This is a genomic window from Pseudomonas protegens CHA0, assembly GCF_000397205.1.
Lineage (GTDB): Bacteria > Pseudomonadota > Gammaproteobacteria > Pseudomonadales > Pseudomonadaceae > Aquipseudomonas > Aquipseudomonas protegens.
The window spans coordinates 1,880,893-1,993,236 of sequence record NC_021237.1 but is presented as its reverse complement, the minus strand read 5'-3'; the positions used below and the strand labels follow the sequence as shown (position 1 = coordinate 1,993,236).

The 112,344-nt window shown below is 62.9% G+C and carries 104 protein-coding genes, 6 tRNA genes and 2 pseudogenes (2 of these 112 cut by a window edge); 34 read left to right on the top strand and 78 right to left on the bottom strand.

From position 1 onward, the window contains the following. Together PFLCHA0_RS09015 and PFLCHA0_RS09010 are read left to right on the top strand one after the other, a co-directional pair. Positions 1–1,830 carry the 3' portion of an acyl-CoA dehydrogenase gene (locus PFLCHA0_RS09015; RefSeq protein ID WP_015634693.1) on the top strand. 618 nt of this gene lie to the left of the window's left edge, so 1,830 of the gene's 2,448 nt are visible here — the last part of the coding sequence; the start codon falls outside the window, past its left edge; it ends in the stop codon at positions 1,828–1,830. Between the two features lie 86 nt (positions 1,831–1,916). Continuing rightward, entirely contained in the window at positions 1,917–2,324 is a 408-nt protein-coding gene (locus PFLCHA0_RS09010) for a PA2817 family protein (RefSeq protein WP_011060092.1), read from the top strand. A gap of 106 nt (positions 2,325–2,430) precedes the next feature. Here PFLCHA0_RS09010 and PFLCHA0_RS09005 read toward each other — a convergent pair whose 3' ends face one another. Further along, entirely contained in the window at positions 2,431–3,384 is a 954-nt protein-coding gene (locus PFLCHA0_RS09005) for a LysR family transcriptional regulator (protein WP_019095144.1), read from the bottom strand. Between the two features lie 89 nt (positions 3,385–3,473). On the opposite strand from PFLCHA0_RS09005, the gene PFLCHA0_RS09000 reads away from it, so the two are divergent. Continuing rightward, positions 3,474–4,100: an alanyl-tRNA editing protein gene (locus PFLCHA0_RS09000; RefSeq protein WP_015634691.1), complete on the top strand. Its 627-nt coding sequence runs from the start codon at positions 3,474–3,476 to the stop codon at positions 4,098–4,100. A 41-nt stretch (positions 4,101–4,141) separates the two neighbouring features. Next, positions 4,142–4,774 (top strand): LysE family translocator, encoded by a 633-nt coding sequence (locus PFLCHA0_RS08995; protein ID WP_015634690.1) that lies wholly within the window; start codon positions 4,142–4,144, stop codon positions 4,772–4,774. Between the two features lie 121 nt (positions 4,775–4,895). Here PFLCHA0_RS08995 and PFLCHA0_RS08990 read toward each other — a convergent pair. The 6 genes from PFLCHA0_RS08990 to PFLCHA0_RS08965 form a co-directional block, all read right to left on the bottom strand. Next, a tRNA-Gly gene (locus PFLCHA0_RS08990) sits at positions 4,896–4,971 on the bottom strand. 3 nt (positions 4,972–4,974) lie between these two features. Further along, positions 4,975–5,050 (bottom strand) — tRNA-Glu (locus PFLCHA0_RS08985). 104 nt (positions 5,051–5,154) lie between these two features. Next, positions 5,155–5,230, bottom strand: a tRNA-Gly gene (locus PFLCHA0_RS08980). 3 nt (positions 5,231–5,233) lie between these two features. Next, positions 5,234–5,309 (bottom strand) — tRNA-Glu (locus PFLCHA0_RS08975). Positions 5,310–5,414: 105 nt separating this feature from the next. Further along, a tRNA-Gly gene (locus tag PFLCHA0_RS08970) sits at positions 5,415–5,490 on the bottom strand. A gap of 2 nt (positions 5,491–5,492) precedes the next feature. Next, positions 5,493–5,568, bottom strand: a tRNA-Glu gene (locus tag PFLCHA0_RS08965). Positions 5,569–5,947: 379 nt separating this feature from the next. On the opposite strand from PFLCHA0_RS08965, the gene PFLCHA0_RS08960 reads away from it, so the two are divergent. Continuing rightward, positions 5,948–6,706: a hypothetical protein gene (locus PFLCHA0_RS08960; protein WP_015634689.1), complete on the top strand. Its 759-nt coding sequence runs from the start codon at positions 5,948–5,950 to the stop codon at positions 6,704–6,706. Between the two features lie 63 nt (positions 6,707–6,769). Here the strand turns inward: PFLCHA0_RS08960 and PFLCHA0_RS32275 are convergent, their stop codons facing one another. From PFLCHA0_RS32275 to PFLCHA0_RS08950, 3 genes and pseudogenes are all read right to left on the bottom strand, one after another. Beyond that, positions 6,770–7,633 carry a methyl-accepting chemotaxis protein gene (locus PFLCHA0_RS32275; RefSeq protein ID WP_370059478.1) on the bottom strand — a complete coding sequence of 288 codons (864 nt, stop codon included), beginning with the start codon at positions 7,631–7,633 and terminating at the stop codon, positions 6,770–6,772. Further along, positions 7,631–8,701, bottom strand: a pseudogene (locus PFLCHA0_RS32270) (HAMP domain-containing protein); the annotation flags it as partial. The pseudogene PFLCHA0_RS32270 and the gene PFLCHA0_RS32275, both read right to left, overlap by 3 nt. A gap of 214 nt (positions 8,702–8,915) precedes the next feature. Beyond that, complete coding sequence (locus tag PFLCHA0_RS08950; protein ID WP_011060086.1) at positions 8,916–9,677, bottom strand: SDR family oxidoreductase; 762 nt, start codon at positions 9,675–9,677, stop codon at positions 8,916–8,918. A gap of 237 nt (positions 9,678–9,914) precedes the next feature. Here PFLCHA0_RS08950 and PFLCHA0_RS08945 point away from each other — a divergent pair, with 237 nt between their 5' ends. Beyond that, positions 9,915–10,919, top strand: coding sequence for an NADP-dependent oxidoreductase (locus PFLCHA0_RS08945; RefSeq protein WP_041752029.1), 1,005 nt, complete (start codon positions 9,915–9,917; stop codon positions 10,917–10,919). 105 nt (positions 10,920–11,024) lie between these two features. Here the strand turns inward: PFLCHA0_RS08945 and pyrF are convergent, their stop codons facing one another. Then, complete coding sequence (pyrF, locus tag PFLCHA0_RS08940) at positions 11,025–11,726, bottom strand: orotidine-5'-phosphate decarboxylase (RefSeq protein WP_015634686.1); 702 nt, start codon at positions 11,724–11,726, stop codon at positions 11,025–11,027. Between the two features lie 317 nt (positions 11,727–12,043). Between pyrF and PFLCHA0_RS08935 the strand changes: the two genes are divergently transcribed. The 3 genes from PFLCHA0_RS08935 to xopAW all read left to right on the top strand — a co-directional run bounded on the left by PFLCHA0_RS08935 (position 12,044) and on the right by xopAW (position 14,588). Beyond that, the gene (locus tag PFLCHA0_RS08935) at positions 12,044–12,808 is read left to right on the top strand and encodes a response regulator (RefSeq protein WP_011060083.1); all 765 of its coding nucleotides are present in this window, start codon (positions 12,044–12,046) and stop codon (positions 12,806–12,808) included. Further along, positions 12,808–13,848 (top strand): sensor histidine kinase, encoded by a 1,041-nt coding sequence (locus PFLCHA0_RS08930; RefSeq protein WP_015634685.1) that lies wholly within the window; start codon positions 12,808–12,810, stop codon positions 13,846–13,848. Before PFLCHA0_RS08935 ends, PFLCHA0_RS08930 begins: the two co-directional genes overlap by 1 nt. 113 nt (positions 13,849–13,961) lie before the next feature. Then, a complete protein-coding gene (gene xopAW / locus PFLCHA0_RS08925) occupies positions 13,962–14,588 on the top strand; it encodes an EF-hand domain-containing protein (RefSeq protein WP_015634684.1) in 627 nt (208 codons plus the stop codon). 39 nt (positions 14,589–14,627) lie between these two features. Here the strand turns inward: xopAW and PFLCHA0_RS08920 are convergent, their stop codons facing one another. From PFLCHA0_RS08920 to PFLCHA0_RS08875, 10 genes are all read right to left on the bottom strand, one after another. Then, the gene (locus tag PFLCHA0_RS08920; protein WP_011060080.1) at positions 14,628–15,680 is read right to left on the bottom strand and encodes an AI-2E family transporter; all 1,053 of its coding nucleotides are present in this window, start codon (positions 15,678–15,680) and stop codon (positions 14,628–14,630) included. A 69-nt stretch (positions 15,681–15,749) separates the two neighbouring features. Next, positions 15,750–16,553 carry a DUF4892 domain-containing protein gene (locus PFLCHA0_RS08915; RefSeq protein ID WP_172621741.1) on the bottom strand — a complete coding sequence of 268 codons (804 nt, stop codon included), beginning with the start codon at positions 16,551–16,553 and terminating at the stop codon, positions 15,750–15,752. A gap of 8 nt (positions 16,554–16,561) precedes the next feature. Beyond that, a complete protein-coding gene (locus tag PFLCHA0_RS08910; protein ID WP_011060078.1) occupies positions 16,562–17,221 on the bottom strand; it encodes a glutathione S-transferase family protein in 660 nt (219 codons plus the stop codon). 50 nt (positions 17,222–17,271) lie between these two features. Next, positions 17,272–18,126, bottom strand: coding sequence for an alpha/beta hydrolase (locus tag PFLCHA0_RS08905; protein ID WP_011060077.1), 855 nt, complete (start codon positions 18,124–18,126; stop codon positions 17,272–17,274). Continuing rightward, the gene (locus PFLCHA0_RS08900) at positions 18,123–18,917 is read right to left on the bottom strand and encodes an alpha/beta fold hydrolase (protein WP_011060076.1); all 795 of its coding nucleotides are present in this window, start codon (positions 18,915–18,917) and stop codon (positions 18,123–18,125) included. The genes PFLCHA0_RS08905 and PFLCHA0_RS08900 overlap by 4 nt, the downstream gene beginning before the upstream one ends. 114 nt (positions 18,918–19,031) lie before the next feature. Next, on the bottom strand, positions 19,032–19,475 hold the full coding sequence (locus PFLCHA0_RS08895; protein ID WP_015634682.1) for a hotdog fold thioesterase: 444 nt from the start codon (positions 19,473–19,475) through the stop codon (positions 19,032–19,034). A 31-nt stretch (positions 19,476–19,506) separates the two neighbouring features. Next, entirely contained in the window at positions 19,507–21,174 is a 1,668-nt protein-coding gene (locus PFLCHA0_RS08890; protein ID WP_015634681.1) for an AMP-binding protein, read from the bottom strand. Between the two features lie 171 nt (positions 21,175–21,345). After that, the gene (gene sixA, locus PFLCHA0_RS08885) at positions 21,346–21,795 is read right to left on the bottom strand and encodes a phosphohistidine phosphatase SixA (protein WP_011060073.1); all 450 of its coding nucleotides are present in this window, start codon (positions 21,793–21,795) and stop codon (positions 21,346–21,348) included. Next, positions 21,792–22,139, bottom strand: a complete 348-nt coding sequence (locus PFLCHA0_RS08880; RefSeq protein ID WP_011060072.1) for a DUF4389 domain-containing protein — start codon at positions 22,137–22,139, stop codon at positions 21,792–21,794. Before PFLCHA0_RS08880 ends, sixA begins: the two co-directional genes overlap by 4 nt. A gap of 18 nt (positions 22,140–22,157) precedes the next feature. Continuing rightward, complete coding sequence (locus PFLCHA0_RS08875) at positions 22,158–23,183, bottom strand: NAD(P)H-dependent glycerol-3-phosphate dehydrogenase (protein WP_011060071.1); 1,026 nt, start codon at positions 23,181–23,183, stop codon at positions 22,158–22,160. A gap of 195 nt (positions 23,184–23,378) precedes the next feature. Between PFLCHA0_RS08875 and PFLCHA0_RS08870 the strand changes: the two genes are divergently transcribed. From PFLCHA0_RS08870 to fabB, 5 genes are all read left to right on the top strand, one after another. Further along, positions 23,379–25,505 carry a TonB-dependent receptor plug domain-containing protein gene (locus tag PFLCHA0_RS08870; RefSeq protein WP_015634679.1) on the top strand — a complete coding sequence of 709 codons (2,127 nt, stop codon included), beginning with the start codon at positions 23,379–23,381 and terminating at the stop codon, positions 25,503–25,505. Position 25,506: 1 nt separating this feature from the next. Next, positions 25,507–26,436 (top strand): hypothetical protein, encoded by a 930-nt coding sequence (locus PFLCHA0_RS08865; protein ID WP_015634678.1) that lies wholly within the window; start codon positions 25,507–25,509, stop codon positions 26,434–26,436. Next, entirely contained in the window at positions 26,433–28,334 is a 1,902-nt protein-coding gene (locus PFLCHA0_RS08860; protein WP_015634677.1) for an ATP-binding protein, read from the top strand. The genes PFLCHA0_RS08865 and PFLCHA0_RS08860 overlap by 4 nt, the downstream gene beginning before the upstream one ends. Positions 28,335–28,582: 248 nt before the next feature. After that, a complete protein-coding gene (gene fabA, locus PFLCHA0_RS08855) occupies positions 28,583–29,098 on the top strand; it encodes a 3-hydroxyacyl-[acyl-carrier-protein] dehydratase FabA (RefSeq protein WP_011060067.1) in 516 nt (171 codons plus the stop codon). A gap of 11 nt (positions 29,099–29,109) precedes the next feature. After that, positions 29,110–30,330, top strand: a complete 1,221-nt coding sequence (gene fabB, locus PFLCHA0_RS08850) for a beta-ketoacyl-ACP synthase I (protein WP_011060066.1) — start codon at positions 29,110–29,112, stop codon at positions 30,328–30,330. A gap of 67 nt (positions 30,331–30,397) precedes the next feature. Here fabB and PFLCHA0_RS32265 read toward each other — a convergent pair whose 3' ends face one another. The 4 genes and pseudogenes from PFLCHA0_RS32265 to PFLCHA0_RS08835 form a co-directional block, all read right to left on the bottom strand. Next, positions 30,398–31,261: a methyl-accepting chemotaxis protein gene (locus tag PFLCHA0_RS32265; RefSeq protein WP_404940410.1), complete on the bottom strand. Its 864-nt coding sequence runs from the start codon at positions 31,259–31,261 to the stop codon at positions 30,398–30,400. Beyond that, positions 31,253–32,023, bottom strand: a pseudogene (locus PFLCHA0_RS32260) (MCP four helix bundle domain-containing protein); the annotation flags it as partial. The pseudogene PFLCHA0_RS32260 and the gene PFLCHA0_RS32265, both read right to left, overlap by 9 nt. A gap of 139 nt (positions 32,024–32,162) precedes the next feature. Continuing rightward, positions 32,163–32,627 (bottom strand): DUF3859 domain-containing protein, encoded by a 465-nt coding sequence (locus PFLCHA0_RS08840; protein WP_015634675.1) that lies wholly within the window; start codon positions 32,625–32,627, stop codon positions 32,163–32,165. Positions 32,628–32,699: 72 nt separating this feature from the next. Further along, positions 32,700–33,734 carry an amidohydrolase family protein gene (locus PFLCHA0_RS08835; RefSeq protein ID WP_015634674.1) on the bottom strand — a complete coding sequence of 345 codons (1,035 nt, stop codon included), beginning with the start codon at positions 33,732–33,734 and terminating at the stop codon, positions 32,700–32,702. Positions 33,735–33,865: 131 nt separating this feature from the next. Here PFLCHA0_RS08835 and PFLCHA0_RS08830 point away from each other — a divergent pair, with 131 nt between their 5' ends. Then, on the top strand, positions 33,866–34,282 hold the full coding sequence (locus PFLCHA0_RS08830; RefSeq protein ID WP_011060062.1) for an OsmC family protein: 417 nt from the start codon (positions 33,866–33,868) through the stop codon (positions 34,280–34,282). A 62-nt stretch (positions 34,283–34,344) separates the two neighbouring features. Further along, complete coding sequence (locus tag PFLCHA0_RS08825) at positions 34,345–35,217, top strand: pirin family protein (RefSeq protein WP_015634673.1); 873 nt, start codon at positions 34,345–34,347, stop codon at positions 35,215–35,217. A gap of 103 nt (positions 35,218–35,320) precedes the next feature. On the opposite strand, the gene PFLCHA0_RS08820 is transcribed toward PFLCHA0_RS08825, so the two are convergent. The 4 genes from PFLCHA0_RS08820 to PFLCHA0_RS08805 all read right to left on the bottom strand — a co-directional run bounded on the left by PFLCHA0_RS08820 (position 35,321) and on the right by PFLCHA0_RS08805 (position 39,041). Continuing rightward, positions 35,321–36,049 carry a dienelactone hydrolase family protein gene (locus PFLCHA0_RS08820; protein ID WP_015634672.1) on the bottom strand — a complete coding sequence of 243 codons (729 nt, stop codon included), beginning with the start codon at positions 36,047–36,049 and terminating at the stop codon, positions 35,321–35,323. A gap of 71 nt (positions 36,050–36,120) precedes the next feature. Then, the gene (gene htpG / locus PFLCHA0_RS08815) at positions 36,121–38,025 is read right to left on the bottom strand and encodes a molecular chaperone HtpG (RefSeq protein ID WP_011060059.1); all 1,905 of its coding nucleotides are present in this window, start codon (positions 38,023–38,025) and stop codon (positions 36,121–36,123) included. A gap of 90 nt (positions 38,026–38,115) precedes the next feature. Then, entirely contained in the window at positions 38,116–38,568 is a 453-nt protein-coding gene (locus tag PFLCHA0_RS08810; protein ID WP_015634670.1) for a PaaI family thioesterase, read from the bottom strand. After that, entirely contained in the window at positions 38,565–39,041 is a 477-nt protein-coding gene (locus tag PFLCHA0_RS08805) for a PaaI family thioesterase (protein ID WP_015634669.1), read from the bottom strand. Before PFLCHA0_RS08805 ends, PFLCHA0_RS08810 begins: the two co-directional genes overlap by 4 nt. A gap of 158 nt (positions 39,042–39,199) precedes the next feature. On the opposite strand from PFLCHA0_RS08805, the gene PFLCHA0_RS08800 reads away from it, so the two are divergent. Beyond that, positions 39,200–39,451 (top strand): hypothetical protein, encoded by a 252-nt coding sequence (locus PFLCHA0_RS08800; RefSeq protein WP_011060058.1) that lies wholly within the window; start codon positions 39,200–39,202, stop codon positions 39,449–39,451. 117 nt (positions 39,452–39,568) lie between these two features. On the opposite strand, the gene PFLCHA0_RS08795 is transcribed toward PFLCHA0_RS08800, so the two are convergent. The 12 genes from PFLCHA0_RS08795 to sdhC all read right to left on the bottom strand — a co-directional run bounded on the left by PFLCHA0_RS08795 (position 39,569) and on the right by sdhC (position 54,064). Then, positions 39,569–40,042, bottom strand: coding sequence for a hypothetical protein (locus tag PFLCHA0_RS08795; protein ID WP_015634668.1), 474 nt, complete (start codon positions 40,040–40,042; stop codon positions 39,569–39,571). A 43-nt stretch (positions 40,043–40,085) separates the two neighbouring features. Continuing rightward, entirely contained in the window at positions 40,086–40,823 is a 738-nt protein-coding gene (locus PFLCHA0_RS08790) for a DUF599 domain-containing protein (protein ID WP_011060056.1), read from the bottom strand. A 176-nt stretch (positions 40,824–40,999) separates the two neighbouring features. Then, positions 41,000–42,313, bottom strand: coding sequence for a branched-chain amino acid transport system II carrier protein (gene brnQ / locus PFLCHA0_RS08785; protein ID WP_011060055.1), 1,314 nt, complete (start codon positions 42,311–42,313; stop codon positions 41,000–41,002). Between the two features lie 328 nt (positions 42,314–42,641). After that, a complete protein-coding gene (gene sucD, locus PFLCHA0_RS08780; RefSeq protein WP_003223019.1) occupies positions 42,642–43,523 on the bottom strand; it encodes a succinate--CoA ligase subunit alpha in 882 nt (293 codons plus the stop codon). Then, positions 43,523–44,689, bottom strand: a complete 1,167-nt coding sequence (sucC, locus tag PFLCHA0_RS08775) for an ADP-forming succinate--CoA ligase subunit beta (protein ID WP_009047768.1) — start codon at positions 44,687–44,689, stop codon at positions 43,523–43,525. Before sucC ends, sucD begins: the two co-directional genes overlap by 1 nt. A gap of 230 nt (positions 44,690–44,919) precedes the next feature. Next, on the bottom strand, positions 44,920–46,356 hold the full coding sequence (gene lpdA, locus PFLCHA0_RS08770; protein WP_011060054.1) for a dihydrolipoyl dehydrogenase: 1,437 nt from the start codon (positions 46,354–46,356) through the stop codon (positions 44,920–44,922). A gap of 99 nt (positions 46,357–46,455) precedes the next feature. Then, the gene (gene odhB / locus PFLCHA0_RS08765) at positions 46,456–47,685 is read right to left on the bottom strand and encodes a 2-oxoglutarate dehydrogenase complex dihydrolipoyllysine-residue succinyltransferase (RefSeq protein WP_015634666.1); all 1,230 of its coding nucleotides are present in this window, start codon (positions 47,683–47,685) and stop codon (positions 46,456–46,458) included. Between the two features lie 42 nt (positions 47,686–47,727). Next, positions 47,728–50,559, bottom strand: coding sequence for a 2-oxoglutarate dehydrogenase E1 component (locus PFLCHA0_RS08760; RefSeq protein ID WP_011060052.1), 2,832 nt, complete (start codon positions 50,557–50,559; stop codon positions 47,728–47,730). Positions 50,560–50,822: 263 nt separating this feature from the next. Continuing rightward, positions 50,823–51,527, bottom strand: coding sequence for a succinate dehydrogenase iron-sulfur subunit (locus PFLCHA0_RS08755; protein ID WP_011060051.1), 705 nt, complete (start codon positions 51,525–51,527; stop codon positions 50,823–50,825). Positions 51,528–51,539: 12 nt separating this feature from the next. Beyond that, positions 51,540–53,312, bottom strand: coding sequence for a succinate dehydrogenase flavoprotein subunit (gene sdhA / locus PFLCHA0_RS08750; RefSeq protein WP_011060050.1), 1,773 nt, complete (start codon positions 53,310–53,312; stop codon positions 51,540–51,542). A gap of 3 nt (positions 53,313–53,315) precedes the next feature. Then, positions 53,316–53,684, bottom strand: coding sequence for a succinate dehydrogenase, hydrophobic membrane anchor protein (gene sdhD, locus PFLCHA0_RS08745; RefSeq protein WP_011060049.1), 369 nt, complete (start codon positions 53,682–53,684; stop codon positions 53,316–53,318). Continuing rightward, positions 53,678–54,064: a succinate dehydrogenase, cytochrome b556 subunit gene (sdhC, locus tag PFLCHA0_RS08740; RefSeq protein ID WP_015634665.1), complete on the bottom strand. Its 387-nt coding sequence runs from the start codon at positions 54,062–54,064 to the stop codon at positions 53,678–53,680. The genes sdhD and sdhC overlap by 7 nt, the downstream gene beginning before the upstream one ends. 350 nt (positions 54,065–54,414) lie before the next feature. Here sdhC and gltA point away from each other — a divergent pair, with 350 nt between their 5' ends. Further along, positions 54,415–55,704, top strand: coding sequence for a citrate synthase (gene gltA / locus PFLCHA0_RS08735; RefSeq protein ID WP_011060047.1), 1,290 nt, complete (start codon positions 54,415–54,417; stop codon positions 55,702–55,704). A gap of 288 nt (positions 55,705–55,992) precedes the next feature. Here gltA and PFLCHA0_RS08730 read toward each other — a convergent pair whose 3' ends face one another. From PFLCHA0_RS08730 to PFLCHA0_RS08720, 3 genes are all read right to left on the bottom strand, one after another. After that, positions 55,993–57,651: a cation acetate symporter gene (locus PFLCHA0_RS08730; protein WP_011060046.1), complete on the bottom strand. Its 1,659-nt coding sequence runs from the start codon at positions 57,649–57,651 to the stop codon at positions 55,993–55,995. Further along, positions 57,648–57,959 (bottom strand): DUF485 domain-containing protein, encoded by a 312-nt coding sequence (locus PFLCHA0_RS08725; protein WP_011060045.1) that lies wholly within the window; start codon positions 57,957–57,959, stop codon positions 57,648–57,650. Before PFLCHA0_RS08725 ends, PFLCHA0_RS08730 begins: the two co-directional genes overlap by 4 nt. Before the next feature lie 190 nt (positions 57,960–58,149). Continuing rightward, positions 58,150–59,001: a glycine betaine ABC transporter substrate-binding protein gene (locus PFLCHA0_RS08720; RefSeq protein ID WP_015634664.1), complete on the bottom strand. Its 852-nt coding sequence runs from the start codon at positions 58,999–59,001 to the stop codon at positions 58,150–58,152. Between the two features lie 288 nt (positions 59,002–59,289). On the opposite strand from PFLCHA0_RS08720, the gene PFLCHA0_RS08715 reads away from it, so the two are divergent. Beyond that, a complete protein-coding gene (locus tag PFLCHA0_RS08715) occupies positions 59,290–60,885 on the top strand; it encodes a glycoside hydrolase family 17 protein (protein WP_172621740.1) in 1,596 nt (531 codons plus the stop codon). A gap of 27 nt (positions 60,886–60,912) precedes the next feature. On the opposite strand, the gene PFLCHA0_RS08710 is transcribed toward PFLCHA0_RS08715, so the two are convergent. Further along, complete coding sequence (locus PFLCHA0_RS08710; protein ID WP_011060042.1) at positions 60,913–61,278, bottom strand: hypothetical protein; 366 nt, start codon at positions 61,276–61,278, stop codon at positions 60,913–60,915. A gap of 233 nt (positions 61,279–61,511) precedes the next feature. Between PFLCHA0_RS08710 and PFLCHA0_RS08705 the strand changes: the two genes are divergently transcribed. The 3 genes from PFLCHA0_RS08705 to PFLCHA0_RS08695 all read left to right on the top strand — a co-directional run bounded on the left by PFLCHA0_RS08705 (position 61,512) and on the right by PFLCHA0_RS08695 (position 65,766). Then, positions 61,512–62,810: a hypothetical protein gene (locus PFLCHA0_RS08705; protein WP_015634662.1), complete on the top strand. Its 1,299-nt coding sequence runs from the start codon at positions 61,512–61,514 to the stop codon at positions 62,808–62,810. After that, positions 62,803–63,591: an MlaA family lipoprotein gene (locus tag PFLCHA0_RS08700; protein WP_011060040.1), complete on the top strand. Its 789-nt coding sequence runs from the start codon at positions 62,803–62,805 to the stop codon at positions 63,589–63,591. Before PFLCHA0_RS08705 ends, PFLCHA0_RS08700 begins: the two co-directional genes overlap by 8 nt. 141 nt (positions 63,592–63,732) lie before the next feature. After that, the gene (locus tag PFLCHA0_RS08695) at positions 63,733–65,766 is read left to right on the top strand and encodes an FUSC family protein (protein WP_015634661.1); all 2,034 of its coding nucleotides are present in this window, start codon (positions 63,733–63,735) and stop codon (positions 65,764–65,766) included. A gap of 7 nt (positions 65,767–65,773) precedes the next feature. Here PFLCHA0_RS08695 and PFLCHA0_RS08690 read toward each other — a convergent pair whose 3' ends face one another. After that, positions 65,774–66,697, bottom strand: a complete 924-nt coding sequence (locus tag PFLCHA0_RS08690; protein WP_015634660.1) for a DUF808 domain-containing protein — start codon at positions 66,695–66,697, stop codon at positions 65,774–65,776. Between the two features lie 169 nt (positions 66,698–66,866). Between PFLCHA0_RS08690 and PFLCHA0_RS08685 the strand changes: the two genes are divergently transcribed. Beyond that, a complete protein-coding gene (locus tag PFLCHA0_RS08685) occupies positions 66,867–67,475 on the top strand; it encodes a TetR/AcrR family transcriptional regulator (protein WP_011060037.1) in 609 nt (202 codons plus the stop codon). Positions 67,476–67,606: 131 nt separating this feature from the next. On the opposite strand, the gene PFLCHA0_RS08680 is transcribed toward PFLCHA0_RS08685, so the two are convergent. Further along, complete coding sequence (locus tag PFLCHA0_RS08680) at positions 67,607–68,047, bottom strand: GlcG/HbpS family heme-binding protein (protein ID WP_015634659.1); 441 nt, start codon at positions 68,045–68,047, stop codon at positions 67,607–67,609. A gap of 268 nt (positions 68,048–68,315) precedes the next feature. Between PFLCHA0_RS08680 and gcl the strand changes: the two genes are divergently transcribed. The 8 genes from gcl to PFLCHA0_RS08640 all read left to right on the top strand — a co-directional run bounded on the left by gcl (position 68,316) and on the right by PFLCHA0_RS08640 (position 77,790). After that, positions 68,316–70,091 carry a glyoxylate carboligase gene (gene gcl / locus PFLCHA0_RS08675; RefSeq protein WP_015634658.1) on the top strand — a complete coding sequence of 592 codons (1,776 nt, stop codon included), beginning with the start codon at positions 68,316–68,318 and terminating at the stop codon, positions 70,089–70,091. A gap of 118 nt (positions 70,092–70,209) precedes the next feature. Further along, positions 70,210–70,992: a hydroxypyruvate isomerase gene (hyi, locus tag PFLCHA0_RS08670; protein ID WP_011060034.1), complete on the top strand. Its 783-nt coding sequence runs from the start codon at positions 70,210–70,212 to the stop codon at positions 70,990–70,992. A gap of 105 nt (positions 70,993–71,097) precedes the next feature. Then, entirely contained in the window at positions 71,098–71,991 is an 894-nt protein-coding gene (locus PFLCHA0_RS08665) for a 2-hydroxy-3-oxopropionate reductase (protein ID WP_011060033.1), read from the top strand. 153 nt (positions 71,992–72,144) lie between these two features. After that, complete coding sequence (locus tag PFLCHA0_RS08660; protein WP_011060032.1) at positions 72,145–73,425, top strand: glycerate kinase type-2 family protein; 1,281 nt, start codon at positions 72,145–72,147, stop codon at positions 73,423–73,425. Further along, positions 73,415–74,830 carry a pyruvate kinase gene (gene pyk / locus PFLCHA0_RS08655; protein ID WP_015634657.1) on the top strand — a complete coding sequence of 472 codons (1,416 nt, stop codon included), beginning with the start codon at positions 73,415–73,417 and terminating at the stop codon, positions 74,828–74,830. Before PFLCHA0_RS08660 ends, pyk begins: the two co-directional genes overlap by 11 nt. A gap of 101 nt (positions 74,831–74,931) precedes the next feature. Further along, entirely contained in the window at positions 74,932–75,852 is a 921-nt protein-coding gene (locus tag PFLCHA0_RS08650) for an urea transporter (RefSeq protein WP_015634656.1), read from the top strand. A 21-nt stretch (positions 75,853–75,873) separates the two neighbouring features. Continuing rightward, positions 75,874–76,698 (top strand): ion transporter, encoded by an 825-nt coding sequence (locus PFLCHA0_RS08645; RefSeq protein ID WP_015634655.1) that lies wholly within the window; start codon positions 75,874–75,876, stop codon positions 76,696–76,698. A 90-nt stretch (positions 76,699–76,788) separates the two neighbouring features. Further along, on the top strand, positions 76,789–77,790 hold the full coding sequence (locus tag PFLCHA0_RS08640) for a sulfate ABC transporter substrate-binding protein (protein WP_015634654.1): 1,002 nt from the start codon (positions 76,789–76,791) through the stop codon (positions 77,788–77,790). 65 nt (positions 77,791–77,855) lie between these two features. Here PFLCHA0_RS08640 and PFLCHA0_RS08635 read toward each other — a convergent pair whose 3' ends face one another. Continuing rightward, positions 77,856–78,305, bottom strand: coding sequence for a RidA family protein (locus tag PFLCHA0_RS08635; protein WP_015634653.1), 450 nt, complete (start codon positions 78,303–78,305; stop codon positions 77,856–77,858). 134 nt (positions 78,306–78,439) lie between these two features. Then, positions 78,440–79,069 carry a hypothetical protein gene (locus tag PFLCHA0_RS08630; protein WP_015634652.1) on the bottom strand — a complete coding sequence of 210 codons (630 nt, stop codon included), beginning with the start codon at positions 79,067–79,069 and terminating at the stop codon, positions 78,440–78,442. Between the two features lie 245 nt (positions 79,070–79,314). Here PFLCHA0_RS08630 and PFLCHA0_RS08625 point away from each other — a divergent pair, with 245 nt between their 5' ends. After that, on the top strand, positions 79,315–80,523 hold the full coding sequence (locus tag PFLCHA0_RS08625; protein WP_015634651.1) for an MFS transporter: 1,209 nt from the start codon (positions 79,315–79,317) through the stop codon (positions 80,521–80,523). Positions 80,524–80,593: 70 nt separating this feature from the next. Here the strand turns inward: PFLCHA0_RS08625 and PFLCHA0_RS08620 are convergent, their stop codons facing one another. The 11 genes from PFLCHA0_RS08620 to ccmA form a co-directional block, all read right to left on the bottom strand. Further along, positions 80,594–81,736, bottom strand: coding sequence for a hypothetical protein (locus PFLCHA0_RS08620; protein WP_015634650.1), 1,143 nt, complete (start codon positions 81,734–81,736; stop codon positions 80,594–80,596). A gap of 119 nt (positions 81,737–81,855) precedes the next feature. Next, positions 81,856–82,257: a hypothetical protein gene (locus PFLCHA0_RS08615; RefSeq protein WP_011060023.1), complete on the bottom strand. Its 402-nt coding sequence runs from the start codon at positions 82,255–82,257 to the stop codon at positions 81,856–81,858. Between the two features lie 14 nt (positions 82,258–82,271). Further along, entirely contained in the window at positions 82,272–83,483 is a 1,212-nt protein-coding gene (gene ccmI / locus PFLCHA0_RS08610; RefSeq protein WP_015634649.1) for a c-type cytochrome biogenesis protein CcmI, read from the bottom strand. Next, positions 83,480–83,950, bottom strand: a complete 471-nt coding sequence (locus tag PFLCHA0_RS08605) for a cytochrome c-type biogenesis protein (protein ID WP_011060022.1) — start codon at positions 83,948–83,950, stop codon at positions 83,480–83,482. Before PFLCHA0_RS08605 ends, ccmI begins: the two co-directional genes overlap by 4 nt. Beyond that, positions 83,947–84,483, bottom strand: coding sequence for a DsbE family thiol:disulfide interchange protein (locus PFLCHA0_RS08600; RefSeq protein WP_015634648.1), 537 nt, complete (start codon positions 84,481–84,483; stop codon positions 83,947–83,949). Before PFLCHA0_RS08600 ends, PFLCHA0_RS08605 begins: the two co-directional genes overlap by 4 nt. Further along, positions 84,480–86,468: a heme lyase CcmF/NrfE family subunit gene (locus tag PFLCHA0_RS08595; protein ID WP_011060020.1), complete on the bottom strand. Its 1,989-nt coding sequence runs from the start codon at positions 86,466–86,468 to the stop codon at positions 84,480–84,482. Before PFLCHA0_RS08595 ends, PFLCHA0_RS08600 begins: the two co-directional genes overlap by 4 nt. A gap of 3 nt (positions 86,469–86,471) precedes the next feature. Continuing rightward, positions 86,472–86,927, bottom strand: a complete 456-nt coding sequence (gene ccmE, locus PFLCHA0_RS08590; RefSeq protein ID WP_011060019.1) for a cytochrome c maturation protein CcmE — start codon at positions 86,925–86,927, stop codon at positions 86,472–86,474. Then, positions 86,924–87,100, bottom strand: coding sequence for a heme exporter protein CcmD (gene ccmD, locus PFLCHA0_RS08585; RefSeq protein WP_011060018.1), 177 nt, complete (start codon positions 87,098–87,100; stop codon positions 86,924–86,926). The genes ccmE and ccmD overlap by 4 nt, the downstream gene beginning before the upstream one ends. Then, positions 87,097–87,852, bottom strand: a complete 756-nt coding sequence (locus tag PFLCHA0_RS08580) for a heme ABC transporter permease (RefSeq protein ID WP_011060017.1) — start codon at positions 87,850–87,852, stop codon at positions 87,097–87,099. Before PFLCHA0_RS08580 ends, ccmD begins: the two co-directional genes overlap by 4 nt. A gap of 90 nt (positions 87,853–87,942) precedes the next feature. Further along, the gene (gene ccmB / locus PFLCHA0_RS08575) at positions 87,943–88,611 is read right to left on the bottom strand and encodes a heme exporter protein CcmB (RefSeq protein ID WP_011060016.1); all 669 of its coding nucleotides are present in this window, start codon (positions 88,609–88,611) and stop codon (positions 87,943–87,945) included. Further along, a complete protein-coding gene (gene ccmA / locus PFLCHA0_RS08570) occupies positions 88,608–89,243 on the bottom strand; it encodes a cytochrome c biogenesis heme-transporting ATPase CcmA (protein WP_011060015.1) in 636 nt (211 codons plus the stop codon). Before ccmA ends, ccmB begins: the two co-directional genes overlap by 4 nt. 196 nt (positions 89,244–89,439) lie before the next feature. Here ccmA and fliK point away from each other — a divergent pair, with 196 nt between their 5' ends. Together fliK and PFLCHA0_RS08560 are read left to right on the top strand one after the other, a co-directional pair. Next, positions 89,440–91,023 (top strand): flagellar hook-length control protein FliK, encoded by a 1,584-nt coding sequence (fliK, locus tag PFLCHA0_RS08565; protein WP_015634647.1) that lies wholly within the window; start codon positions 89,440–89,442, stop codon positions 91,021–91,023. After that, a complete protein-coding gene (locus PFLCHA0_RS08560) occupies positions 91,020–91,349 on the top strand; it encodes an EscU/YscU/HrcU family type III secretion system export apparatus switch protein (protein ID WP_011060013.1) in 330 nt (109 codons plus the stop codon). Before fliK ends, PFLCHA0_RS08560 begins: the two co-directional genes overlap by 4 nt. A gap of 59 nt (positions 91,350–91,408) precedes the next feature. Here the strand turns inward: PFLCHA0_RS08560 and PFLCHA0_RS08555 are convergent, their stop codons facing one another. The 18 genes from PFLCHA0_RS08555 to PFLCHA0_RS08470 form a co-directional block, all read right to left on the bottom strand. After that, positions 91,409–91,801 (bottom strand): DUF2802 domain-containing protein, encoded by a 393-nt coding sequence (locus PFLCHA0_RS08555; protein WP_011060012.1) that lies wholly within the window; start codon positions 91,799–91,801, stop codon positions 91,409–91,411. Beyond that, positions 91,802–92,284 carry a chemotaxis protein CheW gene (locus PFLCHA0_RS08550; protein ID WP_011060011.1) on the bottom strand — a complete coding sequence of 161 codons (483 nt, stop codon included), beginning with the start codon at positions 92,282–92,284 and terminating at the stop codon, positions 91,802–91,804. It abuts the gene before it with no gap. 79 nt (positions 92,285–92,363) lie between these two features. Next, a complete protein-coding gene (locus tag PFLCHA0_RS08545) occupies positions 92,364–93,242 on the bottom strand; it encodes a chemotaxis protein CheW (protein WP_041752023.1) in 879 nt (292 codons plus the stop codon). 84 nt (positions 93,243–93,326) lie between these two features. Beyond that, the gene (locus PFLCHA0_RS08540; protein ID WP_011060009.1) at positions 93,327–94,115 is read right to left on the bottom strand and encodes a ParA family protein; all 789 of its coding nucleotides are present in this window, start codon (positions 94,113–94,115) and stop codon (positions 93,327–93,329) included. 50 nt (positions 94,116–94,165) lie between these two features. After that, complete coding sequence (gene motD / locus PFLCHA0_RS08535; protein ID WP_011060008.1) at positions 94,166–95,050, bottom strand: flagellar motor protein MotD; 885 nt, start codon at positions 95,048–95,050, stop codon at positions 94,166–94,168. A gap of 2 nt (positions 95,051–95,052) precedes the next feature. Continuing rightward, positions 95,053–95,793, bottom strand: coding sequence for a flagellar motor protein (locus tag PFLCHA0_RS08530; RefSeq protein ID WP_011060007.1), 741 nt, complete (start codon positions 95,791–95,793; stop codon positions 95,053–95,055). Then, positions 95,793–96,914: a protein-glutamate methylesterase/protein-glutamine glutaminase gene (locus tag PFLCHA0_RS08525; RefSeq protein WP_011060006.1), complete on the bottom strand. Its 1,122-nt coding sequence runs from the start codon at positions 96,912–96,914 to the stop codon at positions 95,793–95,795. The genes PFLCHA0_RS08530 and PFLCHA0_RS08525 overlap by 1 nt, the downstream gene beginning before the upstream one ends. 47 nt (positions 96,915–96,961) lie before the next feature. Further along, positions 96,962–99,253 carry a chemotaxis protein CheA gene (locus PFLCHA0_RS08520; protein ID WP_015634645.1) on the bottom strand — a complete coding sequence of 764 codons (2,292 nt, stop codon included), beginning with the start codon at positions 99,251–99,253 and terminating at the stop codon, positions 96,962–96,964. A gap of 12 nt (positions 99,254–99,265) precedes the next feature. After that, entirely contained in the window at positions 99,266–100,054 is a 789-nt protein-coding gene (locus tag PFLCHA0_RS08515; protein WP_011060004.1) for a protein phosphatase CheZ, read from the bottom strand. Positions 100,055–100,084: 30 nt separating this feature from the next. Further along, complete coding sequence (locus tag PFLCHA0_RS08510) at positions 100,085–100,456, bottom strand: chemotaxis response regulator CheY (RefSeq protein WP_003183998.1); 372 nt, start codon at positions 100,454–100,456, stop codon at positions 100,085–100,087. 165 nt (positions 100,457–100,621) lie between these two features. Then, positions 100,622–101,362 carry an RNA polymerase sigma factor FliA gene (gene fliA, locus PFLCHA0_RS08505; protein WP_011060003.1) on the bottom strand — a complete coding sequence of 247 codons (741 nt, stop codon included), beginning with the start codon at positions 101,360–101,362 and terminating at the stop codon, positions 100,622–100,624. Next, on the bottom strand, positions 101,359–102,189 hold the full coding sequence (gene fleN, locus PFLCHA0_RS08500) for a flagellar synthesis regulator FleN (RefSeq protein ID WP_011060002.1): 831 nt from the start codon (positions 102,187–102,189) through the stop codon (positions 101,359–101,361). The genes fliA and fleN overlap by 4 nt, the downstream gene beginning before the upstream one ends. A gap of 118 nt (positions 102,190–102,307) precedes the next feature. Continuing rightward, positions 102,308–103,630, bottom strand: coding sequence for a flagellar biosynthesis protein FlhF (gene flhF / locus PFLCHA0_RS08495; RefSeq protein WP_011060001.1), 1,323 nt, complete (start codon positions 103,628–103,630; stop codon positions 102,308–102,310). An 11-nt stretch (positions 103,631–103,641) separates the two neighbouring features. After that, entirely contained in the window at positions 103,642–105,771 is a 2,130-nt protein-coding gene (gene flhA / locus PFLCHA0_RS08490; protein ID WP_011060000.1) for a flagellar biosynthesis protein FlhA, read from the bottom strand. Between the two features lie 144 nt (positions 105,772–105,915). Beyond that, positions 105,916–109,434, bottom strand: a complete 3,519-nt coding sequence (locus PFLCHA0_RS08485) for a glycosyltransferase (RefSeq protein ID WP_015634644.1) — start codon at positions 109,432–109,434, stop codon at positions 105,916–105,918. A 100-nt stretch (positions 109,435–109,534) separates the two neighbouring features. Next, the gene (locus PFLCHA0_RS08480; RefSeq protein ID WP_011059998.1) at positions 109,535–110,770 is read right to left on the bottom strand and encodes an FkbM family methyltransferase; all 1,236 of its coding nucleotides are present in this window, start codon (positions 110,768–110,770) and stop codon (positions 109,535–109,537) included. Positions 110,771–110,828: 58 nt separating this feature from the next. Beyond that, positions 110,829–111,395, bottom strand: coding sequence for an LbetaH domain-containing protein (locus PFLCHA0_RS08475; protein ID WP_230493588.1), 567 nt, complete (start codon positions 111,393–111,395; stop codon positions 110,829–110,831). Positions 111,396–111,445: 50 nt separating this feature from the next. After that, a protein-coding gene (locus tag PFLCHA0_RS08470; RefSeq protein WP_015634642.1) for an aromatic ring-hydroxylating oxygenase subunit alpha crosses the window boundary here: on the bottom strand, positions 111,446–112,344 show its 3' portion. It continues 235 nt past the right edge of the window; 899 of the gene's 1,134 nt are visible here — the last part of the coding sequence; its start codon lies beyond the right edge, outside the window; its stop codon occupies positions 111,446–111,448.

Genomic DNA, 112,344 nt, shown 5'->3' with positions numbered 1-112,344 from the left:
CCCAACTCCCTGGGCCCGGCCGAACTGCTGCTGCACTACGGCACCGACGAACAGCGCAATCACTACCTGCCGCGGCTGGCCCGGGGCGACGACATTCCCTGCTTCGCCCTCACCGGCCCCCTGGCCGGCTCCGATGCAGGGGCCATGCCCGACACCGGGATCATCTGCAAAGGCCAATGGCAGGGTGAAGAAACCCTGGGCCTGCGCCTGAACTGGGAAAAGCGCTACATCACCCTGGGCCCGGTGGCCACCCTGCTCGGCCTGGCCTTCAAGGCCCATGACCCGGACCACCTGCTGGGCGACCAGGAAGACCTGGGTATCAGCCTGGCACTGATCCCCACCGACACCCCCGGGGTGGACATCGGCCGCCGCCACCTGCCCCTGGGCGCGGCCTTCATGAACGGCCCGAACTCCGGCAAGGACGTGTTCATTCCCCTGGACTTCCTCATCGGCGGCCAGGAAATGCTCGGCAAGGGCTGGATGATGCTGATGAATTGCCTGTCCGTGGGCCGTTCGATCTCCCTGCCCGCGGTGGGCACCGGCGCCGCCAAATTCACCAGCCTGGTGACCGGCCAGTACGCCCAGGTGCGGGAGCAGTTCAACGTGCCCCTCGCCGCCTTCGAGGGCATCCAGGAGGCTCTGGCCCGCCTCGGCGGCAATGCCTGGCTGATGGACAGTGCACGCATGCTCACTGCCAACGCCGTGGACCTGGGGGAAAAACCCTCGGTGCTGTCGGCGATCCTCAAGTACCACCTCACCGAGCGCGGCCGCGAGTGCATCAGCCACGCCATGGACGTGCACGGCGGCAAGGGCATCATCATGGGCCCCAACAACTACCTGGGCCGCAGCTGGCAAGGAGCGCCGATCTTCATCACCGTGGAAGGCGCCAACATCCTTTCGCGCAACCTGATGATCTTCGGCCAGGGGGCAATCCGCTGCCATCCATTCGTGCTCAAGGAAATGGCCCTGGCCGGTCGCGAAGACCACGACCAGGCGCTGCAGGAGTTCGACGCCCTGCTGCTCAAGCACATAGGTTTCGCCGTGAGCAACGCCGCCAGCACCCTGGTGCTGAACCTCGGCCTGGGCCACTTCGAACACGTTCCGGGAGACAAGGTCAGCCAGGGCTACTTCCGTGCCCTGAACCGCCAGGCCGCGGCCTTCGCCCTGCTGGCGGACTTCTCGATGATGCTGCTGGGGGGCGAACTCAAACGCCGCGAGCGCCTTTCCGCCCGCCTGGGGGATGTGCTCAGCCACCTGTACCTGGCGTCGGCAGCGCTCAAGCGCTACCACGACCTGGACTCCCCGGAATACCTGCGCCCCCTGCTGGCCTGGGCCATGGAAGAGAGCCTCGGGCATTCCGAACGGGCCCTGGACGAGTTGCTCAGCAACTTCCCCAACCGGGTGTTCGGTTGCGTGCTGCGGGTGCTGGTGTTCCCCTTCGGCCGTCGCCATACCGGGCCATCGGACCAGCTGGATGCCGAAGTGGCGGCGATCATCGGTCGAGCCCAGGGCGATCCGGCCCTGGAAGCGGTGCTTGCCGGCTGCTACCGCCCGCAATCCAAGGACGACCCGGTGGGCGCCCTGCAACATGCCAGCAACCTGCTGAGCGCCGTGCACCCGTTGCACAAGAAGCTCCACGAAGCGCTGAAAAGCGGCCAGGTCAAACCGGCTGCCGGCGAATCGGCCATCGACGCGGCGCTGGAAGCCGGCGTGCTGCAGGCCGCCGAGGCCCAGAGCCTGCACGAGGCCGAGGCGGCGCGGCGCAAGGTCATCGATGTGGATGATTTTGCCAAGGAGGAGCTGACCCTAAGCGAAGGCAAGACCCGCTAGACGGCCGCCTTCGGGGCAGGTCGATTATGAAACCGGGCGCGGGAGCTATATACTCCCGCGCCCGTTTTGCTCTTGAGGACCCTGTCATGTCCAACATCGTCGCCGATCATCTCGTCCTGCTGGACCACCTGCGCAGCATCCTGGTCGCCGTAGGTGAAGCCGAACAGGTGCCCGAGGAAAGCCATGCGCTGTTCCTGGAGCGCTTCGACGAACTGCGCGCCTCGCTGCCGATCGACCCGATCGAAAGCCAATACCTGGGCCAGGACCTGCTGTGCCAGATCATGCAGCGCTACCCGCAGATCGCCCACCTGGTGCCTCGTGACCTGCTGTGGTTCTTCGCCGGTGACTGCCTGCACTACATGCCCGATGAAGAAATCGACCTGTACCAGGCCCTGGAAGAGCGCCGTTTCGAAGCCGAGCAGAACGACGAGCCCTTCGACTGGAACCAGGAAAAGCAGCTGCTGGCGCTTTCTGCCCAGGACAGCAAGCACTGATCACTGCGCCCGGCGCAACCAAGGCCCGCACGGTTCGCCCGGCGGGCCTTTTTCATGGGCGCCTTTTAGCGCCGGCTTGTCAGAGAATTCGCTGGCAAGCCAGCTCCTACAGCGGGCGTTCCGCTTTGCCCGGGCGGTTGAGGGTCGGCTCCTTGGCCAGGCACTCCACCAGGTAGTCGATGAAAACCCGCAACTTGGGCGGCAGGTAACGGGTCGGTGAATGCAGCAGCCAGGCACCGCCGTGGTAAGAGGCCAGGAAGGTCCACTCCGGCAGCACCTGGACGATCAGCCCCTGCTCCAGGGCATGGCGCGCGGTGAAGTACGGCAGGCTGCCGATCCCCAGGTGTTGCAGCACCGCATCCAGGCGCACCCCGGTGTGGTTGGCCGCATAGCGCCCGCGCACCCCCACCGTGACCGCCTTGCTGCCCTGGGTGAATTTCCAGCGCGCATCGCTGGGGGTCTCGCCCAGGTAGATGCAACTGTGCTGGCGCAGGTCCTGGGGATGGGCCGGGGTACCGTGCTCGGCCAGGTACTGCGGGGTGGCGCAGAGCAGGTGATCGATGCGCAACAGCTGGCGGCCGATCAACCCGGGCGGCGGGCGATCGGTGATGCGGATCGCCAGGTCGACGTTGTCGTCGATCAGGTCGACATCGCGGTCCTCATGCAGCAGTTCCACATCGACCAGGGGATAGCGCCGCAGAAACTCCGGCATGTGCGGGTGCACCACGAAACGCCCCACCGCCTTGGGCACGCTGACCCGCACCACGCCTTCGGCTTCGTGGGTGAACTGGCCGCTGACCTCCATCACCGAACGGGCCGCACTGACCATTTCACTGCAACGCTTGAACACCTCTTCGCCACCGTCGCTCAAGCGCAACTTGCGTGTGGTGCGCTGCAACAACCGGGTGGCCAGGGCCTTTTCCAGGCGCGAGATGCTGCGGCTGACCGCCGAAGGCGAGGAGCCCAGCTGGCGTGCCGCCTCGGAGAAGCTGCCGGTCTCCACGACCCTGACGAAAATGGCCATTTCTGCCAGCAAAGGCAGGGGTAGATTTATGCTCATGACGCAATAGTCCATTGAGTTTCGAACGGATTATCACGCAATTGCCCAGGCCGCATAATAAAAAAACACTGAATTCCAGGGTTAGAGAAATGACGCGGCGCCTGTATTACGACAATGACCAGTTACTGACCTCCGTCGAGGTCCTGAGCTGCATCCCCCACGAACAGCAATTCGCGGTCACCCTCAACGCCACGCCCTTCCACCCCCAGGGTGGCGGCCAGCCCAGCGATACCGGCTGGATCGGCCAGGCCGCCGTTCTGCGGGTGGCCCAGGAAGGCGAGCAGATCGTGCATTACCTGGACCAGCCGCTGGAGCCGGGCATTTTCGAGGCCCGGGTCGATGAGGCCGCGCGCCTGTTCAACAGCCGCATGCACTCCGCCGGGCACCTGATCGGCCACTTCGTGCAAAGCCAGGGCTGGATACCGATCAAGGCCCATCACTGGCCAGGTGAAGGCCGGGTGTCGTTCAAACCGGCAGAGCAGCCCCGGGAGATCGACGGCGCCAGCGTGCAGGACGCGATTGCGCAGTGGATAGAGGCCGACCTGGAACGGCATAGCACAATGGCGGACGGTTCGCGCCAGATCAGCTTTGGCCAACTGCCGGCCTATGGTTGCGGCGGCACCCACGTCAGCCACCTGCAGCAGCTGGGCGCGGTGCTCATCACCGCGGTCTCACTCAAGAAAGGCACCCTTTCGGTCAGCTATAGCCTCGACTGAAAACGGCCTGCCACTCAATCACCCTGCTTTGCGGAGTCCGCATGCTCTCCAACTATCTTGGCGAGTTCCTCGCCCTGGCCCTGGTTCACTTTCTCGCGGTGGTCGCTCCCGGGCCGGATTTTGCCGTGACCATCCGCCAGAGCGTGCGCTTTGGCCGCATGACCGGGGTCTGTACCGCCCTGGGCATCGGCGCCGGCATCTCGGTGCACGTGCTCTACACCCTGCTGGGGGTGGGCGCCCTGATGCACGCTACGCCCTGGTTGCTGAGCGCGGCCAAGCTGCTGGGCGGTGCCTACATTCTGTACTTGGGTATCAGCCTGCTGCGCAGCAAGGCCAAGACCAGCCTTCCCGGCGAGGCGCCCACCGATGAGCCCCAACAGACCTTACTGCGAGCCTTTACCACGGGGTTTCTGACCAACGCCACCAACCCCAAGGCGACGCTGTTTTTTCTGGCGATCTTCACCACCCTGGTCAGCGCCACCACCCCACTGAGCATCCAGGCCCTATATGGCGCCTGGATGTGCCTGGTGAATGCGCTGTGGTTCGTGATCGTCGCGCTGTTCTTCTCCAGCTCTCGGGTGCGCTTGCTGTTCATGCGCCTGGGGCACTGGTTCGAGCGCTGCATGGGGCTGATCCTGCTGCTGTTCGCCGGGCGGTTGCTGCTGTCACTGTAGGCAAGGCAAACGACAAAGGCCCGCGCAGGTGTACTGGCGGGCCTTTTTTCTGGGCACTGGCTGCAGCGTTGAATCGCAGGCAAACAAAAACGCCGCTCAATGAGCGGCGTTCTTGTGAATTTGGAGCGGGAAACGAGACTCGAACTCGCGACCCCGACCTTGGCAAGGTCGTGCTCTACCAACTGAGCTATTCCCGCAAATGGCGTCCCCTAGGGGACTCGAACCCCTGTTACCGCCGTGAAAGGGCGGTGTCCTAGGCCACTAGACGAAGGGGACACGCTAACCGCAACACATGGTGTATGTTTCGGCGCCCAGAGCCGCGTCCGAAGACTCGGGTTCTGGTTTCACTCAGCCCTGCCCGAAGGCAGTGCTGCTTAAATTGGAGCGGGAAACGAGACTCGAACTCGCGACCCCGACCTTGGCAAGGTCGTGCTCTACCAACTGAGCTATTCCCGCAAATGGCGTCCCCTAGGGGACTCGAACCCCTGTTACCGCCGTGAAAGGGCGGTGTCCTAGGCCACTAGACGAAGGGGACACGCTACCCGGAACACATGGTGTGTGTTTCGGTGTCCAGAGCCGCATCCGAAGACTTTGGTTCTGGTTTCACTCAGCCTCGCCCGAAAGCCAGACTGTTTAAAATTGGAGCGGGAAACGAGACTCGAACTCGCGACCCCGACCTTGGCAAGGTCGTGCTCTACCAACTGAGCTATTCCCGCAATGGCGTCCCCTAGGGGACTCGAACCCCTGTTACCGCCGTGAAAGGGCGGTGTCCTAGGCCACTAGACGAAGGGGACACGCTACAGCATTCACTTCCTTCAACGTTTTGCTATTTGCTTTCCGTTGAAAGTGGCGCGCATTCTATGGATGCTTTGGGAGGCCGTCAACCCCCAGATATAATTTTATTTAAATCAATGACTTCGGAGCTGTTTTAGGCCCGCTTCAGGGTTTTCTGCCGTCCGCGCTTTGACGCCTATATTCTGGCACTCGACAAGGCGTTATAGTCCTCCACAGCCGGTGATGGCAATTTGAACCCTGGGATCCCCCGAGGCAAATGCCACCTATATAAGCAGCACAATCCATGCCCGGCTCGTCGAGCGGCGCTATGCGTCTAAATGCCAAGCCACTACACTCGCACGCGAATCCCATAACGAGGTTTTAACGGTGACACCACTCATGATCACCCTGCTGGTAATAGCCGGGATCGCACTATTGATCGCCATTGGCTACATGAACCATGTGGTGGAAAACAACAAACTGGAAAAAGCCCGCACCAAGGTCGAACTCAATGATCGCCTGCGTCGTTGCGGCGAGATCACCGAAACCTTCCCCGGCCAGTTCATGTCACCGGCCCTCAAGCTGCTGCTGACGCGCCTGGAGCTGAACGTCGTTCAGCGCATGCTCAACCTCGATAAAACCGACAGCGCCCTCAAGGCTCGCCTGGCTGAGCTCAATACCCTGGTGGGCCAGGGCGAGTCGATCCCGGTGAACAACCCACCGGCACCGATCCAGACCGAAGCCAAGGCCAAGGACGTGCGCTTCCTGCTGGAGGCCATGCACGGCCAGGTCACTCGCGCCGCCCACGACGGTTTCCTGCAGCCCAACGAGGCCAAGCGCTGGATCAAGGAGATCCGCCACATCCTGGTGCTGCTGCATATCGAGTTCTTCAACAACCTGGGCCAGTACGCCCTGCAGCAGAACCAGCCGGGCCAGGCCCGGCTGGCCTTCGAGCGTGGCGTGCAGTACCTGCGCAAGCAGCCGGACCCGGCGGTCTACAAGGAGCAACTTGAATACCTGGACAAACTCCTGGCCCGGGCCAATGCCATGGTGCTGTCGACCCTGGAACCTGCCCCGGACGAAGACAACCAGCTAACCCAGGGCCTCAAGACCGTGGAAGCCGACGCCGACTGGAAAAAGAAAGCCATCTACGACTGACAGAAAAAACCCTTGCCCGGAACACCCGGGCAAGGGTTTTAGAACGCTGCGCCCTCCCCGCCGCTACAAGCGGAAATGCCCCACCATCCCCTTCAGTTCCACGCCCAACTGCGCCAGCTCGATGCTCGACGCGGCGTTGCCCTGCATCGCCAGGGACGACTGATCGGCACTGGCGCGAATGCTGGTGACACTGCGGTTGATCTCTTCGGCCACCGAACTCTGCTGCTCGGCCGCAGCGGCGATCTGCTGGTTCATCTGCTGGATCAATGACACCGCCGCGGCAATGCTGCCCAGGGCGCTTTCGGTCTGCAGGGCATCGCTGACCGCCAGCTTCACCAGCTCGCCACTGCTCTGGATCTGCTGCACCGAGGAGTCGGCCGCTGCGTGCAGAGCCGTCACCAACCGGGCGATCTCTTCGGTGGACTGCTGCGTGCGTTTCGCCAGGGCTCGCACTTCATCGGCCACCACCGCAAACCCCCGGCCCTGCTCCCCGGCCCTAGCGGCTTCGATAGCGGCGTTGAGGGCCAGCAGGTTGGTCTGCTCGGCCACGCTCTTGATCACATCCAGCACGCTACCGATGTTGTCGATTTCCGCGCTCAGGCTCTCGATACCACTGCTGGCACGGCTGGCGGAATCCGCCAGTTGCTCAATGCGCTGCATGCTCTGGCGCACCACTTGCTGGCCACTTTCGACCTTGTCGTCCGCCGCCTGGGCGGCTTGGGCGGCCTCCTCGGCATTGCGCGCCACATCGTGCACCGTGGCGGTCATCTGATTCATGGCCGTGGCCACTTGCTCGGTTTCTTCCTTCTGGGTGCTGACTTCCAGGTTGGTCTGCTCGGTCACCGTGGACAGCGACTGAGCCGAACTGGCCAGTTGCTCGATCCCCGCCTGCAGGCCACTGACAATGCCGCTCAGGCCGCTGCCCATCTGCTGCATGGCCTGCATCAACTGACCGATCTCGTCACGTCGGGTCACCTCCACGGTCGCGGTCAGATCACCGGCGGCAATCTGCTGAGCCACGTGCATCACACTGCGCAACGGGCGCACGATCAGGCGGGTGACACTCAAGGCCGCCAACAGCCCCACCAACAGCGCCAGGGCCGAGGAGCCGATGATCAGCAGGGAGTTCTTGTCCAGTTCCCCCAGCATCGAATGCTCTTGCGCCCCGTACGCCTGATCAACCCGCGCCATCACCTGGGCGGCGCGCTCATGCAACTGCTGATAGACCTGCTTCTCCTGGGCCAGCAACCCGGTGTACTCGTTGAGCTTCTCGCTGAAGTTGCCGATATGCCCCGAGACTTCGTTGAGCACCGTCTGATAGCCCGCATCCTTGACCGTGGCCTTCAACTGCTCGGCCTGGGCCAGGGCCTGATCGGCCTGCTCGATCTTGCCCTGCTCGGCGGGCTCCTGGTCGCCGCCCTTGCGGTTCTGATCCAGACGCAACCGGGCCTCATTCATGGCCTGCAGCATCAGGCGTGAAACCTGGCTGATCTGATTGGCCTGCTCGATGAATTCGGCACCATCCTTGCCCTGGGATTCCTTGAGCGTATAGGCACCGTCATCCGCCAGCCCCGCCTGCAGCACGTCCAGGTTATTGGCCACGCTGGACACCGACCAACTGGCCATTTCCAGGGCCAGGTCCTTGGCCTGGGTCAGCTCGACGAACTCGTCGAAGGCCTTGCGATAGTCCGCCAGCGCCTGCTCCACATCGCCCATCGCGGTCTGGTTGGCCGCCGACCGCACCTTGAGCTGCTGGGCCAGGGCCTGCAGGCCTTCCAGGCTTTCATGCAGGCTGTCCACGGTCTTGCTGTCGCCATGCAGGGCGTAGTCCTGCTCCTGCAGCCGCACCTTGAGCACGCCGCTATTGAGCTGGGACATCTGCTTGAGGCCATCGAAGCGCTGGCTGATGGTCTGCAGGGACCAGACACCGATCCCCGCCACCAGAGCGGTTAGGAGCAACACCAGGGCAAACCCGATACCCAGTTTCTTTGCCATGCCCAGGTTGGCAAAACGTCCACTTGCGGCCGAAGTCATGGTGCGCAGTCCCCTTCCAATCCCCAATGGCAATAGGGCCATCTTGTCTTGGCGAAGGGTCGCAACGGCATGCACCGGCGCACAAGTCTCTGACATCGGAATAATGGCAAAAAGCTACGCCGAGGTCGTTTTCAGGACACTGGAGGTCGATTCCATCGGGCCCCGGCCATCGGCATCAGATCGCGGTGGCCCCGCCGTCGACCGCCAGTGCATGGCCGGTGGTAAAGGCCGCGCCATCGCTGCACAGGTAGAGCACCGCACTGGCGATCTCCTCGACCTTGCCGATGCGCCCCACCGGGTGCATGGCCGCGGCGAACTCGGCCTTCTTCGGGTCCGCCTCGTAGGCACGGCGGAACATGTCGGTGTCGATCACCGCCGGGCATACCGCGTTCACGCGGATTTTCTTCTTCGCATATTCGATGGCCGCCGACTTGGTCAGGCCGATCACCGCATGCTTGGAGGCCGCATAGATGCTCATCTTCGGCGCCGCGCCCAGGCCCGCCACCGAGGCGGTGTTGACGATCGCCCCACCGCCCTGGGCCAGCAGCAGCGGCAACTGGTACTTCATGCACAGCCAGACCCCTTTGACGTTGACCCCCATGATGGCGTCGAACTCATCCATGGAGCCCTCCGCAAGGCGGCCCTTTTCGATCTCGATACCGGCATTGTTGAAGGCGTAATCCAGGCGCCCATAGGCTTCGATGGTGCGGGCCATGAGGCTTTGCACATCCGCCTCCAGGGTAACGTTGCACGGCACGAACAGCGCCTCGCCACCGGCCTCGCGGATCAGCGCCACGGTGCCCTCGCCCCCCGCCGTGTCCAGGTCCGCCACCACCACCTTCAAGCCTTGTGCGGCAAATGCCTGGGCGGTGGCCCGGCCGATACCATTGGCTGCGCCGGTCACTAGGGCCACCTGGCCGGAAAACGTCATGCTCATTGCAGGAATCCTCGATCGAATGCGGGTCAGCTACCCGGCCCAATCTAGCCACAGCCGGGGCTGGTGGCGTCAGCACTATCAAAAGCCCGGTTGGATGCTCATGCATTCTGGTGATGAATCTGCCGGGGGCTTTATCAGGGCGATCGATTGGCCTCCATTCGCTGCAGCGGCAAACCTTGCGGCACCGAGGCCAAGGGGCTATCAACTAGGGGTTCATTCATCCCACGAGTGCCTGCCATGACCGCCCTGACCAATCGCCAGTTCCTGCTCGCCAAACGCCCCATCGGACCGGCCACCCGCGATACCTTCACCTACCAGCAAGTGGCAGTGGGCGAGCCCGCCGCCGGGCAGATCCTGGTGCAGAACCAGTACCTGTCCCTGGACCCGGCCATGCGCGGCTGGATGAACGAGGGCAAGTCCTACATTGCCCCGGTGGCCATCGGCGAGGTCATGCGCGCCCTGGGCGTGGGCCAGGTGATCGCCTCCAGCCACCCCGGTTTCGCGGTGGGCGACTACGTCAATGGTGCACTCGGCGTGCAGGACTACTTCCTCGGCGAGCCCCGGGGCTTCTACAAGGTCGACCCCAAGCTGGCCTCGCTGCCGCTCTACCTGTCAGCCCTGGGCATGACGGGCATGACCGCCTACTTCGCCCTGCTGGACGTGGGCGCGCCCAAGGCCGGCGACACCGTGGTGCTGTCCGGGGCCGCCGGCGCGGTGGGCAGCATTGCCGGGCAGATCGCCAGGATCAAGGGCTGCCGCGTGGTGGGGATTGCCGGCGGCCAGGACAAGTGCCGGTTCCTCATCGACGAGCTGGGTTTTGACGGCGCCATCGACTACAAGAACGAAGACGTCCACGCCGGCCTCAAGCGCGAGTGCCCCAAAGGCGTCGATGTGTATTTCGACAACGTCGGCGGCGACATCCTCGATGCCGTGCTCAGCCGCCTGAACGTCAAGGCGCGGGTGGTGATCTGCGGCGCCATCAGCCAGTACAACAACAAGGAGGCGGTCAAGGGGCCGGCCAACTACCTGTCGCTGCTGGTCAACCGGGCGCGCATGGAGGGGTTCGTGGTGATGGACTATGCCGCGCAGTTCGCCGAAGCCGGGCAGGAAATGGCCGGCTGGATGGCCAAGGGACAGCTCAAGAGCAAGGAGGATATTGTCGAGGGCCTGGAAACCTTCCCGGAAACCCTGGGCAAGCTGTTCAGCGGCGAGAACTTCGGCAAGCTGATACTGAAAGTCTGAATCCGTAGGAGCCGGCTTGTCGGCGATCCGCAACGGCGGCCGGAAAGGGCCGCCAACCGCAAAACCGCTATCGCCGGCAAGCCGGCTCCTACAAGAAGAAGCGTGTTACAGGGCCAGTTCGGCCACGACGTCGGCCAGGGCCTTGGCCGGATCTGCCGCCTGGCTGATGGGGCGACCGATCACCAGGTAATCGGAGCCGGCATCCAGGGCCTGGCGCGGGGTGAGGATCCGCCGCTGGTCGTCCTGGGCGCTGCCCGCCGGGCGAATCCCCGGGGTCACCAGTTGCAGGGACGGATGGACGCTCTTCAGGGCCTGGGCTTCCAGGGCCGAGCACACCAGGCCGTCCATGCCGGCTTTCTGCGCCAGGGCAGCCAGGCGCAGCACCTGCTCCTGGGGCTCGATGTCCAGGCCGATACCGGCAAGGTCTTCACGCTCCATGCTGGTAAGCACGGTGACGCCGATCAGCAACGGCTTGGGGCCGCTGCGCTGGTCCAGCACTTCGCGGCAGGCAGCCATCATGCGCAGGCCGCCGGAGCAGTGCACGTTGACCATCCACACGCCCATTTCCGCGGCGGCCTTGACCGCCATGGCGGTGGTGTTGGGAATATCGTGGAACTTCAGGTCCAGGAACACTTCGAAACCCTTGTCCCGCAGGGTCCCGACAATCTCGGCGGCGCAGCTGGTGAACAGCTCCTTGCCGACCTTGACCCGGCACAGTTTGGGGTCCAGTTGATCGGCCAGTTTCAGTGCGGCGTCACGGGTGGGGAAATCCAGGGCGACGATGATAGGAGTCTGGCAGGCGGACATGAAGGGGCTCTCAGGCAAGTCGAAATCGGCGCGGATTGTAGCGCAAGCCGCGCCGCTCCGGGACCCGATCAGAGGTAAATCCTCCTCAACGGTGCGCAAGAAGGCCGATTGCCCCGGCAATCGCTCCCCCACGCCACGGCATTTGTATCAACCTCGATACACTGACGACACGTGGGCAACAATCCCCGGCGCTACCCTCGCCAGCCGCAACACCTTCGAACAGCACTTCCAGCCCCCGGGCCGGACGCCTATGCTGAAGCCACAACCCCGCCGCCGCCCTAAGGCGCCGGCAGCCTACCTGGCAGACGACCGCACCCATGCAGAACACTTCAGCTCCTCTCAACGAAGACGCCAAAGCATTGGTCAGTGGCGACGACAAACGCTGGAACACCCGGGCCCTGATCGTCGACGACGACGTGCCGATCCGCGAGTTGCTGATCGACTACCTGGCGCGTTTCAACATTCACGCCAGCGGCGTCACCGACGGCGCGGCGATGCGCCAGGCCCTGCAGGCCGAGCACTTCGACGTGGTGGTGCTGGACCTGATGCTGCCCGGCGAAGACGGCCTGTCCCTGTGCCGCTGGCTGCGTACCGAATCGGACATCCCGATCCTCATGCTCACCGCCCGCTGCGAGCCCACCGATCGCATCATCGGCCTGGAGCTGGGGGCCGACGACTACATGGCCAAGCCTTTCGAGCCACGGGAACTGGTGGCCCGGATCCAGACCATCCTGCGCCGGGTGCGCGACGATCGCAGCGAGCAGCGGGCCAATATCCGCTTCGACAACTGGCGCCTGAACAGCGTGCTGCGCCAACTGATTTCCGCCGATGGCCTGGTGGTGCCGCTGTCCAACGCCGAGTTCCGCCTGCTCTGGGTGTTCATCGAGCGCCCGCGCCGGGTACTGAGCCGCGAACAATTGCTGGACGCCGCCCGCGGCCGATCCATCGAGGCCTTTGATCGCAGCATCGACCTGCTGGTCTCGCGCCTGCGGCAAAAGCTCGGCGACGATCCGAAGTCGCCGCAACTGATCAAGACCGTGCGCGGTGAAGGCTACCTGTTCGACGCCCGGGACATCGGCTGATGCGCGGGCGGTTCGATACGCTGTTCGGCCGCCTGTTCGGCGTCCTGCTGATCGCGATCGTCCTCGCCCACCTGCTGGCGTTCTTCTGGTTTCACCACTACGGCCCGCCCCCGCCGCCGCCCCCTCCCGATTCGGCGCAGTTGATCAATGGCCAGCCGCCGCCCCCTTATTCAAGGCGCCCGCCACGGCCCTGGTTCGGCGGCCCGCTGGTGCCCCTGACGTTCCAGTTCATCTCCCTGATCATCGCTGCCTGGTACGGCGCCAAGCTGTTGTCGCGGCCGATCCAGCGCCTGAGCGCCGCCGCCGAGCGTTTGAGCGAAGACCTCGACAGCCCGCCCCTGGAAGAGGTGGGCCCAAGGGAAGCCCGGCAAGCGGCCAGCACCTTCAACCAGATGCAGAAACGCATCCGCGAGCAGGTGCAGCAACGCGGGCGCATGCTCGGTGCCGTCTCCCACGACCTGCGCACCCCGTTATCAAGGCTGAAACTGCGCCTGGAGCAGATCGAGGACAGCAAGCTGCAAGGGCAGATGCGCCAGGACCTGGACGACATGATCAAGATGCTCGACGCCACCCTCAGCTACCTGCACGAACAACGCACCAGCGAGGCCGAGCAATGGATGGACGTGCAGGCCCTGGTGGAGTCGCTGTGCGAGAACGCCCAGGACCAGGGCGCCGACGCTCAGGCCCAGGGCCATTGCGCGCCGCTGCTGGTGCAACCCATGGCGTTGCAGTCATGCCTCAACAACCTGCTGGACAACGCCCTGCGCTACGCCGGCCAGGCAACCCTGGCCCTGGAGGACGACCGCGGGCAACTGCTGATCCGGGTCATCGACCACGGCCCGGGGATTGCCGCCGACAAGCGTGAAGCGGTGTTCGAGCCATTCTTTCGCCTGGAAGGCTCGCGCAACCGCAACTCCGGCGGCGTCGGCCTGGGCATGACCATCGCCCGAGAAGCAGCGGAGCGCCTGGGCGGCCAACTGATCCTCGAAGAAACCCCCGGCGGCGGCCTGACCGCGGTATTGCGTCTACCCAGGCCTTGAGCGCCTTGTGTGGCGGCAGGTACAAACCGCCAATACCCAGGACAACTCCCCCCCTGAGGCTGCTTGGGCCGGTGCCCCCCACCGGTTCAATTCATCCGCAGGGAGTGAGCCCCATGATCGATAGCCTCAGCAGCAACTATTCGAGCTATTACAGCTCCAGCACCACCAGCCGTGGCCAGCAATTGCACAAGGAGCTGTTCGCCAAGCTCGACAGCAACGGTGATGGCGCGGTGGATCAGGACGAGCTGAAAAACGCCCTGTCGCAGAAAAGCGACAACGGCATCCTGGTCAGCCTGAGCAAGAATTTCGGCGACCTGGACCGTGACGGCAGCGGTAGCTTGAGCAGCGATGAAATGGCCGCCATGGCCCCTCCCCCGCCCAAGGACCGCGCCCCCGATACCCACCTGGCGGATGCCCTGCTCGGCGCCCTGGACAGCGATGGCGACGGAGTCATCAGCAGTGACGAACTGAGCACTGCCCTGCAAGCCTCGGGCAACAGCTCCACCAGCAGCGACACCAGCTCGGCTCTGCTGAAGATTCTCGACAGCGACAGCAGTGGCGGCATCAGTAGCGATGAGCTCAAGGCCGCGTTGCAGGCCGGAAGCAACCAGGACAGCGCCCCCCAGGACCCGCAGGCCAACCTCGCCGAAGCTCTGGGCAAGATGATCGCCAGCTTGAGCAAGCAGTATCAGTTGGACACCAGCAGCAGCCTCGGCGGCAGCGTCAACGTCGCTGCCTGACGTCCATTGCCGCTCCCGGGGGGAGCGGCAATCGGTGGTTCAGCGCGGCTCCTGGGCCCGGGCCTGGCTGGCGCTCCAGTCCAGCAACAGGCTGTAGGCCACCGCCAGCAGCGTCGGGCCGATGAACAGGCCGATAAAGCCGAAGGCGATCAGGCCACCGAACACTCCCAGCAGCACGATCACCAGCGGCAGGTTGCCGCCGCGGCTGATCAGGTACGGTTTGAGCACGTTGTCCACGCCGCTGATGATGAAAGTGCCCCAGATCCCCAGGAACACCGCCATGCCATATTCGCCTTTCCAGGCCAGCCAGGCGGTAGCCGGGATCCATACCAGGGGCGGGCCCATGGGAATCAGGCTGAGCAGGAAGGTGACGATCCCCAGCACCAGCGCCCCGGGCACTCCGGCAATCAGGAAGCCGATCAGCGCCAGCAGGCCCTGGGCCGCCGCGGTGCCGATCACCCCGTTGACTACCCGTTGCACGGTGCCAGCCACCAGGTCGATGTAGTAGCCGGCGCGCTCGCCGATCAGGCGCTCCAGCAACTTGTGCACGAACAGCGCCAGGCGCGGGCCATCGCGGTAGAAGAAAAACACGAAGACGATGCTCAGGGTCAGTTCCAGAATGCCGCCGCCGATCTGCGCGCTGCGAGCCAGCAGCCAGTTGCCCACCTGCCCCAGATAGGGTTTGACCGCCAGCATCAGGGCCGCGCCCTGCTGGTCGATGCTGTTCCACAAGCCCACCAGGCGCTCGCCCACCAATGGCAGGTTGCCGAGCCACTCTGGAGCGGCGGGCAGGCCGTCGACCTGCACGTCCTTGATGAAGGCCGTGGCATCGCGCACATGGTCCGCCAGGTTGAGGCCGAGCCAGACCAGCGGCGCGGCCACCAGCACCATCCAGCCCAGGGTCAGCAGGGCCGCTGCCAGGGATTCTCGGCCATTGAGCCAGCGGGTCAGCAGGCGCATCAGCGGCCAGCTGGCAAACGCCAGCACGGCGCCCCAGAACAGCGCTGACCAGAAAGGCGCCATGACCCAGAAGCTGGCACCGAACAACACCAGGAGCAGGATCTGCACCAGCAGGCGATCGTTATTGGGCATGAAATGTCTCGCGCAAGAAGAACCAGTGAAGAGTAGGCGAACCCGCGAGCGCGGGCTGCCTGAAACAGCTTAACGCAGTAGTTCGAAATGCAGGCCTGCTGCGTCGGTGTTACCGGTTTCCATCCGCGAGGCCAGCACGCCCTGGCCAATCAGCGCCTGGCGCCAGGCTTCGGCCTGCTTGCCGGACAGGCTGATGCGCATGGTGGTGTCCAGGTTCAGCCCGCGGGACAGCAGGTTGAGCCAGGTGGGCTGGGGCTCGGCGAGTTTCGGCAGGTCCAGCTTGCCGGTGTCCTTGAGCTGGCGCAGCAGGGTGGCCGAAGTGGGTAGCAGGTCCCCCAGCGGCGCGCTGGCGTCGAACTGCTCCACATGCAGGTAGGCCCGGCGGTTACCCCGGGTGATGCTGTACAGGGCTACCAGGGAGTTGTCCTGGGGCGCCGCCAGCCGCAGCAGCAGGTAGGCCTGCTGTTCATCGGCGCCAAACAGCTTGGCGTTGCCGAATACTTCGTTGGCCCACAGGCTGCTTTCACCGCAATCGCGGGCCTGGCACCAGAACAGCAGCTCGGCGCCCTGCTTTTGCAGCGCCTCCCTGGCCAGGGTGAAGGCTTCGTTGGATGTGCGCTCGGCGGGCAACTGGTAAGTGATGGCGGTGAGCTTGCCGCGGGCATTGACCTGGCCATCGAAACGCAACTGGCCGCTGATACGGCGGATCGAACCCAGGGGGTAGACGCGCTCCTGCTCCACTTCGGGGCGGTAGTCGACGATCTGTGCATCGGTCAGACGGGGGACCAGGGGCAGGTCGTGGCTGCCCGGCAGATCGGCGGCAAGCACCAGGGTACTTGCCAGGGACAGGCCCAGAACACTGATTGAACGCATGGAAACTCTCATCGGATAAGCATGGCCTGGGCGCCCTTGACGACGCTGGCATCGTCGCTGCGTTGTGGAACCTGCAAGCCTCGCTGCACCGCAGGACGGGCCTCCAGGGCCGCCATCCAGCGTTGCAACGCCGGCAGGCCCTGCACCGAAACCCCGGACCATTCATGGCCGCGCACCCAGGGGAAGGTGGCGATGTCGGCAATGCTGTAGTCGCCGGCCAGGTACTCGGCCTGTTGCAGGCGGCTGTCGAGCACTTCGTACAGGCGCCGGGTCTCGTGCTGATAACGGTCGATGGCGCCCTGCAGCTTCTCCGGGAAATAGCGGAAGAACACATTGGCCTGGCCCTGCATGGGCCCGACCCCGCCCATCTGGAACATCAGCCATTGCATGACCAGCGAACGGCCCTTGGGATCGGCCGGCAACAACTGGCCAGTGCGTTCGGCCAGGTACACCAGGATCGCGCCGGACTCGAACACCGGAAAATCGCCATTGTCGCGATCGACGATGGCCGGAATACGCCCATTGGGATTGATCTTCAGGAACGCTGGGGCCTTTTGCTCCTTCTTGTCGAAACTCAAGGCGTGCACCTCATAGGGCAGGCCGAGTTCCTCAAGCAGGATGGAAACCTTGTGACCATTGGGGGTCGCAGCGGTGTACAGATCTATCATGGTTGTCTCCCATTTCAACCCGCCCAGCCTCGACAGTTGATCCCGTCAAGTCAAGGAACGGCGAAAAACCGATTGAAACAGTCTGCGACAAAGCTGGCACCCGCCTCGTCGTTGAGGTGCAGGTGATGCCCGCCGGGCAACTGCTCAACGCTGAAGGGTAGACGCTGCAACAAGGCCTGGTGCTTGGCCAGCATGCCATCGGCGGCCACCACCAGTTGCGTCGGGCAGGCGACCCGCTGAACAAAGGACATGGCCTGCTCTTCTGTCAGGCGCAGCGGCGAAGCCAGGGTCAGGCGGCTGTCGCTGCGCCAGGTATAGCCCCCGGGCACCGGCATCAGGCCGCGCTGGGCCAGCAGTTCGGCCGCCTCGCGGCTAACCGCCACCAGGCCCTTCATGCGCGCCTCGATGGCCCGCTCCAGGGTGGCGTACACCGGCTTGCTCTTGTTCTGCAGATTCAGCTGTGCCTGCAACGCCATGCCCAGGCGCTCGGCGGCGTCCTCGCCATTGGCCGTCGGCGGGATCACCCCATCGATCAGGGCCAGGTGGCTGACCCGCTCCGGCATCGCCGCCGACAGCACCAGCGAGACGATCGCCCCCAGGGAATGACCGATCAGGGCAAAGCGCTTCCAGCCCAGTTGCTCGGCGGCTTGCAGCACGTCATAGACGTAGTCCCACAGGGCATAGCCGGCCCCCGCCGGGCGATGCCCGGAATGACCGTGGCCGGCCAGGTCCAGGGCAACGATGCGCAGGCCGGCGAGCTTGGGCGCCAGCCGGGCGAAGCTGTTGGCGTTATCCAGCCAGCCATGCAGGGCGATGACCGGCAGACCGTCCTCGGGCCCGAACAGATGGGCCGCCAGTTCGATGTGCGGCAGGTTCAGGCGGACTTCTTCGACGGCGTGGCTCATGCAGGGCTCCGTTGCCAGCGTGTGAACAGCTCCTTGAGCAGCGCCGCGGTGTCCTGGGGGCGCTCAAGGGGAAACATGTGGCCACCGGGCATGGTCAGCGACTCGCCCAGCGGCATGCGCCCGACCGCACTGGTGTGATGGCGCATCACCACCCGGCTCTGCTGTCCGCGCACCACCGCCAGCGGTACCTTGAGCTGGCGCGCACTGCCCGGGCTGGTATGAGGCACGCCGCGGTAGATGCTGATTTCCGTGGCCGGGTCAAAACGCAGGCGCAAGCGATCCCCCACCTGCTGCAGGCCGTGCTGCAGGTAAGCATCCAGGCAATCGGGATCGAAGGCCCGGAACAGCGTCTTGCGGGAGAAGTAACTGCGGGCGGCCTCGATGTCGGCAAACTCTTCGCGGCGCCCCAGGGTGCGCCCGGCCGGAGTCAGCCGGTCGATGAAGCCCAGGCGCTTGGCGGCGCGGATCACCCATTGGTCGGCCCGGGTCAGCACCGGCGAATCGAGCATCACCACCCCCCGATACAGCTCCGGGCAGCGCAGGGCCGCGTGCAGATGCAGCACACCACCCAGCGAATGCCCCACGCCCCAGACCGGCTGGGCCTGCTGTTGCAGGTGATGGATCAGTTCATCCACCAGGCTGCGCCAGTTGTCGTCCACCGGAAAGCGCGGATCGTGGGCATGCTGCTGCAGATGAGCCACCTCGAATTCCGGCGCCAGGGCAGCAAACAACTTGCCGTACGTGCCGGAGGGAAACCCATTGGCGTGAGCGAAAAACACCTGTTGCGACATACCGACCTATCCATCCACCAAACGAACACCGATTGTCCGCAGGCCCTGGCACCAGGGCAATGACCGTAACGGACAGGAATGCTGACACCCAGGCTCAGCCTATGGCGCGTTGCCTCATTGCGCCGGCGGGTTCTGCCCGAGGGGCACTACCGCCATGGTCAGGCGCGAGACGCAACTGGCCTTGCCTTCATCACTGCTCAGGCGGATGTCCCAGACATGGGTGGTGCGCCCGATATGAATGGCCTTGGCCACCGCCCTGACCCGCCCGGTGCGCAAGCCCCGCAGGTGATTGGCATTGATCTCCAGCCCCACGCAGTAGAACTTGCTGGCGTCGATGCACAGGTAGCTGGCCATGGAGCCGACGGTTTCCGCCAGCACCACCGAGGCCCCGCCGTGCAGCAGCCCGTAGGGCTGGTGGGTGCGATGGTCGATGACCATGCTCGCGGTCAGTGACTGCTCGTCATAGGACTCGAAGCGAATATCCAGCACTTCGCCGATGGTGTTCTTCTGGATCGCGTTCAGTTGCTCGATGTTCGGAGTGGTGCGCCATAGACTCATCGCCGCTTCCCTTATGGGTGGTTATTGTCGGTCAATCCTGCCACAGCACGGCTTCGCTGCGCTCGCTCCAGGCTTGAAAACTGCCGCCATAGGTGGCTTCGATCACATTGCGCTTGATCTTCAGGGTTGGAGTGAGAAAGCCGTTTTCCACCGCCCAACTGTCCTTGACTACCACCAGCCGATGCAGCCGCTCGTGCTTGTCCAGGCTGCCATTGACCTGGGCCAGCAGGCTTTCCAGGCTGCTGTGCAAGCCTTCCCGGGCACTGCCGGCGGCGGCCTGCGCACCCGCAGCCGAAAGCACGCACAGGCCCAGGGGGGCAATCAGCCCGTCGCCCACCACGCACACCTGCTCGATATGGGCATGCACCGCCAGGCGGTTCTCGATGGGCGCCGGGGCCACGTACTTGCCCTTGCTGGTCTTGAAGATCTCCTTGAGCCGGCCGGTCAGGCGCAGGTTGCCGGCGGCATCCTGCTCCCCCTTGTCGCCGGTGCGCAGGAAACCATCCTCGGTAACGGTTTCGACGGTCTTCTGCGGGTCCTTGAAATAGCCCAGCATAGTGGCTCCGCTGCGTACCTGAACCTCCCCCGCCTCGTCGATGTGCACCTCGACTTCCGGGCAGGGCCGGCCAATCCAGCCGGGCACATGCTCACCGGAGCGGCCGATATGGGAGTAGCCGCAGCTCTCGGTCATGCCGTACACCTCCAACACGTCCAGCCCGAGGCGTCGATACCAGTGCAATAGGGTCTGGGGCACCGGTGCCGCTCCCGACAGCGCCACCCGCAACGCGTCCAGCCCGAGCCCGCTCAGCACCTTGTGGCCGACACGCTTGCCGATAAAGGGCAGGCCCAAGAGAAAATCCAGGCGCTTGGCCGGCACCTTGCTGTAGACCCCCATCTGGAACTTGGTCCAGATCCGCGGCACGCCAAAAAGCGCGGTGGGCCGGGCTCGCTGCAGGTCGGCGAGGAAGGTATCCAGGCTTTCGGCAAAGAACACCGTCTGCCCGGTATAGATCGCCGCCATCTCGACAAACATGCGCTCGGCCACGTGGCACAGGGGCAGGTAGGACAGCAGCCGGTCCTGGGGGCCCAGGCCGAACATCTGCACACCATGGCTGGCGGCAAAGCCCAGGTTGCCGAAACTGTGCATCACACCCTTGGGCAGCCCGGTGGTGCCGGAGGTATAGATGATGGTGGCCAGCTGATCGGCCGCAGGGCTCGGGCTATCCTCGAGCGGCGGACAGCGCTGCAGGTCTTCCCAACTGAAATCGAAAGGGCCTTCGGGGGCCAGGGGCAAGCGGATGGTGGGCAGCCCGGCCTTGATCCCGAGCGCCATTTGCGGCCAGTCGTCGAGCTTGCCGATAAAGGCCAGGGCCGACTCGGAATGCTCCAGCACCTGGGCTACCGACTCGGCCGTGAGATTGGGATACAACGGCACCGAGACATGCCCGGCGATCCAGATCGCCAGGTCGGCAATGACCCAGTGCGCGGAGTTCTTGCCAATGATTGCAATGTGGCTGCCGGAAGGCAGCTGGCGCTCGCGCAGCCATTGGGCGGCACGCCGGGCCTGCTGGCCCACCTCGAACCAGCTCAGCTCCTGCACCTGCCCGCCGGCACTGGGCTGGACCAGAAAGCGCTGCTGGGGATGACGAGCCTCGCGCTCGTAGAACACTTGCAGGGGCAAACGAAAAGCAGCAGACATGACTCGCTCCTTTGTTCTTATTCTGTTCGCGACACCAACCAAGCACTTGCTTGGTGGACTATTCCACGCACAAAGGAGCGCTGCAAGTTAAGAAATGTAGCGGATCGCAACCGGGGATCGGTGGGTTCGAGACAACAACGGCGGCCCGGGCATGCCCTGCCGCCGCGTCCATCAAGGGTGTGTCACGGCATTCAAGGTCATCAGCCCCGCCAGGGGCCAGTCGCCTTCGAGCTCCGCCAGGCTGGCGGTGTTCATCGGCTGCGGATCACGCAGGTGGCCGTGCTGCAACAGGCCGATCAGGTTGCCCACCAGGGGTTGATGGCTGACCAGCAGCAGGTTGTCGGCACTGTCCAGTTGCTCCAGCACCTGCAGCGGGTTGGCCTCGGGGGTGAGCCAGGGCACGGTGCGGATCTCGCCTTCGAACCCCAGGGCCTCGCGCACCAGCTGTGCAGTCTGCTGGGCACGTACATAAGGGCTGGCGAGGATCGCGGCGATGGGCTGGCCGATCAGGTGCGCGGCACTGCCCAGCACTTCCTCGCGACCGTGGGCCGTGAGGTTGCGCTGGGCATCGGTCGGCGCATGGGACTCGGCCTGGCCGTGACGCAGCACCCACAGCTTCACAGCTTGGGCTCCTCGTCACGCACCGGGTGAGGCGCTGGCGGCACGCTATGGGGAGCTTCGCCTTCAGGCGCCCGGGGAGCGGGCCAATCGGCGAACGGCCAGGGTTTCTGTTCGGTATGGAAGCTGCCGAAACGGCCGATCTGCGCCAGGAACTGGCTCAGGCTATCGCCGAAGTTCATCAGGCCGGCATTCGGCGCGCCGTAGATCAGGCGATAGATCAACTGCACCAGCACCAGCGCGCCCAGGAGAAACTGCGCCACCTGCCACACCAGCACGAATATCAGCATCCACAGCACCCGCAGGAGGATGGACTCGTATTTGGCTTCGGAATTCGTATCGTTCATGTCTGGCTCCTGTGCTGCTCAGTTGAATCCGCTGGTGGAGATAAAGTCGACGTCGGTTTTCGGCTCGCCGCGCATCAAGAGCTCGATTACCTGGTTCAGCGTACGCCCTTCGAACAGGATCGCGTGCAGGCCGGCCACCAGCGGCATGTAGACCCCCAGCTCCTGAGCCTTGACCTTGAGCACCTTGAGGGTGTTGACGCCCTCCGCCACCTCACCCAGGCGGGTCACCGCCTCTTCCAGGCTCAGGCCCTGGCCCAGGGCAAAGCCCACCTGGTAGTTGCGGCTCTTGGGCGAGGAACAGGTGACGATCAGGTCGCCGACCCCGGCCAGGCCGAGGAAGGTCATGGGGTTGGCGCCCTGGCTCACGGCAAAGCGGGTCATTTCCGCCAGCGCCCGGGTAATCAGCATGCTCTTGGTGTTTTCCCCCATGCCCAGGGCCACCGCCATGCCGGCGATGATCGCGTAGACGTTCTTCAGCGCCCCGCCCAGTTCCACACCGAAGCGGTCGGCACTGGCATACACACGGAAGGTGCGGCCGTGCAGCGCGGCCTGGACCCGCTGACAGAGCTCTTCGTCTTCACTGGCGACCACGGTGGCGGTCAGGGCGTGCTCGGCCACTTCCCGAGCCAGGTTGGGGCCGGAAAGTACGCCGATGCGCGCTTGCGGGGCGATGTCCTGGAGGATCTCGCTCATCAGCTTGAAGGTCTGGGCCTCGATGCCCTTGGTCAGGCTGACCAGCAGCTTGCCGCGGAGCAGCTCGGCGTGGGGCGCCAGCACCGAGCGCAGGGCGCTGGAGGGCAAGGCGACAAAGCACAGGTCACTGTCATTGAGGGTGGCCAGCAGGTCGGTGACCGGCTCCACCGCCGGATGAATCTTGATGCCCTTGAGATAGCGCGGATTCTCGCGGTTGACCCGAATGGCCTCGGCCTGCTCGGGGTCGCGCATCCACTGCCGCACCCGATGACCGTTCTCGGCCAGCAGATTGGCCACGGCGGTACCAAAACTTCCGCCTCCCAGGACCGCAATAGGGCGCTGTTGTGTCATATGCAATCCGTTAATCCATAGCAGTGGCGATGGCGGCATTATACGGGGCGGTTTTCTCACCACCAGCCCCAGGGGCCATTCAGGCAACCTGTCGGGAACACGTGGAGTCATTCGGGGAATGTCGGGCTTATCGACTGGAAAACTCGACTATCTCGGTTAACATGCGCGCCTTCCATCAAGATTCAAGGCTGTGTCGTGTCCGCTGGCCCCTCACCTCTTCGTCTGTCGCTGCTGCTGGGCATGCTGTTCGGCCACTCGGTACTGGCCGACGATCTGTTCCTGGACGGCACCGCCCTGCCCGAGGTCCTCACCGCCACCCGCCTGAAACAGTCACCTGCCGCGGTTCCCGGCAGCATGACGGTGCTCGACAACGAGTTGATCAAGGCCAGCGGCGCCCGGGACATCAGCGAACTGCTGCGCCTGGTGCCGGGGATGATGGTCGGCGCCATCAGCGGCAACCAAGCCACGGTCAACTACCACGGCACCAACGCCAGCGAAGCCCGGCGCATGCAAGTGCTGATCGACGGGCGTTCGGTGTATCGCGCCGGCCTGGCGACAGTGGACTGGAGCGATATCCCGGTGGCCATGGAAGACATCGAGCGCATCGAGGTGTTTCGCGGCCCCAATACCGTCAGCTACGGCGCCAACGCGCTGATGGCGGTGGTCAACATCATCACCCGCGCCCCGGCCAACAGCCATGGCACGCGGGTCAAGCTGACCCGGGGCCAGCGCGGCATCAGCGACTGGTACGCCAGCCAGGGTACCGGCTGGGAAAGCGGCGACCTGCGCCTGTCGCTGTCGGGGCAGGAAGATGATGGCTTCGACAAGAATCGCCTGGGGGCCGACTACCGCGACAGCAAGCGCTTGAACCGCTTCAGTCTGTCCGTGAGCCAGATGCTCAATGAACAGCAGAGCATCGACTGGCAGTTGAATGCCAAGGAAGGCACCAACCAGCGGCCCTATACCTATCAGCCGGTGTTCCACGGGGTAACCCAGCAAGGCAACAACTCCGATGTGGTGGCCAAGGACTACGCCGGGTCACTGCGCTGGAACCTGGAGCTCAATCCACAGCACAGCCTTTATATCCAGGGCTCGGCCCAGCACTGGGACCGCCAGCAGACCTGGCGTGCCTGCGACGCGGCAATTTCCTTCAGCCCCGAGCTGACACGCCTGTGGCAACTCAACCCGAACTACGCCGAGCGCCTGGCGCGCCACATGCCCGATTATTTAAGCGCGACGCCCGGTGGAACCCCGACGGAACAGGCATTGGCCAACCAGGTCATCGACCAATGGAAAACCGGCGGCGGCAAGAATACGGTCTGCGGCAACATCGACCAGAGCTCTCGGGAAACCCGCTACGACCTGGAGCTGCAGGACACCCTGAGCCTCAGCGACAACCTGCGGCTGGTCAGCGGCATGAACTATCGTTACGACCGGGCCGACTCCGAAACCTACTTCAACGGCACCCTCGACGACACCACCTGGCGCCTGTTCGGCCAGCTGGAGTGGCGGGCCAGCGAACATTGGCTGATCCAGGGCGGGGCTATGTACGAAGACACCCAGCTGACCGGCAACTCCCTGACCCCGAGGATCGCGGTCAACTACCTGATCAACCCGCGCCACGGCTTGCGGGCGGTGTATTCGGAAGCCATCCGCTCCCCGGACATGTTCGAGAACAACGTCAACTGGAGCTACCGGGTCACCGGCCTGAGCACCCCGGTCTACGGCCAGAACAGCGCCCAGTACTTCGTCAAGACCCGTGGCCCCGGCAACCTCGACCAGGAGCACATGCGTTCCCGGGAACTGGGCTACAACGGTTACTTCGTCGACCAGGCGCTGAACCTCGACATCAAGCTGTTCTATGACGAAATCACCGGGATGATCAGCGAGCCGCTGCGCAACAACCAGTACATCGCCAGCAACAGCAACGCCTCACGCTTCGCCGGTACCGAGAGCCAGCTGGACTGGCAACTGAGCCGCGCCGACCGCCTGCGCCTGACCTACGCCTACGTCCATGCCCAGGCCAGCAACCGCCTGGACCAGCGCCTGACCGCCAGCAACAGCGGCTCCGCCGGCTGGCTGCGCAATTGGGGCCAGGGCTGGTCCAGCGCGCTCTTCTACTATGGCGACAGCGCCCTCAACGGCTACCGATTCGAACGGGTCGACACCCGCATCGCCAAGCGCCTGGCCCTGGGCAGCAAGACCAGCCTGGAACTGGCCGGCACCCTGCAGCAACGGCTCGACCACCAGCCCACCACCTTCGCCGACAATCTCTACGACTCGCGCCACGTGGTCTACTTCAGCGCGGAGCTCGAGTTCTGACATGGGCCACTGTCGGCCCTGGAAGGCCCTGCGCATACATCGTCGCCTGTGCCTGTGCCTGCTGGTACTGGGCATGCTGCTGGGCAACCCGTTGTGGGCGGCCGATGTGCTGCTCACCGCCAGCGACGACAACAGCAGCGTGCGCACCTTCACCGAAGAACTGGCCGCCCAGCGCCCCCGGGACCAGGTGCGCTTCGTCCCCCTGGCCCAACTGCCGCCGCCGGGCCAGTTGCCCGGCAGCACGCGCCTGATCCTGCTGGACCCGCAAAGCCTCGACTGGCGCCTGCAAGATCCCTTGGGCCCGCCGACCCTGGTCCTGCGCATCAGCCGCCTGCAGGCCCAACAGCGCCTGGCGCAAAGCCCTCATCCACGGTTGAGCCTGCTGTGGAGCGATCCGCCCCTGGAGCGCCAGTTACGCCTGATCCGCAGTGTTCTGCCGCAGGTGCGCCGGGTGGGGGTGCTGTACAGCGCCGACAGCCGGTTCCTGCTCAAGGAACTGCACCTGGCCGCGCAAACCCTGAACATGGAAATCATCGCCGAACCCTGGGACAGCACCAGCGACAGCCGCCCGCTGCAGAACCTGCTGCGCAACAGCGAAGTGCTGCTGGGCCTGGATGATCCGAAGCTGTACAACCCGAAAACCGTGAAGAACCTGCTACTGAGCAGCTACGCCCGGCAACAGGCGCTGATCGGCCCCAATGCCGGCTTCGTCCGGGCCGGCAGCCTGGCCAGCACCTACAGCGACCAGCAGGACTGGCTGCAGACCCTGGACAGCCTGCTCGACCAACCGCCGGCTCGCTGGCCCCGCGCGCTATACCCGACGGCTTTCAAAGTAATGAGCAACCCACAGGTGGCACGCTCGCTGGGCATCGAGGAAATCGACCCGCAGGCCGTTGCGCGCCAGTTGAGTGAAGGAGAGAAGCACCCATGACATTGCGTCGCCGATGGGATATCCAGACCCGCACTCAGCTCATCAGCCTGGGCCCGGCCCTGCTCCTGACCCTGCTGCTGATCAGCTTCTTTACCTTCGTGCGTATCCAGGACTTGCGCCAGGAGCTCAACCACACCGGGCAACTGATCGCCAATCAACTGGCGCCAGCCACCGAGTACGGGGTGATCTCCGGCAACAACGAGGGCCTGGAGAGCCTCCTGCAGGCAACCCTGGCCACACCTCATGTGCACTTCCTGGAAGTGCAGGACAGCGCCAACAACATCCTGGTGTACGTGGAACAGCCCTCGGCCAGCCACAACCACGCGCAGCAGATCAAGGTATTCCAGGCCCCGGTACGCCTGCAGCGTATCCAGGTGCACAACGACTTTCTGCAGAACGACCCGGCCAGCGTGGCCGCCCAGGGCGATGGTTACCTGGGCCGGGTGATCGTCGGCATGTCCAACGACGCCTTCAGCCAGCGCCAGCAGGAAATCCTCCTCAAGGCCGCCATCCTCGCGCTGTTCGCCCTGCTCTTCACCTTCCTCCTGGCCCGGCGCCTGGCGGCCGGCCTGGCACAGCCGATCCGCGCCATGGGCGATGCGGTGAAGGCAATCCAGGAAGGGGATTTCAAGACCCCGCTGCCGATCGTCGACGATGGCGAGCTGGGCAACCTGGCCCGGCACATCAACAACCTCGCCGCCGGCCTGGAACTGGCCAGCCGCGAGCAGCACCAGGCCATGTCCCAGTTGATCCAGACCCGGGAAGAGGCGGAACGGGCGAACAAGGCCAAGTCGGATTTCCTGGCGATGATGAGCCACGAGCTGCGCACACCGATGAACGGTGTACTGGGCATGCTGCAACTGCTGGAAACCACCCAGATGACCCAGGAACAGAGCGAGTACGCGGCGCTGGCGTCGGAATCCACCGAACACCTGCTGAAGGTGATCAACGACATCCTCGACTTCTCCCGCATCGAACGCTCGGCCCTGGAACTGGAGCACATCCCGTTCAACCTTGCCGAACTGATCACCAGCTCGGCCCAGGCCTTCCAGCACAGCGCCCTGCAACGCGGCCTGGACTTGCAACTGCGGCTGCCGCCGGGCATGGAGTCGCTGCAGGTCAAGGGCGACCCGACGCGAATCCGGCAGATCCTGGTCAACCTGATCGGCAACGCCCTGAAATTCACCGAGCAGGGCAGCATCACCATCGAGCCCCAGTGGCAGGCCCTGGATCACGAACTGTTGTGGTTCACCTGCGCAGTGCGCGACAGCGGTATCGGCATCAGCCCGGCCAGCCTGGAGCTGATGTTCGACGCCTTCCAGCAGGCCGACAGTTCGATTTCCCGTCGCTATGGCGGCACCGGCCTGGGCCTGCCCATCGCCCGCACCCTGGCCGAGCGCATGGGTGGCACCCTGCGGGCCCAGAGCGAGGAAGGCCGAGGCTCGGTGTTCACCCTGGAAATCCCCCTGGCGCTGTTCCAGCAGAGCCTGCCGGTACTGGCCCCGCGGGTGAGCAGCAATCAGCACTCCGGTGAAGGCCGCAACGTGCTGCTGGTGGAAGACAACCCGGTGAACCAGACCGTGATCCAGGCCATGCTGCGCAGCCTGGGGTTCACCGTGAGCATCGTCACCGACGGCGCCCAGGCGGTCCGCAGTGCCGAAAGCCTGATCTTCGAGGCGATTCTGATGGATTGCCGACTGCCGCTGGTCGACGGCTATGAGGCCACCCGGCAGATCCGCCAACTGCCCGGCTGTGCCGATTTACCGATCATCGCCCTGACCGCCAACGCCTTGCAGGGCGACCGTGAAGCCTGCCTTGCAGCGGGCATGAACGACTACCTGGCCAAGCCTTTCAAGCGCGCGGATCTGCAGCAAATTCTCCAACGTTGGGTGCAATAACCGGCTATTTTCCAACAGCTACGACTGGCGTCATGGGCGAAAGTGCGGCAGTCTTAGGCACCCGACGGGGCCCTGAAAAGGCCCTCAAAAAAAATTTCAGTGCACAAGTGTACATTCATGCCCTTTGCGCTGTGACTTTCACTACAACGCAATAGTCTATGAGTAGGCTGCCGGCTCGAGGCATGAACGCTTCGATCGGCCGGGAAGATTTGCCCAACCCTGCCGCACGGGACTATTGAGGAGCTCGCATGACCAAACAAAACGCCTTTACTCGGGAAGACCTGCTGCGCTGCAGTCGCGGTGAGCTGTTCGGCCCAGGTAACGCGCAACTGCCCGCCCCCAACATGCTGATGGTGGATCGCATCACCCATATCAGCGAAGAGGGTGGCAAGTACGGTAAAGGTGAGTTGGTCGCTGAGCTGGATATCACTCCAGACCTGTGGTTCTTCGCTTGCCACTTCGAAGGCGACCCGGTGATGCCAGGCTGCCTGGGCCTGGATGCCATGTGGCAACTGGTGGGCTTCTTCCTCGGCTGGCAGGGCTTGCCGGGCCGCGGTCGCGCCCTGGGTTCGGGGGAAGTGAAATTCTTCGGCCAGGTCCTGCCGACCGCCAAGAAAGTCACCTATAACATTCACATCAAGCGCGTGCTCAAGGGCAAGCTGAACATGGCCATCGCCGATGGTTCGGTCAGCGTTGACGGCCGCGAAATCTATACCGCCGAAGGCCTCCGGGTCGGCGTGTTTACTTCAACTGACAACTTCTAAGGGTTATCCGCATGCGCCGCGTCGTTATCACAGGTCTTGGCATTGTTTCGTGCCTGGGCAATGACAAAGAGACCGTCTCCGCTAACCTGCGTGCAAGTCGCCCTGGCATCCGCTTCAACCCGGAATATGCCGAAATGGGTCTGCGTAGCCAGGTTTCCGGCTCCATTGACCTGAACCTCGAAGAGCTGATCGACCGCAAGATCTATCGCTTCGTCGGCCACGCGGCGGCTTACGCCTACCTGGCCATGAAAGACGCCATCGCCGACTCCGGCCTGAGCGAAGAACAAGTGTCCAACCCGCGCACCGGCCTGATCGCCGGCTCCGGCGGCGCCTCGACTCTGAACCAGATGGAAGCGCTGGACATCCTGCGCGAGAAAGGCGTCAAGCGCGTTGGCCCATACCGCGTTACGCGGACCATGAGCAGCACCGTTTCCGCCTGCCTGGCCACCCCGTTCAAGATCAAGGGCCTGAACTACTCCATCGCTTCTGCCTGCGCCACCAGTGCTCACTGCATCGGTACCGCCATGGAACAGATCCAGATGGGCAAGCAGGACATCGTCTTCGCCGGTGGCGGTGAAGAAGAGCATTGGACCCAGTCGTTCCTGTTCGACGCCATGGGTGCCCTGTCCACCCAGTACAACGAAACCCCGGAAAAGGCCTCCCGCGCCTACGACGCCAAGCGTGACGGTTTCGTCATCGCCGGCGGTGGCGGCATGGTGGTGGTCGAGGAGCTGGAACACGCTCTGGCCCGTGGCGCCAAGATCTACGCGGAAATCGTCGGCTACGGCGCCACTTCCGATGGCTACGACATGGTGGCTCCAAGCGGCGAAGGTGCAATCCGCTGCATGGAAATGGCCATGTCCACCGTCGACACCCCTATCGACTACCTGAACACCCACGGCACTTCGACCCCGGTCGGCGACGTCGCGGAAATGAAAGGCGTGCGTGAAGTGTTCGGCGACAAGGCCCCGGCCATCAGCTCCACCAAGAGCCTGTCGGGTCACTCCCTGGGCGCTGCCGGCGTTCACGAAGCGATCTACTGCATGCTGATGATGGAAGGCAACTTCATGGCCGGTTCGGCCAACATCGACGAGCTGGATCCGGAAGTGGCCGATATGCCGATCCTGACCAAGACCCGCGAAGACGCCACCATCAACACCGTGATGAGCAACAGCTTCGGCTTCGGTGGCACCAACGCCACCCTGGTCCTGAAGCGCTGGCAGGGCAAGTAAGCCCCACCGCTTCGCCGAATGAAAAAGCCCCGACCGGTTCGGGGCTTTTTTTCGCCTGCCAGAAGGCTCAGACCGAGAAACGCGCCACCATGCTGTTCAGGTCCACCGCCAGGCGCGACAACTCCTGGCTGGCCGCACTGGTCTGATTGGCCCCGGCGGAGGTCTGCAAGGCCAGGTCGCGGATGTTCATCAGGTTGCGGTCCACCTCCCGCGCCACTGCCGCCTGCTGCTCCGAGGCGCTGGCAATGACGATGTTGCGCTCATTGATCTGGGTGAAGGCCGATGCGATTTCCTCCAGCGCCTGTCCTGCCGCCTTGGCCACCTCCAGGGTCGAATGGGCGCGGTTGTTGCTCTGCTGCATGGAACTGACGGCCTGGTCGGTGCCCTGCTGGATACCGCCGATCATCTGCTCGATTTCCTGGGTCGACTGCTGGGTCCGATGAGCCAGGGCCCGGACTTCATCGGCCACCACTGCGAACCCGCGTCCCGCATCCCCGGCCCGTGCCGCCTCGATGGCCGCGTTCAACGCCAGCAGGTTGGTCTGCTCGGCAATGGAACGGATCACCTCCAGTACCTTGCTGATGCCATAGACCTTCTGCGCCAGATCCTCCACCTGGCTGGCATTGGCCGTCACGTCCTGCGCCAGCGACTCAATCGAGAGCACCGTCTGGTGCACCTGCTCGCGCCCGTGCTGGGCGATGCGGTCGGACTCCCGCGAGGCCTCGGACGTGGCCACTGCGTTACTGGCCACCTCCTCCACCGCTGCGGTCATCTGGTTTACCGCCGTGGCCGCCTGTTCGATCTCCAGGCTCTGCTGATGCAGGCCACGGGTCGCATCCTCGGTGACACAACTGAGCTCTTCCGAGGCCGAGGCCAGCTGGCTGGATGAATCGGAGATGCGCCGGATGGTTTCCCGCAGGCTGTGCTGCATGGCCTTGAGCGCGTGCAGCAGCCGCGCCGGCTCGTCCCTGCCGGTCACCGTGATAGTGCCGGTCAGATCGCCGCCGGCCACCACTTCGGCCACATTCAACGACTGCGCCAGAGGCAGGACGATACTGCGGGTCAACAACAGGGCCAGGCCGATGGTAACCAGCGCCGCCAGGGCAATCATGCCGATCACCCATACCCGCGACTTGCTGAACACCGCCTGGGCCAGATCGGTGGCATGGGTCGCGCTTTGCTTGTTCAGCTCCACCAGCTCGTGCAGGGTCGCGGCCATCTCATCGGCCAGCTGGTTCATTTCGCCATTGACCACCTTGACCGCTTCCTCCAGCTGGTTCTGGCTGGAGAGCTGCATGACCCGTTCCTGGCGTTGCAGGTACTGTTTTTCGATGGTCTTGAAACGATCGAACAGGACCCGCTCCTGGGGCAGGAGGATCAAGGATTCGTAGCGGCTCTGGGCAACCCCCAGGACACTCTTGATCTCGTTGATCTTGTTTTCGTTCTGGGTGATCGCCTGCGGGTCGCGATTGATCAACAGCCGCAGGGTCAGGGCGCGAATGCGCAGCAGGTCCTGGTTCATTTCCCCTACGGACATCACGCTGGGCAGCCAATTGCTTTCCACTTCATCGGACTGCTGGCGCATATTGCCCATCTGCATCAAGGCGAATGCCCCCAGGGCAAACACCATCAACGCCAGCAAGCCGAAACCCAGGCTCGCCCGTAACGCAATGTTCAGACTTCTAAGACTCATTCCTCTGGCTCCTTCCTAGAGCGCTGCAAGAACTTGCAGCAGGGTGCTCTTAGACGGTATCGGGCCATTGGAAAATTGCGTAAGACAAAAACGTGATATCAAAACGCCCTAGCACTCCAATACTTGGGCGTAAAACGATTCAGCGCACAGAAAATCGCTGTTCTGCCAACAATCGGTCGCCCTGGAAGACCATGAAACGCCACTCGCCCGGGACCACCTCATGGCTTTCGGTGAACTCATAGGCCATCACATCCTGGGGAGCGTTAGGCACCAGTTTCTGAGTGATTTCGAACTTGTCATGGCGTACCCCGTCCGGCGTACGGATGCCCGGCGTCAGGTAAAGAAGAGTCAGGGGCTGATCTTCGGCCACCTTGCCCAGCAACTGGTAACGCATGCCGAACTTGGTCCCCAGCCTGGCGGGCACCACAGAAGTCTGCTGGATCTTCTCGTTGCTGCGGCGCAGCACCCGCTCCCCCGATTGCAGCTCGGCCTTGGGACCTTCGAACACGCCGTATTCCACCGGCCCTTCGACACGGACTTCGGCGCTGGCCAGGCCACTGAAGATCATCAGCGCCGCCAGTGCGCTTAAACGAGTGAGGTGCATATCGCGCTCCTTGATTGAGATGGCGCGAGCTTATGAAGCAGGCATGACAGGCTGATGACAGTCTGGCGCCTGCTAGGGACGATGGTTGGCGGGAAGGATGGCGAGGAAATTGTCATGGGCCACCTTGCGTGCCACCTCCTGCGGCAAGGCGTCAAGAAAGCCATCGAACCCCCGCAGCTCGCTCCCCAGCTTGTTGAAGCGCCCGACCACGTCCGAACCCAGCATGAAGCGCTCCGGGAAGCGCTCCACCAGCTGCAGCCAGGCCGGGTCGGGGTTGCCCTGCTTATCCAGCAGATAGGGCGTGAGCAGGCTCCAGGACAGGTCGATGTAGAGGTTGGGGTAGCTCTCCAGCAGCCGCGTCAGGGTCGGCAGCAGGAACTCCAGCCGGGTCTGGTGACGATGGATCTCGGCACTGGTGCCGGCATGGGCCCAGATAAAACGCGTATGGGGGTGATTGCGCAGCGGCTCTTCGATTTCCGCCAGGTACAGCGGATTGCGCTCGCGCTTGGAGGTGATGTTGGAGTGCAGCATGACCGGCAGGTCGTTCTCGGCCGCCAGGTGATAGACCTTGGTCATCGCCTCGTTATTGGCCCGCGGCGTGTCGCCGGCGGTCAGCGCGGTGAGATCGTCGTGCCGGGTGAAGACCTCGCCGATGCCCTGCCACAGCCCCGGGTCGAGATCGAGCATGCGCTGGATATGCGCCGCGGAATTCTTGTCGTTGGGGTTGAACCCCGAAAGGAACGGATGAAAGCGCCGGCGCTGCTCGGCCGGCAGCTTTTTCACCGCGGCGGCCACCAGCACGTCGGTGGCGCTGTACCAGTAGGCCGCGGCATCGTCCCCGGCGTAGTAGCGCGGGCGCTTGGGCTCATCCTCGTGCCATTTCTTGGCCACCGGAATCCCCGCAATCATCACCTGCTCGATGCGGTTGTCATCCATGGCCTTGAGCAAGGCTTCCATGCCCGCGGTTTCCTGGAAGAAGTCCACGTAATGCAGGTGCGCGTCGCTGTACACATAGTCACGCGCCTGGGCCAACGCCAGCGGCAGCACCAGCAGCGCCCACAAACAGCCTGCTTGAACAGGGTTCCAGTGCACCGGGCCGCCTCCCATGGATCGAAGCAGGATAGACCGCGACGCCGAGCCGCAGGTTCAGAAAAAGGGGAACGCCCGCGCTTCGATATGCTCTATAACTTCAGCACCCTTACAGCCTGATCCTTATTCATCACTGCCTGAGGTTTGCCATGACCATCACCGTCAATACCGAGTCCAGCGAAGGTTTCCGCCACAGCATCCAGGTCGACGACCACCAGTTGTTCACCGACCTGCCCAAGTCCGCCGGGGGCGAAGGCACCGCCCCCGAGCCCCATGACTACTTCGATGCCGCCCTGGGCGCCTGCAAGGCCCTGACCCTCAAGCTCTACGCGCAGAAGAAGAACATCCCGCTGACCGGGGTCACCGTGGAGATCAAGCACGACAACAGCGAAGAGCAGAAAGGCAAGTACGCCCTGCATGTGAAACTGACCCTCAAGGGCGTGCTCACCGACGCCCAGCGTGATGAGCTGCACCGGGTGGCCGACCGTTGCCCGATCCACAAGCTGATGACCACCAGCGAAGTCAGCATCGAGACCCACCTCTCCGAAGGTGCCTTCAGCCAGTAGCGGCAAGGCTGGCACAAGCGGGTTATGCTCCCGGGCATAACCCGATCAGCCTGGAATCCGCCATGAACTCCCCCCTCGTGATCCGTCCCCGTGCCGAGGACGTTGAAGGCCAACCCATCCTGCGCCCCCTGCCTTCGGCCCAGTGCCGCAGTGTCGGGCCTTTCGTGTTCTTCGACCACATGCTGGAAACCCGCTACCCGCCGGGCAAAGGCATGAATATCCGCCAGCATCCGCATATCGGCCTCTCCACCCTGACCTACCTGTTCGCCGGGCAGATCCAGCACAAGGACAGCCTGGGCTCCGACCAGATCGTGGGCGCCGGGGACGTCAGCTGGATGACCGCCGGCAGCGCCATCGCCCATGTCGAGCGCACGCCAGCACTCTTGCAGGCCCAGGGGTTTGCCATGCACGGCCTGCAGGTCTGGCTGGCCTCGCCCAAAGAACAGGAGCAGGGCCCGGGGCACTACAGCCATCACCCGGCCAACAGCCTGCCGGTGAGCGACAACCTGGGGGTGAGCATTCGGATGATTGCCGGCAGCGGTTTCTGCCTGCAGTCGCCGGTGCCGGTGCTCTCCCCCACCCTGTATGCCGAGCTGCGGCTGCAGACCGCCACCAGCCTGCTGATTCCCACCGAGCATCAACAGCGTGCGCTGTATGTACTGGAGGGCGAGGCACAACTGGACGGCGAGCCATTACCCGTGCACTCGCTGGTGGTATTGCCAGAGGGGGAGAACGCCACGCTGTTCGCCGAGAGCGATTGCCATGCGGTGCTGATCGGCGGCGCCGCCCTGGACGGCCCGCGGCGGATCAACTGGAACTTCGTCGCCAGCGATCCACTGTTGATCGATGAAGCTCGCAGACGCTGGGCCGCCGGGGACTGGCCGCAGGTGCCGGGAGAAAGCGAGCGCATCGAATTGCCACCCGCCCGCCACTGATCGGTAGGGACCGGTTTGCCGGCGAACAGGCCCGTGAATCTGGCGTTGCTCTCACTGACGCCTTCGCTGGCAAGCCAGCTCCTACGGGATCAGGGTCGGTGGGTCAGCCGCTAAAGACTTCGTCCAGCAGGTAATGCATGGTGGCGAAGGCCCGGGCCGAGGTCTTGGCGTCGTACATCATCTTGCCCGGCAGGTTGGCGTGGGTGTCGGTGAAGGAATGCACCGCGCCACCGTAGCTGACCAGTTGCCAGTCCACTCCCGCGGCGTCCATTTCCGCTTCGAAGGCCGGCAGTTGCTCCTTGGCCACGAACGGGTCCGCCGCGCCGTGCAGTACCAGTACCGAGCCCTTGATGTTGTTGGCATCGGCAGGGTTGGGGGTGTCCAGGGTGCCGTGGAACGACACCGCCGCCTTCACCGGCGCGCCACTGCGGGCCAGTTCCAGGGCGCAGCAGCCGCCAAAGCAGAAGCCGAAGGTGGCCAGCCTGGAGGTGTCCACCGCGGCTTCGCCCTGGCTCTGCAAGGCCGCAAAGGCCGCCTGCATGCGCTTGCGCAGCAACGCCCGATCATCCTTGAGCGGCATCATCGCGGCACCGGCCTGGCTCGCATCGCCGGGGCGCAGCGACTGGCCATACAGATCGGCGATCAGCACCACATAACCCTTGGCCGCCACCGCCTCGGCGATCTTCTCCGCTCCGGCGCTGACACCCATCCAGTTCGGCGCCATCAGCAACCCCGGACGCGCAGCTTTATGGGCGGCATCGAAGGCCAGGCGGCCTTCATAGGGCTGGCCATCGATCTGATAGACCACGGAACGCACTGTGATTTGACTCATGACTCAGCTTCTCCAGTAGGGGGACACCAGAATGAAAAAACCCGCCGAAGCGGGTTTTTCTTGCAACGTGGTTAAACCGACAGCTCCACCAGCAGCTTGTTCAGTCGGCGCACATAGGCCGCCGGGTCCTTCAAGCTGTCACCGGCCGCCAGGGCCGCCTGATCGAAGAGGATGTGCGACAGGTCGCCAAAGCGCTCTTCGCTCTGCTCGCCGTCGAGTTTCTCGATCAGCGGGTGAGTCGGGTTGAACTCGAAGATCGGCTTGGAATCCGGAACCTTCTGCCCGCTGGCTTCAAGGATCTGGCGCATTTGCAGCCCCAGGTCCTGCTCGCCAATGGCCAGGATCGCCGGCGAGTCGGTCAGGCGGTGGGAAACCCGCACTTCGCTGACGCTCTCGCCCAGGGCGGTCTTGATCCGCTCAACCAGGCCTTCCTTGGTCTTGGCGACTTCCTCGGCAGCCTTCTTGTCCTCTTCGGAGTCGAGGTTGCCCAGGTCCAGGTCGCCGCGCGCCACGTCGACAAAGCTCTTGCCGTCGAACTCGTTGAGGTAGCTCATCAGCCACTCGTCGATACGGTCGGTGAGCAGCAGCACTTCGATGCCTTTCTTGCGGAAGACTTCCAGGTGCGGGCTGTTCTTCACCTGGGCGTAGGATTCGCCGGTGAGGAAGTAGATCTTGTCCTGGCCTTCCTTGGCGCGAGCCAGGTAGTCGGCCAAGGAGACATTCTGCTCGCCGTCGTCGCCCTGGGTGGAGGCGAAGCGCAGCAGGCCGGCGATCTTCTCCTTGTTGGCGAAGTCCTCGGCCGGGCCTTCCTTCATCACCTGGCCGAAGTTCTTCCAGAAGCCCTTGTATTGCTCGGGTTCGTTCTTCGCCAGTTTCTCCAGCATGTCGAGGACACGCTTGGTCAGCGCCGACTTCATCGAGTCGATGATCGGGTCTTTCTGCAGGATTTCCCGCGAGACGTTCAGCGACAGGTCGTTGGAGTCCACCACGCCCTTGATGAAACGCAGGTACAGCGGCAGGAACGACTCGGCCTGATCCATGACGAACACGCGCTGCACGTAGAGCTTGAGGCCCTTGGGCGCTTCACGCTGGTACAGGTCGAACGGCGCGCGAGCCGGTACGTAGAGCAGCGAGCTGTACTCCAGCTTGCCTTCGACCTTGTTGTGGCTCCAGCTCAGCGGGTTTTCGAAGTCATGGGCGATGTGCTTGTAGAACTCCTGGTATTCCTCGTCCTTGATCTCGGTACGCGGACGAGTCCACAGCGCGCTGGCGCGGTTGACGGTTTCCCACTCCAGCGCAGGTTTCTCTTCGCCTTCAGCGGCAGCGGCTTCTTTGGGCAGCTCGATCGGCAGCGCGATGTGGTCGGAGTACTTCTTGATGATGTTGCGCAGGCGCCAGCCATCGGCGAACTCGTCTTCACCGGATTTCAGGTGCAGGACGATGCGGGTGCCGCGCTCGGCCTTGTCGATGGTCGCAACTTCGAACTCGCCCTCGCCCTTGGAAGACCAGTGCACGCCTTCGCTGGCAGGCAGGCCGGCACGGCGGCTGAACACTTCAACCTGGTCGGCCACGATAAAGGCGGAGTAGAAGCCAACACCGAACTGACCGATCAGGTGCGAATCCTTCTTCTGGTCGCCAGTGAGGTTCTTCATGAAATCGGCGGTGCCGGATTTGGCGATGGTCCCCAGGTGGGTGATCACATCTTCTCGGCTCATGCCAATACCGTTGTCTTCGAGGGTGACGGTTTTCGCGTCCTTATCGAAGCTCACACGGATTTTCAGTTCGGCGCCACCTTCCAGCAACTCGGGCTTGGACAGGGCTTCGAAGCGCAATTTGTCGACGGCGTCAGAGGCGTTCGAGATCAATTCGCGAAGGAAGATTTCCTTGTTGGAATACAGCGAATGGATCATGAGGTGCAGCAGTTGCTTCACCTCGGTCTGGAAGCCCAGGGTTTCCTTTTGAGTTTCCACACTCATGGTCATCAAACTCCAATCAGATGGCATTGGCCGCGTTCCGGGAGCGGAGGGCGGCGGGATGACATGAAAGTGGGGGTCGCTCGCTGGATTTCAAGGGCCGGTGCTCTCTTCGATCTTGAAATGTGCGCGAGCGGTGGCAATCGACTCCTCGGCAGTGCTCTGCCAGGCGGTGATGGCGACATTGGCCACCCTTCTGCCCTGCCGGCATACCTGGCAGCGGGCAAAGGTGTCGCGAAACTGCCCGGCGCGCAGGTAGTCGAGGGAAAAGTCGATGATTTTCGGCACCCCGGGCGAGCCGGTGAGAATCAGCAAATGCAAGGCGGCCGCCAGTTCCATGAAACCGGCGATCACTCCACCGTGCAGGGCTGGAAGCAGAGGGTTGCCGATATTGTCCTTGTTGGCCGGCAGGCGAAACAGCAGTTCATCTCCCAGTTGCGTGCACTCGATGCCAATCAGCTTCGCGTAGGGGATCTGCTCCAGCAACGCGGTGTAATCGCCCTGCTGGCGAGCCTGCTCCAGGAGTGCTCGAAGGTCCGTGCTCATGCCCGCTCCCCCTTGATTGAGCTGGCCAGCCCGCGGCTGCCCTTGAGCCCCCGGCCCATGCGCATGAAAGTGCCGACTACATGAGCCACGGGACGCTCGGGATCATCCTGATAGGCAAAGCCGCGGGTAAAGATCACATCGGTGGTGACCCGGTAACACTGGGCAAAGCCGTGCACGTCATGATGAGGGACCGCCGGATGCATATAGTCTATGCGCAGGTCCAGGGTCGGACACACTTCGAACTCCGGCAGCACGCAAAGCGTGGCCATGCCACAGGCGCTGTCCATCAGCGTGGTCAGGGCACCGCCGTGAATGATCCCGGTTTGCGGGTCGCCGACAATCTGCGGACTGTAGGGCAAGGTCAGGGTCAGGCCCTCTTCAGAGGCGCTATGTACCCGGATGCCCAGCACCTGGCAGTGGCGCAAGGCGGAAAGAAAGCGCGCCGCACGCTCAGAAATAGGGTTTTGCGCCATGGGATTTATCTCTTTTTATTGTCGGGAATGTGCGTTGAATGAAGCAGGCAAAAGTTCCATGAAATGACTACTTAATATATCTGTGAGTCTCAAGGAACTTAAATCACAAGGCCATGATCGAAAGGCCAGTAGATATCTTCACTAAGGAGAAACACCCCATGCGTAAGACTTTAGCTATTGCCCTGATGCTGACCGCTTCCCTCGGTCTGGCTGCCTGCGACAAAAAATCCGAGGACAAAGCTCAAGATGCCAATCAACATGCTGAGCAAGCCCAACAGAAAATGAACGAAGCTCAGGATAAAGTGAACGACGCGGCAAAAGAAAACGCCGAAGCAGCCAAAGATCAGGCTGAATCCAACAAGGCTGCTGCTGAAGAAAGCGCCAAGGAAGCAGCTCCTAAAACCAACTAAGTCGGTTTTAGCGCAACAAAGAACAAAGCCCGCCAAGTGCGGGCTTTTTCTTGCTCGTAAAACAGTCGCTCAATACAACAGTGCTTAGTTGCCGGGCAAGCAACTAAGCGTTGAAGATCAGCCGCCTGCCCCCAGGAACAATTCGTCCTGGCGGGGCTCTGCCTGCAACGGCTGCATTGGCACCGACTCATTGCCCGGGGACTCCAGTGCATAGTGCAAGGGGCTGGAAATGGGCAGCAACCTGATGGGAAAGTCGTAGTGGGCGGTAAAAGGCGCCAGCCATTGGCGGGACTGGTAATCCGCTGCCGCGATACTCATGAAGCAAGGGTGCGGGATGTCCTGCGGCGAACGCCCGGCCAGCAACATGACCCATTCCCAGTCAGTTGCCGCTTCGACCTTGAAGCTCCCGTCATCGGCCGTCAGGAACTGTGCGCCACACAAGGCGCCCTTGGCCCCGGCGATCGGCACGCCGCTCAATGCATCTACCACCCTGCCCCGGGCTTCGCCATTCAGATACAGGGTTTGCGCCCTGCAGCCCGACAACAGGAAGAACCCCAGGCACAGGTACTTCAGGGCACGCGAACTGCTCATTGGCCAACTCCTTTCAACCGTTCAATCGATCAGCCATCAACGCTCAGGCTGCATCTTTGGGGCTATCGACCACAGGTTGTTCTGTCGGTGTATAGACCATGACTTCAAGTACATCGGAGTGGAACTCCCGCCGATACAGGACAAACACCACACCCGCGCTCATCAGCATGAATAACCAGGGGCTGACGAACCAGGCCAGCATGGTCATGCCGAAGTAATAGGAACGCAATCCGAAGTTGAACTGGTTAGCCGCCATGGAAATTACCCGAGCCGCTCGCGATGCAAAAGCCTTGCGCTCCTGCTCGGAAACATGACGCTCGCCGATCATTGGCGCCGACCCCACCAGCACTGCGGCGAAGTTGTACTGGCGCATGCACCAGCTGAAGGTAAAGAAGGCATAGACGAACACCAGCGCCAGGCACAGCAGCTTGATTTCCGACATGCCCTGGGACGCCTGCTGGACCATCGGAATGTCCGCCAACAGCGACACTGCACGCTCCGAGGCGCCCAGCACGGTGAGAATGCCCGCCAGGATGATCAGGGTACTGGAGGCGAAGAACGAGGCATTGCGCTCCAGGTTGCCGATCACGCTGGCATCGGCGATGCGGTTGTCCCGCAGCAGCATGCGGCGCATCCAGTCCTCGCGATACAGGTGCAGGACGCTGGCCAGGCACGCGGTGTCCCTTCCCTTCCAACTGGCGTAGCGGGTATAGCCACCCCAGCAGACGACGAACCACAGGGCGGCCAGTAGGTGGATCAGGTTGGCTTGAACGAACGACATGCAAATTCCTGTAAGGCGTTGGCAGAAGACAAAAGCAAAGGGCACTGCTTCGACGCCCCGCAGGGGAAAAAGACACCGCTGTACGCCCATAAAAAATGCCCCGCATCCATCGATGCGGGGCATTTTTTAGGGGGCTCGGGGGCCGCTTGTGGCGACCCCGGGCCATCAACTTCAGGTCAGGCCAGGGCTTCGCTGCGCTTGCCCAGCAGGCGATCGCAGATCACTGCCACCACCAGCACGATCACCGACGGCACCAGCCACGCCAGGCCCTGCTCGCTCAGCGGCAAGTGCGACAGCTGGGTTGGCATCCAGCCGGCCAGGCCCGCGCCCTTGAGGGCATCGATCAGGCCGAACACGAAGGACACCAGCATCACCGGGCCGACGATACGGCGCTGGTCCTGCCAGAAGTCCTTGCAGAAGCTCAGGGCCACCAGGGCGATGCACGGCGGGTAAATCGCGGTCAGCACCGGGATCGAGAACGCGATCAGCTTGGTCAGGCCCAGGTTCGATACCAGCAGCGAGAACGCCGCGAGGATCACCACCAGCGTCTTGTAGGACAGCGGCAGGACACGGCTGAAGTACTCGGCGCAGGCGCAGGTCAGGCCCACGGCGGTCACCAGGCAGGCCAGGGAGATCAGCACCGCGAGGAAACCGCTGCCCAGGGAACCGAAGGTGTGCTGCACATAGGCGTGCAATACCGCGGCGCCGTTGCTAGCACCGGCGGCCACTTCATGGCTGCCCGAGCCCAGGCGGAACAGGCTGACGTAGACCAGCGCCAGGCCGACCCCGGCGATCAGGCCGGCGATCACGGCATAACGGGTAATGAGCCGAGGCGACTCGACCCCGCGGGAACGGATGGCATTGACGATGACGATGCCGAACACCAGCGCGCCCAGGGTATCCATGGTCAGGTAACCATTGATGAAGCCCTGGGAGAACGGTGCTGCAACGTACTCGGGAGTGGCGGTGCCGATGTCGCCGGCGGGCAAGGCAAAGGCCGCAATGCCCAGCACAGCCAGGGCGATGATCTTCAGCGGCGCCAGGAAGCGTCCGACGGTGTCCAGCAGCCGGCCCGGGTACAGGGAGATGAAGAACACCAGCAGGAAGTACACCGAACTGTAGAGGAACAGGGCCAGCGGGCTTTCGCCGGTCAACGGCGCCAGGCCCACTTCAAAGGACACGGTAGCGGTACGTGGCGTGGCGAACAGAGGGCCTACCGCCAGGTAGCAGACCGCTGCCAGCAGGCCACCGGCCAGCTTGCCGATAGGCGTGCTCAGCGCGTCCATGGCGCCGCCGACCTTGGCCAGGGCAACCACGGTGATCACCGGCAGACCGACCGCGGTGATCAGGAAGCCCAGCGCCGCCATCCAGACATGGGGTCCGGACTGCAGGCCGACGATAGGCGGGAAAATGATGTTGCCGGCCCCGACGAACAGGGCAAAAGTCATAAAGCCGAGTGCCAGGATGTCCTGGCCTTTCAACACTTTCATTAAGGAAATACCACACTACTGAATCGGAATTTAGAGAGGGATTTCCCTTATGGGTGAGGGAAATGCTGCCAGTCCGTATAAGACTGACCCGTTTAGCGCGCAGCGACCTTGTGGGCAGCAGACGCAAAAAGAGGCGGCTAGATTACAGAATCGGTAAGACAAGCGCACTGTTCCAGGGCGAACTATCCGATATGCGACAGAATGATGTCGCATTTTTGAAATTATATTTCCCCCAGGCTCTGTGCAGGATGCAGGTCTCCTACGGCAGAAAGCACAAAGGCCACCCGAAGGTGGCCTTTGCTGGTTTTGCGTCAGCTAAGCGCGAGGCTTACTTGACAGCCCAACCGGTCAGCTCGGCCAGGGCCTTGCCGATGTCTGCCAGCGAACGCACGGTTTTTACACCGGCGTCTTGCAGAGCAGCGAATTTCTCGTCTGCAGTGCCTTTGCCGCCAGAGATGATTGCGCCAGCATGGCCCATGCGCTTGCCCGGAGGAGCAGTCACACCAGCGATGTAGGAAACAACCGGCTTGGTCACGTGAGCCTTGATGTAGGCAGCAGCTTCTTCTTCAGCCGAACCGCCGATCTCGCCGATCATCACGATCGCTTCGGTCTTCGGGTCTTCCTGGAACAGCTTCAGGATGTCGATGAAGTTCGAACCCGGGATCGGGTCACCACCGATGCCGACGCAGGTGGACTGACCGAAACCGGCGTCAGTGGTCTGCTTCACAGCTTCGTAAGTCAGGGTGCCGGAACGGGAAACGATACCGACCTTGCCTGGCAAGTGAATGTGACCTGGCATGATGCCGATCTTGCATTCGCCTGGGGTGATCACGCCTGGGCAGTTAGGGCCGATCAGGGTCACACCCAGCTCGTCGCACTTAACTTTAGCGTCCAGCATGTCCAGGGTAGGAATGCCTTCGGTGATGCAGACGATCAGCTTGATGCCGCCGAAAGCAGCTTCCAGGATCGAGTCCTTGCAGAAAGGAGCTGGAACGTAGATCACGCTGGCGGTGGCGCCAGTGGCAGCTACAGCGTCTTTCACGGTGTTGAACACTGGCAGGCCCAGGTGCTCGGTGCCGCCTTTGCCAGGAGTTACGCCGCCAACCATCTTGGTGCCGTACTCGATGGCTTGCTGGGTGTGGAAACTACCTTGCGAACCGGTAATACCCTGGCAGATAACTTTGGTGTCTTTATTGATCAGGACGCTCATTATTTGCCCTCCGCAGCTTTGACAACTTGTTGAGCAGCGTCGGTCAGGCTGGTAGCAGCGATGATGTTCAAGCCGCTTTCTGCCAGTACTTTAGCGCCCAGTTCAGCGTTGTTGCCTTCAAGGCGAACAACAACCGGGATTTTCACGCCGACTTCTTTCACGGCGCCGATGATGCCTTCGGCAATCATGTCGCAGCGAACGATGCCGCCGAAGATGTTGACCAGTACTGCAGCGACGTTGGTGTCGGACAGGATGATCTTGAAGGCTTCGGTCACGCGCTCTTTGGTAGCACCACCACCTACGTCGAGGAAGTTGGCTGGCTTGCCGCCGTGCAGGTTGACGATGTCCATGGTACCCATGGCCAGGCCGGCACCGTTGACCATGCAGCCGATGTTGCCTTCCAGAGCTACGTAGTTCAGTTCGAACTTGGCAGCGTGGGCTTCGCGCGGATCGTCCTGGGACGGATCGTGGAAGGTTTTCAGCTTAGGCTGACGGTACATGGCGTTGGCGTCGATGTTGATCTTCGCGTCCAGGCAGTGCAGATCGCCGTCGGCCTTGATCACCAGCGGGTTCACTTCCAGCAGGGCCAGATCGTGATCCTGGAACAGTTTGGCCAGACCTACGAAGATCTTGGCGAACTGGGCAACTTGCTTGCCTTCCAGACCCAGTTGGAAAGCCAGCTCGCGACCCTGGAATGGCTGAGCGCCAACCAGTGGATCGATAGTGGCCTTGAGAATTTTTTCTGGAGTGTCGTGAGCGATTTTCTCGATGTCCACGCCACCTTCGGTGGAAGCCATGAACACGATGCGACGGCTCGAACGGTCAACGACAGCGCCCAGGTACAGCTCTTTAGCGATATCAGTGCACGATTCAACCAGGATCTTGGTGACAGGCTGGCCATTGGCGTCAGTCTGATAGGTCACCAGACGCTTGCCCAACCACTGCTGAGCGAATGCCTTAGCGTCTTCTTTGCTGCGAACCAGCTTAACGCCGCCCGCTTTACCGCGACCACCGGCGTGAACCTGGGCTTTGACAACCCACTCGGAGCCGCCGATTTTGTCGCAAGCTTCTGCTGCTTCTTCCGGGGTGTCTACCGCGTAGCCTTTGGATACTGGCAGGCCGTATTCAGCGAACAGCTGCTTACCCTGATACTCGTGAAGATTCATGCTTTTTACCGTCTTCGTTAGGTACTGCGCATTCGGCGCTGCGCTCAAGATTGAGTGCCGCACCACCTGTGACCGCTACTCTCAAAACCAGCGCCACACCTGAACCCGGAGCCTGGGCCCCGGTCCAGTGTGTGGCGCTACCTCGAGAGGTCGAGTCCAGCGGATATTCCGCGGTGAGTCTTGCGCACAAGGCTCACGACGGGCCAACCGCCGTGGTTTCTTATTATTGCTTAGCGTTTCTTGCGGTTGGCAATGTGGATGGCAGTGCCATTCACAGCCAGAGCTGCTTCGTGCAGGGCTTCGGACAGGGTCGGATGGGAGAAAACCATCATGCCCAGGTCTTCGGCGCTGGTGCCGAATTCCATGCCGATCGCACCTTGCTGAACCAGTTCCGCAGCGCTTGGGCCAATCACGTGGACGCCCAATACGCGGTCAGTCTTGGCATCGGCGATGACTTTGACGAAACCACCGGTGTCGTTGGCTGCCATGGCACGGCCGCTGGCGGCAAACGGAAAGGTGCCGACGTTAACTTCAACGCCTTCAGCTTTCAAGGCCTGCTCGGTTTTACCGACCCATGCAATTTCCGGGTGAGTATAGATAACCGAAGGGATCAGGTCATAGTTCATCTGGGCTTTGTGGCCCTTGATGCGCTCGGCAACCATGATGCCCTCTTCCGAGGCCTTGTGAGCCAGCATCATGCCGCGCACCACGTCACCGATGGCGTAGACGCCCGGTACGGTGGTAGCACAATGATCGTCAACGTGCACGAAACCGCGCTCGTCGAGGGTCACGCCGCAATCGGCGGCCAGCAGATCGGTGGTCACCGGACGGCGACCAACGGCTACGATCAGCTTGTCGAAAGTGATGGTCTGTTCGCCGTTGGCATCGGTATAGGTCACTACGACTTCTTCGCCGTTGACCTTGGAGCCGGTCACGCGAGCGCCCAGCTTGATGTCCAGACCCTGTTTGGTCAGGGTTTTCAGCGCTTCCTTGGAGACAGCGGTATCAGCGGCCATCAGGAAGGTGTCCAGGGCTTCCAGGACAGTCACTTGCGCACCCAGGCGCGACCATACCGAACCCAGTTCCAGGCCGATGACGCCAGCGCCGATCACGCCCAGGCGTTTTGGTACGGATTGGAATTCCAGAGCGCCGGTGGAATCGACGATGACATTCTGATCGACCGGAGCCGGTGGAATGTCGATCGGACGCGAGCCTGGAGCCAGGATCACGTTTTCGGCTTCGATCACTTCAACCGAACCGTCAGGCTTGGTGACTTCGACTTTCTTGCCGGCCAGCAGTTTGCCGTGGCCCTGGATCGAAGTGACGCCATTGGCTTTGAACAGGGTGGCAACACCGCTGGTCAGGCCTTTGACGATATTAGCCTTGCGACCCACCATGGCTGGTACGTCCATGGTCACGCCAGCGTGGTTGATACCGTGGATGGCAAAACCGTCCTGGGCTTCGTGGAATTTCCAGGAGCTGTCCAGCAGCGCCTTGGAAGGAATGCAACCGACGTTCAGGCAAGTACCACCGAGGGCCAGCTTGCCCTCTTTATCGGTGTACTTCTCGATGCAAGCGGTGGTGAAACCGAGTTGTGCGGCCTTGATTGCGGCGACATAACCGCCTGGGCCCGCGCCAATCACTACCACGTCGAATTTCTGAGTCATAAAAGGTTCCTTTTAACGGCAAGCTAGAAGCTGCAGCCGCAAGCTTGAAGCCTCTTGCCCTGGGGCGCGAAGCTTCCCGCTGCAGCATGCAGCTGCTTTTTAGATGTCCAGGAGCAGACGAGCCGGGTCTTCCAGCAGGTTCTTGATGGTCACCAGGAACGTCACGGCTTCTTTACCGTCGATCAGGCGGTGATCGTAGGACAGCGCCAGGTACATCATCGGACGGATGACCACTTGACCGTTGATCGCCATAGGACGCTGCAGAATGTTGTGCATGCCCAGGATCGCGGCTTGTGGCGGGTTGACGATCGGGGTCGACATCATCGAACCGAAAGTACCACCGTTGGTGATGGTGAAAGTACCACCGGTCATCTCTTCCATCGACAGCTTGCCGTCACGGGCCTTCTTGCCGAAGGTGGCGATGCCGCCTTCGATTTCGGCCAGGCTCATCAGTTCGGCGTTACGCAGAACCGGAACCACCAGGCCACGGTCGCTGGAGACCGCAACACCGATGTCGGCATAGCCGTGGTAGACGATGTCGGAACCGTCGATCGAGGCGTTGACAGCCGGGAAGCGCTTCAGGGCTTCGGTGGCGGCCTTGACGAAGAACGACATGAAGCCCAGGCGTACGCCATTGTGGGACTTCTCGAACAGATCCTTGTACTTCGAACGCAGGGCCATGACTTCAGTCATGTCGACTTCGTTGAAGGTGGTCAGCATCGCCATGTTCGACTGGGCTTCAACCAGACGCTCGGCAACCTTGGCACGCAGGCGGGTCATAGGCACGCGCTTCTCGACGCGATCACCGGCAGCGAAGACCGGAGCAGCAGCGGCAGGAGCCGGAGCCTTGGCAGGCGCGGCAGCCGGAGCGGCTTTCTTCGCGGCAACAGCAGCGACCACGTCTTCCTTGGTCACACGGCCGCCTTTGCCGGTACCGGCAACGGAAGCGATGTTGATACCGTTTTCTTCAGCCAGCTTGCGCGCGGCAGGAGCAGCGATTGGATCGTCTTCGCCATCGGCAGCAGCCGGGGCAGCAGCGGCGGCGGCCGGAGCGGCGGCGGCAGCAGGAGCAGCGGCAGCGGCAGCAGCGCCGCCTTCAACGATGGAGCCCAGGACTTCGTCGGACAGAACGGTGTCGCCTTCGTTCTTGACGATAGCGCCCAGCACGCCGTCAGCGGTGGCCAGAACTTCCAGCACGACCTTGTCGGTCTCGATGTCAACGATCAGCTCGTCACGCTTGACGGCGTCGCCCGGTTGCTTGTGCCAGGTGGCAACGGTGCCATCGGCAACCGATTCCGGGAAAGTGGGGGCTTTGATCTCGATAGCCATTATCTGTGGTTCCTTAAATTCGGTTTCAGGTGCGCGAAGGCGTTAAACAGTAAAGGCATCTTGCAGCAGTTTTTCCTGCTGCTCAGCGTGCATCGATGCATAACCACAAGCTGGAGCAGCAGAAGCGTCACGGCCCGCGTACTCGAGTACGAGCGACTTGTTGTGACCGCTGATGATGCGACGCATGTGATGCTGGCTGCAGTACCAGGCACCCTGGTTCATCGGCTCTTCCTGACACCAAACGATGTGTTTGACGTTTTTGTACGGAGCCAGGACTTCGATCAAGTCGTCCTCAGGGAATGGGTACAGCTGCTCGATACGCACGATGGCGATGTCGTCACGACCTTCGGCACGGCGTTTTTCCAACAGGTCGTAGTAGACCTTGCCGCTACACAGAATGATGCGACCCACGTCTTTTGGATCCTGGGCATCGATTTCCGGGATAACGGTCTGGAACGAACCTTCCGCCAGATCTTCCAGGGTCGAGATGGCCAGTTTATGACGCAGCAGGGATTTCGGTGTCAGCACGACCAGCGGCTTGCGCAGCGGACGAATCACCTGGCGACGCAGCAAGTGGTAGATCTGAGCCGGCGTGGTCGGTACGCATACCTGGATGTTGTGCTCGGCGCACAGCTGCAGGTAACGCTCCAGACGAGCCGAGGAGTGCTCGGGACCCTGACCTTCATAACCGTGTGGCAGCAGCATGGTCAGACCGCAGAGACGGCCCCACTTGTGCTCGCCGCTGGTGATGAACTGGTCGATCACTACTTGTGCACCGTTGGCGAAGTCGCCGAACTGGGCTTCCCAGATCACCAGCGCGTTAGGCGTGGTGGTGGAGTAGCCGTATTCGAACGCCAGTACGGCTTCTTCGGACAGGAACGAATCGTACAGGTCGAAACGTGGCTGGCCTTCGTACAGGTGCTGCAACGGGATGTAGGTGCCGGCGTCCTTCTGGTTGTGCAACACCGCATGGCGGTGCGAGAAGGTGCCGCGGCCGATGTCCTGGCCGGTCATGCGAATCGGGTGACCTTCGAACGCCAGGGTCGCGTACGCCATGGTTTCAGCGTAACCCCAGTTGATCGGCAGGCCGCCGGCTTGCATCTTCTGACGGTCTTCGTAGATCTTCGCGACCTGACGCTGAACCACGAAGCCTTCCGGCAGCTCCAGCAGCTTGGCGGACAGTTCCTGAAGAGTCTTGAGGTCGAAGGTGGTGTCGTGACGCGCGGTCCAGGTATGGCCCAGGTACGGACGCCAGTCCACGAACAGCTCTTTGTTCGGCTCCTTGACCAGGCTCTTGACCACGTGCAGACCGTTGTCCAGCGCGTTGCGGTATTCGTCGACTTTCGCCTGAACACGCTCTGCGTCGAGCACACCGCCCTGGGTCAGGCGATCGGCATACAGTTCACGGGTGGTGCGCTGCTTGGCGATCTGCTGATACATCAGTGGCTGGGTGCCGCTTGGCTCGTCGGCCTCGTTGTGGCCGCGACGACGGTAGCAGACCAGGTCGATCACCACGTCGCGCTTGTACTGCATGCGGTAGTCGATGGCCAGCTGGGTCACGAACAACACGGCTTCCGGATCATCACCATTCACATGGAGGATCGGTGCCTGGATCATCTTCGCAACGTCGGTGGCGTACTCGGTGGAGCGCGAGTCCAGCGGGTTGCTGATGGTGAAACCGACCTGGTTGTTGATCACGATGTGCACAGTGCCGCCGGTACGGAAACCGCGGGTCTGGGACATCTGGAAGGTTTCCATCACCACGCCCTGGCCGGCGAACGCCGCGTCACCGTGGATCGAGATCGGCAGAACCTTGTCGCCGGTCTGGTCGTTGCGACGGTCCTGACGAGCGCGCACCGAACCTTCGACCACTGGAGAAACGATTTCCAGGTGGGACGGGTTGAACGCCATCGCCAGGTGAACTTCGCCACCGGTGGTCATGACGTTGGACGAGAAGCCCTGGTGGTATTTAACGTCACCGGAACCCAGCTCGACCTTCTTCTTGCCTTCGAACTCGTCGAACAGCTCGCGCGGGTTCTTGCCGAAGGTGTTGACCAGCACGTTCAGACGGCCACGGTGGGCCATGCCGATAACCACTTCCTTGGTGCCGTAGGAACCGGAACGCTGGATCAGCTCGTCGAGCATCGGAATCAGGCTCTCGCCGCCTTCCAGACCGAAACGCTTGGTGCCCGGGTATTTGGTACCCAGGTATTTTTCCAGGCCTTCAGCCGCAGTGACGCGCTCGAGCAGGTGGCTCTTGATGTCGGCGGAATAGGTCGGACGGCCGCGTACGCTTTCCAGACGCTGCTGGAACCACTGACGCTGCTCGGAATCGGTGATGTGCGTGAATTCAGCGCCAATGGTGCGGCAATATGTCTGCTGCAACGCTTCGTGAATTTCGCGTAGGCTCGCTTCCTCTTTGCCGATGAACAGGTCGCCGGCACGGAAGGTCGTATCAAGATCGGCATTGGTCAAGCCGTAATGATTGATCGACAGGTCTGCAGGTGCAGGACGCTGCCACAGCCCCAGCGGGTCCAGCTGGGCTGCCTGGTGGCCACGCATCCGATAGGCCTGGATCAATCGCAGCACTTCAACTTGCTTCTTCTCGTGCTCACTGCTCACGCTACCGGCGGATACCGGTTGGGCGCGGCGCTGGTTCTTTGCCAGCAAGACGAAATGATCGCGGATTGTCGAGTGCGAAACATCGATGGCAGTGCTGCCGTCGGTAGGCAACTTCTGAAAGTAAGTGCGCCACTCTTCTGGCACAGCGTTAGGGTCGTGCAGGTAGAGCTCGTAGAGCTCTTCCACATAGGCAGCGTTACTACCGGATAGGTAGGCGCTGTTCCACATGCGCTGCATCACGCTTTCTTGCATGCTTGGTCACCCTCGGTTAGGGGAACACCACCGGCGACGACACCGAGCAAGCTTGCAGAAGTCCGAATGCAGCGACCAAAACAAGCCACTTAGGATCACGCTGATAGTCCGGGTACCAGCCCGGATGCCCCTGCTTGTCTCATTTCTTCAAAATATAGAGCAGCCACTTTGTGAGCTGCTGCTCAGGTTAGAGCCATGACGCGGGTTGAAGCCCGCGCCGTGGCTTTTACGGGTACAGCGGTCCTACGGGTACAACAGCTGAATCACACGCCACTCTGCAGCAGCATGTTACGAATGTGACCGATGGCCTTAGTCGGGTTCAGGCCCTTCGGACAAACGTTGACGCAGTTCATGATGCCCCGGCAGCGGAATACGCTGAACGGGTCGTCCAGGGAAGCCAGACGCTCGGACGTCTTGGTGTCACGGCTGTCTGCCAGGAAGCGGTAGGCTTGCAGCAGGGCAGCTGGACCCAGGAACTTGTCCGGGTTCCACCAGAAGGACGGGCAAGAGGTCGAGCAGCAAGCGCACAGGATGCACTCGTACAGACCGTCGAGCTTCTCGCGCTCTTCCGGGGACTGCAGACGTTCGATGGCCGGAGCCGGCGTATCGTTCTGCAGGAATGGCTTCACCTTCTCGTATTGCTTGTAGAAGATGCTCATATCGACGACCAGGTCACGGATAACCGGCAGACCTGGCAGCGGGCGAACAACCAGCTTGTTCTTCTTGACCACGGCAGACAGCGGCGTGATGCACGCCAGACCGTTCTTGCCGTTGATGTTCATGCCATCGGAACCGCAAACGCCTTCACGGCAGGAACGACGGTAGGAAAAACCTTCGTCCTGCTCTTTGATCAGGGCCAGCACGTCCAGCACCATCAAGTCCTTGCCACCGGTGTCTACCTGGAAAACCTGGGTTTTCGGAGCCGAGTCGGTGTCAGGGTTGTAACGATAAACTTCAACTTGCAACATATCGATCACCCTTTAGTAAGTCCGGACTTTTGGTTCGAAAGTCGGAACAGTCTTCGGCGAGAAGTTGACCGCACGCTTGGCAACGCGCTTCTCACCCGGGAAGTACAGGGTGTGGCACAGCCAGTTTTCGTCGTCACGGTCTTCGAAGTCTTCACGGGCGTGAGCGCCGCGGGACTCTTTGCGCACTTCGGCAGCGATGGCAGTGGCTTCGGCCACTTCCAGCAGGTTCTGCAACTCAAGTGCTTCGATACGCGCAGTGTTGAAAGCTTGAGACTTGTCGTTGATCTTGACGTTGGCGATACGCTCGCGCAGGTCAGCCAGCTGGGCGATACCCTTCTGCATGTATTCGCCGGTACGGAATACACCGAAGTAGTTCTGCATGCAGTTCTGCAGCTCGCGACGCAGGGTTGCAACGTCTTCACCGGTGGTGCGCTCGTTGAGCTTGGCCAGGCGGTTCAGGGCAACATCAACGTCGGTGTCGCTGGCGTCGCGGTATTCGATACCGTCGGTCAGCGCTTTTTCCAGGTGCAGACCGGCTGCACGGCCGAACACCACCAGGTCCAGCAGCGAGTTGCCGCCCAGACGGTTGGCGCCGTGTACCGATACGCAAGCCACTTCACCCACTGCGAACAGGCCAGGGATGATGGTGTCTTCGCCAGCGGCGTTCTGTGTGATGGCCTGGCCATGAATGTTGGTAGCAACGCCGCCCATCATGTAGTGGCAGGTTGGAACGACCGGAACCGGAGCAACCACCGGGTCAACGTGCGCAAACGTCTTGGACAGCTCGCAGATACCTGGCAGGCGGCTGTGCAGCACTTCCTCGCCCAGGTGGTCGAGCTTGAGCATCACGTGGTCGCCGTTCGGGCCACAGCCGTTGCCGGCGATGATTTCCTTGACCATGGAGCGCGCAACAACGTCGCGGCCAGCCAGGTCTTTGGCGTTAGGAGCATAACGCTCCATGAAACGCTCGCCATGCTTGTTGATCAGGTAACCACCCTCACCACGGCAACCTTCGGTTACCAGTACACCGGCGCCCGCAATGCCGGTCGGGTGGAACTGCCACATTTCGATGTCTTGCACCGGAACGCCAGCACGCAGCGCCATACCAACGCCGTCACCGGTATTGATCAGGGCGTTGGTGGTGGAGGCGTAGATACGACCTGCACCGCCGGTGGCCAGAACGGTGGCCTTGGAGCGGATGTAGGTGGTTTCGCCGGTTTCGATGCAGATAGCGATCACGCCGACAAAGGCGCCGTCCTGGTTCTTCACCAGATCGACCGCGTACCACTCGTTGAGGAAGGTGGTGCCGGCTTTCAGGTTGCCCTGATAAAGGGTGTGCAGCAGTGCGTGACCGGTACGGTCGGACGCTGCGCAGGTACGAGCAGCCTGGCCGCCCTTGCCGTAGTCCTTGGACTGACCGCCGAAAGGACGCTGGTAGATACGACCGGTTTCGGTACGGGAGAACGGCAGCCCCATGTGGTCCAGTTCGAAGACCGCAGCCGGGCCTTCCTGACACATGTATTCGATAGCGTCCTGGTCACCGATGTAGTCGGAACCCTTGACGGTATCGTACATGTGCCAGCGCCAGTCATCGTTCGGGTCCGCCGAGGCGATCGCGCAAGTGATGCCGCCCTGGGCAGACACAGTGTGCGAACGGGTCGGGAACACCTTGGTGATCACCGCAGTCTTGTGGCCGCCCTGGGCCAGCTGCAGTGCGGCACGCATGCCGGCGCCGCCGCCGCCAATGATGATGGCGTCGAAAGAAATGGTTGGAATGTTAGCCATGAATCAGATACCCCAGAGAATCTGCACACCCCAGACGAAGTAAGCGAACATCGCGACGCCGCATACTGCCTGGAAAAGGAAACGTACTGCTGTGGCCGACTTGCCCAGCGCCATCGGCGTCAGGTAGTCAGTCGAGATGGTCCACATGCCGACCCAGGCGTGAGCGCCCAGGGCCACCATGGCCAGCAGACTGAAGATACGCATCCAGTTGTTTGCGAACAGGCCATGCCACTGGGTGTAGTCAATGCCCGGATTCGCTACGAGGTATCCGATCAGGAAAATGAAATAAGCCGCGAGAACGACCGCAGACACACGCTGTGCCATCCAGTCATAAAGGCCCGAACGCGACAGGTTCGTAACGCTGGTTACCATATCCAAACTCCCGCCAGAACGATTACCACCACGGATACGGCGATAACGATTTTCGAGCCCAGCTTGCCGCCTTCCAGCGTCTCACCGATGCCCATGTCCATAATCAGATGGCGTACACCGGCCACCAAGTGATACAGCAAGGCGGACAGGAGGCCCCATGCAACGAATTTGGCCAGCGGACTGGTCAAGCACGCCTTCACCTCGGCATAGCCTTCCTCGGAGCCCAGGGATTTGCTCAATGCATAAAGCATGATGCCGATGCCCAGGAAGAGGATGATGCCGGAAACACGGTGGAGAAACGACGTAACGCCGGTGATGGGGAGTTTGATGGTCCTTAGGTCTAGGTTTACAGGTCGTTGGCTATTCACGGCTTTTTTCACACTGAAGAGCCCCTAACAATCAGGGCAAAGTTGTTGGGGAGTGCACTGGTCAGGCAACCACTACCCAGGGAGTGCGACCCCCAGCAAAGCGGGCCCAGAAGCCTACGGAGGTCGGTGGCCGAGTATAGACAGTTAGGCTACTAATGACAACGCAAAGACCTTCCCCTAATAGCTGATTGCGTTAGCGTTATAAAAGGCGTAAATGGCGCTGAATTTCGCGAAAAAATCCCTCCCAAAGCCTTCTGGGACAAGACTTTAGGCAAATTGACATTCGGATTTATCTCACTATAGTGGTGCGGGCCCTGCGTGGGGGGTCTGTCTGATGATTTCAAGCATAAATAGGAGGCCACATGGCTGACAAAAAAGCGCAGTTGATCATCGAGGGCGCAGCCCCCGTCGAGCTGCCCATTTTAACCGGCACCGTTGGTCCCGATGTAATCGATGTTCGGGGTCTGACGGCCACGGGCCGCTTCACTTTTGACCCGGGTTTCATGTCGACCGCCTCCTGCGAGTCGAAAATCACCTACATCGACGGCGACAACGGCATTCTGCTGCATCGCGGCTACCCGATCGAACAGCTGGCCGAGAAATCGGACTACCTGGAAACCTGCTACCTGCTGCTCAACGGTGAATTGCCCACCGCTGAACAGAAGGCCCAGTTCGTCAGCACCGTGAAGAACCACACCATGGTTCACGAACAGCTCAAGAGCTTCTTCAACGGTTTCCGTCGCGACGCCCACCCGATGGCGGTGATGTGCGGCGTAGTCGGTGCCCTGTCGGCGTTCTACCACGACTCCCTGGACATCAATAACCCGCAGCACCGCGAAATCTCCGCCGTGCGCCTGGTGGCCAAGATGCCGACCCTGGCAGCGATGGTCTACAAGTACTCCATGGGCCAGCCGATGATGTACCCGCGCAACGACCTGTCGTACGCGGAAAACTTCCTGCACATGATGTTCAACACCCCGTGCGAGATCAAACCGATCAGCCCGGTACTGGCCAAGGCAATGGACCGGATCTTCATCCTCCATGCCGACCACGAACAGAACGCCTCGACGTCCACCGTGCGCCTGGCGGGCTCCTCGGGTGCCAACCCGTTCGCCTGTATCGCTGCCGGTATCGCTGCACTCTGGGGTCCGGCCCACGGCGGTGCCAACGAAGCGGTACTGACCATGCTCGACGAAATTGGCGATGTCTCGAACATCGACAAGTTCATCGCCAAGGCCAAGGACAAGAACGATCCGTTCAAGCTCATGGGCTTCGGTCACCGCGTGTACAAAAACCGCGACCCGCGCGCCACCGTGATGAAACAGACCTGCGACGAAGTACTCAAGGAACTGGGCATCAACAACGATCCGCAACTCGAACTGGCCATGCGCCTGGAAGAGATCGCCCTGACCGACCCATACTTCATCGAGCGCTCGCTGTACCCGAACGTCGACTTCTACTCGGGGATCATCCTCAAGGCGATCGGCATTCCAACCAGCATGTTCACCGTGATCTTCGCCCTGGCGCGGACCGTCGGCTGGATCTCGCACTGGAAGGAAATGCTCTCCAGCCCGTACAAGATCGGCCGTCCACGCCAGTTGTACACCGGCTACGAGTCGCGTGACATCACCAAACTGGAAGACCGCAAATAAGACCTGCCTTGCGCAAACGTCTTAGCTGCACCGGATACGGCCTCTAACAGAGGTCGTATTTGTTTCTGCCCTCCCCTCGCCCCCCCCCCCAACCCGCAGGATCCGGCCTGCCGGAGAAGAGCCCTGCTCCTCACATACGCTTGCGCTGGCAAGCCAGCTCCTATGCTCCTGCACCTGCAGTCGGGGGGCTCCGGGCAGGGCGAGCGGACAAAAAAATGCCCCGGTCTCTCGATCGGGGCATTTCGCCATTACGCAGCTTCTATATAGAAGCCGATACATTCATCTCGCTTAGTGCGACACCGCCCCACTGGCACCCAGGCCGGTCTGCGAACGCACGAACTGCGGGAAGAACAGCGCCCGCTCGTTGACCGCCGCGGTCGACTTGTCGGTGATGGAGAAGAACCAGATACCGATGAAGGCGATGATCATCGAGAACAGCGCCGGGTACTCGTACGGGAAGATCGCCTTCTCGTGATGCAGGATCTGCACCCAGATGGTCGGGCCGAGGATCATCAGCGCCACGGCACTCACCAGGCCCATCCAGCCGCCAATCATGGCGCCACGGGTGGTGAGCTTCTTCCAGTACATGGAAAGCAGCAGTACCGGGAAGTTGCAGCTGGCGGCAATGGAGAACGCCAAGCCAACCATGAACGCGATGTTCTGGCTTTCAAAGAGAATGCCCAGGCCGATGGCCAGTACGCCCAATGCCACGGTGGTGATCTTGGAAACGCGGATCTCGTCCTTCTCGTTGGCCTTGCCCTTCTTGATCACGCTGGCATACAGGTCATGGGACACCGCCGAGGCGCCAGCCAGGGTCAGGCCTGCAACGACCGCCAGGATGGTGGCGAAGGCCACGGCCGAAATGAAGCCGAGGAACACGCTGCCGCCCACTGCGTTGGCCAGGTGCACCGCCGCCATGTTGTTGCCGCCCAGCAAGGCGCCTGCGGCATCCTTGAAGTCCGGGTTGGTGCTTACCAGCAGGATCGCGCCGAAGCCGATGATGAAGGTCAGGATGTAGAAGTAGCCGATGAAGCCAGTGGCATAGAGCACGCTCTTGCGAGCTTCCTTGGCATCGCTGACGGTAAAGAAGCGCATCAGGATGTGGGGCAGGCCAGCGGTACCGAACATCAGCGCGAGACCTAAGGAGAACGCCGAGATCGGGTCTTTCACCAGGCCGCCGGGGCTCATGATCGCTTCACCCTTGGGGTGAACCTTGATCGCTTCGGAGAACAGGGTGTTGAAGTCGAAGTTGACGTGCTTCATCACCATCAGTGCCATGAAGGACGCGCCGGAGAGCAACAGCACCGCCTTGATGATCTGCACCCAGGTCGTGGCCAGCATGCCGCCGAACAGCACGTACAGGCACATCAGGATGCCCACCAGGATCACCGCCACATGGTAGTCGAGGCCGAACAGCAGCTGGATCAGCTTGCCGGCACCCACCATCTGCGCGATCAGGTAGAACGCCACCACCACCAGCGAGCCACAGGCCGACAGGGTGCGGATCTGGGTCTGCCCGAGGCGGTAGGACGCCACGTCGGCAAAGGTGTACTTGCCCAGGTTGCGCAGGCGCTCGGCGATCAGGAACAGAATGATCGGCCAGCCCACCAGGAAGCCGATGGAGTAGATCAGGCCGTCATAGCCGGAAGTGAACACCAGGGCGGAAATCCCCAGGAAGGACGCCGCGGACATGTAGTCGCCAGCGATCGCCAGGCCGTTCTGGAAGCCGGTGATCTTGCCGCCCGCCGCGTAATAGTCGGCAGCCGACTTGTTGCGCTTGGAGGCCCAGTAGGTGATGCACAGGGTGGCACCGACGAAGACCACGAACATCACGATCGCCGATACGTTGAGTGGTTGCTTGTGGACTTCGCCCGTCAAGGCATCTGCAGCCCAGAGGGCGGGAGCGAAGGCGGCAAGACCGAGTGCTGCGAATAGACGTCGGATCATTGCTGAGCCTCCTTCAGGATCGCATTGTTCAACTCGTCGAATTCGCCGTTGGCGCGTCGCACATAGATGGCCGTCAGGATGAAGGCCGAGAGAATCAAGCCGACACCGATGGGAATGCCCCAGGTGATGGATGAGGTAGGACTGAGTTTGGCTCCCAGGATCTGGGGACCATAGGCGATCAACAGGATGAAAGCCGAGTAAAGCCCAAGCATGATCGCCGAGAGAATCCAGGCGAACCGCTCTCGTTTGCTGACCAGCTCCTTGAAACGCGGGCTGTTTTGAATCGAGAGGTAAATGCTGTCGTTCATTGTTTTTATCCTCGCAGCACAGATTTTAGGTGGAACCTAATCCACTCTATGCGGCTATGGAGCAGGTTCCAGACGACCTTAGTATTAGAACGACATTAGCGTTGGCGCCGGTTTTTTCTTCAATAAATGACAAGGCCGCCCACTGTTTCCAGTGCGCGGCCTCAAGACCCCTGATCTAGACGCGTTGTGCTTATTTAGCAGTCCACTCGGCAACCCTTTCCGGGTGCTTGCTCACCCAATCCTTGGCCGCCACATCGGGTTTTGCACCCTCTTGAATGGCCAGCATGACCTCACCGATTTCATCTTTCGAGGCCCACTGGAATTTCTTCAGGAAGGCCGCCACTTCCGGCGCCTTCTTCTCCAGGCCCTTGCTGCCGATGCTGTTGACGGTTTCAGCAGCGCCGTACACGCCCTTCGGGTCTTCGAGGAAGCGCAGTTTCCACTTGGCGAACATCCAGTGCGGCACCCAGCCGGTCACGGCGATGGAATCCTGTTTTTCTTCGGCGCGGGTCAGCTCGGCGATCATTGCCGCCCCGGAACTGGCCTGCAGCTTGTAGTCCAGGCCGTAGTCCTTGATCGCCTGGTCGGTCTTGAGCATCACCCCCGAGCCGGCGTCGATGCCGACGATCTTGTTCTTGAACGTGGTATCGATCTTGAGGTCCTCGATGGACTTGGCCTTGACGTACTCCGGCACGATCAGGCCGATCTTGGCGTCCTTGAAGTTGGGGCCGTAGTCCACCACCTTGTCCTTGTTCTTGGCCCAGTACTCGCCATGGGTCACCGGCAGCCAGGCCGAAAGCATGGCGTCGAGCTTGCCGGTGGCTACGCCCTGCCACATGATCCCGGTCGCCACCGCTTGCAGCTTGACGTCATAACCGAGCTTCTGCTTGATCACTTCCGCCGCCACATGGGTCGTCGCCACGCTGTCGGACCAGCCGTCGACATAGCCGATGCTCAGGGTCTTGCTGTCGGCACTGGCCAGAGTGGAGCTGATGGCAAGTACCAGTGCGGCACCTGCGCCTAAGAGTCGTCGCATCTTCATCGTTACTTCCCCGAAAAGTGCAGTGCCGGGCGGCTGCCAGGCACGTCAACGTATGGTTATGGTGCTCAGCGCCCCCATCACGCCTCACCGCGAACGCGTTCGATCATCAGCGGAGTACTGATGCCTGGATCATCAACCCGCCCTGTTCCGCGACCTGCTCTGTCTACGACCTCAAGGCAGCCAGCAGCGACATCAGATAGCCAGTAACCAACGGCCGGCCTCTCCCGGGCAATGGGTCCGCCCGAACTTTGCATGTCAAAATCATGCAGCCCACCAAGCTGCGGACAAATGCGGGTAAGATGCCCGGCTTTGTTCCACGACGGCCCGATCATGCCCGCCACCCCTCGTTTCCACGCCCTGCCCTATCTGTTCGCCTGCCTGCTCGGGCTGCTGGCCCTCTGCGGTTATTGGTACGGCCTTGGCCGGCCGGTGCACCTGCCGGATGTCGCCAGCGCCAGCCACAAGCTGCAGTGCGCTTCCTACACTCCGTTCGACAAGGACCAGTCGCCCTTCGACCAGCCGTTCAAGCTGCGCCCGCAGCGCATGGACGCCGACCTGGCCCTGCTGGCGACCCGTTTCGAATGCATCCGTACCTATTCCATGACCGGCCTGGAAGCCCTGCCGGACCTGGCGCGCAAGCACGGCCTGAAGCTGATGATCGGCGCCTGGGTCAACAGCAACCCGGTGGACACCGAGAAGGAGGTCGACCTGCTGATCGCCTCGGCCAACGCCAACCCGGACGTGGTCAGTGCGGTGATCGTCGGTAACGAAGCACTGCTGCGCAAGGAGGTCACCGGCGCGCAATTGGCGCGGCTGATCCTCAAGGTCAAGGCCGGGGTCAAGCAGCCGGTGACCTACGCCGATGTCTGGGAGTTCTGGCTCAAGCACCCGGAAATCGCCCCGGCGGTGGATTTCCTCACCATCCACCTGCTGCCGTACTGGGAAGACGATCCGTCGAACATCGACGCCGCCTTGAACCACGTGGCCGAGGTGCGCCAGGTGTTCGGCAACCGCTTCGCCCCCAAGGACGTACTGATTGGCGAGACCGGCTGGCCCAGTGAAGGCCGGCAGCGAGAAACCGCGCTGCCCAGCCGGGTCAACGAGGCCAAGTTCATCCGAGGCTTCGTCGCCCTGGCGGAACACAATGGCTGGCACTACAACCTGATCGAAGCCTTCGACCAGCCCTGGAAGCGCGCCAGCGAAGGTGCCGTCGGTGGCTACTGGGGACTGTTCGATGCTGATCGCCAGGACAAGGGCATCCTCGCCGGCCCGGTGTCCAACCTGCCGTACTGGCCGCTGTGGCTGGGCGTCGGCGGCCTGATACTGCTCGGCACCCTGGTGCTCGGCGGCCGGCCCCGCGACCACCGCGCCGCCCTGCTGCTGCCCCTGTTGGGCGCAGTGGCCGCTTGCAGCATCGGAACCTCTGGAGAACTGGCGCGGGCAACCAGCCGTTTCGCCGGTGAATGGTGCTGGGCCGCGTTGCTGCTGGGGCTCAACCTGCTGGTGCTGGCCCACGCCGCCCTGGCCCTGAGCCCTCGCCAGAGCTGGCGCCTGAAAGCCTTCGATGCACTGGAGAAACGGGCCGGCTGGCTGCTGACGGCCGCAGGCTTCGCCGCAGCGGTGATGATGCTGGAGCTGGTGTTCGACCCGCGCTACCGCAGCTTCCCCAGCGCGGCCCTGCTACTGCCGGCACTGGTCTACCTGTGCCGCCCGGTGCGAGTGCCGCGCCGGGAGATTGCCCTGCTGACCTTTATCGTCGGTGCCGGCATTGCTCCGCAGTTGTATCAGGAAGGTCTGGCCAACCAGCAGGCCTGGGGCTGGGCCCTGGTCAGCCTGCTGATGGTAGCGGCGCTTTGGCGCAACCTGCGGGCCCGCAGGGCCTGAGGCCATAGGCCATGGCCGCTGCTGCGGCTATGGCTTGCTGGCGCGCACCAGGCGCAAGCCGGCAATCACCACGGCAAATACCGCCAGGGTGGTGTTGTACAGGGCCAGGGCCGGGATGCCAATCAGCAACGCCAGTACGCCCAGCCCCCAACCGGCACGCCCGGGCATGACAAAACCCAGGAGCGCCACGGCCACCGCGCTCCAGCCCAGCACCTTGAAGTGAATCATCCAACCCAGGCTGGAGCGCAGCCCGCACTCCCAGCGGCTGGCAGCCTCGACACAGGCACCCACCCAGCGCGCATCCTCCATGAAGCCGTAGCGCAGGCCATAACTGGCGGCCAGCCACAGCGGCAGGACCACGAGCAGCAGAATCAGGGGAAGGCGGCGGGACATGAAACACTCCGAACAGTCAAAACGGCGCCCAGCATAATCCCCCGCGAACGCTTGGCAAGCGCCAGGCGCAGATATCTGTCATGCAAATGGCGGCAAAGTGTATCGTCCGGCTACTATCACTTCCCAATAAGCCTGTCGCAGGCGTTATTTGTGCCCAACCATGGCACTTCGGCAGCAGCGCGGTGGTCATAGCCTGCGAACCTCATTCGGTACCTTCTTCTAGGGATACAGTCATGCTTCGTTCCTTGCGCTTCGCTGCCCTGTTTGGCGGCCTTATCCTGAGTGCGTCCGCGCTGGCGGTCGACGTCGACCCGGCCACCTATGGCTACCCGTTGACCAACCCCTTCGAAGCCACCATCGCCACCACGCCTCCGGAGTTGCGCCCGGAACTGCCCGCAAGCGATGACATCCGCCAGTCTGACCACAGCCTGACGCTGCGTCCGGAACGGGAATTCATCCTCCCGGACAACTTCTGGGCGGTGAAGAAACTCACCTACCGCATTGCCACCCAGGACCACGCCGCGCCGCTGATCTTCCTGATCGCCGGCACCGGGGCGCGCTATGACAGCAGCCTCAACGAGTACCTGAAGAAGCTCTACTACAAAGCCGGCTACCACGTGGTGCAGCTGTCCTCGCCCACCAGCTTCGACTTCATCAGCGCCGCTTCGCGCTTTGCCACCCCGGGCGTGACCCAGGAAGACGCCGAGGACATGTACCGGGTGATGCAGGCCGTACGGGCGCAGAATCCCAAGCTGCCGATCACCGAGTTCTACCTCACCGGCTACAGTCTTGGCGCGCTGGATGCGGCCTTCGTCAGCAAGCTGGATGAAACCCGGCGCAGCTTCAATTTCAAGAAGGTCCTGCTGCTCAACCCGCCGGTCAATCTCTATACCTCGATCACCAACCTCGACAAGCTGGTGCAGACCGAGGTCAAGGGCATCAACAACAGCACTACCTTCTACGAACTGGTGCTGGGCAAGCTGACCCGCTACTTCCAGCAGAAGGGCTATATCGACCTCAACGACGCCCTGCTCTACGACTTCCAGCAATCCAAGCAGCACCTGACCAACGAGCAGATGGCGATGCTGATCGGCACCTCCTTCCGTTTCTCGGCGGCGGACATTGCCTTCACCTCGGACCTGATCAACCGCCGTGGCCTGATCACCCCGCCCAAATACCCGATCCGCGAAGGCACCAGCCTCACGCCGTTTCTCAAGCGTGCCCTGCAATGCGACTTCGACTGCTACCTGACCGAGCAGGTGATCCCCATGTGGCGCGCCCGCACCGATGGCGGCAGCCTGCTGCAACTGATCGACCAGGTCAGCCTCTACGCCCTGCAGGACTACCTCAAGGCCAGCCCGAAGATCGCCGTGATGCACAACGCCGACGACGTGATCCTCGGCCCCGGCGACCTGGGTTTCCTGCGTAAAACCTTTGGTGACCGCCTGACCGTCTACCCCCATGGCGGCCACTGCGGCAACCTCAACTACCGCGTCAACAGCGACGCCATGCTGGAGTTCTTCCGTGGCTAAACATCTCCTGCTTATCGCTGCGTTGCTCTGTGCAGGCTATGCCCAAGCCGACAACAGCAAGGCCAACATTCCCGTCACCCCCGACCCCGATGGCTTCACCGAGCCGTTGAAGAAGCTCAAGTTCAACCCGGGGCTGGACCAGCGCGAGTTCGAGCGCTCGACCTTGAACGCCCTGAATATCTACGACCCGCTGGAGTCGTGGAACCGCCGGGTCTACCACTTCAACTACCGCTTCGACCAATGGGTGTTCCTGCCGGTGGTGGACGGGTACCGCTACGTGACGCCGAGCTTCCTGCGCACCGGGGTCAGCAACTTCTTCAACAACCTGGGCGATGTGCCCAACCTGTTCAACAGCCTGCTGCAGTTCAAGGGCCAGCGCTCCATGGAAACCACCGCGCGCCTGCTGCTCAACACCACCATCGGCGTGGCGGGCCTGTGGGACCCGGCTACCAAGATGGGCCTGCCGCGCCAGAGCGAAGACTTCGGCCAGACCCTGGGCTTCTACGGCGTACCCGGCGGCGCGTACCTGGTGCTGCCGATCCTCGGCCCGTCGAACCTGCGTGATACCGCCGGGCTGGCGGTGGACTACACCGCCGAATCGGCGATCAACTTCCTCAATGTTTCGGAAGCCAGCAGCAACCACCCGGAAATCTGGGTCCTGCGCGGGGTCGACAAGCGCTACCAGACCAGCTTCCGCTATGGCCAGCTGAACTCGCCGTTCGAATACGAGAAAGTGCGCTACGTCTACACCGAGTCGCGCAAGCTGCAGATCGCCGAGTAACCCTGCCTCGCCCCGCCATCCGGCGGGGCGTCCGCTCCCCGTCAAAGCCCCTTCCTCCCCGCTCGTTGAAAAGCCGATTGGCACACCCTGGCAAAATCGATACGATGCTAATCATTAGCTAGCTATCGATGTGTCTGAAAGATGAAACTGCCGACCTTTTTCCGCGCCGATATCTGGCAAGCCCTCTTCGCCCCTGCCCCTGCCGACCTGCTGTTCGCCGCGCGCAACCTGATTGCCGGCGGCCTGGCCCTGTACCTGGCGTTCCGCCTGGATTTCGAACAACCGCAATGGGCCCTGACCACGGTGTTCATCGTCAGCCAGTCCAGCAGCGGCATGGTCCTGGCCAAGGGCGCCTACCGCCTGCTGGGCACCCTGGTGGGGGCCGTGGTGTCGATATTGCTGATCGCTACCCTGGGCCAGGCGCCCCTGCTGTTCCTGCTGGCCATGGCCCTGTGGCTGGCCTTCTGCACCACCGGCGCCTCGCTGCTGCGCAACCACGCAGCCTACGGTTTCGTACTGGCGGGCTACACCACTGCCATCATCGCCCTGCCCGCCACCGCAGCGCCCTTGCAGGTGTTCGACCAGGCAGTGGCGCGCTGTTCGGAAATCGGCCTGGGGATCATCTGCGCCGCCGTGGCCAGCCAACTGCTCTGGCCGCGCCGGGTGGAACAGGCGCTGGCGGTCCAGGGCCGCGCCGCCTGGCTGGCCGGGCGCCAGGCCGCAGCCTCGGAGTTGCTGGGGGAAGACCAGCGCAAGGGGCTGCTGGAAGCCCTGGGGCGTATCGTCACCGTGGATGCCCAACGCGATCACGCCTGGTTCGAAGGCCCGCAGGGGCGCCGTCGCTCCCAGGCGCTGCGGGTGCTGAGCCGCGACCTGCTGGGCTTGCTCCGGTCCGCCCGCGGCGTGGCGCGGCAACGGCAGATGCTCGACGCCGCCACCGCGCAGCAACTCCAACCCTTGCTCGGCGAGACCATCCAGGCCCTGCAGGCCGAACATGACGCCGCCCTGCCGCCCTTGCTCCAGCGCCTGCAACAGGCACTGCAGGACCCTTCGCTGTCCGCCGCAGGCCATCTGTGCCTGGTGCAACTGGCCCAGGTACTGGAGCGGGTGGAACAGAGCGCCCTGAGTGTCAGCGCCGTGGAACAGGGCCGGGTCCCGCCCGGCGCTCCCGGCGCCCTGTCCTGGCACCGGGATATCCAGCAAGGGGTGCTGGGAGGCTTGCGCAGCGCCCTGGCCTTTCTCGCCGTCGCCGGCTTCTGGCTGCTGTCCGCCTGGCCCTCGGGGCTGGGGGCCGTCTCCATCTGTGGCGTGGTGCTGAGCCTGTTCGCCGGACGTGAGAACCCTGCCGCGTCCTGCCTGAATTTCTTCAAGGGCATTGCCCTGTCCATTCCCGTGGCGGCCTTCGTCGGCCTTGGCCTGCTGCCGGGCTGGGACGGTTTTCCCCTGCTGTGCCTGGGGCTGGCAGTGCCGCTGTTCTGCGCTTCGCTGTGCATGAGCCGACCGAAGCTCGCGCCCGTCGCCTCGGCGTTCTGCATCTTTTTCGTCAACAACGTCGGCCCCAGCAACCTGATGAGCTACGACCTCGGGGCGTTCCTGAACAAGGCCATGGCCACCCTGATCGGTGTCGGCATCGCCGTGGTGGTGCTGCGCCTGGTCAGCCTCAACCCGGGCGAGCAGCACTACCGGCGGATGTTCAAGGCTTCGCTGTTCGATCTGGCGCAGCTCACCTCACGCCCGCCGGAGCAGGCCGAAAGCTGGTTCGGCGGGCGCATGGCCGATCGGCTGATCCGGGTGTCGCGGTATTGGCAGATGCAGCCCGAGAACCGCCGCAGTCACTGGGACAACGGCCTGCTGGGGCTGGACCTGGGAGATGAGCTGCTGCAATTGCGCAGTTGCCTGGACCCGGCCCGGGGCACCCTGGCCACGGAACGCGAGCATTATCTCGCGCACCTGGCGACGCTGCTCAGGCACGGCGGCCCCAGCGCCAACCGCAGCGAACAGCTGGATGCGGTCTCGGCGGCCCTGCTCAAGGCCCTGGATGGCGACCGCGACCTGCCCCTGCAAGCCCGGGAGATGGCCCGGGCGGCGATTCTGCAACTGCAGTTCACCTGGCGCCGCTGGTGCCGCCAGCAACAAGCGGCCGCGCTGCCGACCCCGGTGCCGGCAGCGGGCTGAGCGCCCGTCAGCCGCGCAGTGCACGCCAGGCCTTGCCCGCCAGGGTGACCGCCAACAGCACCACGGCACCGGCAATGATCCCGGCCACGGCATTGAGCAGGGTCGGCATCAACGCCGATACCGGGCCTATGACCCCGGCGCTGCGCCCGGCCAGCCCTTCTATCAGGTGGTGCACGGCGGGCACACCGTGGGTCAGGATGCCGCCGCCGACCATGAACATCGCCGCCGTACCGATCACCGACAGGCTCTTCATCATCAGCGGCGCTGCCCGCAGGATCGCCCCACCGATGCGTTTGGCCAGGGCGGCGGGCTTGTGCACCAGCCACAGCCCCAGGTCATCGAGCTTGACGATGCCGGCCACCAGGCCGTAGACACCGACGGTCATGACAATGGCGATACCCGAGAGCACCACCACCTGCTGGGTCAGGGAGGCCCCGGCCACGGTGCCCAGGGTGATGGCGATGATTTCCGCGGAAAGGATGAAATCGGTGCGCACCGCACCCTTGATCTTGTCCTTCTCGAAAGCCACCAGATCCACCTGGGGGTCGGCCAGGGCTTGCAGGGTCTGGGTATGTTCGGCCGCCACTTCGGCGTGGTGCAGGTATTTGTGCGCCAGCTTCTCGAAGCCCTCGAAACACAGGTAGGCGCCACCCAGCATCAGCAGCGGGGTCACCAGCCACGGCGCCAGGGCGCTGATGGCCAGCGCCGCCGGCACCAGGATCAGCTTGTTGCGAAACGACCCCTTGGCCACCGCCCAGACCACCGGGATTTCCCGCTCGGCGCGGACCCCGGAGACCTGCTGGGCATTGAGCGCGAGGTCGTCGCCCAGCACACCGGCGGTCTTCTTCGCCGCCATCTTGGTCATCAAGGCCACGTCATCGAGTACCGCGGCGATGTCATCGATCAATACCAGCAAACTGCTTCCGGCCATGAACCTGGCTTCCCTGCATGGAAATAAGGCGCGCAGCATACCGTGCCGCTGGCAGCACAAGCGAGATGCCAGAAGCAGTAAAACCGCGGCCGCCGGGCATTCTTGAGCCTCGCGCGACGCCGGTGCTACCATGCGCAACCGCCCGAACAGGCAAGGAATCCCCTGGTTTATGAGCACCATCCGCGAGCGCAATAAAGAACTGATCCTGCGGGCCGCCAGTGAAGAGTTTGCCGACAAGGGCTTTGCGGCGACCAAGACCAGCGACATCGCCGCCAAGGCCGGGTTGCCCAAACCCAACGTCTACTACTACTTCAAGTCCAAGGAAAACCTCTATCGCGAGGTGCTGGAAAGCATCATCGAACCCATCCTCCAGGCCTCCACCCCGTTCAATGCCGATGGCGTGCCCAGCGAAGTGCTCAGCGGCTACATCCGCTCGAAGATCCGCATCTCCCGCGACCTGCCCTTCGCTTCCAAGGTCTTTGCCAGCGAGATCATGCATGGCGCGCCGCACCTGAGCCCGGAACAGGTGGAACAGCTCAACGCCCAGGCCAAGCACAACATCGAGTGCATCCAGACCTGGATCGATCGCGGCCTGATCGCCCCGCTCGACCCCAACCACCTGATGTTCAGCATCTGGGCCGCAACCCAGACCTACGCCGACTTCGACTGGCAGATCTCGGTGGTCACCGGCAAGACCAAGCTCGACGAAGACGACTACGAAGCTGCGGCGCAGACCATCATCCGCCTGGTGCTCAAGGGCTGTGAACTGGATCGCTGATAGCGTTTCGGTACTTTCTGGTTTGTTTCCCGGCCCGCAAGGGCGCAATAGTTTCAATCAAGATCCTGCGCGGCTTTTCGCAGCCTCGCGGGCTCGGCAGTGGCTACAGGCCGGGCCCGCGAGGTCGAGGGCTATGCGCTGACGCCGGCGTCCGCCGCCAGGCCCTGGGCTTCGATCGCGCTGATGGCGCACTGCTCATCGATGTCCGAGGTATCGCCACTGATGCCGATCGCCCCCATCACTGCCCCCGCCTGATCCCGAATCAACACCCCGCCCGGCGCAGGCACCACGCTGCCCTGCCCCAGACCGTTCAATGCGCCGATGAAGGCCGGGCGCTGCTGCGCGTCCAGGGCCAGCAGGCGCGAGCCCTTGCCCAGGGCCACCGCCCCCCAGGCCTTGCCGATGGCGATCTGCGGGCGCAGCAGGCTGGCGCCGTCCTCCCGTTGCAGGGTCACCAGGTGCCCGCCGGCATCCAGCACCGCGATGGTCAGCGGCGCCGCATTGATCTTGCGCCCCGCGTTGATGGCCTGGTTGGCCAGGTTGACTGCGACTTTCAAGGTTAAAGCGCTCATGGGTGCCGTCCTTATCTTGTTATTGAGAAAGCCTGGGGAAGCTTCTTGTAGGAGAAGTCCGATACAACAAATAGAACACAATGAATTTATTTTTTGTATACAATAATTCGCGAAAGGCAGCCCCTGCGACAAAAGGACGCCGGTTTATCGGGGCTTTGATGAAAGCCGCTGCCGCTCAAGAAAATGGATTGACCTGCGCCATCCGCCGTGAATACACTTTGCGCAAAACCACTTGTATACAATTACAAAACGCAAGAGGCACAAAACCATGAGCAAAATGAGAGCAATCGAAGCCGCCGTTCTGGTGATGCGCCGTGAAGGGGTCGATACCGCTTTTGGCATCCCGGGTGCCGCCATCAACCCGCTGTATTCCGCGCTGCAGAAGGTCGGTGGCATCGATCACGTGCTCGCTCGCCACGTCGAAGGCGCCTCGCACATGGCCGAGGGCTACACCCGCACCAAGGCCGGTAACATCGGCGTATGCATCGGCACTTCCGGCCCCGCCGGCACCGACATGGTCACCGGCCTGTACAGCGCCTCGGCCGACTCCATCCCGATTCTCTGCATCACCGGTCAGGCCCCCCGCGCCCGCCTGCACAAGGAAGACTTCCAGGCCGTGGACATCACCAGCATCGTCAAGCCGGTGACCAAATGGGCCACCACCGTGCTGGAACCGGGCCAAGTGCCCTACGCCTTCCAGAAAGCCTTTTATGAAATGCGCTCCGGCCGGCCCGGCCCGGTGCTGATCGACCTGCCGTTCGACGTGCAGATGGCGGAAATCGAATTCGACATCGACGCCTACCAGCCCCTGCCCCTGGCCAAGCCGGCAGCGACCCGCCTGCAGGCGGAAAAGGTTCTGGCCCTGCTGGACCAGGCCGAACGTCCATTGCTGGTGGCCGGTGGCGGCGTGATCAACGCCGACGCCAGCGAGCTGCTGGTGGAGTTCGCCGAACTGACCGGCATTCCGGTGATCCCGACCCTGATGGGCTGGGGCACCATCCCTGACGATCACCCACAGATGGTGGGCATGGTCGGCCTGCAGACCTCCCATCGCTACGGCAATGCCACCCTGCTCAAGTCCGACACCGTGCTGGGCATCGGCAACCGCTGGGCCAACCGCCACACCGGTTCGGTGGACGTCTACACCGAAGGCCGCAAGTTCATCCACGTGGACATCGAACCGACCCAGATCGGCCGTGTCTTCACCCCGGACCTGGGCATCGTTTCCGATGCTGGCAGCGCCCTGACCGTATTGCTGGAGGTGGCCCGCGAATGGCAGACCGCCGGCAAGCTCAAGGATCGCAGCGCCTGGCTGCATGACTGCCAGCAGCGCAAGGCCAGCCTGCACCGCAAGACCCACTTCGACAACGTGCCGGTCAAGCCGCAACGCGTGTACGAAGAAATGAACCAGGTATTCGGCAAGGACACCTGCTACGTCAGCACCATCGGCCTGTCGCAGATTGCCGGCGCGCAGTTCCTCCACGTCTACAAGCCACGCCACTGGATCAACTGCGGCCAGGCCGGCCCGTTGGGCTGGACCATCCCCGCTGCCCTGGGCGTGGTCAAGGCCGACCCGAACCGCCAGGTGGTGGCGCTGTCCGGCGACTACGACTTCCAGTTCATGATCGAAGAACTGGCGGTGGGCGCGCAGTTCAACCTGCCGTACATCCACGTGGTGGTGAACAACTCCTACCTGGGGCTGATCCGCCAGGCCCAGCGCGGTTTCGACATGGACTACTGCGTGCAGCTGTCCTTCGACAACCTCAACGCGCCGGAACTCAACGGCTATGGCGTCGACCACGTGGCCGTTGCCGAAGGCCTGGGCTGCAAGGCCCTGCGGGTGTTCGAACCCAAGGACATCCAGCCGGCCCTGCGCCAGGCCCAGGAAATGCTCCAGACCTTCAAGGTACCGGTGGTGGTGGAAATCATCCTGGAGCGCGTGACCAACATTTCCATGGGCACCGAAATCAACGCGGTCAACGAGTTCGAAGACCTGGCGCTGGTGGGCAACGACGCCCCTACCGCGATTTCCCTGCTCGACTGATACCCCTGACCGCTGGCACCGGCCGGGGCCCCGCGCGCCACCTCCCGCCAGAGGTGGTGCCCGGGCCGCCCGCCCCCTGGCGCCAGCCCCAGGCTTGACCGAACCACAGGAGACCACCATGCCGCGCTTTGCTGCCAACCTGTCCATGCTGTTCACCGAACAGGACTTCCTCGCCCGCTTCAAGGCGGCCGCCGATGCCGGCTTCAGCGGCGTCGAATATCTGTTCCCCTACGAATTCAGCTCTGCCGAAATCAAGGCGCAACTTGACGCCCACGGCCTGAGCCAGGTGCTGTTCAACCTGCCGGCCGGCGACTGGGCCAAGGGTGAACGCGGTATCGCCTGCCTGCCCGACCGGGTCGAGGAGTTCCGCGCCGGGGTCGACCTGGCCATTGCCTACGCCCAGGTCCTGGGCAATACCCAGATCAACTGCCTGGCAGGCATCCGCCCACAGGGCGCCGATGAAGCCCTGGTGGAAAAGACCTTGGTCGCCAACCTCAAGTACGCCGCCGACAAGCTCCAGGCAGTGGGCATCAAGCTGGTGATGGAAGCCATCAACACCCGCGACATTCCCGGCTTCTACCTCAACAATACCGCCCAGGCGCTGTCGATTCGCGAGCAGGTGGGCAGCGACAACCTGTACCTGCAGTACGACATCTACCACATGCAGATCATGGAGGGAGACCTGGCGCGGACCATGGCCAACCACCTGGGCCAGATCAACCACATCCAGCTGGCGGACAACCCCGGGCGCAACGAGCCGGGCACCGGCGAGATCAACTACCGCTTCCTCTTCGAGCACCTGGACCGCATCGGCTACCAGGGCTGGGTCGGTTGCGAGTACAAGCCGCTGACCACCACTGAAGCCGGCCTTGGCTGGCTGAAAACCCACAACGCAATCTGAACCTGTACCTGCGTAGGAGCTGGCTTGCCGGCGAAGAGGCCCGCAAGACCGCCTTCGCTGGCCAGCCAGCGCCCACAAGGTCCCGTTGAATAGAGGATTTTTATCATGGCTAAAATCGGATTTATCGGCACCGGCATCATGGGCCACCCAATGGCCGCCAACCTGCAGAAGGCCGGTCACAGCCTGCTGCTCTCGGAACACCACGGCAAGGCTCCGGCCGACCTGATCGCCGCCGGCGCCATCGCCCTGGCCTCGCCCCGGGACGTCGCCCAGGAAGCCGAGTTCGTCATCATCATGGTCCCCGATACCCCCCAGGTCGAAGACGTGCTGCTGCGCGCCGACGGCGTGGCCGCCGGGATCGGCAAGGGCAAGATCGTCATCGACATGAGCTCGATCTCGCCCACCGCTACCAAGGCCTTCGCCGCCAAGATCAACGAAACCGGCGCCCAGTACCTGGACGCCCCGGTGTCCGGCGGTGAAGTCGGGGCCAAGGCCGCCACCCTGAGCATCATGGTCGGTGGCGACAGCCAGGCCTTCGAACGTGCCCTGCCGCTGTTCCAGAGCATGGGCAAGAACATCACCCTGGTGGGTGGCAACGGTGACGGCCAGACTGCCAAGGTGGCCAACCAGATCATCGTCGCCCTGAACATCCAGGCCGTGGCCGAAGCCCTGCTGTTCGCCTCGAAGAACGGCGCCGACCCGGCCAAGGTGCGTGAAGCACTGATGGGTGGCTTCGCTTCCTCGAAGATCCTCGAAGTGCACGGCGAGCGGATGATCAAGGGCACCTTCGACCCGGGCTTCCGCATCAACCTGCACCAGAAGGACCTGAACCTGGCCCTGAGCGGTGCCCGCGAGCTGGGCATCAACCTGCCCAACACCGCCAACACCCAGCAAGTGTTCAGCACCTGCACCGCCATCGGTGGCGCCAACTGGGACCACTCGGCCCTGATCAAGGGCCTGGAACACATGGCCAACTTCTCGATCCGCGAGAAGAAATAAGCAGCATCCGTAGCCGCTGCCGCAGGCTGCGCCAAGGTTCGCAGGAAACGCCTCACGGCGGGCCAGGGACAGGCCCTGCTGACCTTGCCGCCGCCTGAGGTGGCGGCTACACCCGTTTCAAGCCCCCCATAACAAGAAATCCGGGAGCCCGCCATGTCGGTCGATCCGCAAAAATTCCTCCGTGAGCTGTTCGCCACAGCCATCGACGCCGCCCACCCGCAACAGGTTCTGCAAGCCCATCTCCCCAGCGACCGCAGCGGCCGCGTCATCGTCATCGGCGCCGGCAAGGCCGCCGCGGCCATGGCCCAGGTGGTCGAGCGCAGCTGGCAGGGCGAAGTCTCCGGGCTGGTGGTCACCCGCTACGGCCACGGCGCCCCCTGCACCAAGATCGAAGTGGTCGAAGCCGCCCACCCGGTGCCCGACGCCGCCGGCCTGGCCGTGGCCAAGCGCGTGCTGGAACTGGTCAGCAACCTGTCGGAACAGGATCGGGTGATCTTCCTGCTGTCCGGTGGCGGTTCGGCGCTGCTGGCCCTGCCAGCCGCCGGCATCACCCTGGCGGACAAGCAGGCCATCAACAAGGCCCTGCTCAAATCCGGCGCCACCATCGGCGAGATGAACTGCGTGCGCAAGCACCTCTCGGCGATCAAGGGTGGACGCCTGGCCAAGGCCTGCTGGCCGGCCACGGTCTACACCTATGCGATTTCCGATGTACCCGGCGACCTGGCCACGGTCATCGCCTCCGGCCCCACCGTGGCCGACCCCAGCACCTCGGCCGAGGCCCTGGCGATTCTCAAGCGCTATGGCATCGACGTACCGGCCGCGGTCCGCAGCTGGCTGCAGAGCCCCGAGTCGGAAACCGTCAAGCCCGGTGACCCGTGCCTGGCGCGTAGCCACTTCCAGCTGATCGCCCGGCCCCAGCAGTCCCTTGAGGCGGCGGCCGTGAAGGCTCGCCAGGCCGGCTTCAGCCCACTGATCCTCGGCGACCTGGAGGGCGAATCCCGGGAGGTGGCCAAGGTCCACGCCGGCATCGCCCGCCAGGTCGCCCTGCACGGCCAGCCCCTGGCGGCGCCCTGCGTGATCCTCTCCGGCGGTGAAACCACGGTCACCGTGCGCGGCAATGGCCGTGGCGGGCGCAACGCGGAGTTCCTCCTGAGCCTCACCGACAGCCTCAAGGGCTACCCGGGCATCTATGCCCTGGCCGGCGACACTGACGGCATCGACGGTTCCGAGGACAATGCCGGGGCCATCATGACCCCGGACAGCTACGCCCGCGCCGCGGCCCTGGGCCTGAGCGCCAGCGACGAGCTGGACAACAACAACGGCTATGGCTACTTCGCGGCGCTGGGGGACCTGATCGTCACCGAGCCGACCCGCACCAACGTCAACGACTTCCGCGCCATCCTGATTCTCGAGAACCCCAAACATGACGCCTGACAAGAAGGTCAAAATCCTCGCCACCCTGGGCCCGGCCATCGACGGCATCGAGGACATCCGTGAGCTGGTGCAAGCCGGGGTGAACATCTTCCGGCTCAATTTCAGCCACGGCGCCCATGCCGACCACGCCCAGCGCTACGAGTGGATCCGCCAGGTAGAGCGCGAACTGAACTACCCCCTGGGCATCCTCATGGACCTGCAAGGGCCGAAGCTGCGGGTCGGCACCTTCGCCGAGGGCAAGGTGCAACTGGTGCGCGGCCAGGCCCTGCGCCTGGACCTCGACGCGACCCCGGGCAACGCCCAGCGGGTCAGCCTGCCGCACCCGGAGATCATCGCCGCCCTGGAGCCGGGCATGGACCTGCTGCTGGACGACGGCAAGCTGCGCCTGCGGGTGATCGCCAAGCACGCCGACGCCATCGAGACCACCGTGCTCAATGGCGGTGAGCTGTCGGACCGCAAGGGGGTCAACGTGCCCCAGGCGGTGCTCGACCTCAGCCCGCTGACGGCCAAGGACCGTCGCGACCTGAGCTTCGGCCTGGAACTGGGGGTGGACTGGGTGGCCCTGTCCTTCGTGCAGCGCCCGGAAGACATCCGTGAAGCCCGTGCGCTGATCGGCGACAAGGCCTACCTGATGGCCAAGATCGAGAAGCCTTCGGCCGTCACCCAACTGCGGGAAATCGCCGAGCTGAGCGACGCGATCATGGTGGCCAGGGGCGACCTGGGGGTAGAAGTACCGGCAGAAAGCGTGCCGCAGATCCAGAAAAACATCATCAGCACCTGCCGCCAGCTGGGCAAGCCGGTGGTGGTGGCCACCCAAATGCTCGAATCCATGCGTTTCTCCCCTGCGCCGACCCGGGCCGAGGTCACCGACGTCGCCAACGCTGTGGCCGAGGGTGCGGACGCCGTGATGCTGTCGGCGGAAACCGCTTCCGGCGAATACCCGCTGGAGGCCGTGCAGATGATGAGCAAGATCATCCGCCAGGTGGAAACCGGCCCGGACTACCAGACCCAACTGGACGTCAGCCGGCCCCAGGCCGAGGCCACGGTCTCGGACGCCATCAGCTGTGCGATCCGCCGGGTGTGCAGCATCCTGCCGGTGGCGGTGCTGGTGAACTACAGCGAATCCGGCAGTTCGACCCTGCGCGCCGCCCGCGAGCGGCCTTCGGTGCCAATCCTCAACCTGACGCCGAACCTTGCCACTGCTCGCCGCCTGACAGTGGCCTGGGGCGTGCATTCGGTGGTCAACGACCGGCTGCGCCAGGTCGACGAGGTGTGTGCCACGGCCCTGGAAATCGCCCAGGCCCAGGGCCTGGCCAAGCGCGGCGACACCGTGGTGATCACCACCGGTGTGCCGTTCGGCCAGCCGGGCACCACCAATTCGTTGCGCGTCGAAACCCTTCTCTGACCCGCAGCCCATGGCGCCGCTGACCGGCCAGAGCCTCCCGCAGAGGAGGCCTGGGCGGTCGGCGCAACCCTCGCCCAGGGGCCGCCCCACTGATTTGCATCATGCCTTCACAGTCTTTCAATGCCTTCTGCCCCGACTGGGCCACTGCCCTGCTTAACGGCTTCAGTCAGATCTTTCTCCAGCGCCATCCGCTGTGCGGCCTGCTGTGCCTGCTGGCGATCCTGGTCAGTGCCCCGGCACTGCTCGGCGCTGCCCTGCTGGGTGCTCTGGCCGGGCTGCTGACCGCGCAACGCCGGGGGTACGCCAAGGCCGACCGCCAGGCCGGGCTGTTCAGCTACAACGGCGTATTGCTGGGCCTGCTGCTGGGCCTGTACCTGCCCTGGTCGGTATTGCTGCCGCCGCTGATCATCGCCGCCGGCGGCCTCAGCGCGATCATTACCCAGCAATGGCTCAAACGTGCCCGCAACCCCGCCAGCCTGCCGGCCTACACCGCGCCCTTCGTCGGCCTCGGCTGGCTGCTGCTGAGCCTGATCGAGCCGCTGCCCGCGGCCACCCAGGGCGTGCCCGGGCTGTCCCTGGCGAACCTGCTGGGTGGGCTGTTCCAGGGCCTGGGGCAGATCATGTTCCTCGGCCAGCCCCTGGCCGGCCTGCTGATTCTGCTCGGCCTGCTGCTGGCCAGCCGCCGCGCGGCAGCCTGGGCCCTGTTCGGCTCCGCCTGCGGCCTGCTCTTTGCCCTGCTGCAGCAAGAGCATGCCCAGGCCCTGCAGGGCCTGGGCGGCTACAACTGCGCCCTGGTCGCCCTGGCCCTGGGCCAGCAGGCCCGGCACCCCTGGCGGCCGCTGCTGGGGATGCTGCTGGCACTGCTGATCAGCCCGGGGCTGGTCGCCCTGGGTCTTGCGCCCCTGACCGCACCCTTTGTCCTGGCCTGCTGGCTGGTGCACACCGTCGACCGGGTGCTGGGCCGCAACGTGCGGGGCGACGCGCCTTGCGCTCCCCCGGCAAATCCCCCTAGGCTTCGCTGACTTTCGATTCAGGCGATTTCCATGGGCAACAGCGACAACTGGCGGCAGCGCCTCTACGTAATGATCTTCCAGACCGATACGGTGGCGGGGAGGCGCTTTGACAGCACCCTGCTGCTGATCATCCTCGCCAGCCTGGTGATCGTGATCCTCGACAGCATCGACGAGGTCCATCGCAACTACGCCAACGTCCTGGCCTACATCGAATGGGGTTTCACCCTGATCTTCGCCATCGAGTACGGGCTGCGCCTGTACTGCTCCCCCCGGCCGCTGCGCTATGCCTTCAGCTTCTATGGCCTGGTGGACCTGCTGGCGATCGTTCCGGGGATCCTCGCCCTGTATTACAGCGACGCCCAATACCTGCTGATCATCCGCATCATCCGCATGCTGCGGATCTTTCGCGTGCTCAAGCTGGCGCCCTACCTCAAGCAGGCCCACTACCTGCTGGACGCCCTGCGCGGCAGCAAGCAGAAGATCCTGGTGTTCCTGCTCAGCGTCTGCACCCTGGTCACGGTGTTCGGCACCCTGATGTACGTGGTCGAAGGCCCGGAGCACGGTTTCACCAGCATTCCCAAGGGCATCTACTGGGCCATCGTCACCCTGACCACCGTGGGCTACGGCGACATCGTGCCCAAGACCGTGATCGGCCAGGTGATCTCGTCCATGGTGATGATCACCGGTTACTCGATCATCGCCGTGCCCACCGGGATCTTCACCGCGGAACTGGCCAGCGCCATGCGCGGCGAGCAGCTCAAGCACGACTGCCCGGTGTGCCGCAAGAACACCCACGAACCCGCCGCGGCCTTCTGTTCCCGCTGCGGCAATGCGCTATTCAGGAAACTGGAATAAGCAAAGTACTTTTTAATCTTTAAAGAGATATAGCGCCCCGGCTATAGTCGGCGGCAAATTGCCTTCACTCTCGAACAAAAGGAATGTGCAGTGAAAAAACTCTTCAGCGCCTCGCTACTGGCCGCCAGCCTGGCCCTGGGCAGCGTCGCCCAGGCCGCACCGACCCTGCTCAACGTTTCCTACGACGTGATGCGCGACTTCTACAAGGACTACAACGCCGCCTTCCAGAAACACTGGAAAGCCGAGCACAACGAGAACATCACCCTGCAGATGTCCTTCGGCGGCTCCAGCAAACAGGCGCGCTCGGTAATCGACGGCCTGCCGGCGGATGTCATCACCATGAACATGGCCACCGACATCAACGCCCTGGCGGACAACGGCAAGCTGGTGCCGGACAACTGGGTGACCCGCCTGCCGAACAACAGCGCGCCGTTCACCTCGGCCACCGTGTTCATCGTGCGCAAGGGCAACCCCAAGGCCCTGAAGGACTGGCCGGACCTGCTCAAGGACGGCGTACAGGTGATAGTGCCCAACCCCAAGACCTCGGGTAACGGCCGCTACACCTACCTCTCGGCCTGGGGCTATGTGCTCAAGAACGGCGGCGATGAGAACAAGGCCAAGGACTTCGTCGGCAAGCTGTTCAAGCAGGCGCCGGTGCTCGACACCGGTGGCCGCGCCGCCACCACCACCTTCATGACCAACCAGATCGGCGACGTGCTGGTGACCTTCGAGAACGAAGCGGAGATGATCGCCCGCGAATTCGGTCGCGACCAGTTCGAGGTGATCTACCCGAGTGTGTCCGCCGAAGCCGAGCCGCCGGTATCGGTGGTGGACAAGGTGGTAGAGAAGAAAGGCACCCGCGCCGCCGCCGAGGAATACCTCAAGTACCTGTGGTCGCCGGAAGGCCAGGAAATCGCCGCCAACAACTACCTGCGCCCACGGGACCCGAAAGTGCTGGCCAAGTACACCGATCGCTTCCCGAAAGTCGACTTCCTCTCGGTGGAGAAGACCTTCGGCGACTGGCGCAGCGTGCAGAAGACCCACTTCAACGACGGCGGGATCTTCGACCAGATCTACACCAACGCCAAGTGACCCCTCGCGGGTGAATGAAAAAAGCGACCTCCGGGGTCGCTTTTTTTATGCCCCAGGCATGGCGCTCAGAGGGCTCGCGCCGGAGTGAACAGCGCCGCTTCGGCGGCCTGATGGCGCTCCTCCAGCACCGCCTCCGCCTCGACTTCGATCAGCCACTCTGGCAGCGACAGCCCGCTGACGATGATCCACGAAGACGCCGGCGGCTGGCTGGCAAAGCGTTCGAGCAAGACTGCGCTGATGTGCTCCTGCTGGTTGCGGGCCGCTTCGGCGATGTAGATCCGCAGCATCACCACATCCGCCAGCCGGCCACCCGCCTCGGCCAGGACCCGGGCGATATTGTCGAAGGCCTGCTCGGTCTGCTCCCGCAGGCCCGGGCCCACGGTGCGCTCCTGCTCATCCACACCCACCTGGCCGGAAAGCAGAAGGCGCCGCCCACCGCGCACCTCCACCGCCTGGCTGAAACCGTATTGCAAGGAATTGAACACACTGGCTGGGTTGAACGTCGACTTTTCCATAAGGCACTCCCGGCGCATTGAACGACCGGAAACCGTAAACCAAGCCTTTGCCGACTTCCACTGCAACCCGCGCGCAGCAACATTTGGCAATGCAAGCCCCCACCCGCCTGGTGGCAACCCCGTGCAGCAGCGGCCTACATCGGCGGCGCGACCCCATCCTTGCCGGCGGAGATCGACTGCGCGGTGAGTTTGCCGTCATCGCTCTGGGTAACGAACATCACCACCTTGACCCCGACCTTGAGCAGGCTGCGGTCGCCGGGAGTCAGGTTGACGATGGGCACATCGTCCGGCACCAGGATCTTCTGCTGGCCGCCCTTGTAGTTGACGGTCAGGGTGCGGCCGTTGCTCACCACCAGGTCGCCGACGCTGCCGTTGGTCATGCTGCTGCCCTTGGCCAGGTCGAAAGGCCGGTGGCCATCACCCGTACCGGCCAACTGCGGTGGAAACACATGCACTTCCAGCGCCTTGAGGGTGCCGTCGGCCATGGGCATGGCCGCCGAGCCGATGTAGCTGCCGGGCTTGATGTCCTCGATATTGGCCAGGGTCACGGCACGCACCTGAGTCTGGGGCGTCAGCTCGACGCTGACATTCTCCCCACTGTTGACGTGCACCCGCACCACGTCGCCGCCGACCCCGGTGATTTCCCCGCGTACGCCAATGCGCATGCCCGGCGCATCCTGGGCCAGGGCCGCGGTGCTGCCCAGCAGGAACGCCAGGGCCAGGCATTGAAGGTTGCACAACAAACCAGGCAAAGACCGATTCATGGAACGGATTCCTCAAGGCAATGGGTGCACAGAGCCCGTCAGTCGACTGCAAGGCCCCGGGGGAGCATGAGCATGCTATCGAACAGGATGTAAGTAAATGTATCATCGCCCCTCGACAGCGACACGCCCCGGTACTCAACGGGCCTTCATCATTCGATCGCTGACCTTTGCCACCCGGCCCGCTCCATCGCTTTGCCACGGGGTCTTGCCGACCTCGCTCCTTGCGCTTGCCCCAGAGATCGCCAATGAATTCCACGACCCAGGCTCTGCCCACCGGCAGCGCGACAATGACCCGAGGCATGGTGCTGCTGTTCGCCTTCTGCTGCGGGGCCATAGTCGCCAACATCTACTACGCACAACCGATCATCGAGCTGATTGCCCCGGACCTCGGCCTGTCCAGCGCCCTGGCCAGCCTGATCGTGTCGCTGACCCAGATCGGCTACGCCCTGGGCCTGTTCTTCCTGGTGCCCCTGGGCGATTTGCTGGAAAACCGCCGGCTGATGATCTGCACCACCCTGGTGGCGATTGCCAGCCTGCTGGGCGCGGCCTTTATCCAGCAGCCCAATGCCTTTCTCCTGGTGTCGCTGTTGATCGGCTTCAGTTCGGTGTCGGTGCAGATCCTGATTCCCTTGGCCGCGCACCTGGCCCCCGAGGAAACCCGGGGCCGGGTGGTGGGCGGGATCATGGGCGGCCTGCTGCTGGGGATTCTCCTGGCCCGGCCGGTGTCCAGCGTGGTGGCCGACCACTTCGGCTGGCGGGCGATGTTCATCGCCGCGGCGCTGCTGATGGCGGCCATCAGCCTGGTGCTGATGCTCACCATTCCCAAGCGCCAGCCGGCCCACAGCGCCACCTATGGCCAACTGCTGCATTCCCTGGGCAACTTGCTGCGCCAGCAACCGGTACTGCGCCAGCGCGCCTTCTACCAGGGTTGCCTGTTCGCCACCTTCAGCCTGTTCTGGACCGCCGCACCGCTGGAGCTGGCGCGCCAGCACGGCCTGAGCCAAAGCCAGATCGCGATCTTTGCCCTGGTGGGCGCCATCGGCGCCATCGCCGCGCCCATCAGCGGGCGCCTGGCAGATGCCGGCCATACCCGCATCGCCTCACTGCTGGCCATGCTGCTGGCGGCCCTAAGCTTCATCCCCAGCCTGGTGCATCCGGCCTACAGCGTGATCGGCATGGCCGTGACCGGGGTGGTCCTGGATTTCTGCGTGCAGATGAATATGGTGCTCGGCCAGCGCGCCGTGTACGCCCTCGACGCCCACAGCCGCAGCCGCCTGAATGCGCTGTACATGACCAGCATCTTCATCGGCGGGGCCTTTGGCTCCTCGATTGCCAGTGCGGTGTACGAGCATAGCGGCTGGCTGGGCATCGTGCTGGTGGGCAGCGCCTTCCCGCTGCTGGCCTTGATGCGTTTCCTGCTGGTGCGGGACAACCGCCGCCCGGCCCGGGCCTGAGGAAAAGGCGCGGCGCCCTTGCCCCTGCCCGGAGTTGCCCGGGCAGGCAAGCTGCACCAGGGCGGGCGCCTCAGATGCGTTCGCGCACCAGGACTTCGATATTGGCCGCCGCCCCCCAGAGCCGCAGGCGCCCGATCAGGCCGGCATCGGTTTCCCCCACCAGGTACAGAGTGTCGATGGTCTGGGTAGCGGCCCATTCGACGAACTCGCTGCTGTCGAAGTCGGCCAGGCTGGCCAATTGGAATTCACTTTCATAGAAGCCCGGGGTGACCGGGACCGGGGTGTCCTGGGGGCCGGGCGCGCCGATGAAGTCGCAGCCCAGGTGCACCACACCCCAACGGGCTACCCGCCAATTGCCCAGGGCTTCATCCAGCCGAGCCCGGGCGCCACGGGCAAAACCCAGGCCATCGATGACCACGCGGCGGTTGATGATCAGCCACAGCTTGCGCCGCCGTGGTGCCTTGAGCAGCACTTCGCCGGTGACCTTGGAGGCGCGCAATGCCAGGGCGATCACCAGCAGCAAGGGCACGAAGTAGCTGTAGAGCCTCTCGGTAGCGCTGACCGTTACCAACCCATACAGGCGCCGCACCTCGGCCCGCTGCTGCTCCAGTTCCTTGAGGCTTTCACTCAAGCCCTGCAGCCATTGGCGGATGGGAGCCGCCGTGTATTCGCCGCGGATATCCTCCAGCGCCTGCTGCACCTTGACCTCTGCCAAGACCGAAAGGCGCCCGTCCGCGGTGCGCTCCAGCGCTGCAAAACGCTCGCACAGGCTGCTGACCTGGGCCGCATCCTGGGGCTCGTAGCGAGCGATGGCCGCCTTGCAGTGCTCCACGCCCAGCATGTCCTCGATCTCCGTGGCCACGCGCCGCTGCAGCCCGGCCTGGGCCTGCTGCGCCAATTGGTAGTCGGTCTGGAACCAGTCCACGCGCACCGCCTGGGTGGCGCTGATCAGGGCCAGGGACGCCAGCAGCAGCCAGGCGTAGTCCACGCGCTTCCAGCCGATCTCGCCCAAGCGAAAGACCGAGATCAGGCTCCAGCAGAAGAAGTAGTACATGAAGACGAATGCCAGCAGCAGGCACACCGGCTCCAGCGACAGGTAGATCAGCTCCGGCACCTCGGCCGGGCCAAAGCCATACACCAGCAACAGCACACAGATCAGCGCAAGCCAGAACACCATCGGCGTGAAATAGGGTTTGTTCAGGTCATTCTTCATCGGGCGCTCAACGGCTGATACTCGGGAACACCCCGCTGTATCGGCCAGGCATCCCGAGGCTTAAATAATCCAGCCCGGGCGCAGGCTCTGGCCTGCGCCTCTGCGCTTATCGGACAGGGTTACTGGAACTGGCGACCAAGCCCGGCGGGCACACCATGGATATCGGTGTCTTCCCAGGGCCCGTCAGGGCTGATGGAGCGGCTCCAGCCATTGTTCCAGCGGTAGTAGGTGCGCTGGCGGTAGAAGGTGTTGCTCTGGTCATCCAGCACATAGACCCCCAACCGCGCATCCCAATGGCTGTGCCCGCCCGGTGGCGGCGCGAAGCTGGCGGAGGTGCGTGGCAGGGGCTTGGCGGCGGGGATCGGCGCGCTGGGCGTACCCGGCGCCGTGGACGGGGCCGGGCGTGTGCTCGGCCCTGCCGGCGGGATCGGCTCGGAGCTGGTGGGCACCGGCCGATGGACCGTACATGCGCTCAACCCCAGGACCAGTGATAACAGGGTGATACGAGCGATGGCGGTCATGGCGGCTTCTCTGATTATTGATCCGGGCTGTCGATGGTCAGCTGCTGGGCAGCGGTGGTGCTGCTGGCCAGAGGCTGGCTGCGCCCGACCCACTCGCCGGCCGTCGGCTGGCCGGCGCGGGACACGCGCGCAACCAGTTGGACTTCAGGGAAGTTCGACAGTTTCAACTGCGGCATCATCGCGTCGGCATCCGCCAGCTCGACCGTGGCCGGCAAGTCGGCCACGGTCAGGCGCTTGGCCGCCAGCGGCGCGGGTGGGCCCTGGGTGGCGCGAGCGAAGATGAACACGCTGTCGCCCGGCTGGACCTTGGCCTTGAGCTCGGCCGCCAGGTCGACCCTGACCTTGAGCACCGCGCCCTTGGCCTGAGCCTTGGCCGCAGGTTCGCTGGCAACCTTGCCGCCACTGGCCACCAGCTTCTCGCTGGCGCGGTCGATACCGCCCTGCAACGCGGCGCGGGAGTTGTCGTCCGGCGGCAGTTGCGCCTGCAGGCGCTTCCAGTAGTCGATGGCTTCCTGGAAACGCCCGCCTTCGAAGGCGGCGATCCCCAGCAGCCCGAGGCTGGTGACTTCATTGGGGTCGGCTTTCAGGGCTTCGTCGGTCAGGCCCTGGACCTTGTCCGACCATTGCTTGTTGTCGGCAAAGTACTGCGCCTGGGCCCATTGCCCCAGCAGCTCGGGCTGACGCCCGGCCAGGGCCACGGTGCGTTCGAAGATCTTCGCCGCGTCCGCCGGCCGGTCCTGGGCCATGTAGGTTCGGCCGAGGAAGTACAGGCCTTCGGCGGAATCCGGCTGGGCCGCTACCGCACGCTCCAGGCGCCGGGTCATTTCCTCCATGGACTGTGGCGCCTGGGCGAACTCCCGGGTCAGCTCGACCTTGTCGCTGGCACCAAAATGCAGGTACAGGCCCAGGCCCAGTACCGGCACCAGCAGCGCGGCCAGCAACGGCAGCGGCTTGCCCAGGCGCGAAGTGCGCACGTTAGCGCTGCCTTCGGTATCGGCCAGCAGTTCGCGCGCGGCTTCGGCACGGCCACTGTCCATCTGTTCGGCACTGAGCACGCCTTCCTGCTGCTGGCTGTGCAGTTCGGCCACGCGCTCTTCATAAAGCGCCACGTTCAGCGCGGTACGATCCTCTTCACGCTGAGCGCGACGCTCACGCAATACCGGGATCAACAGGAAACTCAGGGCAATCAGGAGCAGCAGGCCTGCCGCAAGCCAGAAATCAATCATGGGTGGTTTTTATCCAGCAGTTGGTCGAGGCGCTGACGCTCTTCGACGGAAAGCGTGTTCGGGCTGTCGCTGCGCTGCACGCGCCGACGCCGGACAATCACGACAATGATCACCAGCCCGCCCAGCAGCAACCCGGCGGGGCCGAACCAGAGCAAGGCAGTCTTGCCGGTCAGGGCCGGCCGGTAGCGCACGAAGTCACCGTAGCGATCGACCATGAAGTCGATGATCTGCTGGTTGTCCTTGCCCTCGCCGAGCATGCGGAAAATCTCTTTGCGCAGGTCGGCAGCAATCGGCGCGTTGGAATCGGCGATGTCCTGGTTCTGGCACTTGGGGCAGCGCAGTTCCTTGGTCAGCTCGTGGAACCGTTCGCGATCGGTGTCGTTGGCGAACTGGTAGGTGTCGATGGCGGCATGGGCCATGCCGGCGATGCCCAGGCCCAGGATGGCGGCGGCTAACCAGCGCTTCATGGCTTGGCCTCGTCGACCAGGGCCTGGTACTTGGCGGCCAGTTGCTCGCGCCACACCACTTCGTCGATCACCCCGACGTACTTGTCGCGGATGATGCCCTTGGCGTCGATGAAAAAGGTTTCCGGAGCGCCGTAGACGCCCAGGTTCAGGCCCAGGGAGCCCTCCTCGTCACGCACGTCCAGCAGATAGGGATTGTGGAATTCGGCCAGCCACTTCAGGGCATCGGCGTTGACGTCCTTGTAGTTGATGCCGTAGATCACCACGCCCCTCTCGGCCAGCTTGTTCAGTACCGGGTGCTCGACCCGGCAGGAAATGCACCAGGTGCCCCAGACGTTGACCAGCGCCGGCTTGCCCAGCAGGTCGGCGCGGGTCAGGGTCTTGTCGCCCTGCACCGACGGCAGGGAGAACTCCGGGAACGGCTTGCCGATCATCGCCGACGGCAGTTCGGCCGGGTCCAGGTACAACCCGCGATAGAGAAACACCGCCACCACCAGGAACACCGCCAGGGGCAGCATCATCATCCAGCGTCTCATGCCGTAGCTCCTGTCATGCCCAGCGCTTCGCGCACGCGGCTTTTAACCTTGACCCGGTAGCGCCGGTCCAGGGCCGCCAGCAAGCCACCGAAACCGGTGAGCAGGCCGCCGAACCAGATCCAGCGCACGAACGGCTTGACGTGTACCCGTACCGCCCAGGCGCCATCGCCCAGGGGCTCGCCAAGGGCCACATACAGGTCGCGGGTGAAGCCGGCATCGATCCCGGCCTCGGTCATCATCGAACTCTGCACGGTATACAGGCGCTTCTCCGGATGCAGCACCGCCACTTCCTTGCCATTGCGCACCACGCGGACGGTGCCCTTATCGGAAGTGAAGTTCGGCCCTTCGAAGTGCTTGGCGCCCTCGAAGATGAAGTGATAGCCGGCCAGTTCCATGGATTCGCCCGGCGCCAGGCGCAGATCGCGCTCGGCGCTGTTCTGGCTCGACAGCACCACGCCCAGGGCGCAGACCGCGATGCCCAGGTGCGCCAGCTGCATGCCCCAGTAGCTGCGGGTCAGGCTCGGCAGGCCCTTGATCAGGCCCTTGTGCCGGGTCTTGTCGACGATGTCGCGAGCCCCGGCCAGCAGCACCCAGGCCGCCAGCAGGAAGGTCGCCAGCACGGCCCAGTTGAAGTCGCCATAGGCGATGCCCGCAACCACGGCCAGGGCCACGCTGCCCAGCAGTACCGGGCCGAGCATGCCCACCAGCCATTTCACCGGGGTGTCTTTCCAGCGCACCAGCACGCCCACCGCCATCACCACCATCAACAGGGCCATCAGCGGAATGAACAGCGCGTTGAAGTACGGCGGGCCCACCGACAGCTTGGCGCCGGTCAGGGCGTCCAGCACCAGCGGGTACAGGGTGCCGAGGAGAATCATCGAGGCCGCCACCACCAGCACCAGGTTGTTGCCCAGCAGCAGGGTTTCCCGCGACCAGAGGTTGAAGCCCACCTGGCTCTTGACCACCGGCGCGCGCAGGGCGAACAGGGTCAGCGAACCACCCACCACGAACAGCAGGAAAATCAGGATGAACACGCCGCGCTCAGGGTCGGAGGCGAAGGCATGCACCGAAGTCAGGACGCCGGAACGCACCAGGAAAGTCCCCAGCAGGCTCAGGGAGAAGGCAGCAATCGCCAGCAGCACGGTCCAGCTCTTGAACACCCCGCGCTTTTCGGTGACCGCCAGGGAGTGGATCAGCGCCGTGCCCACCAGCCAGGGCATGAACGAGGCGTTTTCCACCGGGTCCCAGAACCACCAGCCACCCCAGCCCAACTCGTAGTAGGCCCACCAGGAGCCCAGGGTGATGCCGATGCCGAGGAAGGCCCAGGCGACAATGGTCCAGGGCCGCGACCAGCGAGCCCAGGCGGCGTCCAGGCGACCGCCGAGCAAGGCGGCGATGGCGAAGGCGAAGGCCACCGAAAAACCCACATAGCCCATATAGAGCATCGGCGGGTGAACGATCAGGCCAATGTCCTGCAACAGCGGGTTGAGGTCGCGACCATCGGCCGGCACTTGGGGCAGGATCCGCGAAAACGGGTTGGAGGTCATGATCAGGAACAGCAGGAAGCCGGTGCTGATCATGCCCATCACCGCCAGCACCCGGGCCAGCATCACCTGGGGCAACTGGCGCGAGAACACCGACACGGCGAAGGTCCAGCCACCGAGGATCAGTGCCCAGAGCAGCAGCGAGCCTTCGTGAGCCCCCCACACGGCACTGAACTTGTAGTACCAGGGCAAGGCGCTGTTGGAGTTGCTGGCGACATAGGCCACCGAGAAATCGTCGCTCATGAAAGCGTAGGTCAGGCAGCCGAAGGCGAACGCCAGGAAGGCGAACTGGCCCCAGGCAGCCGGCTGGGCCAGGCTCATCCACAGGCGATCACCGCGCCAGGCCCCCAGCAGCGGCACCACGGCCTGGACCAGGGCGAAGCACAGGGCGAGGATCATCGCCAGGTGACCGAGTTCGGGAACGAACAGTGCGGAACTCATGGCTTAACCCTCTTTCGCTGGTGTCGGTGCCGACTGGCCGCTGTCTTTCAGGGCCTTGGTGACTTCCGGCGGCATGTACTTCTCGTCGTGCTTGGCCAGCACTTCATCGGCCACCACCACGCCATCGGCGTTGAGCTTGCCCAGGGCAACGATGCCCTGCCCTTCGCGGAACAGGTCCGGAAGGATGCCGCGGTAGGTGATGGTCACCGACTTGTTGAAGTCGGTGACCACAAATTTCACGTCCAGGGAGTCGGCGGAACGCTGCAGGGAACCGGCCTGGACCATGCCGCCGGCGCGGATCCGCGTGTCCAGCGGTGCTTCGCCATTGGCGATCTGGGTCGGGGTGTAGAACAGGTTGATGTTTTCCTTCAGCGCGCTGAGGGCCAGGCCGACGGCAATGCCGACACCGACCAGAATCGCCAGGATGATCAAAAGACGCTTTTTACGCAGCGGATTCACTTACCGTTCTCCCGGCGCAGACGACGCGCCTCTTGTTGCAGATAGCGCTTGCGCGCCAGGATCGGCGCCACCAGCTCACGAGCCAGGACCACCAGGCAAATGCCATAGGCCGACCAGACGTAGAGGCCGTGATGGCCCATGGCGAGAAAATCGCTGAAGGATGCAAAACTCATCGGGCGGCCTCCAGGCTGCGTTGGACTTCGGCCTTGACCCAACTGGTCCGGGCTTCACGCTTGAGCACCTCAAGGCGCATGCGCAGCAACAGCAGCACACCAAAGAAACAGTAGAAACCCAACGAGGTCAGCAGCAGCGGCAGCCACATTTCCACCGGCATGGCAGGCTTTTCGGTCAGGGTGAAGGTCGCGCCCTGGTGGAGGGTGTTCCACCATTCCACCGAGTATTTGATGATCGGGATATTCACCACGCCGACAATCGCCAGCACCGCACAGGCCTTGGCGGCGCTGTCACGATTGCTGATGGCGGCATTGAGCGCAATCAGACCTGCGTACAGAAACAGCAGGATCAGCATCGACGTTAGTCGGGCATCCCAGACCCACCAGGAACCCCAGGTCGGCTTGCCCCAGATAGCCCCGGTCACCAGGGCCAGGAAGGTGATCGAGTGCCCGATCGGCGCCGCGCATTGCAGGGCGACATCAGCCAGTTTCATTTTCCACACCAGCCCGACCACACCGCACACGGCCAGCATGACGTAGCAGGACTGGGCCAGCATCGCCATCGGCACATGGATGTAGATGATGCGGAAACTGTTGCCTTGCTGGTAATCCGGTGGCGCAAAGGCCAGGCCCCAGACCACGCCGATGCCGATCAGCAACACGGCGGCAACACTCAGCCAGGGCAGCAGCTTGCCACTGATGCCGTAAAACCATTTAGGCGAGCCGAGCTTATGAAACCAAGTCCAGTTCATTCACTATTTCCATCACGGGTGCTTTTCGTGGTCGAAAAGCCTGGGTCTTTTCTCAGAAAGAAGTGATCAAAAAATGATCAGACCTCATTATTATTCGCCGACGCTGATCTTCAGGCCAGCCGCTATTGCAAAGGGTGTCAAGGTTACTGCCAGGGCGGTCAGGCTCCCAAGCCAGAGCAGGTAACCGGTTGCCGGCATGCCCTGCAATGCCGCCTGCAGGGCGCCACTGCCGAGAATCAGTACCGGGATGTACAACGGCAGGATCAGCAGCGCCAGCAGCAGGCCGCCACGCTTGAGCCCCACCGTCAATGCCGCGCCTACTGCGCCCAGCAGGCTGAGCACCGGGGTCCCCAGCAGCAGGGACATCAGCAGCACCGGTAGACAGGCGGCAGGCAGCCCCAGCATCACCGCCAGCAAGGGCGCGAGCAAGACCAGTGCCAACCCGGAAAACACCCAGTGTGCCAGTACCTTGGCCAGAACCAGAAGAGCCAGGGGGTGCGGCGAAAGGACCCACTGCTCCAGGGATCCATCCTCGAAATCACTGCGAAAAAGCCCGTCCAGCGAGAGCAGGACGGACAATAGGGCCGCTACCCAGACCAGCCCCGGAGACAAGGTTTGCAACAATTGTGTCTCAGGTCCCACGGCCAGGGGGAACAGTGCAACAACGATTGCGAAAAATACCAAGGGGTTGGCCAGTTCCGCCGGGCGCCGGCACAACAGGCGCGCTTCACGGGCCACCAACAGGGCAAACACACTCATGCGGCCCACCGTCCCAGGTCAATGTCACGGTAGCCGGAAGGCATGCGGGCCAGGCTGTGGTGGGTGGTCAGGACCACCATGCCGCCACGCTCGCAATGGCCCGCCAGGTGCTCTTCGAGCTGGGCCACGCCCTGCTTGTCGAGGGCGGTGAAGGGTTCGTCGAGTATCCACAACGGCGGGCTGTCCAGGTACAGGCGCGCCAAGGCCACGCGGCGCTGCTGGCCGGCGGAAAGGGTATGGCAAGGCACATCCTCGAAACCGCGCAGGCCGACCGCCGCCAGGGCCTGCCAGATCGCCTCGCGCCGGGCAGGCTGGTGCAGGGCACAGAGCCAGCTGAGGTTCTCCTCGGGGCTCAACAGCTCCTTGATACCGGCGGCATGGCCGATCCACAACAGGTTGCGGGCCAGTTCCGCGCGCTGGGCGTGCAATGGCTGGCCATTGAGCAGCACCTGGCCGCTGGTGGGCTGCATCAACCCGGCCAGCAGGCGCAGCAGGCTGGTCTTGCCGCTGCCGTTGGGGCCGCTGATCTGCACCATGTCGCCGCCCGTCAGACGCAACTCGAGGTGTTCAAATAGCATCCGCCAATCGCGCTCACAGGCGAGTGCTACGGCTTCGAGAAGAGGGCTGGTCAAGGGATAGCGGGCCTTTACAGGTTCAAGTCGGCAACGGAGCGGCCGTTAAAAAGATGCAGGATAAATGCATTGGCGGCCTGTTCTAGAGAGCTGCGTCAAACAATTGCAATGTTTTCACCACTCCCCCAAAGACGGGCGGCATTATACATGCGAAGCCCTACGCTCATGAGGGCTAATTTCCACAGGTTGTGTCCGAATGACAGGCGAAATGAACATCCTGCCTGCGCCCCAGGTGCCCGCGCCCGGCGCCTCGCGCCCCCAGGCGATCAGCGGGGAACTGCTGAAGCTGGTGCCGCCCCTGGAAGGCCTGATTGCCGCCGGCCAGAGCGCCAAGGCCGAAGTGCTGTCGCTCAAGCAGACCGACCAGACGTTCCAGTTGCTGCTCAAAGTGACCCTGGACAACGGCCGGCAAACCACTTTGCAGGCCACCAGCAATCAACCCCTGCCCCAGGGCACCAGCCTGGCGGTCACCCAACCCTCGGCGGGCAACCTGGCGATCACCGTGCAACAGGCCATCGCCTCCAGTGTCGCCGCCCTGACCCGCCTGGACACCAGCCAACTGCCCCCCGGCACCCTGATCCAGGCCAAGGTGCTGACCAGCCAGATGCTGCCCCAGGGCACCAGCCAGCCGGCGATCTATCGCTCCCTGGTGAGCCTGCTCAACACCGCACAGAGCGGCGCCACCCTGAGCATCGAAAGCCCGCAGCCGCTGCGCATCGGCAGCCTGCTCAGCGCCCTGGTCTCGGATGCCCAGACCCTGAATTTCGTCCCCCTGAGCAGCCGTCAGGAGCAATTGGCCATCGCCGCCCAACTGGCCAGCCAGCAAAGCCGCCAGGGTTCCCTCAGTAGCTTGATCAACGCCCTGCAGAACCTGCCTGCCGACAGTGACCTCTCGACCACCTCCACTGACCTGCGCGCCGCCGTCGAGCGTCTGCTGGCCGGCCTGCCCGACGTGCAGCAACTGAGCAACCCGCGCGGCGTGGCCCAGGCCTTGCTGGGCAGCGGCCTGTTCCTGGAAGCCCGGCTGCTGGCCGGGGCCAACCCGGGGCAGGTGCCGGACATGAAGGCCGACCTGTTGCGCCTGATCGCCCAGCTGACCCCGGGCCTGCCCTCCTCCACCAGCTTCAACGCCATCCTGGCCGCCAACACCCTGGCCCAGTCGCTGCCCAGCTTCGTGCGCAGCGCCCTGGGTACCCTCGGCCAGGTCAGCGCCAAGGCTTCGCCCACCGGCTTTCCATTGCCGGAACGGTTGCTGCAGAGCCTGGAAGGCGAAGGTGACCTGGAACAACTGCTGCGCCTGGCCGCCGCGGCCGTATCGCGTTTGCAGAGCCATCAACTGTCGAGCCTGGAGCAAAGCGGCCTGACCGACGATGGCCGGCTGTTGAGTACCTGGCAGTTGGAAATCCCCATGCGCAACCTGCAGGACATCGTGCCCTTGCAGGTCAAGCTGCAGCGCGAAGAGGCGCCGGAACCGGAGCCGGAACACAAACGCGAGGAACGTGAGCCCAAGCAGGCCCTGTGGCGGGTCGACCTGGCCTTCGACCTGGAGCCTCTGGGCCCGCTGCAAGTCCAGGCACAGCTGATCCAGGGCCGGCTGTCCAGCCAGCTCTGGGCCGAGCGCCCCTATACGGCGAGCCTGATTGAAAGCCACCTGGGCAACCTGCGCGAACGCCTGCTGGCCTCGGGACTGAATGTCGGCGACCTGGATTGCCACCTCGGCACTCCGCCCCAGGGCCCGCAAACCCGATTGGAACAACGCTGGGTGGACGAAACCGCATGAAGCACTCTCCGCCACCACGCCAGGCCATCGCCCTCAAATACGATGGCCAGCAAGCTCCGACCCTCACCGCCAAGGGCGATGACGAACTGGCCGAAGCCATCCTGAAGATTGCCCGGGACTATGAAGTACCGATCTACGAGAACGCCGAGCTGGTGAAGCTACTGGCGCGACTGGAACTGGGCGAGAGCATTCCGCCGGAGCTGTACCGGACCATCGCCGAGATCATCGCCTTCGCCTGGAACCTCAAGGGCAAGTTCCCGGCGGGGCATGATCCGCAACGGGCGGAACTGGAGAAGGACGTCACCGAACGCGGCGACGATTACTGATACAGCCCGGCCGCATGAGGGCCCCAGGGGCCTTTTTGCAGCGGGCGTTCGCGGCTACATCAGCCTTTGTGCAGCTTGCTGACCAGCTCCGCTTCGGCCTGGGTGAGGCCGCAGGACTGGGTCAGCTCGTCGACGCTGGCGCCCATGCCCACCAGGCGCGCGGCCTGGGCGAACGACAGGCTGGAAGGGTCACGCTGCTCCAGCTGGGCCAGCTTGTCCGGCAAAGGCGCTACCACAGCTCGCAACTCGTGCAGGTCCTCGCCCATGCGCACCGTACCGCTCTGGTAATGGTCGACGCGCTTGGCCAGCTCCTTGATCCGCTGGTCGCGCACGGCGTCACCCTCAGCCTGCTGGGCAGCAATCTGCCGCTGGTTGCGGGTGTAGGACAGGAACAGAGCCAGAGTGGCGACCCAGAGGATCGCCAGGACAATTACCGCTACCTCGAGGATCAATCAGATACTCTCCAGTTCCGACCATTCCTCTTCGCTCATCATCTTGTCCAGCTCAACCAGAATCAGCAGTTCGCCGTTCTTGTTGCACACGCCCTGGATGAACTTGGCCGACTCTTCGTTGCCGACGTTCGGCGCGGTCTCGACTTCCGACTGGCGCAGGTAAACCACTTCGGCGACGCTGTCCACCATGATCCCGACCACTTGCTTGTCGGCTTCGATGATGACGATCCGGGTGTTGTCGTTGACTTCGGTCGGCACCAGGCCGAAGCGCTGGCGGGTATCGATCACGGTCACCACGTTGCCGCGCAGGTTGATGATCCCCAGCACGTAGCTGGGTGCGCCCGGCACCGGAGCGATCTCGGTGTAGCGCAGCACTTCCTGGACCCGCATCACGTTGATGCCGTAGGACTCGTTATCCAGCTTGAAGGTGACCCATTGCAGGATCGGATCTTCGGAACCCTGTGCAGACGACGACTTATTCATACCCTGACCCCTCAAATAACCGTTGAAAACGGCGTGTGTTCTGTGTGGCCACGCCCGACGGACGCGGCCTGTTGTTGGTTTACTTCGGCTTGTGGGCCGCTTGACTGATCGCCATCTGCTTGGCGCCACCGGTGGCGATCAATTCCGCCAGTTCGGCAACATCGAGCAAGGCGCACATATGTTCAATCACCGTGCCGGCCAGCCACGGGCGTTGGCCACGGTGACTGCGCCACTTGATTTCATTGGGGTCCAGGCGCAGCGAGCGGCTGACCTGATGCACCGCCAGCCCCCACTCATAGCCCTGGACCGAGATCACGTACTGCAGGCCCTGGCGGAAATCGTCGCGGTAGCGATCCGGCATGACCCAGCGTGCGGTATCCAGCACCTTCAGGTTGCCAGCCTGGCTCGGCAGGATACCGAGGAACCATTCCGGCTGGCCGAACAGCGGCGTCAGCTCCTGCCCGGCCAGGGAATAGATCGAGCCCAGGCATACCAGGGGCACCGCCAGGGTCAGGCCCGCGACATCGAACAACAGGCACTCGAACGGCTCTGCCGCCCAGGCGGGACGATCGCTGCCGGTGACCGGAGGCGGTGTATTGCTCGGCGGCAAGTGCACTTCCACCACGGGCGGCACCAGGGCCTGGAGCATCGGCACCACGGGCGAGAGGGTGCTTGGCATGGGCTCCGGCGCTTCCAGCACCGGGGTGGCAACGGGCTCTGGCGCAGCAACCGCAGGCGCCGAGTGCTGCTGGAGCTCGGCGTCACGGGCCTGCTCTTCCAGTACCGCGGCCTGGAATTCATCCAGCACTTCACTGGAGGCTTCGACCACTACCGGGGCGGGCACCGGGATCGGCGGCGGTGGCAGCAACTCCTCGTCGGTGGCGTCCTGCAGCAAAGCGTCCAGGTACGACTGCAGCGCCAACTGCGGCCGGCTCTTTATATCCAGAGGACGGTTCATGAGGATGCCCACGCTAAAACCCCGATACAGTGACCTGTAGGGGTTATCGGCCGGGCGGCGTGGCGACTTGAATAACGCTTCACGTCAAGCCACCTGCGCCACGAGCTGCTGGGCCAGCAAGTGCTTGAGCAAGGCCTTGTAGGCCAGTACGCCGCGGCTCTTGCCATCGAATTGCGAAGGGGTGACCCCGGCCCGGCTGGCGTCGCGCAGGCGGGTATCCACCGGAATGTAGCCCTGCCAGATCTCCTCGGGAAACTTGTCCCGCAGTACCCGCAGGGTGCCCAGGGAGGCCTGGGTACGGCGGTCGAACAGGGTCGGCACGATAGTGAACGGCAAGGGTTGCTTGCGCGAGCGATTGACCATGGCCAGGGTATTGACCATGCGCTCCAGGCCCTTGACCGCCAGGTGCTCGGTCTGCACCGGGATCACCAACTGCTGGCTGGCCGCCAGGGCGTTGACCATCAGCACCCCGAGCAACGGGGGGCTGTCGATCACCGCATAGTCGAAATCCTGCCACAGCTGCGCCAGGCTCTTGGCGATCACCAGGCCCAGGCCGCTCTGCCCCGGCGACTGGCGCTCCAGGGTGGCCAGCGCGGTGCTGGACGGCAACAGCGAAATACGCTCGTGGCTGGTACCCAGCAACAACTGGCCCGGCAGGTCCTGGGGCACATTGCCCTTGTGCAGGAACAGGTCGTAGCTGCTGTGCTCCAGGCTGTCCGGGTCATAGCCGAAGTAGCTGGTCATGGAGCCGTGGGGGTCGAGATCGACCACGACCACACGCTTGCCCGCCTCGGCCAGCAAGCCGGCTAAAGCGATGGAACTGGTGGTTTTACCGACACCACCCTTTTGATTGGCAACTGCCCAGACTCTCATTCGGTTGGTTCCTCCCGCCCGGCCACAGCGGGGCGAGACATAGCGCTAAGTTATAAAGCAGGTGACGGAGAATTGACGGCGCTTCCCTGTACCGGCGTTTTGACCGGGGTTGGTGCAGTTTGTGTGCCAGCACGCTTGAGTGCCGCATCCGGTGTTGCATGGGCGGTGCCGGTACCGGTCAGGCTGCGGCGCACATCCAGGTTGCGCGACACCACCAGCACCACCCGGCGATTGCGCGCCCGGCCTTCGGCGGTGGCGTTGTTGGCCACTGGCTGGAACTCACCGTAGCCCACCGAGGCCATGCGCGCCGGGTTCACCCCCTGCATCGCCAGCATGCGCACGATGCTCGCCGAACGGGCCGAGGACAGTTCCCAGTTGGTCGGGTATTGCGCGGTCTGGATCGGCAGGTTGTCGGTGAAGCCCTCGACATGGATCGGATTGTCGAAGGGTTTGAGGATCTTCGCCACCTTGTCGATGATGGTGAACGCCTGGTCGCTGGGCATGGCATCGCCACTGCCGAACAGCAGGCTGGAGTTGAGTTCGATCTCCACCCACAGTTCATTGCCGCGCACGGTCATCTGGTTGGAGCTGATCAGGTCGCCAAAGGCTGCGCTGATGTCATCGGCGATGCTTTTCAGCGGGTCACTGGCCCCGGCGATGCCGGCGTCGGTCTGGTCGCTGTCCTTGACCAGGGGCTTGGCCGGGGTCACGGTCTTGGGACGCTCGTCGCCGATGGGAATCGGCTTGAGGCTACGATCGGAGTCGGTGAAGACCCCGATCAAGGCTTCGGAAATGACCTTGTACTTGCCCTCGTTGATCGAGGAAATCGAGTACATGACCACGAAAAACGCGAACAGCAAGGTAATGAAGTCGGCGTAGGAAACCAACCAGCGCTCATGGTTGACGTGTTCTTCTTGCTGGCGACGACGGGCCATAATCAGTCCATGAAGCCTTGCAGCTTCAGCTCGATGGAGCGGGGGTTTTCGCCTTCGGCGATCGACAGGATGCCTTCGAGGAGCATTTCCCGGTAACGCGACTGGCGCAAGGCAACGGATTTCAGCTTGGCGGCGATCGGCAGCAGCACCAGGTTGGCACTGGCCACCCCATAGATAGTGGCGACGAAGGCCACGGCGATGCCGCTACCCAGCTGGGATGGATCGGCCAGGTTGCCCATCACGTGGATCAGCCCCATTACCGCGCCGATGATGCCGATGGTCGGCGCATAGCCGCCCATGCTCTCGAACACCTTGGCGGCCTCGATATCACGACTTTCCTGGGTATAGAAATCCACTTCGAGAATGCTGCGGATGGCTTCGGGTTCGGCACCGTCCACCAGCAACTGCAAGCCCTTGCGCGCATAACTGTCAGGCTCGGCATCCGCCACGCCTTCCAGGCCCAGCAGGCCTTCCTTGCGCGCGGTGAGGCTCCAGTTGACCACCCGGTCGATGCCGCCCGGCAGATCGACCCGGGGCGGGAACAGGATCCAGGCAAGGATCTGCATGGCCCGTTTGAAGGCGCTCAGCGGCGACTGCAGCAGTGCCGCGCCGATGGTCCCGCCGAGCACGATCAGTGCCGCCGGACCGTTGGCCAGGGCCGACAGGTGCCCCCCCTCCAGGTAGTTGCCACCGATGATGGCGACAAACGCCATGATGATCCCGATAAGGCTGAGCACATCCATCAGAGACAGGCCTCGACCAGGTGTCGGCCGATGTCGTCCAGGCTGTACACCGCATCCGCCAGGTTGGCCTTGACGATGGCCATTGGCATGCCATAGATCACACAGCTGGCCTCGTCCTGGGCCCATACCGCACTGCCGCCCTGTTTGAGCAGACGCGCGCCTTCACGACCGTCGGCGCCCATGCCGGTGAGCACCACCGCCAGAACTTTGTCGCTGTAGGACTTGGCCGCAGAGCCGAAGGTGATATCCACGCACGGCTTGTAGTTCAAGCGCTCATCGCCCGGGAGAATCTTCACCGCACCGCGACCGTCGACCATCATCTGCTTGCCGCCAGGCGCCAGCAGCGCCAGGCCTGGACGCAGGATGTCGCCATCCTCGGCTTCCTTGACACTGATGCGGCAGAGCTTGTCCAGACGCTCGGCAAAGGCTTTGGTGAAGGCCGCCGGCATATGCTGGATCAAGACGATGGGGGCCGGGAAGTTGGCCGGCAGCTGGGTCAGGACCCGCTGCAGCGCCACCGGGCCGCCTGTGGACGTACCAATGGCCACCAGCTTGTAGGCCTTGCGCTTGGGTGCCGGCGAATTCGCACTGGCCGCCGGCGCCGCTGCGCGGGCCGGAGCCGGTGCGGGAGCTGGCGAGCGCGAACTGGCGAAGCTCGAAGGAGCAGGTGCCGGAGCACTCGCCGGCTGCGGTGCTGGAGCACTGTAGCTGCTGAAGCGCCGATTGCTGCGCGAGATACTGTGGACCTTCTCGCACAGCAACTGCTTGACCTTCTCGGGATTGCGCGAGATGTCCTCGAAGTTCTTCGGCAGAAAGTCCACCGCCCCGGCATCCAGCGCATCGAGGGTCACTCGGGCGCCTTCGTGGGTCAGGGAGGAGAACATCAGGACCGGCGTCGGGCAGCGCTGCATGATGTGCCGCACTGCGGTGATGCCATCCATCATCGGCATCTCGTAGTCCATGGTGATCACGTCCGGCTTGAGCGCCAGGGCCTGATCGATCGCCTCTTTACCATTGGTCGCCGTGCCGACGACCTGGATATTCGAATCCGCTGAAAGAATTTCCGAGACGCGGCGGCGGAAAAAACCCGAATCGTCCACCACCAGGACTTTGACTGCCATAAACACTCCGTTAGGTGGGGCGAGGCCAACCGCCCCTCCCCGCCGAATCAAATACGCCGTGCGGCGTAACGCTTGAGCATGCTCGGAACATCGAGGATCAGAGCAATGCGGCCGTCACCGGTAATGGTGGCGCCGGACATGCCCGGGGTTCCCTGAAGCATTTTGCCCAAGGGCTTGATGACCACTTCTTCCTGGCCCACCAGTTGATCGACGACGAAGCCGATCCGCTGGGTACCCACCGAAAGGATCACTACGTGGCCCTCGCGCTGCTCTTCATGAGCGGCGGAACTGACCAGCCAGCGTTTGAGGTAGAACAGGGGCAACGCCTTGTCGCGCACGATCACCACTTCCTGGCCGTCCACCACGTTGGTGCGCGACAGGTCGAGGTGGAAGATCTCGTTGACGTTGACCAGCGGGAAAGCGAATGCCTGGTTGCCGAGCATGACCATCAGGGTCGGCATGATCGCCAGGGTCAACGGCACCTTGATGACGATCTTCGAGCCCTGGCCCTTGGTCGAATAGATGTTGATCGAACCATTGAGCTGGGAAATCTTGGTCTTCACCACGTCCATGCCCACACCGCGACCGGACACATCGGAAATCTCGGTCTTGGTGGAGAAGCCCGGGGCAAAGATCAGGTTGTAGCACTCGGTATCGCTCAGGCGGTCGGCGGCGTCCTTGTCCATCACGCCGCGCTTGACGGCGATGGCGCGCAACACGTTCGGGTCCATGCCCTTGCCGTCATCGGAGATCGACAGCAGGATGTGGTCGCCTTCCTGTTCCGCCGCCAGTACCACCTTGCCGCCACGGGACTTGCCCGAGGCTTCGCGCTCTTCCGGCGATTCGATGCCGTGGTCCACCGCGTTGCGCACCAAGTGCACCAGCGGGTCGGCCAGGGCTTCTACCAGGTTCTTGTCGAGGTCGGTTTCTTCCCCCACCAGCTCCAGGTTGATCTCTTTCTTGAGCTGCCGGGCCAGGTCGCGAACCAGGCGCGGGAAGCGCCCGAAGACCTTCTTGATCGGCTGCATGCGGGTCTTCATCACCGCGGTCTGCAGGTCGGCAGTCACCACGTCGAGGTTCGACACGGCCTTGGACATGGCTTCGTCGCCGCTGTTGAGGCCCAGGCGCACCAGGCGGTTACGCACCAGCACCAGCTCGCCCACCATGTTCATGATTTCGTCCAGGCGCGCGGTATCGACACGCACCGTGGTTTCCGCTTCGCTGGCAGGCTTTTCCGCCGGCGGGGCCGCAGCGGCGGCGCGAGCCGGGGCCGGGGCCGCAGCAGGAGCAGGAGCAGGAGCAGCTTTCGGCGCCTCGGCCTTGGGCTCGGGCTTCTTCGCCGCCGGCTTGGCGACGGCAGCAGTGGCCGCCGCAGCCGGAGCCGCAGTGGCCGCGGCTGGCTTGGCCGCACCCGGGGTTTCGGAGAATTTGCCCTTGCCGTGCAACTCATCCAGCAGGGATTCGAATTCGTGATCGGTGATCAGGTCGCTGCCGGCTGCGGCTGCGCTTGGTGCGGCTGCGGCAGGAGCGGCAGGCGCCGCCGCCACGGCCGAATCCAGGGCCTCCACGGCGAAGTTGCCCTTGCCATGCAACTGGTCCAGCAATGCTTCGAATTCATCGTCGGTGATCTCATCACCTGCGCCAGCCGCACCACTGGTGGCACTGGCCGCGGCCGGTGCCACGGCATCCGGGGCGAACTGGCCCTTGCCGTGCAACTGATCGAGCAGGGATTCGAACTCGGCGTCGGTGATTTCATCGCTGGCCGGCTCGCCCTGGGCCGCAGGTGCGGCGGCAGGCGCTGCTTCGGCTTCGGCCTTGGCGGCATTCAGCGAGTCGAGCAACAGCTCGAATTCGTTATCGGTGATGTCCCCTGCCGGGCTTTCTTCAGCCACAGGCTCGGCAACCGGCTCAACCACCTCTTCCACAGCAGGTGCTGCAGGCTCGGCACCGGCAGGTTCGGCCAGGCGCGCCAGGGCCGCCAGCAACTCCGGTGTGGCAGCGGTGATTTCGGTGCGCTCACGGACCTGGCTGAACATGCCGTTCACCGCGTCCAGAGCTTCAAGCACCACGTCCATCAGTTCCGAGTCGACTCGCCGCTCACCCTTGCGCAGGATGTCGAAGACGTTCTCGGCGATGTGGCAGCACTCCACCAGCTCATTGAGCTGGAGGAAGCCGGCGCCCCCTTTAACAGTGTGAAAACCGCGAAAAATTGCATTGAGCAAATCCGCATCATCCGGCCGGCTTTCCAGCTCGACCAGTTGTTCGGACAGTTGCTCTAGAATCTCGCCGGCCTCAACCAGGAAATCCTGAAGGATCTCTTCATCGGCGCCGAAGCTCATTAATGGGTGCTCCTAGAATCCAAGGCTGGAAAGCAAATCGTCTACATCGTCCTGACCGGACATAACGTCTTCCCGTTTATCGGCATGAATCTGCGGACCTTCACCCTTGGCGAGATGTTTTTGCGGATCTTTTTCAGCGAGGATCGATTCACGGTCATGTTCGATACCGGCGAAACGATCGACCTGGCTGGCCATCAAGACGAGTTTGAGCAGATTGCTTTCGACTTCCGTGACCAACTGGGTCACACGCTTGATCACCTGACCGGTCAGGTCCTGGTAATCCTGCGCCAGCAGAATGTCGTTGAGGTGGCCGGAAACGGTACGGGTTTCCTGTTCGCTGCGCGTCAGGAAACTGTCGACCCGGCGCGCCAGCTCGCGAAACTCTTCAGCGCCGACCTCGCGCCGCATGAAGCGCCCCCAGTCTGCGCTCAAGGCCTGGGCTTCAGTGCTCAGGCCGTTGACCAGCGGGGTGCTGCTCTCCACCAGGTCCATGGTGCGGTTGGCTGCGGCTTCCGTCAGCCGGACCACATAGGACAGGCGCTCAGTGGCATCCGTGATCTGTGAAACTTCCTCGGCTTGCGGCATGTGCGGGTCAATCTGGAAATTGACGATCGCGCTATGCAGCTCGCGGGTGAGCTTGCCCACTTCCTGGTACAGGCCGCGGTCACGGGTCTGATTGAGCTCATGGATCAATTGCACCGCTTCGCCGAACCGGCCCTTTTCAAGGCTCTCGACCAGTTCCAGCGCATGTTTTTTCAGGGTCGACTCAAAGTCGCCCAGTGAAGATTCGTTATGCTCCATAGCTCCCCCGTGGCGGAATGGCTACGCGTCTCAACCGATGCGTTCGAAGATTTTTTCGATCTTCTCTTTCAACGCCTGAGCCGTGAATGGTTTGACGACATAGCCGTTTACGCCGGCCTGGGCAGCTTCGATGATCTGCTCGCGCTTGGCTTCAGCAGTCACCATCAATACCGGCAGGTGCTTGAGTTTTTCATCGGCGCGCACGTGGCGCAGCAGGTCGATACCGGTCATGCCCGGCATGTTCCAGTCCGTTACCAGAAAGTCGATGCTCCCGCTGTTGAGTACCGGAATGGCGGTAGTGCCATCGTCGGCCTCGACCGTGTTGGTGAATCCCAGATCACGCAACAGGTTCTTAATGATCCGCCGCATCGTTGAAAAGTCATCAACGATGAGGATTTTCATGTTCTTGTCCAATTCGACCTCCAAGCAGTCTTAAACGCATCCAGCACCTGAACGCGCCATTCAATCAATCCGGCATAACACACAACGACTGCATGGAGCACATACTGCAAGACCGGTGCAGCGCTTGCTTCACCGGTCCTGAACGCAGTGTCCCCACACTGCCTGTCAGCGCGCTCGCCACTCCCCCAAACGCCCCCGCAAACGGGCTGCGCACTGGCTGTGTAACTGGCTGACCCGCGATTCGCTGACCCCCAGGACCTCACCGATTTCCTTGAGGTTCAGCTCTTCGTCGTAGTACAGCGCCAACACCAGTCGCTCGCGCTCCGGCAAATTGGCAATCGCATCCGCCAACGCGGCCTGGAAGCGTTCATCCTCCAGGTCCCGTGACGGCTCGAGATGAGCACTGGCGCCATCCTCATGCAGCCCTTCATGCTCGCCGTCCTGCAACAGGTCGTCGAAACTGAACAGGCGGCTGCCCAAGGTGTCGTTCAAAATCCCGTAATAATCGTCGAGACTCAATTGAAGTTCGGCCGCAACTTCATGATCTTTAGCGTCACGACCGGTTTTAGCTTCAATTGCGCGAATCGCATCACTGACCATGCGCGTATTACGGTGCACCGAACGCGGTGCCCAGTCGCCTTTACGAACCTCGTCGAGCATCGCCCCACGGATACGGATACCCGCGTAGGTTTCGAAACTCGCCCCCTTGCTCGCGTCGTATTTGGTCGACACTTCGAGCAAACCGATCATCCCGGCCTGAATCAGGTCTTCTACCTGAACACTGGCCGGCAACCGCGCCAGCAGGTGATAGGCAATACGCTTGACCAGAGGCGCGTAGCGCTCGATCAATTCGTACTGGCTGTCACGCGCCGACTTCTTGTAGAGGTTGTAGCCACTGGCAGTCATAGCACCGGTCCCGCTGTTTGATGCACTAGCCGCTCGACAAAAAACTCCAGATGCCCGCGTGGGTTCGCCGGCAACGGCCAGGTATCGACTTTTTGCGCGATGGCCTTGAACGCCAATGCACACTTCGAACGAGGAAAGGCTTCATAGACCGCACGCTGCTTTTGCACGGCCTTGCGTACGCTTTCGTCGTAGGGAACTGCGCCGACGTATTGTAAGGCCACGTCCAGGAAGCGATCCGTGACCTTGGTCAATTTTGCAAACAGGTTGCGACCTTCCTGAGGGCTCTGAGCCATGTTGGCCAGGACCCGGAAACGGTTCATGCCGTAGTCGCGGTTGAGCAGCTTGATCAGCGCGTAGGCGTCCGTGATCGAGGTCGGCTCGTCGCACACCACCAGCAGTACTTCCTGGGCCGCGCGGACAAAGCTGACTACCGAGTCACCAATACCCGCAGCGGTGTCGATCACCAGCACATCGAGATTGTCGCCGATATCGCTGAAGGCCTGGATCAGGCCAGCGTGCTGCGCAGGGCTCAGGTGCACCATGCTCTGGGTGCCCGAGGCGGCCGGTACGATGCGGATGCCTCCAGGCCCCTGGAGCAGCACATCGCGCAGTTCGCAACGGCCCTCGATGACGTCGGCCAGGGTATGTTTGGGAGTCAGGCCCAGCAGGACATCGACATTGGCCAGTCCCAGGTCGGCATCCAGCAGCAAGACCCGCCGGCCGAGCTCAGCCAGAGCCAGGGACAAGTTCACTGACACATTAGTCTTGCCGACGCCACCTTTGCCGCCGGTCACCGCAATCACCTGTACGGGATGCATGCTGCCCATGTTCTTTCTTTACCTTGTCTTACTTAGACGGGGCCACATAACTGGCTGCGCGTTCACCATTGGAACAATGCATGGCAGACCATCGATGTAGATACACTGCAATCTATTCATGATTACCTCAGCCAACCCGTTTGGACGGGCTGTGGTAAAGGTCAGCGAACATGTCGGCCATGGCTTCCTCGCTGGGTTCTTCCTGCATCTGTACGCTTACCGCGCGACTCACCAGCTGATGCCGGCGAGGCAGGTGCAGATCGTCAGGAATCCGCGGACCATCAGTGAGATAGGCAACCGGCAGTTCATGACTGATGGCCAGGCTCAGCACTTCGCCAAGACTGGCTGTTTCATCAAGTTTAGTCAGGATGCAACCGGCCAGGCCGCAGCGTTTGTAGCTGTGGTAGGCGGCGGTCAGCACCTGTTTCTGGCTGGTGGTAGCCAGTACCAGATAGTTCTTCGCACGAATGCCACGACCGGCCAGGCTCTCCAGTTGCATGCGCAACGCCGGATCGCTGGCCTGCAGGCCGGCGGTATCGATCAGCACCACGCGCTTGCGCAGCAGCGGATCCAGTGCCTGGGCCAGGGACTGGCCCGGGTCCACATGGGTCACCGACACATTGAGGATGCGCCCCAGGGTCTTGAGCTGCTCCTGGGCGCCGATGCGGTAGCTGTCCATGCTCACCAGGGCAATGTTCTGCGCCCCGTACTTGAGCACGTAGCGCGCCGCCAGCTTGGCCAGGGTGGTGGTCTTGCCCATGCCGGCCGGGCCGACCATGGCGATCACGCCGCCCTCTTCCAGAGGCTCGACTTCCGGGGTCTGGATCATTCGCGCCAGGTGCGCCAGCAACATGCGCCAGGCCTGACGGGGTTCGTTGATTTCGGTAATCAGTGCCAGCAGGTCGCGGGCCAGCGGGCCCGACAGGCCGATGCGCTGCAGGCGACGCCAGAGGTTGGCCTGCTCCGGACGGCTGCCCTGCAATTGGCTCCAGGCCAGGGAGCCGAGCTGCACTTCCAGCAGTTCGCGCAGACCGTTGAGCTCGAAACGCATCGAGTCCAGCGCCCGCGTATCGGCAGGTGGCGCTGCAGGAGCCGGCGCCGGGCGCGGACGCTCGGTCAGGGTCGGCTCGATCAGGGGCTCGGCCGCGGTCAACGGCAGGCCGGCGAACAGCTGGCGATTGGTGATCGAGGCACTGTCGCCCTCGCCCCGCAGGCTTAGTTCGGCCTGGGCGGTGACAATCCGCGACTGGGTCTTGCGCAGCTCGTCCTCGAGTTCCATGTTCGGAACCCGTGGCGACAAGGCCGACAACTTGTAATCCAGCGCAGCCGTCAGCTCGACACCGCCGGCGATCCGCCGGTTGCCGATGATGGCGGCTTCAGCGCCCAACTCATCACGAACCAGTTTCATGGCCTGACGCATATCGGCGGCGAAAAAACGCTTAACTTGCATAACCCACTACCTCAGCCGTTGGGCCCTACTGTCGCAACGATGGTCACTTGCTTGTTGTCCGGAATTTCCTGGTACGCCAGCACATGCAAACCCGGGACGGCGAGACGGCCGAACCGCGAGAGCATGGCGCGGACCGGCCCCGCTACCAACAGAATCACCGGTTGACCTTGCATCTCTTGACGCTGCGCCGCATCGATCAGCGAACGCTGCAGCTTCTCTGCCATGCTTGGCTCCAGCAGAACGCCTTCTTCCTGGCCTTGTCCTGCCTTCTGCAGACTGCTGAGCAAAATTTGTTCCAACCTTGGCTCCAAGGTGATCACAGGCAGCTCAGACTCAGTGCCTACAATGCTTTGGACGATGGCACGAGACAATCCGACGCGTACCGCGGCAACCAAAGCGGCAGTATCTTGACTCTTGGCGGCATTGTTGGCGATGGCTTCGGCAATGCTGCGGATGTCGCGTACCGGCACCTGCTCGGCCAGCAGCGCTTGCAGGACCTTGAGCAACTGCGAAAGCGACAGCACGCCCGGCACCAATTCCTCGGCCAGCTTCGGCGAACTCTTGGACAACACTTGCAGCAACTGCTGGACCTCTTCGTGGCCGATCAGTTCGCTGGAGTGCTTGTACAGAATCTGGTTCAAGTGGGTGGCGACCACGGTACTGGCGTCCACCACGGTGTAGCCCAGGGACTGCGCCTGCGGCCGTTGGCTGATTTCGATCCACACCGCTTCCAGACCAAAGGCCGGGTCCCGAGCGGAGATGCCGTTGAGCGTGCCATAGACCTGCCCCGGGTTGATCGCCAGCTCGCGATCCGGATAGATCTCCGCTTCGGCCAGGATCACCCCCATCAGGGTCAGGCGGTAGGCGCTCGGCGCCAGGTCCAGGTTGTCGCGGATATGCACCGTGGGCATGAGAAAGCCCAGGTCCTGGGAGAGCTTCTTGCGCACCCCCTTGATCCGCGCCAGCAATTGCCCGCCCTGGTTGCGATCCACCAGGGGAATCAGGCGGTAACCGACTTCCAGGCCGATCATGTCGATCGGCGTCACGTCGTCCCAACCCAACTCCTTGGTTTCCAGGGCACGGGCCGGGGAAGGCAGCAGGTCCTGTTGACGCTGGACCTCTTCCAGAGCCTTGACCTTGACCTGATTCTGCTTTTTCCAGACCAGGTAAGCGGCGCCACCGGCCACGGCCGCCAGGCTGAGGAAGGAGAAGTGCGGCATGCCCGGCACCAGCCCCATCACGGCCATCAGGCCGGCTGCCACCGCCAGCGCCTTGGGCGAAGCGAACATCTGCCGGTTGATCTGCTTGCCCATGTCTTCGGAACCCGAAGCCCGGGTCACCATGATCGCCGCCGCAGTGGACAGCAACAGTGATGGCAATTGCGCCACCAAACCGTCACCGATGGTCAGCAAGGCGTATACCCGGCCCGCATCGCCAAAGCTCATGTTGTGCTGGAAGATACCGACGGCCATGCCGCCGATCAGGTTGATGAACAGGATCAGCAAACCGGCGATGGCGTCACCGCGCACGAATTTGCTGGCACCGTCCATGGAACCGTAGAACTCGGCCTCCTGGGCCACTTCGAGACGGCGCAGCTTGGCCTGGTTCTGGTCGATCAGGCCGGCGTTCAAGTCAGCATCGATGGCCATCTGCTTGCCGGGCATGGCGTCCAGGGTGAAGCGCGCGCTCACCTCGGAAATACGGCCGGCACCCTTGGTCACCACCACGAAGTTGATGATCATGAGGATCGCAAAGACCACGATACCGACCACGTAGTTGCCGCCGATCACCACCTCACCGAAGGCCTGGATCACCTTACCGGCAGCGGCGTGGCCCTCCTGGCCATGGAGCATCACCACCCGGGTCGAGGCCACGTTGAGCGCCAGGCGCAGCAGCGTGGCCACCAGCAGAATGGTGGGGAACACGGCAAAGTCCAGCGGCCGCAGGGCGTACACGCACACCAGCAGAACCACGATCGACAAAGCGATGTTGAACGTGAAGAACACGTCCAGCAGGAACGCCGGGACCGGCAACATCATCATGGCCAGCATGACCAACAGCAGCACCGGCACACCCAGATTGCCTCGACCGAGGTCAGCCAGGTTGCTGCGAGCCGTGTTGATTAACTGAGAGCGATCCACCGATTTACCCCGTTCCGTAAAGCAAACTTTTGACGCCTGAAGCGGCACGGGGCTGCTACTGCAAGAAACCTTCCAACTTTTACCGAAAGGAAATATGGCGCCGGCATTGAGCTGAAAATGCCGGAAACCTCAGATTGGCCGTGATTAATCCGGCAGCCAGGCAGCACGCCACGCCATCAATGCGCTAGCGTCCAGCATCCAGTCGCGCCGGACGACTTCACGCAGGGCATCCCCGGCCCGGGCATTGGCCTGTGGATCATCCAGATGCATGCGGATGGCCGCCCTCCAGTCCTGGAAGTGATTGGCAACCCGAGTCACCGGCAAATCACCGCGGAAACACGCCAGATCACTGCAGATGACCGGATAACCACAGGCGCCATACTCCAGGAGACGCAGGTTGCTCTTGCACTCGTTGAGCAGACTCTGCTGCATGGGCGCTACTGCCAGATCCAGATTCAGCCTGGCCAGCGCCGCCGGATACAGGCTGATCTCCACACCACGATGCACTTCCTTGACATAGGGCAGCAGTTCCTCGGGACAAGCCCCCATGAACACCCAGTCGACTTCCGTCGCCAGGGCTTTCACCACCTCGCCGATCACTTGAAGATTGGCCAGCTGCCAGTCCGCGCCCGCCCACCCTACCCGGGGCTTGTCGCCGGCACACCGCTGGCTGCTTGGCAACGCCCCCCAGCCCTGCTGGTCCAGGCGACTGTGGATGACCCGGGTATCCGGATGCAGGCCATGCAGAGCGTCGGCCAGGGCTTCGGTGGACACCACCAGGCGATCGACGCAGGCCACGGCTTCGCGCAAATAGTAGGAAATATCCCCAGGCGTCATGCCCTGGGCAGCCTCCCCGACAGCCAGGCTTGGCAGGTGATCGTTCAGCTCAAAGACCTTGAAACTGCGCGAGAAGGCTTGCGCACGACGCATGGCGCTGAGCGACTCCTCGCCGATGTGGCGCTGGAAAACCATCGAATCCGGGGCCACTCGCGCCAGTTCGGCCGGCGATAACAGCGCCATCGACAGCACCCCGTCGATCAGGCCCGCCGAACTCTGCTCCTCCATCGGTCGAATGGCCCGATAGTGACCACTGCCATAACGATCCGAAGGATGCACCAGCACCACTGGCAACGGGCGCCAGATCAGCGGACGCCAACTTAACGACGGCTCGGCCAGTTGGAAGCCCTTTGGCTGCCCCAGGGAAAAATTCAGGTTGTAGGCCGGGTCCCGCGCCAGCACCGAAAGCCAGCGCTGGGACAAGGCATCTTCATCCCGCGGCGCAAACGCGGCCGGCGGCATACCGTGCATGACCCGCGCACGCGGCGTCCACACCGTCAGATAACCATGGCCCGCCAGGCGCAGGCACAGGTCAATATCCGCTCCCGCCTCAGGGAACAGCTCGGCATCCCAGCCACCCACCCCATCAAACAGGGCCTTACGTACCATCAGGCAGATGTCGGCGACCGCACTGCAATTGCGATCCACCTGCAAGCCATTCATGTACCCGGCAGCGTCGGCCTGCTGCCCGGCAAATGCTGCCGCCCCGCCGGCCGCCAGCCCCAGGATCAATCCGCCATGGCTCACTTCGCCATCACTGGAGAGCGCTTTGGCCCCCACTACCGCCACCTCCTGGCGCAGCGCGTGATTCAACAGCGCATCAATCCAGCCACCGTCGAAGATCGCCGTCAGCGCACGCAGGAATACCAGATATTCACCAGAAGCCTGCTGCGCCCCCAGGTTGTTGGCGGTGGAACGATCCACGGCATAAGGCAGGCTGACTACCCGGATACGCTCAGCCGACAGCTCCGCGACAGCCTGCAACCACTGCCTTGCCTCTGCGGCCTGACAGGCGTTATCGACGATCAGCAACTCGTAGAAAGGGTAACGGGTGTGCTCCAGGACACTGAAAATACAGCGCTGCGCCGCCGCCAGGTCGTCACTCACCACCACCACGATCGATACCAGGGGGCGGGCCTGGTGCCCGTAGTCGATCAGATAGTGTCCCGCAAGCGAGCTGTCGACCTGCGCGCTGGCATAGCCACGCTGCGACAGGTGCTCGACCAGCGCACGGCGCTCATCTTCATTTTCACCCAGGGCCACGGGCGGACAACTCAGCAGCAATTCCGGGATATGCCCGAAACCGTCAATGCCACCTTGATTGATCAGGCGCAGGATCAGCTCGAACTCCAGGGCCCGCGCGTAGGCACCATCAAAACCACCCACCTCGATCAGCACCCGACGCCTGAAGATCCAGTGACGCGCCAGCACCCCCGGGAAACTCAGCAGGTAATCCAGGTTGAAGTCCGGGCGCAGCATGACCCCCGTGTCGCCATTGGCTTCTCGCAGCACGCCATCACAGAACACTGCACGGCAGTCGGGATCCGGCAGCAACTCCAGGCTGGCGACCAACAGGCCGCTTGGCGTGAACTCATCACCAGCGCGGACCAGCACACACCATTCGCATGCATCTTCTTGCAGCAAACGATTGACCTGCTCTGCGTAGTTCGCCTGAACCGGTGTGAAGTGCAACTCGGCGCCGCCGGCAACCAAGCCAGGCGCCTCATGCCCCAGTACCGTCACTTTCAGTTGCACAAGCCCCTGCGGCTGCGCCGCCAGGCTATGCAGGGTGCGCGCCAGCGCCTGGGCATCCGCGGCCAGATCAAGGACGATGATGCCGATTGAAGGAGCACCGCCGCCGGACTGCAGATAGCCCTCCATCAAATGCAACTGGGTCGGGCTTGGCACCCGCTGCTCGATCCAGCTGTTGATCTGCCGGTCGGCCACGCCCTTGGCGTAACTCTGGCGCAGAGCAGCCAGGATATCCACCGGCTCGAACCTGTCGCCGCCATACAGGGAACGCACCGAAACCAGATGGTTATCCAGCCCCCCTCGATGCCAGCCCAGTTCGCGCAATGTCCGTTTGAAATCAGCGTGCCCCTGGTTACCGATACCCGGCTTGTCGCGCCCCTGCTGACTGCCCTGCTGCAGGGACACTCGGAAATCGGTCAGCGGCTGCTTCAGCAACGCCAGGTTGCCCTTTTGCAGCAGCTTCACATACATCGCCAGGTCGCCCACCCAATAGATCAGGCAACCATTGAGCGACATAAGGCCATCCCCCAGCGCCAGCAGATCCTCTCGGCGACAAAGCACGCAACTCGGCTCGCCGATGAAGTTGAGGCTATGGTCGGCCAGCAGGCTGGTCAGCTCCTTGCCATCGATAACCACATCGGTAGCGAAAGGCAGGGATGTGGCCAGGGCATCCGGTTGCGGGACCCCGTCGGAATCGATCAGGCGGCGACGCGAAGACGCCATGGCCACAGAGGGATCTGACTCCATCGCAGCCACCAGTTGCGCGACACATTCAGGGTGCAATACATCGTCGTCATGGAGGAACTTGATGTACTTTCCACTGGCGACTTTTATGCACTCAATGGCATTGAAGAGCTCGCCGCGCAGAGACTCATTGAACTCATAGCGAATCGGAAAAGAGCAGGACTCCTGATAACGAGCCGTGCACTCACGGATGGTCCCGGTACGCGAGTCATCGCATACCACCACCTCCAGATGCTCGTAGCTCTGCGCACAGACACTGGCCAGCGCCGCTTCAAAGTAAGTTGCCTTGTAAGCAGGAATGACCACACTGACCAGTGGCTTTGCGCTCATATAAACCTTCTTGCTAGTTAATGCCGATAGCCCGCCACCTTCGCTCGAGTGGCACAGGCCCAATCAAATGGCGCGCCAATGCAGCGCGCCAGAACGCAGATCAATAGAAGTACAGGCAGGTATCCCAGCGCTCTTCGGTGTGGTGGCGCAGGCCGATCTTGTAGTCGCCACGCACACTTTCGACAAAACGGGTGATATCCAGCAAATCGCCAGACCGGTGATAAGCCGAAATGGCCATTTTCGGGCGCCCACGACTGATGTGCTCACGGGCCCCTTGCAAGGCCTGCAATTCCGCCCCTTCGATGTCCATCTTGATCAGCGTCGGGCTGTCATCAAGCAATGAATCCAGACGGCGCACATCGACATCCCGGCAGATGGCCTGGGCAGTAGCGGCAGATAACAGGTGACCGCCGTGCCCGCCCTCATGCAAGAACGGCATCTGCCCGTCTTCGTTGCTCAACGCACAACCCAGCAACTCGATGGCACCTGACTGGGCAGGCGCGAGAGTACCGTTGTAACCGCTGATGAAGGATTGAATGGTGGCCCGATTGACCTCGTCCGGCTCGATCATCCAGATCTTCTGGAAGCGGCCGTCGGTCGCATCGAGAAAGGCCTTGGCGGACTCGGCAATCGAGGCGCCACAGTCAGCGAAGCGCTCATTCTGGTCAGGCAGCCACAAGCCGGAACGGAAATACAGGGTCAAGTAGGGCTTGGCAGCGTTGAGTATCCACTCGGGGTCGCACGTCAAATGGCCGAGCAAAACGCTGAACAGGGTGAAGCGTGAATAGTCATCGTCCAGACGCCGCCCGAGAGCGATCAACTCCTGGGCGTGAGCAACAATGTAGCTGCCCCAGTCATCAATCCGATGGTCGCTCGCCGGGTTGATGGAAAGCAGCCGCAAGCCCTGCTCAAAGTTGAGCATGGGGATGTTGTTGCGCAGCGCCAGGCTTTTGAAATAACGCCGGGAGTGATCATACCGACAGCCATTGACACTGATCAGCGCAGTATCCCGGGCCAACTTCAGGAAGGCATCCGAACTGATCACCGGAACGCCATGAAAGCTTTCCATCTTGCCGGCCTTGAAGTCGTCGACCACGGCAACAATCCGCACTCTGCCGGCAGCTTCATTGATAAAGAGTTGAGAGAACTGGGTCGTTCCCAACAGCACGACTTTTGTTTCACGCCCATTTGCGTCGTAGACATGACAGGCCTCAGGCGCAATACAGAAGCGCGGATCATGTTGATACGCAGAGACCGCCCGCTGAAAGATGGTGACCAGGTTTTCGTAGTTACCAGCCACTTCCAGCCCTTTAACACCAGCATAATTACTCGGCATACCCACTCCAGAAACGGCCCGCCCAATTGCCTGAGCGAATCGGCAAGATAATTAATATTCAGTTTTTCAGGATTCTGGCGCCATCTGGCATCAGGGCATCATAAAAGGACTTGTCAGCAAGGACTTCCGGCAACTTCCCGCCCAACAACCACTCGCAATGGCGACCGACTTTCGTGCCCGCCAGCGCAAAGCTGCCAGCGGAGAGCGTGGTGCCCCTGCCGATTTCCACGCCGCGCCCCAGGGTCACACCCGCCTGCAAGGTCACACAGGCCCCTAACTGCACGGAGCAGTCCAGAGTTACCTGGCGATCAAGCCAGGAGCCCAGCCCCACTACCGCACCGGAGGCCAGGTTGCAGCCCGCACCCACATAGGCATTGCCTTGCAGAACGGCGCTTTCTTCAACAATGGATCGAGGCGAAACCAGATTGAACAGGCGATACCCCGCCAACCGAACCTGGGAAATCAGCTTGTGTCGCGAGTAGTTGACCGCACGCTCATCCAGCGCCACAAACACTTCGAAGTCTTGCGCCGGATACCGATCGATGAATTCATCCAGCTGAAAGTTGTAACGATCAGCCGAAAGCAGGCGGTGCTGCACATGGGGCAAGCCCAGCTCAGTGGCCATCTGGCAGGCATGCTCGAAGGCCCAGCCCTCCCCCAGCACGATATGGCGAGTCATGGGCGCTCTCCCAAAACATGAGTTCTATACCAGAGATGCTGTTGAACGATATGCGCCTCATACTCGCCGTGCATGAAGCGCCGAGAGTGCTCACCGAACCCATCCTGCAAACGCTCGAGCACAACCGTGTCCTCGGCTATGACCTTGCGCTCGCCACGAATCAAAGTTGCCAGCAACGCAGTAAAGTCGGTGCGGACATCCTTGCGTGTGGCGGTCATCATCCACAGGTGATAGTCGGTAACCCCAGGGGATACGGGATCGTACTGCTGAAGTAGAAAGTGATCACCCTTGACACTACAGAAGTTGACATTGGGATAAATGAACCAGTTGTAGTAGGCATGTTCACTGCCATATTTTTCGCACAACGGCGCAAACCAGTTCTCGTAGGGCTTGATCAGAGCCTTGGTGCTGTAACTCAACGAGTCAAGTTCAGGAGATTCGGCAGCAGAAATCAGCCTGATGACTTCCGAAGCCCCATCATCGCCAACTACAGGGATCTCCTTGACCATTTGATTCATGGCCGGCATGAAGGTTTGCGGATGAATAAAAGGAACGTGGTTATAGTCTTTCACGTTCTCCATATTCAACTTCCAGTTATACCGGACCTGATGGCAACTGTAGATAATCTGCGAATCCAGATGAGAGGACACATCCTGCAACTGCCCGATGAACTCATCCGTAAATTGCTCATTCAGTGCAATGGGACTCTGCGCAAAATTCACAAACAACAACTGGCCGACTTCCTCCAGATGAAGTTTCTTCAGGCAGATCTTTTCTCGCTCCGCGGCACTGAACTGGTAAAGCCCATGATTGGGTATGCCACGCAACTCGCCCTCGGCACCAAATGACCAGGCATGGTAAGGGCAGACCATAGGGCGCTTGCCGGCACTCTCGG

Excerpts from the sequence above, each read along its gene's own strand:
- ccmD (WP_011060018.1), bottom strand. The coding sequence starts at position 87,100 with ATGAGTTTTGCATCCTTCAGCGATTTTCTCGCCATGGGCCATCACGGC.
- PFLCHA0_RS08530 (WP_011060007.1), bottom strand. The coding sequence starts at position 95,793 with ATGGATGTGCTCAGCCTTATCGGGATCATCATGGCGTTTGTCGCCATC.
- PFLCHA0_RS08660 (WP_011060032.1), top strand. The coding sequence starts at position 72,145 with ATGTCGGTCGATCCGCAAAAATTCCTCCGTGAGCTGTTCGCCACAGCC.
- sucD (WP_003223019.1), bottom strand. The coding sequence starts at position 43,523 with ATGAGCGTCCTGATCAATAAAGACACCAAAGTTATCTGCCAGGGTATT.
- PFLCHA0_RS08685 (WP_011060037.1), top strand. The coding sequence starts at position 66,867 with ATGAGCACCATCCGCGAGCGCAATAAAGAACTGATCCTGCGGGCCGCC.
- PFLCHA0_RS08910 (WP_011060078.1), bottom strand. The coding sequence starts at position 17,221 with ATGATAGATCTGTACACCGCTGCGACCCCCAATGGTCACAAGGTTTCC.
- PFLCHA0_RS09005 (WP_019095144.1), bottom strand. The coding sequence starts at position 3,384 with ATGAGCATAAATCTACCCCTGCCTTTGCTGGCAGAAATGGCCATTTTC.
- xopAW (WP_015634684.1), top strand. The coding sequence starts at position 13,962 with ATGATCGATAGCCTCAGCAGCAACTATTCGAGCTATTACAGCTCCAGC.
- PFLCHA0_RS32275 (WP_370059478.1), bottom strand. The coding sequence starts at position 7,633 with ATGGGCAGCGGCCTGAGCGGCATTGTCAGTGGCCTGCAGGCGGGGATC.
- PFLCHA0_RS08865 (WP_015634678.1), top strand. The coding sequence starts at position 25,507 with ATGGGCCACTGTCGGCCCTGGAAGGCCCTGCGCATACATCGTCGCCTG.
- PFLCHA0_RS08935 (WP_011060083.1), top strand. The coding sequence starts at position 12,044 with ATGCAGAACACTTCAGCTCCTCTCAACGAAGACGCCAAAGCATTGGTC.
- PFLCHA0_RS08515 (WP_011060004.1), bottom strand. The coding sequence starts at position 100,054 with ATGGAGCATAACGAATCTTCACTGGGCGACTTTGAGTCGACCCTGAAA.
- PFLCHA0_RS08650 (WP_015634656.1), top strand. The coding sequence starts at position 74,932 with ATGCCTTCACAGTCTTTCAATGCCTTCTGCCCCGACTGGGCCACTGCC.
- pyk (WP_015634657.1), top strand. The coding sequence starts at position 73,415 with ATGACGCCTGACAAGAAGGTCAAAATCCTCGCCACCCTGGGCCCGGCC.
- PFLCHA0_RS08835 (WP_015634674.1), bottom strand. The coding sequence starts at position 33,734 with ATGGGAGGCGGCCCGGTGCACTGGAACCCTGTTCAAGCAGGCTGTTTG.
- PFLCHA0_RS08540 (WP_011060009.1), bottom strand. The coding sequence starts at position 94,115 with ATGAGAGTCTGGGCAGTTGCCAATCAAAAGGGTGGTGTCGGTAAAACC.
- flhF (WP_011060001.1), bottom strand. The coding sequence starts at position 103,630 with ATGCAAGTTAAGCGTTTTTTCGCCGCCGATATGCGTCAGGCCATGAAA.
- PFLCHA0_RS08830 (WP_011060062.1), top strand. The coding sequence starts at position 33,866 with ATGACCATCACCGTCAATACCGAGTCCAGCGAAGGTTTCCGCCACAGC.
- PFLCHA0_RS08760 (WP_011060052.1), bottom strand. The coding sequence starts at position 50,559 with ATGCAAGAAAGCGTGATGCAGCGCATGTGGAACAGCGCCTACCTATCC.
- hyi (WP_011060034.1), top strand. The coding sequence starts at position 70,210 with ATGCCGCGCTTTGCTGCCAACCTGTCCATGCTGTTCACCGAACAGGAC.
- PFLCHA0_RS08715 (WP_172621740.1), top strand. The coding sequence starts at position 59,290 with ATGCGGGTAAGATGCCCGGCTTTGTTCCACGACGGCCCGATCATGCCC.
- PFLCHA0_RS08900 (WP_011060076.1), bottom strand. The coding sequence starts at position 18,917 with ATGTCGCAACAGGTGTTTTTCGCTCACGCCAATGGGTTTCCCTCCGGC.
- PFLCHA0_RS08805 (WP_015634669.1), bottom strand. The coding sequence starts at position 39,041 with ATGGCGCAAAACCCTATTTCTGAGCGTGCGGCGCGCTTTCTTTCCGCC.
- pyrF (WP_015634686.1), bottom strand. The coding sequence starts at position 11,726 with ATGTCCGCCTGCCAGACTCCTATCATCGTCGCCCTGGATTTCCCCACC.
- PFLCHA0_RS08625 (WP_015634651.1), top strand. The coding sequence starts at position 79,315 with ATGAATTCCACGACCCAGGCTCTGCCCACCGGCAGCGCGACAATGACC.
- PFLCHA0_RS08550 (WP_011060011.1), bottom strand. The coding sequence starts at position 92,284 with ATGAATAAGTCGTCGTCTGCACAGGGTTCCGAAGATCCGATCCTGCAA.
- PFLCHA0_RS08895 (WP_015634682.1), bottom strand. The coding sequence starts at position 19,475 with ATGAGTCTATGGCGCACCACTCCGAACATCGAGCAACTGAACGCGATC.
- PFLCHA0_RS09010 (WP_011060092.1), top strand. The coding sequence starts at position 1,917 with ATGTCCAACATCGTCGCCGATCATCTCGTCCTGCTGGACCACCTGCGC.
- ccmB (WP_011060016.1), bottom strand. The coding sequence starts at position 88,611 with ATGAGTGTGTTTGCCCTGTTGGTGGCCCGTGAAGCGCGCCTGTTGTGC.
- fliA (WP_011060003.1), bottom strand. The coding sequence starts at position 101,362 with ATGACTGCCAGTGGCTACAACCTCTACAAGAAGTCGGCGCGTGACAGC.
- PFLCHA0_RS08880 (WP_011060072.1), bottom strand. The coding sequence starts at position 22,139 with ATGAACGATACGAATTCCGAAGCCAAATACGAGTCCATCCTCCTGCGG.
- PFLCHA0_RS08810 (WP_015634670.1), bottom strand. The coding sequence starts at position 38,568 with ATGAGCACGGACCTTCGAGCACTCCTGGAGCAGGCTCGCCAGCAGGGC.
- PFLCHA0_RS08705 (WP_015634662.1), top strand. The coding sequence starts at position 61,512 with ATGCTTCGTTCCTTGCGCTTCGCTGCCCTGTTTGGCGGCCTTATCCTG.
- PFLCHA0_RS08615 (WP_011060023.1), bottom strand. The coding sequence starts at position 82,257 with ATGACCGCCATCGCTCGTATCACCCTGTTATCACTGGTCCTGGGGTTG.
- PFLCHA0_RS08595 (WP_011060020.1), bottom strand. The coding sequence starts at position 86,468 with ATGAGTTCCGCACTGTTCGTTCCCGAACTCGGTCACCTGGCGATGATC.
- PFLCHA0_RS08825 (WP_015634673.1), top strand. The coding sequence starts at position 34,345 with ATGAACTCCCCCCTCGTGATCCGTCCCCGTGCCGAGGACGTTGAAGGC.
- PFLCHA0_RS08890 (WP_015634681.1), bottom strand. The coding sequence starts at position 21,174 with ATGTCTGCTGCTTTTCGTTTGCCCCTGCAAGTGTTCTACGAGCGCGAG.
- PFLCHA0_RS08475 (WP_230493588.1), bottom strand. The coding sequence starts at position 111,395 with ATGGCCACTGAGCTGGGCTTGCCCCATGTGCAGCACCGCCTGCTTTCG.
- brnQ (WP_011060055.1), bottom strand. The coding sequence starts at position 42,313 with ATGAAAGTGTTGAAAGGCCAGGACATCCTGGCACTCGGCTTTATGACT.
- gltA (WP_011060047.1), top strand. The coding sequence starts at position 54,415 with ATGGCTGACAAAAAAGCGCAGTTGATCATCGAGGGCGCAGCCCCCGTC.
- PFLCHA0_RS08485 (WP_015634644.1), bottom strand. The coding sequence starts at position 109,434 with ATGAGCGCAAAGCCACTGGTCAGTGTGGTCATTCCTGCTTACAAGGCA.
- PFLCHA0_RS08915 (WP_172621741.1), bottom strand. The coding sequence starts at position 16,553 with ATGCGTTCAATCAGTGTTCTGGGCCTGTCCCTGGCAAGTACCCTGGTG.
- lpdA (WP_011060054.1), bottom strand. The coding sequence starts at position 46,356 with ATGACTCAGAAATTCGACGTGGTAGTGATTGGCGCGGGCCCAGGCGGT.
- fliK (WP_015634647.1), top strand. The coding sequence starts at position 89,440 with ATGACAGGCGAAATGAACATCCTGCCTGCGCCCCAGGTGCCCGCGCCC.
- PFLCHA0_RS08690 (WP_015634660.1), bottom strand. The coding sequence starts at position 66,697 with ATGGCCGGAAGCAGTTTGCTGGTATTGATCGATGACATCGCCGCGGTA.
- htpG (WP_011060059.1), bottom strand. The coding sequence starts at position 38,025 with ATGAGTGTGGAAACTCAAAAGGAAACCCTGGGCTTCCAGACCGAGGTG.
- PFLCHA0_RS08635 (WP_015634653.1), bottom strand. The coding sequence starts at position 78,305 with ATGGAAAAGTCGACGTTCAACCCAGCCAGTGTGTTCAATTCCTTGCAA.
- ccmI (WP_015634649.1), bottom strand. The coding sequence starts at position 83,483 with ATGATTGATTTCTGGCTTGCGGCAGGCCTGCTGCTCCTGATTGCCCTG.
- fleN (WP_011060002.1), bottom strand. The coding sequence starts at position 102,189 with ATGGGCAGCATGCATCCCGTACAGGTGATTGCGGTGACCGGCGGCAAA.
- PFLCHA0_RS08930 (WP_015634685.1), top strand. The coding sequence starts at position 12,808 with ATGCGCGGGCGGTTCGATACGCTGTTCGGCCGCCTGTTCGGCGTCCTG.
- PFLCHA0_RS08875 (WP_011060071.1), bottom strand. The coding sequence starts at position 23,183 with ATGACACAACAGCGCCCTATTGCGGTCCTGGGAGGCGGAAGTTTTGGT.
- PFLCHA0_RS08960 (WP_015634689.1), top strand. The coding sequence starts at position 5,948 with ATGATCACCCTGCTGGTAATAGCCGGGATCGCACTATTGATCGCCATT.
- motD (WP_011060008.1), bottom strand. The coding sequence starts at position 95,050 with ATGGCCCGTCGTCGCCAGCAAGAAGAACACGTCAACCATGAGCGCTGG.
- PFLCHA0_RS08520 (WP_015634645.1), bottom strand. The coding sequence starts at position 99,253 with ATGAGCTTCGGCGCCGATGAAGAGATCCTTCAGGATTTCCTGGTTGAG.
- sucC (WP_009047768.1), bottom strand. The coding sequence starts at position 44,689 with ATGAATCTTCACGAGTATCAGGGTAAGCAGCTGTTCGCTGAATACGGC.
- PFLCHA0_RS08710 (WP_011060042.1), bottom strand. The coding sequence starts at position 61,278 with ATGTCCCGCCGCCTTCCCCTGATTCTGCTGCTCGTGGTCCTGCCGCTG.
- PFLCHA0_RS08630 (WP_015634652.1), bottom strand. The coding sequence starts at position 79,069 with ATGAATCGGTCTTTGCCTGGTTTGTTGTGCAACCTTCAATGCCTGGCC.
- odhB (WP_015634666.1), bottom strand. The coding sequence starts at position 47,685 with ATGGCTATCGAGATCAAAGCCCCCACTTTCCCGGAATCGGTTGCCGAT.
- PFLCHA0_RS08920 (WP_011060080.1), bottom strand. The coding sequence starts at position 15,680 with ATGCCCAATAACGATCGCCTGCTGGTGCAGATCCTGCTCCTGGTGTTG.
- PFLCHA0_RS08680 (WP_015634659.1), bottom strand. The coding sequence starts at position 68,047 with ATGAGCGCTTTAACCTTGAAAGTCGCAGTCAACCTGGCCAACCAGGCC.
- gcl (WP_015634658.1), top strand. The coding sequence starts at position 68,316 with ATGAGCAAAATGAGAGCAATCGAAGCCGCCGTTCTGGTGATGCGCCGT.
- PFLCHA0_RS08725 (WP_011060045.1), bottom strand. The coding sequence starts at position 57,959 with ATGAACGACAGCATTTACCTCTCGATTCAAAACAGCCCGCGTTTCAAG.
- PFLCHA0_RS08800 (WP_011060058.1), top strand. The coding sequence starts at position 39,200 with ATGCGTAAGACTTTAGCTATTGCCCTGATGCTGACCGCTTCCCTCGGT.
- PFLCHA0_RS08480 (WP_011059998.1), bottom strand. The coding sequence starts at position 110,770 with ATGCCGAGTAATTATGCTGGTGTTAAAGGGCTGGAAGTGGCTGGTAAC.
- PFLCHA0_RS08510 (WP_003183998.1), bottom strand. The coding sequence starts at position 100,456 with ATGAAAATCCTCATCGTTGATGACTTTTCAACGATGCGGCGGATCATT.
- PFLCHA0_RS08820 (WP_015634672.1), bottom strand. The coding sequence starts at position 36,049 with ATGAGTCAAATCACAGTGCGTTCCGTGGTCTATCAGATCGATGGCCAG.
- PFLCHA0_RS08605 (WP_011060022.1), bottom strand. The coding sequence starts at position 83,950 with ATGAAGCGCTGGTTAGCCGCCGCCATCCTGGGCCTGGGCATCGCCGGC.
- PFLCHA0_RS08720 (WP_015634664.1), bottom strand. The coding sequence starts at position 59,001 with ATGAAGATGCGACGACTCTTAGGCGCAGGTGCCGCACTGGTACTTGCC.
- PFLCHA0_RS32265 (WP_404940410.1), bottom strand. The coding sequence starts at position 31,261 with ATGCAGCACAGCCTGCGGGAAACCATCCGGCGCATCTCCGATTCATCC.
- PFLCHA0_RS08795 (WP_015634668.1), bottom strand. The coding sequence starts at position 40,042 with ATGAGCAGTTCGCGTGCCCTGAAGTACCTGTGCCTGGGGTTCTTCCTG.
- sdhD (WP_011060049.1), bottom strand. The coding sequence starts at position 53,684 with ATGGTAACCAGCGTTACGAACCTGTCGCGTTCGGGCCTTTATGACTGG.
- PFLCHA0_RS08995 (WP_015634690.1), top strand. The coding sequence starts at position 4,142 with ATGCTCTCCAACTATCTTGGCGAGTTCCTCGCCCTGGCCCTGGTTCAC.
- PFLCHA0_RS08840 (WP_015634675.1), bottom strand. The coding sequence starts at position 32,627 with ATGCACCTCACTCGTTTAAGCGCACTGGCGGCGCTGATGATCTTCAGT.
- fabA (WP_011060067.1), top strand. The coding sequence starts at position 28,583 with ATGACCAAACAAAACGCCTTTACTCGGGAAGACCTGCTGCGCTGCAGT.
- PFLCHA0_RS08545 (WP_041752023.1), bottom strand. The coding sequence starts at position 93,242 with ATGAACCGTCCTCTGGATATAAAGAGCCGGCCGCAGTTGGCGCTGCAG.
- sdhA (WP_011060050.1), bottom strand. The coding sequence starts at position 53,312 with ATGGCTAACATTCCAACCATTTCTTTCGACGCCATCATCATTGGCGGC.
- PFLCHA0_RS08730 (WP_011060046.1), bottom strand. The coding sequence starts at position 57,651 with ATGATCCGACGTCTATTCGCAGCACTCGGTCTTGCCGCCTTCGCTCCC.
- PFLCHA0_RS08905 (WP_011060077.1), bottom strand. The coding sequence starts at position 18,126 with ATGAGCCACGCCGTCGAAGAAGTCCGCCTGAACCTGCCGCACATCGAA.
- PFLCHA0_RS08665 (WP_011060033.1), top strand. The coding sequence starts at position 71,098 with ATGGCTAAAATCGGATTTATCGGCACCGGCATCATGGGCCACCCAATG.
- PFLCHA0_RS08860 (WP_015634677.1), top strand. The coding sequence starts at position 26,433 with ATGACATTGCGTCGCCGATGGGATATCCAGACCCGCACTCAGCTCATC.
- PFLCHA0_RS08560 (WP_011060013.1), top strand. The coding sequence starts at position 91,020 with ATGAAGCACTCTCCGCCACCACGCCAGGCCATCGCCCTCAAATACGAT.
- PFLCHA0_RS08950 (WP_011060086.1), bottom strand. The coding sequence starts at position 9,677 with ATGAGCATGACGTTTTCCGGCCAGGTGGCCCTAGTGACCGGCGCAGCC.
- PFLCHA0_RS08945 (WP_041752029.1), top strand. The coding sequence starts at position 9,915 with ATGACCGCCCTGACCAATCGCCAGTTCCTGCTCGCCAAACGCCCCATC.
- PFLCHA0_RS08755 (WP_011060051.1), bottom strand. The coding sequence starts at position 51,527 with ATGTTGCAAGTTGAAGTTTATCGTTACAACCCTGACACCGACTCGGCT.
- PFLCHA0_RS08580 (WP_011060017.1), bottom strand. The coding sequence starts at position 87,852 with ATGAACTGGACTTGGTTTCATAAGCTCGGCTCGCCTAAATGGTTTTAC.
- PFLCHA0_RS08695 (WP_015634661.1), top strand. The coding sequence starts at position 63,733 with ATGAAACTGCCGACCTTTTTCCGCGCCGATATCTGGCAAGCCCTCTTC.
- PFLCHA0_RS09000 (WP_015634691.1), top strand. The coding sequence starts at position 3,474 with ATGACGCGGCGCCTGTATTACGACAATGACCAGTTACTGACCTCCGTC.
- PFLCHA0_RS08645 (WP_015634655.1), top strand. The coding sequence starts at position 75,874 with ATGGGCAACAGCGACAACTGGCGGCAGCGCCTCTACGTAATGATCTTC.
- PFLCHA0_RS08620 (WP_015634650.1), bottom strand. The coding sequence starts at position 81,736 with ATGAAGAATGACCTGAACAAACCCTATTTCACGCCGATGGTGTTCTGG.
- PFLCHA0_RS08790 (WP_011060056.1), bottom strand. The coding sequence starts at position 40,823 with ATGTCGTTCGTTCAAGCCAACCTGATCCACCTACTGGCCGCCCTGTGG.
- PFLCHA0_RS08525 (WP_011060006.1), bottom strand. The coding sequence starts at position 96,914 with ATGGCAGTCAAAGTCCTGGTGGTGGACGATTCGGGTTTTTTCCGCCGC.
- PFLCHA0_RS08600 (WP_015634648.1), bottom strand. The coding sequence starts at position 84,483 with ATGAGACGCTGGATGATGATGCTGCCCCTGGCGGTGTTCCTGGTGGTG.
- fabB (WP_011060066.1), top strand. The coding sequence starts at position 29,110 with ATGCGCCGCGTCGTTATCACAGGTCTTGGCATTGTTTCGTGCCTGGGC.